Consider the following 115,343-nt stretch of genomic DNA (forward strand, 5'->3'; position numbering starts at 1 on the left):
TTATTCAATGTGATGAGTGCAAAGAAAAAATGGACAATTGCTGTTCAACAAACTGTCAAGAGATTATTAAACTGACATATGAAGAGCAAAAACAAATGCGAAGAGGACAAGGCAACAGTAATGATATCTTCAAAAAGGGAAGGGCAGATCATCTGCCTTTTAAAAAGGACTTGAGAAATATTTTTGACACATTAAAACCACAATAAGAAAAGACTCTTGAAAAAGAGCCTTTATCAATAAAAAATATTCCAATTAGTTTTTTGAGTTTAGATTTTGAACCTAAATAATACAACTAAATAAATAATACTATCTTTACTTTTTAATTATGAATCCTTCATCTAGGTATTAAATCTAGACTTAAGATATATTATTTTTTATGGCTTGTAACAGTTGCTCAACTGGTAAAGACGGTCAACCAAAAGGATGCAGAAACAATGGAACTTGCGGTACAGATAGCTGCAATAAACTAACTGTTTTTGATTGGTTGTCTAATATGTCATTGCCCAACGGACAAGAACCTTTTAAAGGTGTAGAAGTTCGTTTTAAAAATGGCAGAAAACAATATTTTAAAAATACTGAAAATCTCACATTAAGTATTGGAGATATTGTGGCTACTCAGGCTAAGTCAGGTCACGATGTTGGTATGGTAACTCTAACGGGTGAATTGGTTAGAGTACAAATGAAGCGTAAAAAAGTAGATATTAATGACGATGAGTCTGTTTTAAAAATCTACCGAAAGGCTACCCAAAAAGACATTGATGTTTGGTCTGCATCTAGAGACAAGGAAGAGCCAATGAAAGTTAAGGCACGTCAGTTTGCTATAGACCTTAACCTTAAAATGAAGATTTCTGATATAGAGTACCAAGGTGATGGAAGCAAAGCAACGTTTTACTATACTGCAGAAGAGCGTGTGGATTTTAGAGAATTAATAAAGGTGTTTGCACGTGAGTTTAGAACGCGTATAGAAATGCGTCAGGTCGGATTTAGACAGGAAGCTGCCAGACTTGGTGGTATAGGTTCTTGTGGGCGTGAATTGTGTTGTTCTACTTGGTTAACAGATTTTAGATCTGTGAGCACTTCAGCCGCAAGGTACCAGCAGTTGTCATTAAACCCATTGAAATTGGCAGGACAATGTGGAAAGCTAAAATGCTGTCTTAACTATGAGTTAGATGCTTATTTAGATGCTTTAAAATCATTTCCTAAAAATGACACAAAGCTTTATACTGAAAAAGGCACAGCCGTTTGCCAAAAAACAGACATTTTCAAAGGATTAATGTGGTATGCTTACGAAGGAGAGTGGATGAATTGGCATGTTATAACTACGGATCAGGCCAATGAAATAATTGAGAAAAATAAGAAAAAGATAAAAGTTGCCAGTCTTGAGGAATATGCGGCAGATCATATCCAAGACACTAAAAATGAGTTTGAAAACGTTGTTGGTCAAGATAGTTTAACGCGTTTCGATAATCCAAAATCAAAAAGGAAACGTAAAAACAATAGGAAGAATCGAAACCGTAACCGAAATAGAAACCAAAATACAAATGCAAAAAAGAATTCGTAATATCTTATTAGTTGTAGTTTGTTTTTTATGCATAGGTTGTGATTCTAATGCGGTTTATGACGTTTATAAGCCAGTTCCAAATCAATGGCACAAGGATTCCTTAGCAAGTTTCATACTGCAAGCCCCAGATACAATAAATAATTACAACCTATTTGTTAATGTAAGGAATACAAATAATTATAAATTTAGCAATCTGTATTTAATAGTTGAGTTAAATTATCCAAACGGAAAAACACTAAAAGACACCTTAGAGTATAAAATGGCAAAACCTAATGGAGAATTATTGGGTACAGGTTTTACTGATATTAAGGAAAATAAACTTTGGTATAAAGGATTTGAAGAGCAGTTCAAATTTATTGAAGAGGGAGAATATGAGGTAAATATTCAGCATGCAATGAGGGAAAATGGCAGTATAAATGGAGTGACAAATCTCGAAGGGATTTCAGATATAGGATTTAGAGTAGAAAATACTTTAAAATAGATTATGGCAAAAAAGAAAGATACAACTAACAAAGTACGAGCTGTTGACTTTTCAAAATACATTCGCTGGTTTTGGATATTATTTGTGAGTGGTATACTAGTATTTATTTTACTGTTTCTTTTAGCTTCATGGGGAGCGCTTGGTGAAATGCCAGATCATACTAGATTAGAAAACCCAGAAACAAATCTAGCAACAGAAATTATTTCCTCAGATGGTAAAACTCTCGGTAAGTTTTATTTTAATGACAACAGAACACCTGTTGCTTACGAAGATTTACCAGAGCACTTGGTTAATGCTCTAATAGCGACAGAAGATATAAGATACTATAAACATTCTGGCATTGATAGCAGAGGAACTCTTCGTGCTCTTTTAGGAGGAGGAGGAGGGGCAAGTACCATAACTCAACAATTAGCAAAGCAATTATTTACAAAGCAGGTTTCAAAGAATAAATTTGAACGGGCTTTTCAAAAAGTTAAAGAGTGGGTTATAGCAATTCGACTTGAAAGGCAATATACTAAGGAAGAAATAATTACACAGTATTTTAATATTTATGATTTTGGGAATTATGGTGATGGTATTAGGTCCGCTGCGAGAATTTATTTTAATAAAGAGCCACAAGATCTAGACATTAAAGAGTCGGCAATGTTGGTTGGGATGTTTAAGAATTCTTCATTTTATAATCCAAGAGCTCACAGAAATCCTATTGGTACCAGAAATAGGCGTAATGTAGTTTTAGCTCAAATGCACAAATATGGTTTTATTTCGAAAGAAGTAATGGATTCATTACAGAAAACAGAACTAGATTTGAGCTATACACCAGAATCGCATGATAAAGGTATCGCAACATATTTTCGAGAATATCTAAGATCTTTCATGAAGGAATGGGTCAACCAAGAAAAGAATAAGAAACCAGATGGTAGCAAATACAATATTAATAGTGATGGCCTTAAGGTATATACAACTATTGATTCTAGGATGCAGGCCTATGCTGAAAAAGCCGTAGAACAACATATGCCGAGATTACAAGCAGAATTTGATCACCAAAATACACCCAAACGAAATCCAACTGCTCCATTTTTGGAATTAGAACAACCTGAGATTGATAAATTATTAAAGGATGGGATGCGTCGTGGTGAGCGTTGGAGAATTTTAAGAGAACAAGGTAAATCTACTAAAGAGATAGAGGCTTCCTTTTATGAGCCTGTTCCCATGACAATTTTTAAATGGATTGATGGTAAACCTGATGAGGTGGATACGGTAATGAAACCCATCGATTCCATGCGTTATTATAAATCTTTTCTAAGACCAGGTATGATGTCTATGGATCCAAAAACAGGCCATGTCAAAGCATGGGTAGGTGGAATGGATTACAAGCATTTTAAATATGACATGGTTAAGCAAGGAAAACGTCAAGTAGGCTCGACATTTAAACCTTTTGTTTACGCTACTGCTATAGACCAATTACAGCTCTCTCCTTGTGATTCATTCCCAAGATCACCAATTACGATTGAGGCAGAAAAGTATGGAAACCCTGAACCGTGGACAGTAAAAAATTCTGATGGTAATTATTCCGGCATTCAAACATTAAAGGATGCTTTAGCAAGTTCTACTAACACGGTAACTGCTAGATTAATGAATGAAATTGGGCCACAGCCTGTTGTGGAGATGGCCGAAAAATTGGGGGTAGAACAAGAGATTTTACCGGTTCCTGCGATTGCTTTGGGTACACCAGATTTAAGTGTTTATGAAATGGTTGCGGCCTACTCTACTTTCGCCAATAAGGGTGTTTACAACAAACCTGTTATGGTTACAAGAATTGAAGATAAAAACGGAACAGTGCTTTACCAATTTACTCCAGAGAGTAAGGATGTTCTCAGTGAAGAGGTAGCTTATGTTACGGTAAACTTAATGCAAGGTGTTACTGAAGGAGGTTCGGGCACAAGATTAAGACATAACTGGGCAGTAAATCAAATAGAGTATAAGGAAATAATTACTGGATACCCATACGAATTCGATAACCCAATTGCAGGTAAAACAGGTACCACACAAAATCACAGTGATGGTTGGTTTATGGGCATGGTACCTAATTTGGTTACCGGAGTGTGGGTAGGAGCAGAAGATAGAGCCGCACATTTTAAAACAATTAATTATGGACAAGGTGCGTCTATGGCTCTACCAATTTGGGGATTGTATATGAAAGCCTGTTATGAGGATGAAGCTTTAGGAGTTTCAAAGGATGAGTTCGAAGAACCTTCAAACTTATCAATCAATATTGATTGTTCAGTGGTTTCCAACGATGAGGAACCAGAAGATACAAACCTAGATGATGATATAGAAGACTTCTCAGATTTTTAAACCGTTTCTCCTTTGGTTTTTAGTTTCTTTTTTCTGTGAAAATAGACTGTAGTTTTGTAATTTTCATGTGATAAAATTATGTTTCATGATTAACAAAAAAGTACCGGGTGTTATTGAAGCGTTAGAGGGTGTTTCAGACAATATGACCTTGATTTTAGGAGGATTTGGTCTTTCGGGAATACCAGAGAATTCTATTGCTCAATTAGTTAAACTCAATATAAAAGGCTTAACATGTATTTCAAACAATGCAGGTATTGATGATTTTGGCTTAGGACTTCTTCTTCAACAAAAGCAAATCGACAAGATGATATCTTCTTATGTAGGAGAAAATGATGAGTTTGAGCGTCAGATGCTTTCAGGGGAATTAGAGGTTGAACTCATACCGCAAGGAACACTTGCAGAAAGGTGTAGGGCTGCACAAGCTGGATTTCCTGCATTTTATACACCAGCAGGATATGGTACTGAAGTAGCTGAAGGGAAGGAAGTAAGAGAATTTTATGGTAAAATGCATGTATTGGAATATGCCTTTAATGCTGATTTCGGTTTTGTGAAAGCTTGGAAAGGAGATACAGCTGGCAATTTAATTTTTAAGGGAACAGCAAGAAACTTTAATCCTAATATTTGTGGCGCAGCAAAAATTACTGTAGCAGAGGTAGAAGAATTAGTTCCTGCAGGAGAGTTAGACCCAAACCAAATACACATACCTGGAATTTTTGTCCAAAGAATTTTTCAAGGAGTACTGTATGAGAAACGCATTGAACAACGTACTGTAAGACAACGCAATTGAAATGTTAGATAAGAATGGAATAGCCAAGCGAATTGCTAAAGAAGTTAAAAATGGGTACTATGTTAATTTAGGTATAGGGATACCTACATTGGTAGCCAATTTTGTTAGAGACGATATTGAAGTTGAATTTCAAAGTGAGAACGGAGTTCTTGGTATGGGACCGTTTCCATTTGAGGGAGAGGAAGACCCTGATATAATAAATGCTGGTAAGCAAACCATTACAACCTTACCAGGTGCTAGTTTCTTTGATTCAGCTATGAGTTTTTCAATGATTAGAGGAAAGCATGTTGACCTTACTATACTTGGAGCAATGGAAGTTGCTGAAAATGGTGACATTGCCAATTGGAAAATTCCTGGTAAAATGGTTAAAGGCATGGGTGGTGCTATGGATTTAGTAGCGAGTGCTGAAAATATTATTGTTGCCATGATGCACACAAATAGGGTAGGCGCTTCAAAACTATTAAAGCGATGTACATTGCCATTGACTGGAGTGGGGTGCGTAAAAAAAATTGTTACAAATTTGGCAGTAATTGAAGTAACGCCAGAAGGCTTTAAGCTTTTAGAAAGAGCGCCTGGTGTTTCAGTTGAACAGATAGAAGACGCAACAGAAGGAAAATTAATAGTTGAAGGTAAAGTACCTGAAATGGTACTATAGAATTTAGGGCTAAAACCGTAGTTTATAATCAATATATCTCATCAATAATTTGTAAGAAATATCTTCAATATTACCTTTAAATGTTAAAATATAGTGTATTTCAACGATTAATAATGTATTTAAACTGATATTATAAAAATTAGTTTCATATTAGCAGTGCCAAATAATAATAACCAAGTTTACCATAAACTTAATTTATGATTTGCCCCAAATCTATCATGAATTTAACTTATGAAAATAAATAATCTACCAGAACCTACTTTAAATGAAAACTATATGTTTTCCAATTTTAAAAGCACTATGAGGTTAGTCTCTAATGTTTTAAAATTAACAAAGAAAATTTTCATGTTATAGCCGAAAGGAATTAGCATGAAAATTTTTATTTAGACCTATTTATTTTATAATTCCCTTAGGAATAGAATTTATTAAATTTTTTGTGTAGTCTTTTTTAGGATTATTAAAAATTGCATCTGCATCACCTCTTTCTTCAATCTCCCCCTCATTCATTACAAGAAGTTGATCTGCCATATATTTTACTACAGCCAAATCATGAGAAATGAAAATATATGTAAATTGAAATTGTTCCTTTAAGATATTTAATAAATTCAACACTTGGGCTTGAACTGATATATCCAGTGCAGAAACAGACTCATCACAAACAATTAATTTTGGTTCCAAAGCAATAGTCCTTGCAATTCCAATGCGTTGGCGTTGGCCACCAGAAAATTCATGAGGGTATTTATAATAACTAGATTCATCAAGACCAACGGCACTTAAAATTTCGAACACCTTCTTTTTTCTTGCTGTATGATCTGCTCCAATGTTATGAACTACCATTGGCTCTATTATAGCATCACCAACCATAATTCTAGGATTCAGGGAAGCAAATGGGTCTTGAAAGATGATCTGTATTTCTCTTCTTAATTCCCTTAATTGTTGTTTGCTTAAATTGGTTATGTCTTTGCCATTATATTTTATAGCACCAGAGGTAGGTTTGTCTAATTGAAGAATTGTGTTACCTAAGGTAGATTTACCGCAGCCAGACTCACCGACTAAGCCTATGGTTTCTCCAGGGAAAACTTTAAAACTTACATCGTTAACAGCTTTAAATATATTCGGTTTATTAAACCATCCAGCTTTTGAATAATATTCCTTTTCCAAGTTTATTACTTCTAGGATAGGAGCCTGACTATAAAGGGCCTTATGCAGTTCCTGACGTTGAGAATTTGTAATCACTTCCTTATCAATATTATTATTTATAAAATCAGTAATAGTTGACAATTTTTTAAACCGCTTTTCGGTAGAAGGTCTTGCGCCAATTAAGGCTTTTGTATAATTATGTTGAGGTGATTTAAAGATTGTTTTTGTATCCTCTATTTCTGCAATTTCACCTTTGTACATTACAATAACCTCATTTGCAAACTCAGAGACCAATGATAAGTCATGAGATATAAATAATATACTCATTTTGGTTTCCTTTTGGATAGTTTTTAGAAGCTCAAGTATATCTTTTTGAACGGTAACATCTAATGCGGTTGTAGGTTCGTCTGCTATTAATAATTTTGGGCTACAGGATATAGCCATAGCAATCATTACGCGTTGTTTTTGACCACCTGAAATTTGATGTGGATAAGCTTTATAAATCCTTTCTGGATTAGGAAGCTTAACTTTTTGAAATAGAGATATGACTTCTTCTTTAATTTCTGACTTACTGAGTTTAGTATGTCGCTGTATAATTTCTCCGACTTGTTTACCACATCGCATAGATGGGTTCAGTGAACTCATAGGTTCTTGAAAAATCATTGCAATTTCATTACCTCTGATATTTTGAATTTCTTTATCATTCAATCCAGTTAGTTCATTACCATTAAATTTTATTGATCCAGAAGTGTTTTTGGAAATTATCTTAGGTAATAAACCCATTATTGAAAGTGAGGTGATTGACTTTCCAGACCCAGATTCACCAACTACTGCAGTAATAGAGTTTGCTTTAACCGCAAAGCTTATGTTATTAAGTATTGAAACCTCTTTTTCCTTGTTAAAAAAGGATACAGACAAGTCAGAAACTTCAATTATTGGTGTGTGTGACATATTTAAAAGTAAATATACAGAAGAGATTTGATGAAATTGAAATGAATATGATCAAAATCGAAGAATTTCATGAAATTTAGAAAGCGATAAAGTACAAAACTTTATGATATACAAGTAAGAGAAATTCTTCTTATAGTATTGGATAAAAATAACTAAATCAATATAATTAATACAGCTACATTTATGACTTTATTTATTTAGTTAAACTACCTGATGAAACAACGGATACATCTAAAAATTAAATATTCAAAATGGTTGCAATACTGTTATTAATTGATTAAGGCTTAAAATTAAATTTAAGTTTTTTATTAAATGAAAGTAAACACTCACAAACTGTTGCAGTTGTTCCGTAATTATGAATTGAATAGCCTTAATTTTAGTTTAATTATAAAGGGTTGAAAAAAAATTCTTAATTTCATAAAAAATGCTATAATAATTTTATAAACCCTAACCATTATGAAAGTAAAATTACTTTTACTCGTCCTCGTGATGAGTTCTTCCATCTTGTGGTCGCAATCTAAGGTGTTTTGGCAACAACAAAGTTTTAGTTCAAGCACGATCACAAAATCAAGCCATCAATCATTAAAAACGTATCAAACATTTACACTAAATGCTCAAGCCCTTAAGCAAGTACTTGCAAATGCGCCACAAAGGAATTTTTCACAAAATGGTTCTAACCTTGTCTTGTCTTTTCCTAATTCTGAAGGTAAATTAGAACGCTTTGCTATTATGGAAGCCTCCGTTATGCATCCCGATTTACAAGCAAGATATCCTAATATTAGGTCTTATGTGGGTCAAGGAGTTGACGACGCAACATCTAGAATACGATTTAGCCTTACACCACAAGGGTTTAACGGGATGATTTTGTCAGGAAATGGCCCGGGCACTTTTATCGAACCAATTGCGCGTAATTCAAACAACTACATTATTTTTAAAAGACAAAATAGAGTTAATTTTAATGATAATTTTGAATGTCAAGTTACAGCACAATTAAATGCTTCCATAAGTTCGGATGCTGGAATGAGAAATGCTGATGATTCTATATTAAGAACTTACCGATTGGCCGTATCTACAACAGGTGAGTATACACAATATCATGGTGGTTCAGTATCTCAAGCGCTCGCAGCAATAAATACTACTATGACGCGTGTCAATGGGCTTTTTGAAAATGATTTTAATGTAACAATGGTATTAATCCCTAATAATGATGCAATAATTTATACCAATGGTAATACTGACCCTTATTCTAACGGAAGTTATAACAATCAAGTGCAAAACGTCTTAACCAATATTATCGGTGAAGCTAACTACGATGTGGGTCATTTATTTGCAAGAGCTTCAGATAATGGAAATGCTGGCTGTATAGGATGTGTTTGTGTTAATGGACAAAAGGGAAGTGCATTTACTTCACGTTCTACGCCCGAAGGCGATCCATTTGACGTAGATTATGTAGCTCACGAATTAGGGCATCAATTTGGGGGGAACCATACATTTTCATTCAGAAATGAAGGAACTAATGCGCATTATGAACCCGGTAGTGGTTCTACAATTATGGGTTATGCGGGTATTACAGGATCAACTGATGTACAATCAGTGAGTGACCCTTATTTTCATTGGTATACAATTCAGCAGGTCACTAATTATGTTAAAACAACAAGTTGTCAAATTAATACAAATACCGGAAATTCAATTCCAACAGTAAGTGCGGGCCCTAATTTTACAATTCCGAGAGGAACACCTTTTGTCCTCGAGGGCACAGCAAGTGATAATGACATAGGAGATATTCTCACATATTGTTGGGAACAAGCGGATGAAAATGATGCTTCAACTACTTTTCCTTCTACTAATTCCACTTCAGGCGTATCCTTCAGGTCGTTTAATCCATCAACTGATAATAAACGTTATTTCCCGCGCCTTTCAACAATTAAATCCGGAGCTACAGCTTGGCAATGGGAGGCTATTCCAAATGTATCTAGGACACTCAATTTTAGACTTACCGCAAGAGATAATCGCGCAGGAGGAGCCACAAATAATAGTGACGATACTAGTATTACAGTAAATGGTTCGGCCGGACCTTTTATTCTAAATTCACCAAACACTAATGTTACTTGGGATGCTGGTACAACAAGAACTGTAACATGGGATGTTGCTGGTACAACAGGTAATGGTATAAATGCTACTAATGTTGATATATTTTTATCAACAGATGGAGGTGACACATATCCTATTACACTTGCTACAGGAGTACCAAATGATGGTTCTCATGATATTGTAGTACCTAATAATGAAGGGAATCAAAATAGGGTCATGGTTAAAGGCGCCAACAATATCTTTTTCGATATTTCTAACACCAACTTTACAATTGGTCCACCGGTTGTATGTAATGCTACCATACCTACAGGATTAGTAGCATCAAATGTTGCAACTACAACGGCTACGTTAAGTTGGAATGCTGTACCTGGCGCGAGCTATGATTTAAGATTTAGAGAAGTAGGGACATCAACTTGGACAACCGAATCAGTTACAGGAATCTCTTCTTCATTATCAAGTCTAACTGCATTGACACAATATGAAGCACAAGTAAGAAGTACGTGTTCTGGTGGTGCAACTTCAGCTTACAGTGGTTTAGTAAATTTCACTACTACAGATGTCCAATTGAATTATTGTGATTCAGCAAGTACAAATGTTAATGACGAATATATCAGCAGACTTCAACTAAATACAATTGATAATTCATCTGGTGCACAATTTTATTCAGATTTTACAAATATTTCAACTTCATTGACCAAAGGAACTCAATATTCTGTTACCATTACGCCTACTTGGACAGGTACAGTTTATAGCGAAGGATATTCCGTTTGGATTGATTATAACCGAGATGGAGATTTTTCTGATGCTGGCGAACAGGTTTTCACTCAAGCTCCGACACAGGCAACTCCTGTAAGTGGTAGCTTTACTGTACCCACAAATGCCGTTGAGAATTCTACAAGAATGCGAGTGACATTAAGCTATAACGCCAATGTTGGGCCTTGTGATTCATTTCAGTATGGAGAAGTTGAAGATTATACGATCATAATACAAGCGGCAGGTCCTGATGAAGAGGCCCCATCTTCTCCTACTGATTTAACAGCTTCAAATACTACAGAAACCAGTACCGATTTGAATTGGACAGCTGCAACTGATAATGTTGGAGTTTCTGATTATGACGTTTATCAGGACGGTGTACAGATTGCAAATGTTATTGGTACGAGTGTACAAGTAACAGGGCTTTCTGAAAGTACTACATACAGTTTTTATGTTATTGCTAATGATGCGGCAGGCAATAGTTCTGCACAAAGTAATATAGTTAATGAGACTACGCTTTCAGCACCAACATGTAGTGATGGCATTCAAAACGGTGATGAGACTGGAGTAGATTGTGGTGGCTCATCTTGTGCACCATGCGCAACATCTACTTTAAATGAAGGATTTTTTGAAACCGGATTAGATGGTTGGACAGACGGGGGTAGTGATGTGGCGAGAGTTCAAACCACAAATTCTTATGAAGGGATATGGTCTATAAGGATACGAGATAATTCAGGAACAGCGTCTTCAATGACGTCACCAACATATGATCTCTCTGATTACGAAAGTGTTGAGATTAGCTTTTTCTATTATCCTGTTAGTATGGAGAATGGCGAGGATTTTTGGTTACAATTTAATGATGGTTCTGGGTGGACAACGGTTGCTACGTATGTAAGTGGAACAGATTTTACCAATGGCAATTTCTTTAATGATTCGGTTACCGTGACTAACTCGCAATTCTCATTTGGGCCAAGTGCACAGTTTAGATTACGCTGTGATGCTTCAGGTAATAATGACCAGGTATATATAGATCAAGTGATAACCGTTGGTACGCTTTCTGGCTCAGATGTTACACCACCTGTTATCACACTGAATGGTGCATCTAACTTGGATTTAAACGTTGGAGATACTTATACAGAACAAGGTGCAACTGCCACTGACAATGTAGATGGAGACCTTACGGGTTCAATCGTTATTGGTGGTGATGTAGTAAATACGTCAGTCGCCGGTACATATTTGGTTACATATAATGTAAGTGATGCTGCAGGAAATGTTGCCAATGAGGTGGTCAGAACTGTTAATGTGATTCCAGATACTTCGGCACCAGTAATCACTTTGAATGGAGCAGCAACAGTTAACTTAAATGTTGGAGATACCTATACTGAATTGGGTGCAACGGCCACAGATAATATTGACGGAGATATTTCTGCTAATATTGTTATCGGTGGTGATGTAGTTGATGGTAATACAGCAGGTACATATTTAGTGACTTATAATGTAAGTGACGATGCTGGAAATGCTGCCACTGAGGCTGTAAGAACAGTCAATGTAATTCTTGACACCACAGCTCCAGTAATTACCTTAATAGGGGCTTCTAGTATAAGCTTAGAGTTAGGTGATTCATTCTCTGAACCAGGCGCAACAGCAACAGATAATGTCGATGGCGATATTACCGCAAATATAGTTGTTGGTGGTGATACTGTTGATTCAAATACAGCAGGAACTTATATCATAACCTATAATGTTAGTGATGCTGCGGGCAATACTGCAACTCAAGTAACTAGAACAGTAACTGTAAATCCAGATACAACGATACCAGTGATAACCTTAAATGGTTCATCTGTTATTGACTTGATTGAAGGAGATACCTATACCGAGTTAGGTGCTACAGCTACTGACAATATTGATGGAGATATCACGGCGAATATTGTTATTGGTGGTGACGTTGTAGATACTAACGCCGTTGGCACATATCTTGTTACCTATAATGTTAGTGATGCCGCTGGGAATGTCGCTAACGAAGTTACACGCACTATAAATGTTTCAGTTGCTCCAACTTGTAATGATGGTATTCAAAATGGAGATGAAACTGGTATTGATTGTGGAGGTTCTTGCGCACCTTGTAGCCCAACTGATGTTATTCTAAATGAAGGGTATTTTGAAACTGGATTGGATAGTTGGATAGATGGGGGATCAGACTGTGCTAGACGTCTTGACGAAGTGAGATCATTTGAAGGACAATATTCTATTAGAATTAGAGACAATTCTGGAGTAGCTTCATCAATGACATTAAACAATATTGATGTAAGTTCATTTAGTACAATTGAAGTTGATTTTTATTTCTACGTAAGAAGTATGGAGAATGGGGAAGATTTCTGGCTTCGATTCTTTGATGGATCTTCTTGGTTTACTGTGGAGACCTGGACAAGAGGTGTAAATATTAATAATAACACTTTCTACAATGCCACAGTCAGTATTACACCCTCCCAGTATAACTTCGCAGTGAATTCTGGATTTAGATTCCAGTGCGATGCTTCAGGGAATAATGACCAGATATTTATAGATCAAGTGACAATTACTGGTTTAACGATTAGTTCCAGAGGGCGTAAGGATAAACTAGAAATTGTTGGATATGGAGAACCAGAAGAATTATCTGAATTTGATATTTCAATTTATCCTAACCCAGTTAAGGGTAATATAATGAATATTGAAGTTTCTGGAGTAGAGACCTTTGGTTATTCAATCATTGATATAGTTGGTAAGACAGTGCTTAAAGGTAAAACCGCTGGTTCAATAAATGTTTCGAAATTAGATGGAGGTGTATATTTCATTAAAGTTAATGATGGTGATGAAATAATAACAAAGAAGTTTATTAAGAACTAATAAATAATAACCCAATAAAAAACCCAGAAGTGAATCTTTTGGGTTTTTTTTATATATGTTTTATTTCATTTTCATGAAGTAGTTCATCACCTCTAAGCCTTAATAAGATTTGAGCTACTGCAACAGTATCTTTCTCACAGTACTTTATTATTCTATCTATATTTTCTTCTTGGTAATAAACACGATAGACTTCACTACCATCAATATCATCCTTTGGAGAAGGAATGCCTAAAACCTTGGTTAAAAGCTTAAGAGAGGTATAAGTTTTATAATCTCCAAATTTCCACAGCTCAAGTGTATCTAAATGAGGTACTTCCCACGGTTTTTTTCCAAACAGGTTGAGTTTGTATGGTAATTCTATATTATGAATTATCATACGTCGTGCTATATATGGAAAATCGAATTCTTTACCATTATGAGCACATAACAGATGTTTATTTTGACTAAAATGTGAAATTACCAGATCTTTAAAATCCTTCAATATTTTTATTTCATTACCATAAAATGAAGTCACTCTGAATGTCCTTATATCACCTTCTAGTTTAAAATATCCGACAGATATACAAATGATTTTACCAAATTCAGCCCATATACCAGCCCTATTATAGAATTCCTCGGCTGTATATTCTTCTTTTCGTTGATATCGTGATTTAGTTTCCCACAACTCTTGTTTTGTTAGATCTAAATCAGAGTAGTTTTCAGTCTCAGGAACTGTTTCAATATCTAGGAATAATATGTTTTCTAGATTTAGTTTACTAATCATAAATCAAGCATTTTATAAGCTTCCTCTATGTATAGTGTAATGTCTTTAGTAAACTGGCCAATATCACTATCTGGTGACTTTTGATGACCTAATCTAACAATAATGATATTATCTTCAGGCTGTACAATAACATATTGTCCTAAATGTCCTCTCATCATTTTAAAGTTTTTACTATTTACATCTTTTAGCCACCAACCATAACCATACTCAGGACTTTCTGAAAATCTTGGCGTAATTGATTTTGCTACAAAACTGGAGTCTAAGATTTGTTGGCCATTCCATTTCCCATAGTCCTTGTAAAGCTTGCCAAAACGCGCAAAATCCTTCGCATTACCGGCTATGCAACAATAAGCTTTTACTAAATCATGATCCTCACTATCTACTTGCCATAGCACATCATTCTCACTACCTAGAGGTTTCCAAAAGCTCTCTTCTAAATAATTATAAAGTTTTTTACCAGTAGCCTCTTCAATTACCATTGCAAGCATCTGGGTGTCACCACTTGCATATTTAAAGGCTTTACTAGGTTCTTTTTCCATTTTTAAACCATTCATTACCTTGGCCAGATCATCATCGAAATAAGCGCGTGTTGTAATAGATAATGGCGAGTAATAGGCTTCGTCCCAATTAGTGCCAGAGGCCATGCTAGATAAATCACCAACGGTCATCTTTGCCGCATCACCCTCACAAAAAGCAGGAAGGAAATCACAAACAGGCTGATCCAAGCTTTTTATATAACCATCTTGAATCGCTTTACCCATTAAACCAGAGACATAACTTTTTGCCATAGAAAATGAATTGGATTTAGAATCTTCGCCAAAACCATCATAATATTCTTCATACCATATGCTATCATTTTTTATGATTACATAAGCAATTGTTCCCCAATCTTTATTAGCTTTTATAAGCCTTTTAGTTGGTTTGGCACTGTTGTAATCCTTGTGATTTGACCATGGTTGGGGATTATCGCTTGCTTCAATTTTTTGATTATCAAAATGTTTGTAATCTTCTAAATAGGCAGTTGTATGGCCTCTCATGTATATGGTACGGACTGCTTTTAAAAGATAATCCGTATCAGTGATATAGAGTAGCCCAACGACAACAACTAAAAGTATAAGTAAGAATTTAAGAGACTTTTTTAGAAATTTCATGTTTGAAAAAGCTTAGAGTTATTGTTTTCGACTTTTAAGTTTATTCTTATAAAAGTCTTTATCTGCAATGTATAGGGTTTTATTGAATGTTGCAATTATATTCGTTTCGGCATCTACTAAACTCATAGTTTTAGTGAGATCCATTTGATTTTTTTCATGTACAGTTTTTTTGATGCTATCAATCTCCTCTTTGGTAAATATAAATTCACCATAAATAGTTCCTTTGCCAGGTTTTTTATATTTAGCATCAACAGCTTTGTCCCAAACAATATATTGATCACCAAGTATTTGCAATAGTTGAATCATATAAATTGGGTCTGTTGCTGCCAACATGCTTCCACCAAACATGGTACCTGCATAATTGCGATTTTTCCAATTTAATTTGAGTCTTATTTTTATATATAACAAATCATCACTCACGTCTACAATTTTAGCCGTGGTTCGTCTATACATGGGTGACCAATTGAACCCGTATTTATATATCGTAGATACTTTAAAGTACTTTTTTAAAAGTTTTGTTCCAGACTTATACATTAAAATAAACTTTGTTGTTTGTTATTACTCTCATGGTTTATAAGCCATTGTTTTCTACAGAGACCTCCTGCATACCCTGTTAAACTTTCATCAGATCCAATGACTCTGTGGCACGGAATGATTACCCAAAGCGGATTTTCCCCATTTGCATTTGCAACAGCTCTGATAGCTTTAACATCGCCAAGCTGTTTTGATAATTCTAAGTAAGAAATAGTCTTGCCATAAGGTATGGTTTGAAGCTGTTTCCATACTGATTTTTGAAATGCTGTTCCTTCAGGATTAATATTTAAATTGAAAGATTGTAAATCTTCTTTAAAATAAGCTTTCAGCTGAATTACACAATCTAGTAATTCATATGGAATACTATCTGATTTTACTTTTTTTGAAGTTAATGTAACTGAAGAAATTCCATTTTTATCACCAATAATCTTGGCAAAACCAATTGGTGTTTCAATAATACAACTAGGCATTATTTTTTTAAATTATCATTTTCAATTAGCCCAAGGCGTTTCGCTCTTGTCTCCCAACTTTTTCTAGCCAGTAATTGAAGGTCAGATACATTGTCACTCTCATCCATAATTTCAAGACCAAGAAGTGTTTCAATGACGTCTTCCATGGTAACTAAACCACTTACAGAGCCATATTCATCTACAACAAGAGCCATATGATTTCTGCTTTCAACTAACTGTTCAAACAACGTAGGAATAGGCATACTTCGATTAACTATGATTATATTCCTCTTAATTTCTAATAGAGGTTTAGCGCCATTTCCTAATGCCATTTCTTTAAACACCTCATCTTTTAAAACCAAACCTGTAATATTATCTGCTTCTTCAGTATAAACTGGAATTCTAGAAAATCTAATATTCTGATTTATTTCAAAGAATGCTTCTATACTCGTACTTTCATTTTCGGTTTTCATGACAGTTCTAGGGGTCATTACATCCTTAGCGCGTACCTCCTTGAACGTCAATAAATTTTTAATAACTTTACTTTCACTTTCCTCAAAAACACCTTCTTCTTGTGCTATATCAGCCATAGCAACAAATCCTTCTCTGCTTAAAACACTCCCATGACCCTTACCACCAATTAATTTGGTTGTTAATTGTAGCAACCACAAAATCCCAGTCCACTTCAGTGGAAAAATTAAAACATTTAAAGCTTTGGATGTGAAATTGGCAAGTTGTTTCCAATAAGTGGCACCAATGGTTTTTGGAATAATTTCAGAAGCTACTAGTATTAAAATAGTCATCACGGTAGATACTACACCAACCATGACATCTTCTGTAAATTCTATTCCCAGAATACTTCTTCTTGTTGTACCATATAATTCCGCATAAGCTACTTTTGCTTGTACACCCACTAAAATTGCACCAACAGTATGTGCGATAGTATTTAAGGTTAGAATTGCAATTAAAGGCCGATCTACGTCTTTTTTTAATTCTTCTAGAGAATCTGCATATACTTTACCTTCTTTCTTTTTTACATTAATAAAGGTCGGTGTAATACTTAATAGTACAGCCTCTAATATGGAGCACAAGAATGAAAAGAAAATAGAAATAATGGCGTAAAATATAAGTAAGCCCATTAAGGTATAGTCATTTAGTTGGTACTAATTTACGAAATCAATTTTACTACATCTTTTGCAAAATAACTTGCTATAATATCTGCTCCTGCACGTTTAATAGATGTGACTTGCTCTAGCATAACACTATCATGATCTAACCATCCCTTTTCCGAAGCTGCTTTTAACATGGCGTACTCACCAGAAACTTGATAAACGGCAATTGGTATGTCGAACAAATTTCTAATATCTCTCACAATATCTAAATAACACAATCCTGGTTTCACCATGACTATATCAGCACCCTCGTTTATGTCCATTTCAGTCTCTCTGATGGCCTCATCTCTGTTGGCAAAATCCATTTGATAAGTTTTCTTGTCTTTTGGGATATTTTGAAGATCCACAGGTGCTGAATCCAAAGCGTCTCTATATGGGCCATAAAATGATGATGCATATTTGGCAGAATAACTCATTATGCCAACATCAATAAAGTTTGATTGGTCTAGCCCTTCACGTATTCCGAGGATACGACCATCCATCATATCACTTGGTGCCACAAAATCAGCTCCAGCTTCAGCATGTGAAATACTCATTTCCGCTAAAACTTCTACAGTGGCATCGTTTACAATTTTTCCATGTTTAATAATACCATCATGGCCATAGGAAGAAAAAGGATCGAGAGCCACATCTGTCATAACCAACATGTCTGGGCAAACTGACTTTACGGTTTTTATAGCTCGTTGCATTAAGCCATTTGGATTTAACGCTTCAGTTCCTTTGTTGTCTTTTAAAGCGTCGTCAACTTTAACAAAAAGCAATACAGATTTTAATCCCAAGCTCCATAATGTCTTTATTTCATCTTTCAACAGATCCAAACTATATCGATAGTAATTTGGCATGGATGCAATTTCTTCTTTTATTCCATGGCCTTCAACGACAAACAATGGAACTAAAAAATCATTGGGTGAGATAATGGTTTCTCTAACTAGACTTCTGATAGCCTCAGTTGTTCTTAACCTTCTATTTCTTCTAATTGGAAACATAATTATATCCAGTTTTTAGGTTCTTGCAATACCTTAATTAATTTTTCTTCTTCACTACCTTCAGCAGGGTGGTGATCATAAACCCACTGCACTTGTGGTGGTAAGCTCATAAGTATACTTTCAATACGCCCATTCGTTTTTAAACCAAACAAAGTGCCTTTATCGTGGACTAAATTAAACTCAACATAGCGACCACGTCTTATTTCTTGCCAATCACGTTGTTCTTTGGAATAATCAAGTTCCTTTCGTTTTTCTACAATTGGCACAAAGGCTTCTAGGAAACTATCACCTACATCAGTTACAAAATCATACCAATTTTGCATGGTCATTGATTCTGACTTTTTGCAATAGTCGAAGAACAAACCACCTATACCACGTGCTTCATTACGATGCGAGTTGTAAAAGTATTCATCACAACGTTTTTTGTATTTCGGGTAGAAATCTAGGCTATGTTTATCACAGGCTGATTTACATACTTGATGGAAATGTTTAGCATCCTCATCAAACAAATAATATGGCGTTAAATCTTGACCACCTCCAAACCATTGGTCTACAATATCTCCATTCTTATTGTACATTTCAAAATACCTCCAATTGCCGTGCGCTGTTGGCACCATTGGGTTTTTAGGGTGCAGTACTAAACTAAGACCGCAAGCAAAAAAATCAGCATCTTTAACACCAAAATAGGCTTGCATACTGTTTGGCAGGTTTCCGTGTACTCCAGAAATATTCACACCGCCTTTTTCGAAGACATTACCGTTTTGGATTACACGTGTTCGTCCACCACCACCTTCAGGACGTTTCCAAATATCTTCTTGAAATGTCGCTTTACAGTCAATTGCCTCAAGTTTTGAGGTAATCGTATCTTGTAATTCATGTATGTAATTGAAAAATTTATCCTTCAAAACCTAGTTTTTATATAATTCAAACAACTCCATATCTAATGGCGATTCTCCGGGAGGAGTAAACCCATTTAAAAGTGTTTTTTGCCATTTAAAACCATTATTTAAGGCTACATCTATACTAGATTGGTTGTCTTTATTTGCTATTATTTGTAATGTTTCAAGTTGAAGTACATTTAATGCATATTCGTTTAAAACCTTAATAGCTTTTGTAATTAGTCCATTGCCTTTAAAAGGATAACCTATACAATATGCATATTCTCCCTGCTTGGTTTTCCAGTTTAGTTCCTTGAGGTAAATTAATCCAGCTAACGCTCTTGTTTCTGACGCTTTGAGCATAAACAGAAACTCTTCTCTATTTTGGAACTGCTTAACTTTTTTCTCAACAAAAATCTGTGATAATGTCGGTGTTAAATTTTGCTCCAAGGTTTTTGGGAAGTAACGTTTAAGACGGTCTGTATTTGCAACAATAAAAGTACAAATTTTCCATGCGTCACCTTCATGAATTGGGTTAATTTCGAAACCATCAAATTGTGCTGTCATAAAACTTTAATTTCTGAATTATTCAGCCTTCTTTCTTCCTTGAGCAAGGTGACAGTTTTAAGTGATGCTGCTGTAACACTTAATGGTAAGACCAGTATTATACCAATAATAGGCACTAATAATAATAGGATGAATACGATTCCGTTGCCAATGGCAATTCCTCGATATTTTCTGACAAATTGAACACTTTCACCATATTTAAAATGGCGTTCAAGGGTGTAGTCCATATTACCGAAACCAGCATAATAGGCCTGCACTAAAAATAAAAGGACTGTTGAGAAAATATTAATTACAGGAATAAACTTTAACATTAAGATTGGGCTGGTAATCAACAACTCTTTTCCTAGATTTCTCAGGTTAATTCTTATACCTCTCCATAATTGTTGTCCAAAAGTTGTGTTGCGGTGTTGATGCTTTTCAATTCCTGTTAGGTGTGTTTCAATTTTTTCTGAAACGGGACTCATAAATGGTGCAGATAGCGCCATAATTATATGTTTATACAGGATCAAACCTATAGCAATTATCACTATAGCCCCAATAAATGTAGAAATAGAAGTAAATGTTTCTTTACCAAAGTCCCATGGCCAAATACTTGAAATAAATCTACCAATATTATCTGATAGACCATATGCCGTCACTCCAATTGTAAGTGCAGTTACAATACTTATAACAATTGGAATAGCAAAGTACTTCCATAATTTCAATTTAGAAATTAGTGCAAATGTGCCTGAGTAAGCTTCTAATCCTTTTAGAATGTTTTTAAACATAATATTCTTTCACTGCGTCAATAAATGCCTTGGCATTATCCAATGGAATATTAGGTAATATACCGTGACCTAAATTTACAATGTATTTGTCTTTACCAAATTCGTTAATCATTTGGTGAACCATTTTCTTTATTTCAGAAGGCGGAGAAAATAATCTTGTGGGATCAAAATTGCCTTGTAGTGTTATATTGCCACCTGTTAAATAGCGTGCATTTCTAGCAGAACAAGTCCAGTCTATTCCCAATGCTGACGCATTGGATTTTGCCATTTCTCCAAGAGCAAACCAACACCCTTTACCAAAAGCAATAACAGGAGCGTCATCCTTCAACGCCTCTATAATTTGATTAATGTACTGCCATGAGAATTCTTGATAATCAACTGGAGATAACATGCCACCCCAAGAATCGAAAATCTGTACCGCATCACATCCTGCCTTTACTTTTGCCTTTAGATATGCAATTGTTGTATCAGTAATTTTTTGTAACAGTTGATGTGCCGCTATAGGATTGGTAAAACAAAATTCTTTGGCCTTATCAAAATTTTTACTGCCCTGTCCTTGTACGCAATAGCATAAAATGGTCCAAGGTGATCCGGCAAAGCCAATTAAAGGAATCTCGTTATTCAATAATTCCTTGGTAGCCTTAATGGCTTGCATCACGTAGTCTAATTCTACATTTACATCCGGAATAATAACATTGTCTACGTCTTTATGATTACGAACAGGATTTGGTAAATATGGACCAAAATTTGGTTTCATTTCTACCTCTATGTTCATGGCTTGAGGAATAACCAAAATATCGCTAAATAAAATTGCCGCATCCATACCATATCGCCTAATAGGTTGAACAGTAATCTCACTTGCAAGCTCTGGTGTTCTACATCTTGTAAAGAAGTCATATTTAGCCTTTATCTCCATGAATTCAGGCAAATAACGCCCTGCTTGACGCATCATCCATACAGGAGGACGTTCAACAGTTTCACCTTTTAATGCTCTTAGATATAAATCGTTCTTAATCATAGTTATTAAACATAATTTTCATTCACCAGCTCAATCACACTTTCTACAGTAGGGACTTTCGCTATTCTCACATCTTCAAAAAATTGCTTTGCTACTTTGGCTGTAGTTTCACCGATACAAAATGCAATACCAGAAGCCTTGTTTTGTTTTAAATAGCTTTCAACGGTTGATGGGCTATAAAACATTACTCCGTCAAGATTGCTCTCAACCTTATCTGTATTGTATTTCGTTTGATAAGCTTCTATTTCATTAACGGTTATGTTATTTTCTACTAAGATATTTGGCAGGTCGTCTAATCTTAAATCACTACAGAAATAAGTGACTTCTGCACCTTCCATATATTCCACAAGGTGTTCGGCTAATTTTTTAGCGTTTGCTTCAATATGCTTTACATTACCTATGCGTTTTTCAATCATTCTCTTTGTGCGTCTTCCAACACAATAGATATTTTTAAATTGAAGTTCTGCAGGTGCAAAATTATGAAGTAGGGCTTCTACACCATTTTTACTTGTAATAATTACATTTTCGATCTCTTTTCTGACTACACTTTTAGGAATACGGTTAAGACTAATTTTTATGGCATCATTACTATCTGCAACAACATTATTATGAAATAACTGCAACTGCCCGTCCGTTAATTTTTTAGTAGAGTAGATATTGGTATTTCTGTCACTACGCTGTAATTGATCCATCAACGTTTTACCACCTTTACCAATTATATAGTCGGCACAAAATTCACCAATATCTGAATGCTCACCAAGCGGAACCACTTTTGAGACTTCTATTTTTTTTGAACCGTCTTTACTTAATAAGATTCCTTTAAAATTTACCTCCTCATTTTTAATATATGCTAAAGCACCTATTGGAGCTGTGCATCCGCCTTCAAGTTGTCTTAAGAACTTTCGTTCAATAGTTGTACAAATTTCTGTTTCCTCATGGTTAATTTCAGCGCATATTGTTCGGATTTCCTCATCACTTTCTAAAGCGGTTATCATTACAGCACCTTGGGCTGGTGCCGGAATCATCCAATGTAGATTAATAGCATTTTCAGGCTTAATATTTAGCCTACCTATACCAGCCGCTGCAAATATTGCAGCGTTCCAGTCATTGCTTTCGAGTTTTTCTAATCTAGAGTTAACATTACCACGAAGCCCAACAACGGTATGTGTTGGATATCGATTTAACCATTGTGCACGTCGGCGTAAACTACCTGTGGCAACAATAGCATCCTTAGCAGAAAGAAACTCTTCGTTATTTTTATAAACAAGCGTATCATTAACATTACCACGTTTTATAACTGCCGCTTGTACAATTCCTTTTGGTAATTGCGTTGGTACATCTTTTAACGAGTGTACTGCGATATCAATATCTTCATTGAGTATAGCAATATCTAAGGTTTTGGTAAATATGCCTGTAATACCCAGCTCATAAAGTGGTTTGTCTAGAACAATATCTCCAGTTGATTTTATTGGGACTAATACCGTTTTATGACCAAGTTTTTCAAGAAGTGATTGTACGGTTTTAGCTTGCCACATAGCGAGTTTACTATCTCGTGTGCCAATGCGAATTATTTTAGACATTATCGGTAGTTTCTAACTGGAATATTTTTTTGATAAGCTCAATGCTTTCGTCTGATGAACTGTTGTCTTCGCGTAAGTGATGTGCAAACTGATTTGTAATCTTTTGAATGATATTATTTGAAATCAATTCCGCTTGATCTTCATTAAAATCAGCAATTTTTTTTCGTTGAGAATTTAGTTCTGAATTTTTAAGATGTGTTAATTTATGTTTAATTGCCTGTATAGTAGGGACAAATTTTAGAGTATCTAACCAAACGTTAAATTCTCCCATGATCTCAGAAATAATAGACTCTGCCTGAGGAATATAGGCTTTACGTTTTACTAAAGTATCATCTGTAATCCTTGCTAAATCATCCATGTGAACCAATGATACATTTTGAAGATCTTTCACATCCTCGTTAACGTTTTTTGGAATAGACAAATCCAATATTAATAGCGGACGATTTGTAGAAATAAGGTTTTTGAAAACGGTAGGATCTTGTGCACCAGTAGCTACAATTACAATATCAGAATTATTAATTTCTGACTGTAACTCCACATAATCTTTAACAATAAGATTAAATTTTCCCGCAACTTCTTCGGCTTTGGTTTTAGTTCTATTAATTAAAGTTATATGAGAGTTCTTAGTATGCTTAACTAAATTCTCACATGTGTTTCTTCCAATTTTACCTGTACCAAAAAGCAAGATATTTTTGTCAGCAATATCCTGAACATTATTCATGATATATTGAACTGAGGCAAACGAAACTGACGTCGCACCTGATGACAATTCTGTCTCTGTTTTAATCCTTTTACTCGCCTGTATAACCGAATTGATTAAACGTTCTGTAAATGAATTTAACAATCCTTGTTTTTTTGATTGTCTAGCACTAACCTTTATTTGACTAATGATTTCAAAATCTCCTAGAATTTGACTGTCTAAACCAGAACCCACTCTCAATATATGGTTTATCGCCTCCTTGTTTTTATAAACATAGGCCACTTCTTGAAATTCTTCTACAGTACCCTTGGTGTTTTCACAAAGTAAATGAATCAGCTGATATGGATGCTCCGCAAAACCGTAAAGCTCGGTCCTATTGCATGTAGAAATAACAACAAGACTTTCAATGCCACTATCTTTAGCCTGTAACAACAAATTATTTTTGGCAGTATCACTTAGGCTAAAATGACCACGCACTTCTGCATCAGCTTTTAAATAGCTGAGGCCAATGGTATAAAAATGTGTGCTTTTTTGCTGTTGCATTCGCTCGTTTACCTGACTTGGAAATTAACAAAGCAAAAATAATTTTGTTACTATCAAAAAAATAACGCTAGAGGAACTTTAAATGTCGTTTGTGGGTTTTTAAGTTTCTTTTTTATAAAAATATGATAATTGTCATATTTTTGCCTTGAATAAAAGGTTTTTTGACTTTTTGTTTAGAACGAATCTAAATAACAGGAAAAATGGATTTAAATATTTCGTCTTCAAAAAGTGTCGCTAGAGGTACTTTTGAAGAAACGTTTTTAGAAGATGGTTTTTTTGTACTAATGCATAAAAATGAAAATAACGATGTTGAAATTCTTGAACGCGAGATAGATAGTAGTTATTTACAATTTCATTTTTGCACTAAGGGATTAGCTGTATTTGTTTTTAATCAAGGCAATTACAAATTAAATATCAATGAAGAAACCTCTTTATTACTTTACAATCCTCAGCGAAATTTACCAATACATGTAGAGCTTCAGCCACACTCTTGGATTGTTTCTGCTGTTATTTCTATAGAGAAATTCCACAATTTATTTTCAAAGGATGCCAACTACGTTACTTTTTTAACTGATGAAAACAAGGACAAAAAATATTACAATGATGGCAAAATAAATCCATCGATGGCCGTGGTATTAAATCAAATGATTAGTTATAACCTTAACACATCTGTAAAACCACTATATTTTAAAGGTAAAGTGTACGAGTTATTAAGCCATTATTTTAATAGAAGTGAAGATGCAGATGTAGAACAGTGTCCTTTTTTAGTTGATGAAGTCAATGTAGCAAAACTAAAAAGAGCAAAGGACATTGTTGTTTTAAGAATGGCAGAACCACCAACACTAAAAGATTTAGCGGCAGAAGTAGATTTAAGCCTTAAAAAATTGAAAGAAGGATTTAAACAAATTTATGGCGATACAGTTTATGGTTTTTTGTTTGATTATAAAATGGAAGTTGCTCGAAAATTACTTGAATCTGGTGAATTCAACGTAAATGAGGTTGGGCTAAAAGTTGGTTATAGTACAGCCAGTCATTTTATTGCAGCGTTTAAAAAGAAATTTGGGACTACACCAAAACGCTATGTAAGTAGCACAAACGGCCAAAAGAATTAATCTATAGAACAATATTAAAATACAATTAAACCCATTCAGTTTTGGGTAATTGAGTTGTATTTTTGCATTGCAAAAAAATAAGATGAAAAAAGGAATATTATTAGTAAATCTTGGTTCGCCAGATAGTCCAAATCCTAAGGATGTAAAAAGATATTTAGGCGAATTTTTAATGGACGAACGTGTGATTGATGTACCACTTTGGGCACGTACTCTTTTGGTAAAAGGAATAATTCTAAACACAAGGCCAAAAGCTTCAGCAAAGGCATACAAAAAGATCTGGTGGGATGAGGGATCGCCATTAATTGTTTTGTCAGAAAGACTTCAAGAAAAAGTTCAGAACCAATTGGATGTCCCAGTGGCTTTAGCTATGCGCTATGGCAGTATGACTATAAAAAAAGGTCTTCAAGAGTTAGTAGATAAAGGATGCACAGATATTAAAACCATTCCATTATATCCTCAGTTTGCTATGGCTACCACTGAAACCATTGACGTAAAAGTAGATGAACTTGTTTCAAAATATTTACCGCAAGTAAAAATTACACGCACACCTGCGTTTTATAATAGACAAGATTATATTGATGTACTGTCTGCGAGTATAGCTGAAAAGCTTGAGGACTTGGATTATGAACATATCCTCTTTAGTTATCATGGTGTTCCAGAGCGCCACATTAGAAAAAGTGATGTAACTAACGGCAATTGTAAAATGGATGGCAAGTGTTGTTTTAAAAAGGGTAGTCTACAGCATGAGTTTTGCTACCGTCATCAATGCGAAATTACTACGATAAATGTTGCTAAAAAATTAGGCTTAAAGAACGGAACTTATTCTACAACGTTTCAATCTAGATTAGGCTTTGATCCATGGTTAAAACCATATACGGACCGCACCATTGAGCGAATGGGTAAAGAGGGTATTAAGAAAATGGCTATTGTAACACCGGCTTTTGTTAGTGATTGTTTAGAAACCCTTGAAGAAATTGCTATGGAAGGGGAAGAAATATTTCACGAAGTTGGTGGAGAGGAATTTACTGTTATTCCTTGCCTAAACGAACGAGATGATTTTGCTCAAGTACTTTCTAATATTACAATGGAGTGGATTGCCACTGAAACTGTAATTGCCTAATGGCTAAAGTAACCTCTCAAGATTTAGGACATCAACCTATTGGTAAATTACTAATAAAGCAGGCAGTACCAGCTTCTATTGGTATTTTAGTGATGTCTTTGAATATTCTTGTAGACACCATTTTTGTTGGTAATTGGATAGGATCTGTAGCTATTGCGGCAATTAATGTTGTATTGCCAGTTTCATTTTTTATTGCGGCATTAGGAATGGCAATTGGTATTGGAGGGTCATCTATTATCTCCAGAGCACTTGGTGCTGATAATCGTAAAAAGGCGCTTACAACTTTTGGCAACCAAATAACGCTCACTTTATTATTAACTGTCGCATTAGTAATCCCAGGTTTATTATTTGTTGATAGTATAATTCCTGCATTTGGTGGTAAAGGTGCAATTTTTGAACCTGCCAAGGTATATTATGTTATTGTACTTTATGGTATTCCGTTTTTAGCGCTTTGTATGATGGGCAATACAGTTATCAGAGCAGAAGGTAAACCTAAATTTGCCATGTATGCGATGATGATTCCATCAATTGGTAATTTGGTTTTAGATTATATTCTTATCAGAATATTTGATTTCGGAATGCATGGTGCTGCTTGGGCAACAACAGGTTCCTATGTGCTTTGCCTAGCTTTTATCCTTTGGTTTTTTCTTTCAAAAAACTCAGAACTAAAGATTACAGATTGTTTTTACAAATTGAATTTTCCAATAATTAAAGAAATTGGAAGCTTAGGTTTTGTTACATTATCCAGACAGGCTGTTGTTAGTGTTACGTATTTGTTGATGAATAACATTTTGTTTGATTTTGGTGGTGAAACATCCGTAACAGCCTACGCCATTGTTGGTAGAATGTTAATGTTTGCCTTGTTTCCTGTTTATGGAATTACTCAAGGATTTTTACCAATTGCAGGATATAACTATGGGGCAGAAAATTACAGCCGAGTCCGGAAAACAATAATGACAGCCATAAAATACGCGGCTTTACTAGCGGGAATTGTTTTTGTTTTCTTAATGATTTTTCCTGAAGCTATCACAAGCTTATTTACTCAAGACCAAGCAGTATTAGTAGAAACACCTCCAGCAATGCGATGGGTATTTGCTGCGACTCCAATTATAGCGATTCAATTAATAGGCGCAGCATATTTTCAAGCTATTGGTAAGGCAACCCCAGCATTATTACTTACTTTATTAAGACAAGGCCTTTTCTTTATTCCTTTAATTTTCATTCTACCTCATTTTTATGGTGAGTTAGGCGTGTGGATTGCATTTCCTGTATCGGATATACTTGCTACAATTGTGACAGCGTATTTTTTACACAGAGAGGTGACGTTAAATTTATTGCCAAAGGAATCAGAATCATATTAAATTCTTAATTTTAGGATTCTATAATTAACCTTTTTTACAATGAAAGTTTCTTCGTTTTTTGCAGTTTTACTGTTATCATTTTTTAGTTTAAACATTCAATCACAAGACATCCAAGAATCTGATTATTCTGCATTAGAGTACAGGCTTGTTGGACCGTTTAGAGGTGGTAGAAGCGCAGCAGTTACTGGAGTTCCTAATCAACCGAATCTCTATTATTTTGGTGCGGCTGGTGGTGGAATATGGAAAACAACTGATGGAGGTCGTCAATGGGAAAATATTTCGGATGGTTACTTTGGTGGCAGTATAGGATCAATTACCGTTGCTAAGAGTGATCCTAATGTAATTTATGTTGGTGGTGGCGAAAAAACTGTACGAGGTAATGTATCCTCTGGTTATGGTGTCTGGAAAAGTGTAGATGCCGGTAAAACTTGGTCGAAATCAGGTTTAGAAAAATCAAGGCATATACCAAGAATTGCAATTCATCCTACTAACCATAATATTGTGTATGCTGGTGTAATGGGTAATATTTATAAGCCAACACAGGAGAGAGGTGTTTATAAAAGTACAGATGGTGGAAAATCTTGGCGCAAAGTATTGTTTTCGAATGCACATTCAGGTGTTGTAGATTTACAAATTGACCCAACGAATCCTAGAATTTTATACGCATCAACCTGGAGGGTACAACGTACTCCATATAGTTTAAGTTCGGGAGGTGATGGCTCAGCGCTTTGGAAGAGTACAGATAGTGGTGAAACCTGGACTGAAATTTCAACAAACAAAGGATTTCCTGAAGGTATTTTAGGAATTATAGGAGTAACGGTTTCTCCCGTAAACAGTCAACGTGTTTGGGCAATTGTAGAAAACAAAGACAAAGGAGGTCTTTATAGAAGTGATGATGGTGGAGAATCTTGGAATCAAGTAAATAGTGAACGAAAATTAAGACAACGTGCTTGGTATTACACAAGAGTTTATGCAGACACCAAAGATGTCAATACTGTTTATGTACTAAACGTAAGCTATCATAAGAGTACAGATGGAGGAAGAACCTTTGGGAACTATCGAGCGCCACATGGTGATCACCATGATTTATGGATTGCTCCGGAAGACCCAAATAGAATGATAATTGGAGATGATGGTGGGGCACAGGTTACTTACGATGGGGCTGAAACTTGGAGCACATATCACAACCAACCAACTTCTCAATTTTATCGAGTAACCACAGACAACGCATTTCCTTACAGGATTTATGTGGCACAACAAGATAATTCTACAATTAGAATACCACATAGAACAGATGGTAGATCAATTTCAGAAGATGACTGGGAAAGCACGGCTGGAGGTGAGTCTGCCCATATTGCAGTAGATCCTGAAGATAATGATATTGTTTATGGTGGTAGCTATGATGGATTTCTAACTAGGGTGAATCATAAGACAGGTACCGTAAGAGCTGTAAATGTTTGGCCAGATAATCCTATGGGTCATGGAGCTGAAGGAATGAAATACAGATTTCAGTGGAACTTCCCAATAGTATTTTCAAAACACAATCCGGATAGATTATATACTTTCTCACAACATGTTCATGTTACAGAAAATGAAGGTCAATCTTGGGATATTATTAGTCCTGATTTAACAAGAAATGATCCAGAAAAATTAAAATCTTCTGGTGGACCTATTACTCAAGATAATACTTCGGTAGAATACTACTGTACTATTTTTGCCGCTCAGGAGTCTCCGCTTAAAGAAGGGTTGTTATGGGTAGGTAGTGATGATGGCTTAATCCATGTTACTCAAGATGGAGGTAAGACTTGGGATAATGTTACGCCAAAAGGTATGCCAGAGTGGATGATGATTAATAGTATTGAACCAAGTGCGTTTGATGAGGGGACTTGCTATGTTGCTGGTACAAAGTACAAAACCGGAGATTTTGCGCCATATTTATATAAAACAACTGACTATGGTAAGTCTTGGAAGAAAATAACCAACGGAATTAATGAAGAACACTTTACGAGGGTATTGAGGGAAGATCCAAAACAAAAGGGGTTATTATATGCAGGAACTGAAACAGGAATGTATATTTCATTTAATGACGGTAAGGAATGGAAACCTTTTCAATTAAATTTACCAATTGTACCAATCACAGATTTAACAATTAAGGACAATAACCTTATTGTAGCTACTCAGGGAAGAAGCCTTTGGATGATAGATGACCTTTCCGTTATACATCAGCTTTTTAATAATGAGGTAAAAGGGAATCATTTGTTTAAACCAAAGGACACCTATAGAATGCGTGGTAGCAGTACAAAGGGGAGTAAGACTGCAGGGACAAACCATCCTAATGGTGTTATAACCTATTTTAATTTAAAGGATGTAAATGAGGATGATAAAATATCTCTTACCTATTTTGATAAGAAAGGAGATACGATTAAAACATTTTCAAATGTGAGTAAAAAAGACAAGTTAAGCGTCAAAAAAGGGGCGAATCAATTTGTTTGGAATATGACTTATGATGGCGCAGAACGGTTAAAGGGAATGATCTTATGGTGGGCGAGTTTAGAAGGACCAAGAGCGGTACCTGGAAATTATATAGTGAGTCTAAACGTTAATGGAGAGGAGCAATCTCAACCATTTACAATACTGGCAGATCCTCGTGCTGAGAGCACATTGGAAGATATGCAAACTCAATTTGATTTTATAAAGGATGTCAATAAGACAATGGATGAAGCACACAAATCCATAAAGAAGATTAGAAATATTAATACACAGCTAAGTGCGTTTCAAAAACAATATAAAGGAGATGATAATGTTGTAGAATTGCTTAAAAAAGCAAAAACCTTGGCAGAGCAATTATCAGTTATTGAAAAGGCGTTATACCAGACGCAAAACAGAAGTGGCCAAGACCCATTAAACTTTCCAATAAGACTTACAAATAAGTTAGGACACCTCAATTCTTTAGTTAGAATGGGAGATTTTGCGCCGACTGAGCAAGATATAGCCGTAAAAAATGAGCTTACTGAAAAAATAGAAAAACAGTTAAATACATTTAATGACCTTATTAAAAGTGAGGTAAAAGAATTTAATGAAGCGTTTAACGGTTTGAATTTAAACTATTTATTTATTGAGGATTAATAAATGGAGTATTACAATTATATAAAATCACTACATCTCATTTTTGTCATCACCTGGTTTGCTGGTTTGTTTTATATACCGCGTTTATTTGTATATCAGATAGAAGCATTCCATAAACCCTCTCCAGATAAAGAAATATTGGGTAAACAACTTAAACTTATGGCCAAGCGCCTTTGGTTTATTATTACTTGGCCTTCAGCAATTTTATCCACTTTATTCGCAATTTGGCTGATGATTTTAATGCCAAGTTGGTTTCAACAAGGTTGGATGCATGTTAAGCTCACCTTCGTGGGTTTACTTTTTGTTTATCATTTTAAAACGCATTTCTACTATAAACAATTGCAAAGAGATGAGGTAATGGTGAGTTCTAACTTTATGCGCATCTGGAATGAAGGTGCGACATTTATATTATTTGCAGTGGTCTTTCTTGTTATTTTAAAAAGTACAATTAATTGGATTTTCGGAATAATTGGATTAGTGGTTTTGGGAATATTAATAATGCTAGGATTTAGAATTTATAAAAATATCAGAGCAAAAAACCCAGACGCATAATTGGCTTGATTATTGCTATATTTAGTGCATTATAATCACTAATGAAGATTAAAAAACTCTCTTTAAGATCTAGAATATTCATTGCCATGATACTTCTTGTATTATTAGCATCTATTCTAATTGCTGCCGTTACAATTTACCAATATAATGAAGAGGCTAAAGATTATCACAAAGAGCGTTTAGAGCGTAAGGAAAAGGCAATTAGGCAGAGTATTAATTTTGCAATTAAGGAAACCACCTATCCAGTTACTACAGAAAACATACCTCTGATTTTTAAGGATGAAATTTTTGATATAGATGCAATTCATAACCTTCAAATAAATCTTTATGATCTCGAAGGACAATTACTTAAAAGCTCAAAGCGCACAATTCAAAGGGACACTACAGAAATTTGTATAGATGCAGAAATCCTTAATGCATTAGCCAATACTGTAGAACACAGACATGTGGTTAAAATTCAAGAAAATGGACAGACATTCCAATCGTCATATTCATATATCACGGATGAAAAGTTTAAGAATTTAGCCATCTTAAACCTACCTTATTTAGAGAATGATGACTTTCTAAATAGGGAATTGAATGAGTTTTTACTTCGCCTAAGTTATGCCTATTTGGCTATGATATTAGCTGCTATTGTTTTTGCCTATTTCATATCTAAATACATAACCAAATCACTAAAAACAATTAGTGATAAAATGAATGAATTACGTTTAGAAAAACGAAACAAAAAGATTGAGATTAAAAGTTCTAGCGAAGAAATAGAAACCCTTGTAAATTCATACAACGGTATGATTGATGAGCTGGAAGCAAGTGCTGTAAAATTGGCCACTAGTGAGCGTGAACAGGCATGGCGCGAAATGGCAAAGCAAGTAGCTCATGAAATTAAAAATCCACTTACACCAATGCGTTTAAGTGTTCAGAGTTTTCAACGTCAGTTTGACCCAAATGATGAGGGCATTAATCAAAAAGTTGATGAATACAGTAAGACATTGATTCAGCAAATTGACACAATGAGTTCAATAGCTTCAGCCTTTTCGAATTTTGCTAAAATGCCTGCCCAGAAAAGTGAAAAACTTAATGTTGTAAGCATAGTAAAATTGGCATTAGATATTTTTAATGAAGGCTATATTACTTTTGAAGCAGAATCAGATGAGATTATTGCAAAGTTTGATAGAAACCAGTTAATCCGAGTAGTTACAAATTTGGTTAAAAACAGTATTCAAGCGATACCTAGCGATATTGAGAATCCTATAATAAATGTGAGGGTGTTCTCTGAAGACGAAGAGGTGAAAATTACTGTAGAGGATAATGGTAGTGGTATTACCGAAGAAACCAAATCCAAAATTTTTGAACCAAAGTTCACTACTAAAACCAGTGGTATGGGTCTTGGTTTAGCTATGGTAAAAAATATTGTGGAAACCTTCAACGGAAGTATTAACTTTACATCTCAATTTGGAAAGGGAACTACATTTACAGTTTCATTTCCTAAAGAATAATACTATGAGCTATTCAAATATACTTTCCCAATCTTCAAATGGGATAACTACTATTACTATTAATAGATCAAATAAATTAAATGCCTTAAACAAATCAACAATTCAAGAGTTGCACGAGGCTTTTAATAAAGCAAATAATGACTCTGCCACCAAGGTTATTATTATCACTGGTAGTGGTGAAAAAGCCTTTGTTGCAGGAGCTGATATAAGTGAATTTGCCGATTTCAATGTTGAAGAAGGAGGTAAACTAGCAGCCCAAGGTCAAGCTTTACTATTTGATTTTGTAGAGCATCTTAGCACACCAGTAATTGCTGCTGTAAATGGTTTTGCCCTTGGTGGTGGGTTAGAGTTGGCTATGGCTTGTCATTTTAGAGTAGCAAGTGATAATGCTAAAATGGGATTACCTGAAGTTTCTCTAGGAGTAATACCAGGCTATGGTGGTACACAGCGCTTACCACAACTTGTGGGCAAGGGAAGAGCAATGGAAATAGTTATGACAGCAGGTATGATTGATGCAAATCAAGCATTAAATTACGGACTTGTAAATCATGTTGTTCCGCAAGAGGAGTTGTTGCCATTATGCGAAAAAATAGCAGGTAAAATAATGCGTAATTCATCAGTAGCTATTGCAGAAGCAATTAGAGCGATAAATGCAAATTATGAGGATGGCGTCAATGGTTTTGACGTGGAAATAGAGTCCTTTGGCAATTGTTTCGGTACAGAAGATTTTACTGAAGGTACTACGGCATTTTTAGAAAAACGTAAGGCAAATTTCCCAGGAGCTTAGTTATTTAACTTCCCAACCTTTTCTGTAATCACGTGTTACCCATTCATTAGCTTTTTCATAGTTGGTAACTTTCATAGCTTCACCATCCCAAAGAAGTTTTCTTCTTCCAGGATAATCAAAAGGTGCCCAATCAGTTGGTTTTTTGCCATCTTTTAAAACTTTATACTGAAATGCTTTTATGGCAAGATTACCCATTAAAACAGACTCAGTAAGTGGTCCGGCATATTCAAATGGTGATGATGTTTTAATACCTGATAGACAAGCTTCAACCCAATTGTCTATATGACCGTTTAATCCATTTTTAATTCGTGGTAAGGTTGGTTCCGGTTTTTTGAAGTAATTCATGGTACTACTTGGTAATAGTCTCGGATTACCTGAGTAACAATCCGTAACCAACATACCTTTAGTGCCGTAAAAAACACTACCGCCACTCCAGTTACCAATAAACTCACCGTCTTTTAATTCATCTGGTAAATCTGGCATTATGCCACCATCATACCAGTTTAAATTAACCTGGCCATGTTTTTCAGTATCAAATTTCAATCTAACAATAGAAGAAGGTGGACAGGCTTTGTTATAATTGGCCTCTACAAAGTCACCAGCCCAAACTGTAGTGCAACTTGCTTCAGCTTCATTTGGATAACCAAGACCCAAAGTTCTGAACGGTGTTTCCATGATATGGCAACCCATATCACCAAGACCACCAGTTCCAAAATCCCACCATCCTCTCCACTTAAAAGGTAAATAAGCAGAATGATACGGTCTATTTTGAGCTGGTCCTAACCAAAGATCCCAATCAAGATGTGACGGTACGGGCTCACCTTCATTAATATTTCTTAACCCTTGTGGCCAAACGGGTCTGTTTGTCCAGCAGTCCACTTTTTCGATAGTTCCAATAACACCTGAATCTATCCACTCTTGTGCTTCTCTAATTCCATCACTCGAACTTCCTTGATTACCCATTTGAGTCACTATGCCAGTTTCTTTGGCAATATTGGCCATAAGACGAGCTTCATGTATATTGTGGGTGAGTGGTTTTTCTACATATGCATGTTTTTTTGCCCTCATAAATGGCAATGCAATTACAGCATGTGTATGGTCAGGGGTGCCAACGGTAAATGCATCAATCTCATTTATATGATTGTCATATAACTTTCTAAAATCCTTATACTTCTTTGTCTTTGGGTGCATTTTATAACTCCCTTCAGCCAACTTATCATCTACATCGCATAGTGCCACAAACTTTACATTTTTGTTAGAGCTAAGACCTTTTACGATTCCTGCACCACGACCACCAACACCAATAGAAGCTACGTACAGAGTATCACTTGGTGGTACATGATTTTTACCTAAAACATAACTAGGAACAATGGAAAAAGCTACAGTTGCACCTGCAGTTTTTTTGATGAATTTTCTTCGCTTCATAAAAACAAATTTTGTTGGTTAGTACCACATGAAGGTACAACAAAATTCAATAAATTACGAAAGTACATTTAGAGTGAAAAAAAGATTCTGTTCTAAATCAAATTGAAGACTGTCATGGTGGTAGTCTTAATGAAAGCCGTTTTGGAATTAGAATGAGAGGTGAGGGTCAAATCGCGAAACAAATAAATGACACAGTTAAGTTGGCCAAAGCAAAATATTTTAAAGGAAGGTCTATACCCAAACTGAATGATGCTTTGCATGAAAATTATAAAACCAATCAACTCAAATTATTTTAAAAAAAGAAGTGGACTTAAGTCCACTTCTCACTAAATAATAACTAATATATAAACAACAATCTATATTCTAAATCTCTCGGTGAACACGCGGTTGTTAAACTTAACAACAGCAGTATAATCTCCTGATAAAGTTTCATCTAATCTGTATACTCCATTTAATACTTGATTACCTTTAATAGTATCAGAGTAGATTAAATTATCTTCAAAATAAAGGTTCACCTTCATTTCATTTGTATCTATTCCAAGCTTAGAAATTATAATTCTAGAATCTTCATTTCTAAAAACTGGTTTAAATATCTTTTCTTTAGCATTTGAGCTAAAAGTTACTTCCTTATTCTTCACTATAATTGAGGTCAACTCAATTTCAAAATCCTTGTTGATTTCAATAGTATATATTCCATTTGATAGTTGGGTAAAATCGTACAGCCTAGTTAGATTTCCATTGTATTTAACCGTACCTGAATAAATAGTATTACCTGATTCATCGTAAACAGAAATCTTACTTCCTTCATTTATAAAATGGTAAGTCGGTATTTTGTCTGTTTTCTCACTTGCGTAGCTTGTGTATGTTCCAAACATCACTGCTACTACTAAAATTCCCTTTAATAAATTTTTCATCTGTTTCATCTTTTTTGGGGTTAAACTGAATAATTAAATTTTCTTTTATCGTTTTTATAAGTTGTTGAAAATTGTTTATAAATCAGTTCTTAGGATTTAACGATACAAAGGTATTTGAGATGCTTAGTGCAGAAAACAAGAATATTGGCATATTTATATTCAAAATTAACCTTATAATTGTTTTTGTGTAGAAATTGGGTTAAAATAGTATATATTATTGATAATTGTGTATACATTTTGTTTTTGTGTTACACCTAATTTTGTATTAATTAAAAAATTGTGAAGACAAGAAAACCTACTTTAGAGAAGATAAGTCCAGAATTTGGGAGTTCCATGCGTGTAATTAAACATGAAACTTACCTCGGCAAAAAAAAACCATTTTGGCATTTCCATCCAGAAATTGAATTAGTTTACGTAAATAAAGGGAAAGGTAAGCGCCATATAGGTAATCATTTATCATACTTTAATAATAGCCAGTTACTATTAATTGGTTCTAATCTACCACATAATGGATTTACGGATAGATTGACTATTAGTGGAACAGAAACTATTGTACAGTTTAGAGAAGAGTTTTTAGGACAGCACTTTTTTGATGTACCAGAGATGGAAGCTATCAGTAATTTGTTTGATCGTGCGAAGAGTGGCATACTATTCGGTGTTAAAACAAAACAAAAATTCGGTAAAAGAATTGAAAAGCTTTCTGAGAAAGAGGGATTTAAAAAAATATTGCTTTTACTTGAGATTTTGCATGGATTAGCAAAGTCCGAAGACTATGTGATTCTTAATGCAGATGGGTATGCTTTTGAAACAGAACCTCAAGATAGTGCCAAAATAGATATTATTTTTAATCATATAAATGATAATTTCAAGGAGCACATTAGTTTAGATGAAATAGCTGATAAAGTTAGTATGACAGTACCTGCTTTTTGTAGATATTTTAAAAAGGTGACAGGGAAGACTTTTACCAAGTTAGTAAATGAGTATCGAGTGGTTCATGCCACAAAATTGTTGTCAGAAAGTCAAATGAGTATTACAGATATTTGTTATGAGTGCGGGTTTAATAATTTTTCTCATTTTAATAAGTTATTCAAGGAATTCACTGGTAAAAGTGCATCCAAATATAGAGGTGAACTAAAATTGATGGTGCAATAAAAGAATTTAAGTATGGACAAGAAAATAGATTTGGCAATAGAATATTACACTTCCAAGGGGCAGAAAATTCTAGACAAGGTTAATAAAAGAAACAATGTAAGTGCTGATGAGTTAATTAAATTGGGTGAAGAAATGGCTATAATTGAATATAAATTAACTGCACTTGAGATTGCAAAAACCAATTAATTTATAATTTCCCGTTCCATTCACTATAAAATCGGGTTAAAAACTCTTCCATATAATTATGTCTATCTGAGGCTATTTGCTTTCCTGTTTTTGTGTTCATTTGGTCTTTTAGCAATAACAATTTTTCATAAAAATGATTAATGGTAGGGGCAGAAGAATTTTTGTATTCTGCTTTACTCATATTGAGGTTTGGCTTAATTTCAGGATTGTAAATAGCTCTGTTTTTAAACCCACCATAGTTAAAACATCTGGCTATTCCAATGGCTCCAATAGCATCTAACCTATCTGCATCTTGCACGACTTCCATTTCTTTTGAGGTAAACTGAAATCCTTTTTCAAAAGTGTTTTTGAATGACATGTTTTTTATAATGTTTATAACATGCTCTATAACCACACTATCGACATTATTTTTAATTAGGAATGTACTAGCTTTTTTAGGGCCAATGGTCTCGTCACCTTCATGAAATTTAGAATCTGCAATATCATGCAATAATGATGCTAAGGCAACAATCTCTATATTAACATTTTCTTGTTTTGCAATATGTAAAGCATTATTAAAAACACGTTCGGTATGAAACCAATCATGGCCTCCTTCGGCATGCATTAATTCTGACTTAACGAAATTCTTTGTCTTTTCAATTAATTCAACATTCATTAAACTATAATATGTGATGTTATGGTTTTTTCAATTTCCGGTATTAACTTCAAATGATCCAATTGCTCACTCAGTTTAATGGGTTTATGAACAGTATATTTAATGTTAGCACCAATACCCATTGGAAATTTACCATATCTTAAGGTTTTCCATGAATTGTTTATGGTAATAGGAACGACCAGTGCACTTGGCATGTGATTAAACATGGTTATCAAACCTTTTGTTTTAAATGGTTTAGGATTGCCATCTCTACTTCTGGTTCCTTCAGGAAATATTACCGCAGCCCATTTATTTTTTTCAACCCGCTGTGCAAATTCTTCGATTGCTTTTATTGAACCTAAAGCATTTTTTCTATCAATGAGAACAGATCCACCATGCCTTAGATTATAAGAAACACTAGGAATCCCTTTGCCTAATTCTTTTTTGCTGATAAACTTTACATGATGTTGTCGCAGATACCAAATTAGTGGCGGGATATCATACATGCTCTGATGATTTGTAACAAGTATTAAGGGAATACCCTTATTAATTTGATGAGGATTATTAAAAGTAAATCTAGTTCCTAAAATATTAAGACATCTTAACAGGAAAAACTGAAGAAAGTCTACACTTATTTTGTGGGCTTTATATCCAAAAATATTGTTACAAAACCATTGTATTGGATGAAATACAACTAAAGTTAACCCAAAAAAAATGAAGTAAATTACTGTAATAGGATAGGCAATTATTTTTTGCATGGTACAAAATTAAAAAACCACGATAAAAATCGTGGTTTTTTTAAATACTTCTTATTTATGGAACTAACAATGATCGTTATAAGCATCCATTAGATTTTCTGCAATTAATTCTGCAGGTCTTCCTTCAATATGATGACGCTCTAACATATGCACCAATTCTCCGTCTTTAAATAATGCCATACTTGGTGAACTTGGTGGAAATGGAATCATAAATTCTCTTGCTTTATCCGTAGCCTCTTTATCTACACCTGCAAATACAGTAACTAAATGGTCAGGACGCTTTGTATTTTGTAAGCTCATGCTTGCTCCTGGTCTTGCATTAGCTGCGGCACAACCACAAACAGAATTTATAACTACTAATGTCGTTCCTTCTTTTGCTAATGCACTTTCTACAGCATCTGTTGTATGTAATTCTTCAAAACCAACGTTTGTTAAATCTTCTCGCATTGGTTTCACTAGTTCTGCTGGATACATATTATAATTTTTTAATTAACACTTTTTAGTTTTGCAAAGATACCAAATGTGTAACAAATAGTTAATCGCATACACTAACAAATAGTATATTTATGTATTCATAAAAACTATAGTAAAAATGAGTTTTGCAAAATGGATAGGAGGAGCAATTGGGTGGTCATTTGGTGGCCCAATAGGTGCTATAATTGGATTGGCAATAGGGAGTTTTGTTGATAACATGGCAGATGCTGGTAGTCCTCTCATTGGTGAAAGACAAACAGGACAAAAAAGGCGTGATCCTTACAGAAGGATGCCTAATTATGATAAGCAACGCAGACGGCCTAAAACACAGTCAGGAGATTTTGAGGTAAGTCTACTTATTTTGGCTTCAATTATCATAAAGGCTGATGGTAAACAAGATCAGCGTGAGTTAGATTTTGTGCGTCAGCAATTCAGAAATATGTATGGTAAAGAACGTGCTAACCATGCCTTTGATTTGTTTAAGCGAATTACCAAACAGAATGTATCTAAGCGTCAAGTATGTTTACAGATTAAACAGATGATGGATCATGCCTCGCGTTTGCAGTTATTACATTTTTTATTTGGTATAGCCAAAGCAGATGGTCATGTTACCGAAAGAGAAATAAAAGAAATTTACACTATATCTGGGCATTTAGGAATAAGTAATAAGGATTACGAAAGTATTAAGGCAATGTTTTATAACAGTATTGATAATGCCTATAAAATACTTGAGATAGATAAGTCAGTTTCTGATGATGCCGTTAAAAAAGCTTACAGGAAAATGGCTAAAAAGTACCACCCAGACCGCGTAGGTCACTTAGGAAAAGAACACCAAGAAGGTGCAGAGGAAAAGTTTAGACAAGTCCAAGAAGCATACGAGCATATCCAAAAGGAAAGAGGCTTTAAATAATCTTATCATATGATTTGGGTATTTGGCACCATATTCATTTTTGTTTTTGCCTTTGTAATTATAAAGCTTACAATAAACACAAAGGGAAATCCAGATTCTAAATTGGGAATTTTAGAACATCCGAGTAGTTTTAACAAACAAGATGTTGAAATGGTAGATGATAGCCTTAACGAAGTCAATTCAGAGCATTTAAATTAGATCTTATGAATGAAGACGAATTAATATCTAAAATAGAGGAGGAGATTAGTGTCACAGAGAGAAAGATTAAAGACCTACGAAATCTAACTAAGCCTATTTCTCCTAGTGATGCAATTGGTAGAGTGAGTAGAATGGATGCTATCAATAACAAAAGCGTAAATGAAAACTCATTGCGTCAGGTGGAGGTTAAACTCAGCAATTTAAAACGTGTATTAGAAAACGTTGGGACCCCAAATTTTGGGATTTGTGTAAAATGTAAAAACCAAATTCCAATAGGTAGAATTCTCATTAGACCCCAAAGCTTGCTTTGCGTTAATTGTGCCAGATAATAAATTTATAATGATAAAATTCTTAGTCCAATAAAGAATGTTCTTGGCATTCCTGGTCCATAGACATAATTACTATCTCTGTTCTTACCGGTATCAAAATCATCTTGATAAGCATTGAATATATTTTTAATTCCTCCAAAAACTTCAAGACCAGCACCTATATTATCGATATCAAAACGGTAACTTGTTCGCCAACTAAACTCATGAAATGATAGCGTTGTTTTATATTCATTAACTGTTTGTTCTGGTGCACCAGCAAAATGGGCTATAAGCATATCACCAGTATAAACGTAGTTTAAATTTGTATTAAATTTGTTGTTGGGTATATAACTTAATGTGGCAAAACCATATTTATTCGGAGTTCTCAAGAATTCTCGTCTTGGTGTTAAACCTTCAATAGTTTCAACTGCCGTACTAAACTCACTTGTCTGTAGTGTAAAACCGGCTTCTAGTTGCATTTTTCTTTTATAGTTTGCTCTTGTTTCGATAGTAATACCTTGTACTACTGCAGCATCACCATTTTGTTTCTCAAATCGTTGACCAAATTCATCTTCTCCAATAGGATTAAGATAGAAAGCGTCTTTAAGTTTGGTATAAAAACCTTCTACTGTAAAACCAGCAATGAAATTTTCTGTGGACTTATCATAATTTATGGAAGCGCTAAAACTATTTGATTGTTCTTCTACCAAATCATCATCCAATGAAATTCTAGATACACCTCCTCCAGCAAATGCGATATGTAAATCTGTATCAAATGCCTGAGGTGCTCTAAATCCAGTGCTCCATGTAGCACGTAATTGAACGTTAGATTCTGATTTATACAACAAAGAAAAACGAGGACTAACAATTAGGTTGTCCACGAGGTTGTTACTGTCTACTCTAAATCCAGAAAGTAGATTAAGTTTTTGGGTGATTTCCCAATCACTTTGAAAAAATGTCCCTAAGTTTTTTGTTGTTTGATCTATTTTGTAGTTATACGAATCAATTACATCTAACACATCATCAACCAAATATTCTGAACCTATTGTCAATACATTGGTGCCATTTAGAAAATCATTTAACCGATGATTAAGTTGCACACCTCCTTGCAAAGTTGTTGTTTTTGAGGTGCCATAAGGAGCATTTTCAATATGATTTTGAATTTCGTCTTCATCATCTGGGAAAATACCAGTATAATGATCTCGATCTGTTTGTTGACCAGCAAAATATGTGATTAATGAACTATTATCATTATTGAAGTTAATTTGGTAATCTAAACTTCCCATAACAACATCGTGTGTTCGTTCTTCGGCTTGTTGTGTTAAATATGATGGTCTATCAACCATCTCACCTCCATAGCGATATTCATTGAGCTTACTAAAACTAACTTCGAATTTTTGATTCTCGGATGGTAAAAAGAAAGCATTTGCACCAAAAGAGTTATTCTTCAGACTCGTTAATTCTGAAAAATTATCATCATTATGGTCATATAAATCACGATTCCGGTTATTGATGAATAATGAAACTCCAGCTTTTTCTGATTTAGAAATTACTGTAGCATTGCCCGTAACCATATGGTCATCTGCACCACTATTAATGTTTTGATAGGTATAGTTAACTTCAAAATTATCATTTTTAGGAATTTTAGTAATTACATTAACGACACCTCCAATTGCACTTGAACCATATAGTGATGAACCTCCACCACGTATGGTTTCTATACGCTCTATCATATTTACTGGTATTTGTTCTAAACCATATAAGCCCGTGAGTGGGCTAAAAATTGGACGACCGTTTATTAAAATTTGAGAGTAACCACCACCAAGACCATTAATACGCAGTTGCGTATAGTTACAAGTTTGGCAATCAGTTTCAACTCTTAAACCAGGTTGAAATTTTAATCCATCGGAAAGATTACAGGCCTGAAGTGAATTAAGGCTTTCACTGTTTAAAATATTAACGATTACCGCAGAATTGTTTTGTCTTTTAAAAGTGCGTGTCCCAGTAATTACAATTTCATCTAAAAGCTCTGTTTCTAAATTAAAGTTTAGGGTTGTATTGCCTTCAATAGTTACTTTTTTTCTAATGGTTTTAAAACCAGTCATTGAGACAACGATGGTATAAGTGTTTGCTGGGACATTTTTAATTTCATAATACCCATCGGCATTACTAACGGTTCCATGCGAGGTAGTCTCTAAATATATATTAGTGTATGGCATAGAATTGCCCTCTGACGAAATTTCACCAGAAACTGAAAACCCTTTTTGCCCATATACAAACTGGCCAATAATTAAAATGATAAAGACAATTCTTTTAGCCATCCTTCAATTTTTGAAGCAAAGGTAAAATAAAATTTAGACATGTCTAAATATATATTTGGATTAGTAAAATAAAACTATATTTGTAGAAATATTATAGTTATGATTACCCTATCAGAGGAGAATTATTTAAAAGCAATTTATCATTTAGAGCGACAAATGGGTGGTGCCGTAAGTACAAATGCCATTGCTGATAAAATGGAAACAAAAGCTTCTTCCGTTACTGATATGGTTAAGAAATTAGCAGATAAAGACTATATTATCTATAAAAAGTATCAAGGTGTTAGTTTAACGGCTAAGGGTAATAAAACAGCAGCTAATGTTGTCCGCAAACATCGCTTATGGGAAGTTTTTTTAGTAGAGAAACTTAATTTTTCTTGGGATGAAGTACATGATGTTGCCGAACAACTTGAGCATATTAAATCTCCTAAGTTAATTAATGAATTAGATGTATTTTTAGAATTCCCAACACATGATCCTCATGGTGATCCAATACCTGATAAGGATGGAAATATTTCTAAGTTAGATAAGATTAGTTTATCTAAAGTTGCATTAAATGATTTATGCACTTGTGTTGGTGTTATTGACTCTTCGGCAGAGTTTTTAAAATACCTAGACAAGCATAAAATAGCCTTAGGAACTCAAATAAAAGTTATAGAAAAAGAATCATTTGATGAATCAATGACGATTGTAATTCATAATTCAGAACTCAACATTTCAAAAACAGTTGCTAACAATATATATGTAAAAACGCATTGATATGATAGATAATGTAATTCAATATTTTGAGACAATAGACCCTGTTTTAGGAGCACTTTATGCTTCGTTATTTACTTGGATATTAACTGCTGTAGGTGCTGCCTTGGTATTTTTTGTAAGAGGAATGAACAGAGCACTTTTAGATGGTATGTTAGGATTTACAGGAGGTGTTATGGTAGCCGCAAGTTTTTGGAGTTTATTGGCACCAGGAATAGAGATGAGTGAAGGAGAAGGATTTGTAAAAGTAATCCCTGTAGCTGTTGGGTTTGCGTTAGGCGCCTTATTTATTTTTGGATTAGATAAAATATTACCGCACTTACATATTAATTTTAAAGAGGATGAAAAAGAAGGGGTTAAAACACCTTGGCACAGAACAACACTCTTAGTTTTGGCTATTGCCTTACACAATATACCAGAAGGTTTAGCAGTGGGTGTATTGTTTGGTGGAGTTGCCGCTGGAATACCAGAAGCAACAATTGGAGGTGCTGTTACGTTGGCTCTTGGGATTGGTATACAAAATTTCCCTGAGGGTCTTGCTGTCTCAATGCCGTTAAGACGTCATGGCGTGAGCAAATTTAAAAGTTTTTGGTATGGGCAAATGTCAGCAATTGTTGAACCAATAGCTGCTGTTGTGGGCGCATTGGCTGTGACCTTTTTTCAACCTATATTACCATATGCTTTGGCCTTTGCTGCTGGTGCAATGATATTTGTTGTTGTAGAAGAAGTAATACCAGAAACCCAACGTGATAAATATACAGACATCGCCACACTTGGTTTTATTGGAGGATTCATTCTTATGATGACATTAGATGTTGGGTTAGGATAATTATTTCAGTTCCTATTATACCATAGGCACTTTTATGTAGAACTAAGTCAGATTGTTTTAATTTAGAATTAAGGTCTAATGACAACCACAATCGTCATTACCACATGACTTATCTGTTCTCTTTTTTGGCCACCAAACAAATATTTTAAACAAATAAACTAATGCAATCGTAAGTGCTGAAAAAACAAGTATGTATTGAATTATAGCATTCATTTATTTTAATATTTGAAAGGCTATTAATGCTACAAGATAAGCAAAACCACTCATAATTATCAGTTGGGACATTGGCCATTTCCAAGAATTGGTTTCTTTTTTAACAATTGCAAGAGTACTCATACATTGCATGGCGAAAGCATAAAATAATAATAATGATATCCCAGAAGCAAAATTAAATAGCGGTCCACCAAGAATAGGATTAACCTCTCCAGCCATTCTGTTTTTAATAGTTTCTTCCTCATCACTACCTACGCTGTAAATAGTTGCAAGGGTACCAACAAATACTTCTCTCGCCGCAAAGGAACTCACTATGGCAATTCCGATTTTCCAATCATAACCAAGTGGTCTTATAATAGGTTCTATTGCTCTACCTGTTACACCTATAAATGAATGTTCTAGCTTATGTGAAGCAATTTTTTGACTGAGTTCTTCTTCATTCAAGTTGGTATTAGCGTATAGTTCTGTCACAATACTTTCTGCATTATTAAATTGCTCACCTGGTCCATAGGAAGCTAAAAACCACAAGACAATAGAAATAGCTAAAATGATTTTACCTGCACCAAATACGAATGCTTTCGTTTTCTCAATAACTGTTAGTACAACATTTTTTAATAAGGGAAGTTTGTAATTTGGCATTTCTACAACGAAGAACGTTTTACTTCTAATTTTGAGAACCTTGTTTAAAATGTAGGCAGAACCTACGGCAGCGCCAAAACCAATGAGATAAAGTAGCATTAGTGTTAGAGCTTGATAACTCAGTCCCAAAAACCTTCCTTCGGGTATAACCAATGAAATTATAATTAAATAGACTGGTAATCTAGCCGAACAGGTTGTAAATGGTGTTACTAGGATTGTTATTAATCGCTCTTTCCAACTTTCTATATTACGAGTTGCCATAATAGCTGGGATAGCACATGCTGTACCAGATATCAAGGGCACCACACTTTTACCACTTAAGCCAAATCGTCTCATAATGCGATCCATTAAGAATACAACTCGGCTCATATAGCCACTTTCCTCGAGAATGGCAATAAAGAGAAATAAAAATGCTATTTGAGGTATAAATATTACAATACCACCAAGCCCTGCTATTATACCTTCTGCCAATAAATCTGTAAAAGCGCCATCTGGCAAGGTACTTTTAGTCCATTCACTTAAAAATGCAAATGCACTATCAATAAAATCCATTGGCACGCTCGACCAATCGTAAATTGCCTGAAAAATTGTTAAGAGAATAACACCAAAAATTAAATAGCCCCAAACTTTATGTGTTAGAATTCTATCGAGTTTTATTCTGAGGTCTTTAGCAGAGGCCAAATCAATAGTTTGACCTTTTTTAAGCGTATCATTTATGAATTGATAGCGTTTAATAGTCTCTTTTTGCTGAAGGCGTTTTAAATCTGTTTTCGATTTGGTCTTAAAACTCGCAACATCATCTATGGTTTTTCTGTTTGTTTTACCAAAGTTTACATCTTGTGTAATAACTAACCAAAGTTTATATAGCAACTGATTAGGGAAGGCTTTTCTTAAATTTTCGAAATAATTTGTATCTATGGAAGACGCATTAAGACAAGGTTTTGTGGAAAGCTCTTTATAATTTGTAATAAGTTCTTTTAAATCATCAATTCCCTTGTTTTTCCTTGTACTAATAAGGGCAATTTTTGTTTGTAGTTCTCTTTCTAAATATTCTATGTCTAAAGAGATTCCTTTATAGGCCATCCGATCAGACATGTTAATTACGAGAATAGTTGGAATTTCTAAATCTTTGATTTGGGTGAATAATAACAGATTTCGTTTTAAGTTTTCAACGTCACTTACAACAACCGCGACGTCAGGAAAATCTTTGTCATTTTTGTTGAGTAAAAGCTCAATGACTACATTTTCGTCTAAAGAAGATGCGTTTAAGCTATATGTACCGGGTAAATCAATAATATGGGCTTTAACACCACGCGGAAGCTTACAGATTCCCTCTTTTTTTTCTACTGTTATCCCAGGATAATTACCTACTTTTTGGTTTAATCCTGTAAGCGCGTTAAACACTGAGGTTTTACCGGTGTTTGGATTTCCAATTAACGCTACATTAATCTGCTTGCTCATTTACAGTTTCTATTAAAATATGAATAGCAGTTTCTTTTCTTATTGCTAAATGTGAACCATTAATATTAAGATACATTGGGTCTGCAAAAGGAGCAACTTGTACTAGTTCTACTAAATTACCAGGTAAGCATCCCATTTCAAGAAGTTTTAATGGGATATGAATAGATGAAACATCTTTAATGATGCCTTGTTGTCCACGTTTTAAATCAGCTAAAGTCACCCAATTCCTTATTTAGAATAATTTTAAAGAAGCAAAAATAAGCTAAAAATTTATGTGTCGTTGTAGGATTTGAGAAGAATTTAAGATTCTTCTTTTAAAGTTTTAATATCCTCTAAGAGTCTATCAATATCTTCTGGATTTGTACCATCATAGAAACCTCTTATCTGTCGCTTTTTATCAATAAGCATAAAATTTTCTGTATGAATCATGTCGTACTCGTCACCAGATCCATCTGTTTTTACAGCAAGGTAGCTTTTTCTAGCAAGCTCATAGATTTGTTTTTTGTCTCCTGTTACTAAATTCCATTTCCTATCTATAACACCCTTATTCTTCGCATATTTTTTAAGTTGCTCAACAGTATCTATTCTTGGTGTTACTGAATGGGATAACAGCATTATATCATCATCGTTTATAATTTCACTTTGAATCTGATACATATGATCGGTCATTATAGGGCAAATAGTCTGGCAGGTTGTAAAAAAGAAATCGGCTATATATATTTTATTCTTGTAAGTCTCTTGTGTAATTATTTCACCATTCTGATTTACTAAATTAAAGTCTCCTATTTTATGATATTTGGCCTTGTGTTGTAGCGTACTATCTACTAATTCTTCACTGACCATTGCAGGTTGATAGATTGGTAATGGCTTGTTTACATTAAGGATACTATAGATAATCATGACAATAACAACACATAAAACTGTGAAGAAAATTCCGAATTTTTTATAGTCTTTAAAAAATGAAAGAAACGACATGAATTGCCTTTATTTATTGATTTGGTAAAGGTACGACTCATTGTTGTTGTCTTTGATATTTTTAACAGATTTGTAGCTCTTTTTTTAACATAAATCTAAATCCTTGTTAAAAATGAAATGATTGAATTTAGAATTATTTTCTAAATGCATTGAAAAGATTACTTTTGTCAATCGAAATTTGAAAGTGACAAAATGGAATTTATAATTAAAATATCTCAATTTTTACTCAGCTTATCTTTGCTTATTGTTTTACATGAGCTTGGGCATTTTATACCAGCAAAGCTGTTTAAAACTAAGGTGGAGAAGTTCTATTTGTTTTTTGATGTTAAGTTTTCTCTTTTTAAAAAGAAAATTGGTGACACTGTTTATGGTATAGGTTGGTTACCACTTGGTGGCTATGTGAAAATTGCCGGAATGATTGATGAAAGCATGGATAAAGAACAAATGGCTCAACCGCCACAACCATGGGAATTCCGTTCTAAACCAGCTTGGCAGAGACTTATAATAATGCTTGGTGGTGTTACTGTAAATTTCATCTTGGCTTACGTTATATATGTGGCTGTTTCATTTGCATATGGTGATTCTGTAGTTAAAGTAGATAGTCTTAAAGACGGTTATTGGATTGCGAATCCAGCTTTAGAAGAAGCAGGTTTAAAAACAGGTGATAAGGTTATTGCGATAAATGACGCTCCAATAATTAATGATTCTGATATAGGTCTTAATATCATTAAGGCAGAACAAATTACTGTAAAAAGGGGAGAGGAAACCAAAACAATTGATTTACCCGAAGATTTTTTAGGGCAACTTTCATCTACAGGAAGTAAGGATTTGTTTGAGTATAGAGTGCCATTTATGGTAGCTCAAATAGCTGACAGTTCCGCTAATGCAAACAATGACATTAAAGAAGAAGATATTATTACTTCAATAAATGGGAAAAAATTAAAGTATTTTGATCAGTTGGATAATGTTTTGGGAGGATTAAAAAATACTTCTGTAACTGCCGAGGTTTTAAGAGATGATAAAACAATAACTACAGAATTGGAATTGGATAATGATGGAAACTTTGGTTTGAGACCCTTCAGAATTCATCCAAAATTTGAGGATTTAGGCTATTATGAAGTAACCAGAAAGTCTTATTCATTTGGAGAAAGTTTTGGAGCAGGTTGGAACAAATTCACAAAGACCATCAGTAATTATGGCGATCAATTAGCGGCAATATTTAATCCTAAAACAGGTGCCTATAAGGGTCTTGGAGGCTTCAAAGCCATATACGATCAATTCTCGAGTGTATGGAGCTGGCCTTATTTTTGGGGATTAACCGCCTTTTTATCTATAATGTTAGCCATATTAAACCTATTGCCAATTCCTGCTTTAGATGGAGGCCATGTAATGTTCTTATTATATGAAATGGTATCTGGGCGTAAGCCAAGTGAGAAATTCTTAGAACGTGCACAAATAGTAGGATTCTTTATTTTAATCGCACTCGTATTATTTGCTAATGGAAATGATGTTTTTAAAGCTTTAACCAACTAAAATATTTAGTTGAGTAAGCTCAAAAAATTAATATTTCATATTGTAGAGATTAAAAAATAATTTATATTTGCGCTCGCTATCGTAAAAGATAATCTTCCTCAGTAGCTCAGTTGGTTAGAGCATCTGACTGTTAATCAGAGGGTCGTTGGTTCGAGCCCAACCTGAGGAGCTAAGCCTTACAGAGAATGTAGGGCTTTTTTTATGCTCTTAACCATCTGCAAAACACTGTAAAAAAGGCCTTTACGATTTTTGACCTCAAAAATACATTTTCAAGACAATTGAATATAAGTATTTTTTCGGTAGCTAATTCCTATATAAAAGTGACACACATTTGATACACTTTTGGCAGACACAGTCAAATCAATTAATAAAAACACAGAGTCAGTTAAAAATCGGATTTCTTTTTGGAGTTGGTTAAGTATAGTTGCTTTTGCAATTTAGCTTGCATTATTTTTCTATGATGGGTAACTTTTATGCGAATAGTATTGATAATAAACTTTTCGGGACTAATTATTTCTATGAGTAAATTTTTAGATATAAAAATGATATTTTTACACTAACTATATTCGAAAGATGAAATATTTTATCTTCTTTATTTGTGTTGCATCTTTAATAATATGTCTGTATTCTATTATTTTATATTTTACATATGCATCATATAGCAAATACTTTTCAATTGGTTTATCAGTATTCATATTTACTGCATTTTACTTGTGGAAGAACAACTTCTTTAAACGAAACAAATGACCTTAAACGAGTTCAATAAATTAGATATGAGAGACGGAATGGAAACCGTCAATCAATTTGGTACTTTCTTGGATAACTATTATGACGATGAAGAACGTTGTAATCTATTTGCAATTGATATGTTTTTTGTCGAGGTAGCCTATCATAATAATCATAACAGAATAAAACAAATAAGAGCCTTTAGGTACGGTCACAGGCTTGACAGATATTCTAATCTAAGCATATGAAAAAAGTATTTGCCATATTGTGTATTGTAGGAATAGTTTATCCTTACTATTACATCTTTAAATTTATTGAAACAAATAATTGGGAATGGTCTACTTCACTATTTTTTGAACAAATTCATCAAAATTATGCAATGAGTATTTTAATAGCTGATTTAACTATTGCAGCCACATCTTTTCTTATTTTTCTTATTTACAGATTAAGAGTAAAAGCAATCAGTAAAAATCAGTTCATAAAGTATTTGATTTCTTTAATTATGGTTGGTTTTTCATTAGCACTACCATTGTATCTATTTGACAATTATGAAAAGAATAACTAAAACATATTAGAAGTATCAGATATGCCAACATTATTGAAATACTAACAAATACTTATTAGGCATTTACTGAAGCTAAAAATAGAGCTTAAATTAATGGCAATTATTTTATAATCTACTGATATTGAAGTTAAACTTATTGTGGAGCTGAAATAAGTAATATAATTTCATTATGTAACAATAGTTACAAAATTAATTAAGCAATATCTGTAATTTTAAGATGACTCTTTTTTAAAATAGTAAGAGTTATGGTATTAAGAGAGTATTAAACATTAATGTTTGGTACTCTTTTATTTATTTGGACTTATTGTGGAGCTGAAATAGGCGTTATAATTTCAATATGTAACAATAGTTACATAATTAATTAGACTACACTCGTAACTTTATTTAATTCTACTTCTTTAATGAATTAGACTTAATAGCTCAGAGGGTGTTATATTTTTTGGATATAATGCCCTCTTTTATTTGTTTGAACTTATTGTGAAGCTGAGAAAGGTGTTATAAATTTATTGCCACCACATACTGAAATTGATTTTATTTTTTTAGAATTTTATAAGATTTCGTATTCCTTAAATCTGATAATTTTAGGAAGTAAACACCATTTTCAAAACGTCTCACATCACAACTAAATCGTATGCTCACAGATACCTTATAAAGAAATAAGAGAACTCACTTGGGGCGACTTTTCAGAAGGCTTAAAACAAATTGAGCATAGAAGCTTCAAACTTAATCTGAGGCAAAAAAAACCACTCAATTTGAGTGGTTTTTATGTTTAGATATCTTTGTATTTGTTATGAAGCTCTTTAAGCATTACTTCTGTCATTGCATCTAAATCATAACTATGTTTCCAGTTCCAATCTTCTCGAGCGTTATTGTCATTAATTGAAGATGGCCAACTATCTGCAATAGCTTGTCTGAAGTCTGGTTTATAATTTATCTTAAAACTTGGCATATGTGCTTTAATACTTTCAAAAACATCATTTGGTGTAAAGGAAAGACCTGATAAATTGTAAGATGATCTTATGGATATATTTTCTGAAGGCGCTTCCATCAAATCTATAGTTGCCTTAATGGCATCATCCATAAACATCATTGGTAAGCTCGTATTTTCAGATAGAAAACACTCGTATTTTCCTTTTATAATTGCATCATGATAAATTTCAACTGCGTAATCTGTAGTACCACCACCTGGCATTGCCTTATAGCTAATTATACCAGGATAACGTAAACTGCGTATGTCAACACCATATTTGTTATGATAGTATTCACACCAACGTTCACCAACTTGTTTGGTTATACCATAGACTGTCGTTGGTTCGCAAATGGCATGTTGAGGTGTATTTTCACGCGGTGTAGTAGGTCCAAAAACAGCGATACTACTAGGCCAATAAACCCTCTTTATGGTTCCGCCTTTTGCTAGGTTGAGAACATGAAAAAGAGAATTCATATTTAGATCCCAAGCTTCCATTGGGTATTTCTCTCCAGTTGCACTTAATAGTGCAGCCATTAAATAGATGGTGTCTATATTATAATTTTTGCAGCAATCTTTAATGGCATTAAAGTTTTTTGCATCAATAATTTCAAAAGGTCCGGAGTTTACTAATTCTAAATTTCTGGTATTAATATCACTTGCAATAACATTATTGGTACCATAAGTTTCTCGCAATTTAGTGGTCAGTTCGGTACCAATTTGCCCACAAGCACCAATAATTAGAATTTTGGAAGACATTGTATAAATTTAAGTATTGTCAAAAATAATAAGAATTACTTCATCAATAATTAATTAAATGTCAAAAAAGAGACAATAATTACGAATATGTTAATTGTTATTTTCTGTTAATACTATAAAAGGCAAATTATAGTTTAATTATATTTACAATCAATTAAAATCTATATGAAATCAGTTTTTCTATACTTAAATTTCTTCATGTTTATATTGGTAGGTTGTGGAGAATCTGCTGATACAGATTCTACTACCGATCCAATTGATGAGCAAAAGAAAGATGAGAAAATCACACAGAAAACTATTGACGGTTTTGAATACACAGATTATGTATTGAGCGAAGAGGCTGAAAAGGCTGTTGCTAATTGGGAGAAATATCAGGAGCTTGCCATTCAGGTAAATTATTTGAAGAAAGCGGATCTGTCTTTTTTTGATAGTGAAGTGCAATTACTAATTGATTTTATCGAGAAATTTAAATCGACAATCCCAGAAGACTTGCAGACTAACCCCATAGTTTCTCGTGTGGCAATAATAGAAACAGCTTTATTAAGGCTTAATGCAAATTTAACTTTAGACAATATAGATAGTGAGGAAAAAACTCAAAGTTTAAAAGCTACTTTTGTGGCAATGGCTAATTTAAATTTTCAGATCAATAAAAAATTAGAACGGGATCTTTACGATAAAATCACTTCTGATAATTTTTAGATTAAGTTAAAGTCCTAGCAGTTTGTAACATTTACAGCCAAAAGAAGTCTTATTAATAATTATAGTTAATTCGAATTAATTAAAACCACATTTATGAATACCAATCTAAGTCGCGTACTAGCGATATCAGTATTGGCTTTCTTTACTATTGTTGCATGTAAGGAAGAGGCCAACAAGGACACTGCAATGGCAGAAAAAATCCCAGGAATTGTATTAGAAAACATGGACACTTCAGTTAGTCCTAAAGAAGATTTTTACAATTACGTTAATGGAACCTGGATGAAAACTAACACAATCCCAGATGACGAATCTCGTTGGGGAGGATTTGGTGTATTACGTAAATCTACTAGAGCAGACGTACTAGAAATTATTAATACGTCAAAAGAGTTAGGAACCTACAAAGAAGGTTCAGATCAGAAAAAAGCACTATTGATATTTGAATCTGAATTAGACACTGTTGCTAGGGCAGAGGCAGGCGTAAAACCTTTAAAACCTTATTTAGAAGCAATAAATGGGGTTAATTCTGTTGAAGACTTACAAGTATTAGCAGCGACGAACCTTGGTGTTTCAATACCTTTTGCTGGCTTAGGCGCAGGACCAGATTTAAACAACAGTACAATGAATACGTGTTGGGTGGCTCCGGGAGGTCTTGGGTTACAACGCGACTATTATCTTGAGCAAGACGATAAGAATAAGGAGATAAGAGAGCAATACAAAGCGCATATCACTAGAATGCTACAGTTTATTGATTACTCTGAGGAAGATGCTAAAGCGGCATCAGAGCTTATTTTGAAATTAGAGACGCAATTGGCAGAACCGAGATTGGACAAAGTTGCTAGAAGGGACATTAGAAACATGAATAACCCAAGGAAGGTGTCAGAGCTCCAAGCTATGGCTCCAAGCATCAATTGGTCCAAGATGATTGATGATATGGGAATTGAAAAGCAAATAGACACCATAATGGTAATGCAACCTAAGTATATGGCCGCAATGAATGAGTTTTTAAATACTATTTCTATTGAGGATATTAAGACCTTAGTGATTTGGAGAACTTTAGATGACGCTGCGGCATTCTTAAGTCCTGAAATTGAAAAAGCAAATTGGGAATTCTATGGTAAAACATTGAATGGTTCTAAGGCAATGAGACCTGCAGATGAGCGTGCTTTAGGGACAATAGATGGAAGTGTTGGAGAAGCAGTTGGACAATTATATGTGCAAGCGAAGTTTCCACCAGAGGCAAAAGAGAAAGCTGAAAAAATGATTGCCAATGTTATTACTGCTTTTCAAAATAGAATTGAAAAGCTAGATTGGATGACAGAAGAAACTAAGAAGAAAGCTATTGAAAAGCTTGATAAGTTTACGGTAAAAATTGCTTATCCAGACGAGTGGAGAGATTATTCAGAAATGAAAGTGAAAGAGGGTAATTCTTATGCTGAAAATATGTTGGCTGTTATGGAATGGCAACAAAAAGAAAATCTTAGTGAAATCAATGAACCAATTGATAAAAAGCGTTGGGGAATGCCACCACAAATGGTGAATGCATATTTTAACCCTATTAATAATGAGATTGTATTCCCTGCAGCAATATTGCAACCTCCGTTTTATAACTATACTGCTGATGAGGCTGTAAATTATGGCGGAATAGGTGCTGTAATTGGCCACGAAATCTCTCATGCGTTTGATGATTCTGGTGCACGTTTTGACGCTGACGGAAACGTAAACAACTGGTGGACACCAGAAGATTTGACGGAATTTGAAAAGCGTGGTAACGCATTAGCAGATCAGTATTCAGCGATTGAAGTGTTAGATAGTGTTTTTGTAAATGGGCCATTTACATTAGGTGAGAATATTGGAGACCTTGGTGGCGTATTAGGTGCGTATGACGGATTACAATTATTCTTTGAAGAAAATGGAAGACCAGGTGATATTGATGGTTTTACTGCTGAGCAACGTTTCTTTATGTCTTGGGCTACAGTTTGGAGAACATTGACAAGAGATGATGCTTTGAGAAATCAGATTATGACAGATCCACATTCACCTGGACAGGTGAGAGCAATACAGCCTCTCAAAAACATAGATGCTTTCTATCAAGCATTTGATATTAAAGAAGGAGATAATATGTATCTCCCTCCTGAAGAACGAGTAAGAATTTGGTAATACCAAACAAAAAAATGCGACCAACCAGTCGCATTTTTTTATGCTATAAATTTATAGCAATTAGTTTTTATTTGCCTCAGTAGCAAGTTGTGCTTTTTGAGATTCTAACGCTTGTCTACTCACCTTGGCAAGGTTAAAATTAGGATCGATAGCTAAGGCATCGTTCATTAATTTTAAAGCAGTATCTATATTTGCAGTTTTATTTTCAGTGAAAGATAATAGTCCCTTTAGGCATAAAAAAGCAGCCTTTAAAGAAGTCTCATAAGGTTGTTGTGTTTCGTAAAATGCTCTTTTCTGATCTTCTTTAGAATTTGTCAAACCGTATTCAATGTTTGTTCTTGCACCGGCTAGATCATTGATTTGAATTTTCATATCAGCCATATCATAGGCTAAATAAGGGTTTGGGTCTCTTTTATAGAGCTCTTCATAATGCTCTAAAGCCATTTTTGGCTGATTAAGATTTTTTAGTGCTAGAGCTTTTACCTCGACATTCATGTCTGAATCCGTCGCATTTTTTTCAACACCGATTGTATTTAAGGCTTGGACATATTTACCTTCAGAAAGATAAAGATAAGCCAGTGTATCTTGCCTAGCAACATTAGGTTCTAATACATTTAAGTGGGTTAAGGCACTAATAATACCTTGAACATCACCTTGCTTTTTCATTTGTTTGTAGTAAGTCTCGTAGTGAGCTTTTAATCCGTCATTACTTTGTGCAAAAATGCTAACTGAAAATAATAACATCAATGCAATTGTAGTCTGTTTCATTATTAATTAATTTTAGGCGCTAAAACTATAAAAATTAATGGTAATTGACCTTAAAATTCTATTAATTTCTATAGCGCATGTTTAAACTTATAGTCCAAAAGCTGTACCAGTTTTTCGCTCTCTATAATTTTTCCTTTGCTTGTTGTTGTATTTTCAAACTCTGGTGGTGGTAAATTGTTGTCTTTTGAATATGAGGTGTAATAGGATTTTCTTGTGGGATGAGCAGGATAGACAGCATTGATTGTTGTACCAAAAAGTTCCTTTTCAATTATTTGGGCAATGATATCAATACAATCTTCTTTATGGATTAGGTTAATTGGTGCTTTGGGGTTTTTAACACCAGATCTGCCTGACAAGAAATTTCCTGGATGACGATTTTCATCAATTAGTCCTCCAAATCTTATTATGGTAGTTTTAAAATAACTATTGCTCATTAAGAGATTTTCGATTTCTATGAGTTGTTTAGCAGTTTCATAATTATTGGGCTTGAATTTAGAACTAATAATAGGTATGTTACTTTCATCTTTAAATACTGAAGTAGAGCTTACGTAAATGACTTTCTGAATTTGATTTTCAACTATTGATTCCACCAAATGAGAAATTTCAGCGATATGATTTTTATTTGGATGCTTTCTTAATCCTGGTGGAACATTTATGATTAGTAAATCACTATGCTCAAGAAAGCTATTAATATCGCCTTGTATTTTATCTTCAGCAAGTTTGATTGTAAAAGGGTCAATGTGGTTTTCCCTTAACAATTCTAATTTCTCATTAGAAGTTGTAGAACCTTTTACTGCAATTCCTTTGTTAACCAAAGCAATTCCTAGAGGGAACCCCAACCAACCACAACCAATTATACTTACTTGTTTTATCAATGTTTCCTGAAGATTAATTTAACAAAAATAGGGTTTAAAATGTTGGTTATCCGAGCAATTTTGCTGAATGATTAATTTTCTGTAACTTTAAAAGTAACTCTAAAATTTTGAGGTAATGGGTATTAGAAGTTTTCAAGGATCGCGTAAGCAACAAAATGTTGCTGCACCAGTTGCGTTAAAAGTAAGAGATTACATGACGACTAGTTTAATTACATTTAGACCAGATCAATCAGTACAAGAAGTTGTAGAATCTCTAATTAAGTATAAAATATCAGGTGGACCTGTTGTAAATAATAAACAGGAACTGGTTGGTATTATTTCTGAAGGTGACTGTTTAAAACAATTAAGCGAAAGCCGTTATTACAATATGCCTTTAGAGCATGACAATGTTGAAAAGCGAATGGCAAGAAATATTGAAACAATTGATGGTAATATGGATATTTTTGATGCCGCTAATAAGTTTTTAAATTCTAAAAGAAGGCGTTTTCCTATTGTAGAGAATGGGAAACTAGTCGGTCAGATTAGCCAAAAAGATATTTTAATAGCCGCGTTGCACCTTAAAGGACAAAACTGGAATAGCTCAGTAAAAAGTTATTCTTAGTCGTTTCGCTTCACCAAAGCGTAATAATCATTTTCTAAAGGTAAATACCCTTGGTCATATACAAAATAGTAGATGGTTCCGGCTTTTGTTTTATATAAGCTTGTTATATAGTTAAAGTCAAATCCCTTTTCTATAAGTTTTGCTCTTGAGGTTTTAGTTTTTTTGTCTGGGTTGAGTTGTTCTAAAATTCTATAATTTTTTCTTAGTCTATTATTGGTGTTCCGTATAAGGTTCTTAGAATCTTTGTTTATTCTGTTGTTATAGGCATTTCTGCAACCATCACTACAAAATTTCTTGTCAATTCTTCCAATTATTTTATCTCCACACTCTGGACAGTTTTTTTGCATATAAGCTTTGTTTTTTGCAAATATAGGCAATTCTTAGCCGATTACAAATGACTACAAACATTTACAAACGATTTTAAACAAGTAAATACCGAATAATATTTGGAAGCCGTCTCATCTTTGCATTGTCGAAACATAAGAACTCGATAGTATTAACTGTTTAACATTAAAAATTAGAATTATGAACACATTAAGAAACAAAGTACAGTTGATTGGTAATTTAGGTAACGATCCAGAAATCATCAATTTAGAATCAGGTAAGACATTAGCAAAATTTGCAATAGCTACAAATGAAAGTTACAAAAATGCACAAGGTGAAAAAGTTGCGGACACGCAATGGCATAATATTGTTGCTTGGGGTAAAACCGCTCAGATAGTGGAGAAGTATGTGACAAAGGGAAAGGAAGTTGCCATAGAAGGCAAGTTAACCACCAGATCTTGGGAAGACAAGGACGGTATGAGGCGTTATACAACTGAAGTTGTATGTAGCGAATTACTGATGCTAGGAAAATAGCATGTATAAACTCAAATAAAAAGAGCAACCCATTGGGCTGCTCTTTTTTTATAATTTAAAACTAAAATTTAATTTTTTATTACTTTTTTAGTAATATTATTTCCAGTTGTTGAATTAGTTATTTTCACAAAATAAAGTGAATCATCTAAATCGCTTAAGTTTGAAAGTGTAAGTCTACCATTTGAAGCATCACTTTTCTGAGACATAATTAATCTACCATTAATGTCTATCAGATTTAATTCAAAGGAGTCACTATACGCCTTATTTAAAGTCACAGTAATTTCATCTACAAATGGATTTGGACTAACTGCAACATTAGAAACTGCAAAATCCTCTACAGATAATGCACCTGGGCAAATTCCCCAGCCCATATCTTGGAAGAATCCTAAAGTTATAAAACCAGGATTATGATTTGCTACACCAGCACTAACGGAAGACCGCATCAGTGAGTTAATATCACCAATTGGAAAAGTAGCGTTATCCCAATGGCTGATACTAGAGCCACCGCTCCACGCAGTAGGAGCATATAATTTAGGTAATGTACCACCTTGGTTTAATTGCTGAATGGCTGTAGGGGAATTGCAGTATAAGTCATTACCTGTTAATTCTGCACCTAGTGCAGCAGATGGGTCTGCTAAACTCAATATATCTGTACCTGAACCGTTTTCAATAAAATGAGCGTATATGGCAGGTATATTATTGTTTGGTTCACGTATAGAACCTATATCATCTGGAAAACTTGGGGTTACAGTAGCCCAACCATCCGTAAAACCTAAGCCATGACCTAATTCGTGTAAAACTACAGTAACAAAATCTATTTGTCCTGCAGGAGGATTAGCGTCAGTCCCATAATACCAGTTGGTAGTATTATTGAAATTAGCATTAATATCATTAGTCCCACCAAATGGACTTCTATCTTCACCTTCTAATTTTTCCCACAATGCAGCTGGATAAAATGTGTTTGGAATTGTACCGGCCACGGAAGACGTTAATAAAGTAGCTGGTCCAGCACTTCCCAATACGCCTTGACCAAGTGATGTAAATGTCGCACTTACGTTAATTGGTACAGATGATTCGATTGAAAATGCCCATATATCTACAGCATATTGAAAGGCTGCTTGAGCTTCTGGTGTAAAACCATTATAATTGACCACAAAGTTTGCACATGGATCGTTATTAGAATCCATCCTTGCAGCAGTCTCAGGTGCTCGAGGTATAGAAATCTGACCTACATATTCACCTAAAGGAAGTTCACAGGTAGGCCTTGCAGGAATAACTTCTCGTATTTCATAAGTGCCATCTTGGGCACCTATTAGTAGCGAAGAAAACATTACTAGGGATGCTAATAAATTCTTAAAATATAAGGTAATTTTTGTCATAGTGTAATATTTTTTTGTCTTTAAAAATAGTGCAAAATTCGAAAATAGATGGAATTCTTTCAAAATAATTAACAATGTAAGGATTCAAAGACTTGACAATAGGATATAGAAGTTTTAAGCTACTTTTTTAAGAAGATCATAGCATGGACACTTTTTACATCGCTTGTACTCTGCTTTTTTATATTTTTTGCAACATTTGGATTTTATGCTGCCGAGACAATCAAAGCCTGAAGTTTGAAGAACTTTTATACGGTCCTTTTTAAGCTTTTTATCTTTCTTTTTCTTGCCCATTAAATCGTAAAAGATTAACGGTACAAAAATACTTATTTTTATTTATTCTAAATAAATTTTAACACTTTAAGCTTCCCCACTTAAATCTTGGGCGGCCGAGTTTACTGTGAGTTGCTGTATATCTCTATCAAACAGGTAAAGCCCTCCCTTATCGTCACCAATCATGTTTACTTTATCTAAAATAGTTCTCGCTACAGCTTCTTCTTCTATCTGTTCCGCGACATACCATTGTAAGAAATTATGCGTGGCATAATCTTTTTCCTGCAATGAAATATGGACTAATTCATTAATACTTTCTGACACAAAAATTTCATGCTTTAATAGCAATTCAAACATTTCTTGAAAACTGCTATAAGTAACCTCTGGCGCATTTAGTTCAGAAATGTGTGCGTGACCACCTCTTTCATTAACAAATTTTATCAATTTTAGCATATGCTCTCTTTCTTCATCTGACTGATCATACATAAAATTTGAGATACCTTCTAATCCCTTCACTTCAGCCCAAACAGCCATTGCTAAATATACTTGAGAAGATTCTGCTTCAATTCTTATTTGCTTGTTTAATGCAGTTTCTATTGATTTTGATAACATGCTGAGTACTTTTTTGTAAAGATACTCACTTAATTGCGGATTTTAAAGTAGAATAGCATTTCTGAAATGATTTATTATAATTCAGATTTAATCTAATTTATATTACAGTTAAAAAAAGATTTCTTGTGCCAATCTAAAGGTATTGGCATGTGCATCTACTATGGTTTTAATATCTGGTGAATATCCACCACCCATACTGCACATTACGGGAATGTCATTTGATTTACACTGTTCCAAAACATACCGATCCCGTTCCTTACATCCTTCAATAGTGAGACCTAATTTACCCAGTTTGTCAGATGCAATGATATCTACTCCAGATAAATAGTATATGAAGTCTGGCTTTTCCTGATTGATTAATTTGAGTAGAGTTGATTTTAGTATCTGCAAATAGGTGTTATCATTGGTGTTATTTTCTAATGCAATGTCAAGGTCACTAGTTTCTTTTTTAAATGGGTAATTACTTTTGCCGTGCATTGAAAAGGTAAACACCGAAGCATCGTTTTGAAATATTTGTGCTGTGCCATTGCCTTGATGCACATCTAAATCTACAATTAGAACTTTTTTCACCAATCCTTTAGTTTGTAAATACCTAGTGCCAATAGCTTGATCATTTAATAAACAAAAGGCCTCACCTCTGTTTGTATATGCATGATGCGTACCACCTGCAATATTCATAGCAATTCCATTTTCTAATGCATATAGGCTCGCTTTAATGGTGCCATCTGCTATTATAACTTCACGTTCAACTAAGATTTCACTTAGAGGAAAACCAATTTTTCTTGCTGCACGTTGGTCTAATGTTATATTGACCAAATTGTAGTAATATTCTGGTTCATGTACAGCAAGAATATGCTTATCATTGGGCTTTGAAGGCTCAAAAAAATTATCCTTTATACATGTACCCTCATGGAGTAATTGCTGAGGTAGTAAATCGTATTTTTCCATAGGAAAACGATGTCCTTCTGGCAATGGATGTCTATATATTGGGTGATATGCTATTTTAAGCATTGTCTATAATAAAGCCTACTTAACTAGTTTATTGAGATTGATTTTTTGTCAAAAATAAAAGTTCCATCCTCGACCATGCCCTCAATAAACAATGTCACTGGAACAGTTGGTTCTTCCATTTTAATGCTTAATGTACCATTGTCATTAATTTTAAGATCTGGCTTCCAATCTATGGTACCATATCCTGTATAAAAATCGCCGTAGTAAGAATTATATTGAGGGACATAGAACTTTTTCTTGGCACTAAATTTTAGTGGTAAATCAAATTCCTCTGCAGTCTTATTTCCCCTTGAATCAAAAAAGCTATTTTGAGAGGAGTAAATTCTAATTACACCATTGAGCCCTCTAAACCCCTCTCCAAGTCCACCAAGATTGATTTCAATATAATCTACATCTGCCATTGTGTAAGTAGAAATGATATCTAAACTTACTAAGGGAGTGTCATCTAAAAAGACTGTCATAGGACCTTGAGTTTGACGCGAACTATAGTAAGCTGTTTCACTTGTAACTGGATCTATACCTTTATATACCCTATTGAAAGAAAGATACTGTTCTAATGAATTATAGGTCAATCGATCCATCTGTGTAATTACCTTTATTGACCCAAAGCCATGATTATTTAGTTTTTGTGTTTTTAAGAATTTTTTATCTCGGGTCGAGGTTACAACAATTTCTTCTAGTTCTTGAACCCCATCTAATTTTTGGTTTAAGGGAGCCGTTACTTTTAATCGTTGACTGATATCGTAATTGAACTTTGGCTGTAGTGGATTAAAGTTTGTTCTTAATTCTGGGATAGAATTCGGTACTGGTTGTAAATAAAGTTGTGCTGGTACTAAATCCTCTTCATTCTTTATTCTTGAAATAAAAATCCGGTTGGTTTCGTTAGGAAATAAATTTTCGAAAATAAGGCTATTATCGCCATCAGAAACCTGTTTGTATCTTGGTTGACTGTCTTTAAAATGGTGCAAGATGAAGGTATCCTCTGTATGGTCTTTATTGTTTACGTTGGCTATAATGGATATGCCTTGCTCAAAAGGATATGGCAATTTCTCTGGGATGAATAAATTATTCCAGTCGTAACTGCTCCAGCCTTGTGTTAAGAGTAAATTATCAAGTTCATATCGTTTTTTTTCATCAATATTTTCAAAATAAAATTTTCCGTATTCAATAGGTCCTTTTACATATGGCTGTAAAAACACCTGAGATAATATATTATTATGTCTATTGTATGATCTTGTGTCTTGAGGTAACACAGAAACACTAACATTGTTATACAACTCAGAACTAACACCTCTAAAATTTAGATTTATTGTTATTGAATCAGCATTTTTAGTTGCAGAGACCTTATTTGAGTCAACTATTTTAATTCCTTCATAATTAAAGAAAAGTCGCTCAGCAATTGGTTTTTCGTTTTCATCAAACAGTGTTAGAATATTAGTTCCTGAAGGAATATTGGCAAACTCAATGACTTTGTTAATTACTGTTTTATCATTAAAATATATATCCATTATTTCATAATCCTTACCATTATGAAGCATTAAAGTATATCGATTGTTTTTTAATTGATTTAGTGTTTCTTTATTGGTTAGTATTGAAGCGAATAGTTTTGATTTAAGGCGTTTAACAGATAAAACCACACCATTTTTTTCAACAATATGACCTAATGGGAAACTGAAATTTTCATTACCATAGTTAATTTTAACCCAGTAGGTACTGCTTATATTGGCTAGTAAAGGAAATTTACCAATACCTACACTGTTTGTTTTAAAAGTTGTAAGAACCTTATTATTATTATCTAATACCTCACCACTAACATAGGCAAGACCAAAACCTTGACTGTCCTTGATTACCACACCAATATTATTTACAATACCATGTAATAGATGACCGCTTTCAGGAAGGAACTGTGCATCAATAGAATTTTTAACTACGGGCTTTTCAATATATGGCTCAACATCTGGATCAATAACTTTAACTGCTTCAGTAAAGAAATTAGTTTCGTTAAAATTCCGCATATAGTTAGTGTAAGCTCTTACGTTATACATACCTGAAGTAAAAAGTGAATCTATCTTAATTACGTTTGAAGCAATACCATTCGCAACTCTTACAAGTTGTTGCTTAATCACATTATTGTTTTTATCCGATACATTTATATAGAGATTTGTTGTTATTAATGATGGTGTTTTTTCCTTTTTGTCCAAAATATAGGCTGTAAAGCCAATGTTCTCTCCCTTGATGTATGTTGATTTATTTAAGTGAAGGTATACCACTTCTCGAGGTGTATCCACATACTCTTCATAGGTTTCAAAAATATCATTGGTATTTTGAGAAAAACTAAAAAAAGTAACTAGAAATAGTATTAGAACGGATGAAAGTGAGGTTAGAGTAGATTTAATCATAGCAATGGCTTTTTCTTGTCAAAGATATCAAAAACCACACCAGTAAATACTTACTTTAACTTCATTTTAAGCAAAAACAAATTGAATATAAGCCTTTAATTATAAAGCTATTAACTGATTTTTAGGCCGTTGGTAATTTCACCCAAATCAGGGTTAACAAAAACTAGATTTCCGGTTTTATCTTCGGTCATCAATATCATTCCTTGACTTTCGACGCCTCTTAATTTTCTTGGTGCTAAATTCACTAAAACAGTGACGCGCTTTCCTATTACTTCTTCTGGTTTAAAACTTTCAGCAATGCCAGAAACTATAGTTCGGGTATCAATTCCTGTATCAATCTTAAGTACTAAGAGTTTTTTGGTTTTAGGCATTTTTTCTGCTTCTAGAATTGTACCAACTCTTAGATCTAATTTTGTGAAATCATCAAAGGTTATTTCTTCTTTTTGTGGCTCAATAGATTGATTAGCATTTTTATTCGCCTTTCTATTGGTCTCTAGTTTATCCAATTGATTTTGAATTTCACTATCCTCAATTTTAGAAAACAGAAGTTCAGGCTTACCTGTTTGAATTAAATGTCCTGACGGCATTAGGATATCTTCTTTAGAAATAGAGCTCCAATTATTAGTATGAGAATTTAAAATTCTTTTTAATTTGTTAGATGTAAATGGTAAGAATGGTTCGCATAAAACGGCTAAGGCTGTTGCAATTTGTAAGGCAACATACATAACTGTTGTGGTTCGTGCTTCATCCGTTTTTATTGTTTTCCATGGTTCTTCATCAGCCAAATACTTGTTTCCTAAACGAGCAAGGTTCATTAATTCTTGACTTCCTTCTCTAAACCTAAAGCGCTCTATTGAACTAGATATAACTGACGGGTACGCTTTTAAGGTTGTTAAAGTCTCTTTGTCAATATCCTTAAATTCTGATGGTTCTGGTATTATACCGTTATAATATTTATTGGTTAATACAACAACACGGTTTATAAAATTACCAAAGATGGCAACAAGCTCATTATTGTTCCTCGCTTGAAAATCTTTCCAAGTAAAATCATTATCCTTTGTTTCAGGTGCATTAGCAGTTAATGCATATCGCAGCACGTCCTGTTGATTTGGAAATTCCTTTAAATAATCTGGTAGCCAAACGGCCCAGTTTTTTGAAGTAGAAAGCTTGTTACCTTCTAAATTTAAAAACTCATTAGCAGGCACATTTTTTGGCAATATATAAGAACCTTCTGCTTTTAACATCGATGGAAAAATAATACAGTGAAAAACAATATTGTCTTTACCTATGAAATGATATAATTCTGTATTCTCATCTTTCCAATAATCTTCCCAATTTTTCCCAACGCGTTGAGCCCATTCTTTTGTTGAGGATATATAACCAATTGGAGCATCAAACCAGACATAAAGTACTTTGCCTTCGCCACCCTCAACTGGGACAGGAATCCCCCAATCTAAATCTCTTGTTACAGCTCTTGGCCTTAGACCATCATCAATCCATGATTTCACCTGGCCATAAACATTGGGCTTCCAATCTTTTTTATGACCTTTTAAAATCCATTCTTTCAGAAATTCTTCATGTTTATTTAAAGGAAGAAACCAGTGCTTTGTTTCCTTTAAACTTGGTATGTTACCCGTTATTGCTGATTTTGGATTTATTAAGTCTGTTGCATTTAGACTTGTTCCGCAGTTTTCACATTGGTCACCATATGCTTCTTCATTACCACACTTTGGGCAAGTACCAGTCACAAAACGGTCTGCCAAAAACTGATTTGCTTCAGCATCGTATAATTGCTCTGAAACCTCTTCGACAAACTCATTTTTATTGTATAAGGTTTTAAAGAATTCTGAAGCAGTTTCATGATGAATTTTTGCAGATGTGCGTGAATAGTTATCGAATGATATTCCAAAATCTTCAAATGACTGCTTAATTATTGCATGGTATTTATCTACTATATCCTGAGGAGAAACACCTTCTTTCTTAGCTTTTATTGTAATTGGGACACCATGCTCATCACTACCACATATAAAGGCAACATCATTACCAGTTAATCTTAAGTATCTTGAGTATATATCTGCAGGAACATAAACACCTGCTAAATGGCCAATATGAATAGGACCATTTGTATATGGTAAGGCTGCTGTTATGGTATATCTTTTAGGCATTATTTTAGCTTTAGCAAGCCACAAAAGTACGTAATATATAAGGGATTTAGAAAAAAAATGTAAATTTACAAAAAGCCAGATTTATGAGTTTGAGACACCTTTTTGCTTGCTTAATAATGGGTGTAATTATTTTTCATTCAAATCACGTATATGCACAAGATAATACCGAAAATTTTACTAGAATGACATCACAATTAATACAACCTCCATATCTTAAAGTTGGTGATACGGTTGCAATTGTTGCTCCTTCTGGAATTTTAAAAAGTCGTGAAGGGGAAATACAACAAGCTATAGCACTATTAAATAAATGGGGACTTAATGCCAAATTAGGTGATAATGTATTTAATAAGGCAAATCATTTTGCTGGAACGGACCAAGAACGTTGTGAGGATTTTCAAAATGCTTTAGATGACTCGAGCATTAGTGCCATTTGGTGCGCACGAGGAGGTTATGGTACTGTAAGAATATTAGATAAGTTGGATTATTCAAAATTTAGAAAAGAACCAAAATGGATTATCGGTTATAGTGACATTACAGCCTTACATAATCAATTACACAACGAGGGTGTGGAGTCTATACACGCATTAATGTGTGTAAGCTTAACAAAGGATTTAAGCGAAATACTGGATTCTGTTGAAACTTTTAAATCGGCAATTTTTGGAAATCTAACTCATTACACCCTTGAAGGGACGGAGTATAATAGAGAAGGTGAAGCTACAGGACAGTTAATTGGTGGCAATCTAACAATGTTGCACACTATGCTGGGATCTGATACAAGTATTGACACATCAAATAAAATCCTGTTTATTGAGGAAATAGGTGAGTATAAATACCATATTGATAGAATGTTACAAAGCCTCAAAAGAGCTGGATATTTTGATAACTGTAAGGGCATTATAGTTGGTGATATGTCAAAACTGAGAAAAAACACCACACTTTGGGGAACGTCTATTGAAAAATTAATCCTTGATGCCTTATCAGAATACAGTTTCCCAATCGCCTTCAATATGCCTGCTGGCCACGAAAAAGATAACAGAGCCCTGATATTAGGTAGAACTATTAATTTAAAGGTTGATAAAAGTGGCACAAGAATTACCTTTAATTAATTTACATTGAAATAACTTGTGGCACAACACATTGAACTTGGTAAGAAGGGTGAACAATTAGCGGTAGATTTTTTAATTAAAAATGGCTATAACATCTTAGATCGAAATTATCGGTTTGATAGAGCGGAAGTAGACATTATTGCAAGAAAAGAAGAAATTCTATCAATTATTGAAGTTAAAACTAGAACCAATATTGATTTTGGAAATCCACAAGATTTTGTTAAGCCAAAACAGATTAAAAATTTGGTAAAAGCAGTTAATGAATATATAACTGAGAATGATGTAGACCTAGAAGTGCGATTTGATATAATTTCAATTATAAAAAAAGATAATAAATTTCAAATAGAACACCTTAAAGATGCGTTCTATTATTTCTGATTTGTTAAAATATAAGGTAATTAATCGAAAAAAATTGCAAATAGACGATTTATATGTTAATATTAATGAAAATTAACCCTAAATCTTAAATTAACATGAAACCTAAAGCATCTTTATTACTTATCTGTCTAGTATCGTTATTTTATTATTCTTGCGAAAAAAGTGAATTGGCCAATTCCAAAAATGACCAAAACTATTTTATAATAAAAGAATCCAAGAAAAAGAATGTCATTGCCAAAAGGGCATCACTGGATGAACCTTGTATAGCGGTAGATTTAGTTGCTGGACAAAATGATGTAGTTGGTTCAGTAACAATTGATAGAAATGAAACACATTTAATTTTAACTTATAGTACAAATGACGTTTGGGATATAGATTTAACCCATATGAGCATAGGTGATTGTAACGAACAATGGGTTCCACAAACAGGCTCTGGTAACCCTAAAATCGGTCGATTTGAGCATACTGAACCACATACAGAGAGCATTAAAGAAGTGGTCTATTTTGTAAATTTAGAAGTACTTCCTGATTATACTGACATGTATTGTTTTGCTGCTCACGCTGAAGTAAGTGGTCCAAATGGCGGTGAAACAGCATGGGCTGGTCAGATTGGTGGTGCGAATGTCGATTCAAATTCTCAATCTGATGAATTTACTGTTCAAGACTTTGATGGTAATAGCTGGGCCATGTATATTGAAGCATCTCAGACTTCATGTGATGTTGTTAATGTTGATACACCAAATGATAATAATACTGGTGGTGTAAGATAAACGTATAAAAATAATATATACTAATAAAGGATAACTTTGGTTATCCTTTTTTTAATCTCATTTCAAAGTTTTACAATACTATAATTGAGAATTGTGGATTACTCTGCTGAAATATTTAGAGATAGATATTTGTCACAGCAAATAAAAGACTGTAGAACAGAAAATTTACAACCTTATCTTTTAATTCTAATGTCTTAAACCTTTTATATTCTGATCCTAAGATATCAAATGATAAAACGGAAACTGTAAATATTACACTTAAACCAATAAACCAATACAATGATTTAGGGTAGGGTAGAGTTAGGTTAGTTATTAAAAATATAATAATTAAGACACTTGAAATAACTAACCTTTTCTCACTTTTAGCGTTTAAGTTGTTTCTTATAGAAATGCTTCTTGTTTTATTGAGAATAAAGGCAGAAAGTATAGATAAAATGGTTATGGATAATAGCATATAGTTTTTCAGATTTTACTAGATAAAAATAATTAAATACACGAAACAAATTGAAACTAAATTGAATTTTAATAAAGTTTTATTTATAAAAATTCATTTCATCTATATAATGCCACACTTTATCGGGCAACATTGGTCTGACATTTTTCCCTGCTTTAATATTCTTCCTAATAAACGTTGAAGATAGTTCCATTATTGGAGCAGAAATGTTAAATATTTTAGGGTGATCTTCAAACTTGTTTTCAGTTTTATCATCGGAAAGTCTTGGGTAAACTAAAATCTCATGATTTTCAAGAATCTGTTCGTAATTTTTCCATTTATGGAAACTTTTTAAATTGTCTTCACCCATGATTAAGGAAAATTCATGCTTAGGAAATTTTTCAAACAAATATGTCAAGGTGTCGATAGTGTAATTAGGCTGTTTAAGCCCAAATTCTATATCACTCGGCCGAAGTTTGTCATAGTCCTTAGTTGCTAAATAAACCATTTCTAATCGTTGATGGTCATCTAACAAACTACTTTTCTTTTTAAATGGACTTTGAGGTGTAACTACAAACCAAACTTGGTCTAAATCACTGTGTTCAACTAAATAATTCGCTATGGTTAAATGCCCAATGTGTATTGGGTTAAACGTACCAAAGTATAATCCCACCTTCATTACTATTTTGCTAAAAATTCAGAAACTTTTGTATATGCGTTTTCTAATGCTTCATCTAAATTAGAATTGATAACGATTGTGTCAAACAGCGGAGCAGTAGCAAGTTCTGCCGGAGCTTTAGCTACACGCATACTTATTTTTTCTACACTTTCTTCACCACGATCTTTTAATCGTCTTACCAGTTCATTTAAATCTGGAGGTTTTACAAATACTGCCAAAGTTTGTTCTGGGAACTTGCGTTTAATTCTTAGGCCACCAGAGACATCAATATCAAAAATAACATGTTTTCCTTTGGCCCAAATTCGTTCAACTTCTTCCTTAAGGGTTCCATAAAAATTATCTCTGTATACTTCTTCCCATTCTAGAAACTCGTCGTTCTTAATTTTGTTTTTAAACTCTTTCAAGGATAGGTAATAGTAATCTTTACCATGTACTTCGTTACCTCTTTTTTCTCTAGAAGTTGCTGATATAGAAAATTCTAGATTTAGCTCTGGTTGTTTCAACAAATACCTAACAATTGTTGTTTTGCCAGATCCTGAGGGTGCTGAGAATACGATTAATTTACCTTGTCGTGCTTTGTCTGCCACAATTATGTCTTTTGGTTAAAGTACATTCAATAATTGTTCCTTTATTTTTTCTAGTTCATCTTTCATCTGTACCACTAGTTTTTGCATAGGTGCATAATTTGATTTTGAACCGATTGTATTTATCTCTCTTCCTATCTCTTGAGTTATAAAACCAAGCTTTTTACCATTTGAATCATTTGAATTTAAAGCTTTAATGAAATAGTCTAAATGATTGTCTAATCTTACTTTTTCTTCAGTTATATCAAATTTTTCAATATAGTAAACTAGCTCTTGCTCAAAACGATTCTCGTCTACCTTTTCTTTTATGTCAGCAATTCCTTTTTCTAACCTTGCTCTTACTCCATCAATACGATCAGGATCCATTTGTATAACCTGATTAAGAAGATCTCGAAGCGTTGAAATTCTGTTGGTAAAATCTGCTTTTAATATAGCCCCTTCATCCTTTCTATAATTTACTATTTTGGTTATGGCTTCGTTAATACCGTTTTCAATAGATGACCACTCTTCTTCATCAATGTCATCACGTTCCGTAGTAACAGCATCTGGTAATCTAATAGCCATTTTCAACAATTCAGTTGAGTCACCATCAACAACTTCTTTAAGTTGTTTAATATATTCTTGTACAACAGTTTTATTTATTTTAGAACTCGTATCCTCACCAGTTATTTCTACATAAAGTGAAAAATCTACTTTCCCTCGAACAAGATGCTTTGCAATAAGTTTTCTGATACCCAATTCCTTTGCTCTGTAAGCAGACGGCATACGAGCATTCACATCTAAGTTTTTACTATTTAAAGATTTTAATTCTATAGATATTTTTTTGGTCGGAAGCTGTAAGACAGTTTTCCCATAACCAGTCATGGATTCTATCATTAATAGGATAATATTAAAGTTGCGCTAAGGTACAAAATAGAATGGTTACAAAACTTTTTAAATTGACATTAAATCAACTAGTTGTACTGGTATACTTTTATAACTTTGCAATCTTAAAATTATAGTTATTAATGTATAAAAAAGAGTTTGAAATTAGGTGGAGCGATGTTGATGCAAATGGTCATTTGGCCAATTCTGCATATACAAATTTTATGAGTCATGCCCGAATGGCATTTTTTAATGAACAAGGGTTTTCAATGCCAGAAATCAGAAAATTTAATGTTGGTCCAGTGGTATTTTATGAACACATGTATTACTTTAAGGAATCCTTCCTTGGAGCTCCTATTACGGTGACCATTGAGGTTTCAGGTTTAAGCGAAGACGGTATGTTGTTTAAATTTGAGCATAATTTTTATAATGAAAAGGGTGAAAATTTAGCCTATTGTGAAATGCAAGGTGCATGGATAGATTTAAAGGTTCGAAAACTAACTCAATTGCCAGAAGAATTACTTTCACTAGCACAAAAGTTTCCAAAGACACAAAGTTTCAAAATATTAACTAAGGAAGATACTCGTAAATACGGTATAAAGCCAAGAAATATTGATTTGAACTGAATTATTTAAACGGTTGGTGTTGTTTAAACGACTTTATCTGAACGTTTTTTATAAAGGGTTTTAAAATTTGATTTGGTAAGTACCATTTGTGCCTACAATAACAAGTTAAGCTTTTTGGAATCGCTCCTAATGTGCTTTTTATTTCTGAAGCTGTTCTTCCAAGGTTAATCTGATCTGATTTTGTTGAAATCCCTAGTCTTACATAATCATTTAATATACGAGGATAAATGGCAAATTCTTTGTTTTTTGAATAGTCGATTCCAATAAAATGAGCATCTAAATGGGTTTGGTTTTGCATTGCAGAAAGAAAACCAACCAACTTACTTTTAAGAAAATATCCTCTTACAATAAATTTGTTGTTAAAGGTTGATTTCAGGTGAATATAAGTATCAAGATTTAAAATCTGAGCATTAAAATCTGCATTGTCAATAGTATTTTGATATAGCGCTTGGAGCTGGAATTTGTATTTGTTTATATCCTCTACGGTAAATATTTTTACTTCTAACGCTTCACTTTTCTTATCAGCTCGGTTAGCTTTAACTCTATACTTAGATTTTAGAGCATTTTTATATGTTTCAAAAGAATCCCATTCTGGTTTTAAGTGTATTATCATATTAGATTCGACTTGCATAGAGGCATAATCGAATGATTTTAAATGATCCGTTATAAAAAGTGATTCATTTTCAAAATCTTTAATAAATATTGTATGAAGACGCTTAGAACTTTTATAAAACTTTTTTACGCCTTTGGCAATGGCCTTAAAAGTCTCAATCTTGTCTTCTCCTTTTTTTAAGAATGTACCATACTCGCCACTGAGAAAAACATTTCCGCAAAAAAGAACACACAAATGACTGTTGCAAAATAGATTATTGATAATTCGCCTCAGAGTCGAGGACATTCTTATATTTTTTGTAATGGTTTCAATGCCTATAGTTACTATTTGTGTATTGGCAAAAGCAACAGCTTCATTATCCTTTAGAATAAAGATGTAGTTAAATTCAATATCAGAATTAGATAATTCAAAAGCACTTAAAAACTCAGGTGAATAATAAATATTGGTACAACAGTCCAAACTGTCCCAATAGGAATAGGGTATTTCGTTTATAGACTTAAATATTTTTGACTCTAGCACCAATTTAAGTTGCTTTTTTGGGTTTTTTCGTAACTAAGTAAACCCCTGTAAATATTAATACCATAGCCGATATTTTCAGTAAATCAATAAAGTCTGCACCAATGTATAGTGCAAAAAGACCGGCAATAGCAGGTTGAAGATAAATAAATATACCAACTGTAGATGCTTTTAATTTATTCAGTGCCAAAGGATTTAGGAGATAAGTTCCAAAAGTTGCTCCAATTATTACAAAAAGAACAGAATATGTAATATTTGGAGTAAAAGTTTCCCATTGCACTTCTGTTAATTCATTATATCCAAAAGGAATAAGTATAATCAATCCAAACAAAAACAACCATTTAATAAAGGAGAATGGATGGTATTTAACCGTTAATTTTTTAATTAAAATAACATAGACACTATAGGAAATAGCATTTAAAAATATTAATACGTTACCTAAAGGGACATTATCACCTGCTCTAGCAGATTTTCCGTAAATAGTTAATATTAAAGCGCCGATTAACCCTATTACTACTCCTGCAATTTTAAGAGATGTTATTTTTTCACCTAATACATAAGCCGATAAAACAAGTATGATTATTGGTGTAATTGTCATTATTGCAGAAGCATGTATAGGAGATGTGAATTCTAAACCTTTAAAAAAGAAAAGCATATTTATTACTACACCGAATAAAGCAGCAATAAAAAGTTTGAAGAAATCTTTTCTTTCTATTTTTTCTTGAGGAACAACAAGGCTTACTAACCAAAACAAGAATGTAGCACCTGCAACTCTTAGTAAAACAAAACCAAAAGGTTTTATAAAATTACCATTCATTACCAATTTGGCAATTGTGTAATTAAGGCCGTATAATAATTGCACCATAAACAGTGCAAAAATTGCAAAGCCTCTGCTACTCATGTACTGCTTTTTTAGTAGCTTCTACTACTTTTTTTGAATTACCGATGAAGATTTGGTCATTAATTATCGTAACAGGACGTTTAAGAAATGTATAATGTTCTAAAATGAATTTTTTGAAATTATCTTCAGTAAGATTTTTTTCTTTTAGCCCTAACTCTTTATATAATCTTGCACGCTTACTAAAAAGACTCTCATAACTATCAGTTAAACATCTCATTTCTTCTAATTGTGTATTAGTAATACTTTCTGATTTAATATCTTGAAGAATAAATTCGTCATTAATTTTTAATTCATCAATAATTCTCAGACAAGTATTACAGGAACTGAGGTAGTATATTTTTTTCATTATGAATAATTCAAAGTTTTTAGCAATGCAAAGTAACCGTATTTCATATTTAAAAAATAATTACATTTAAGAAAAATATAATTCTATGGATTGGGCTTTTGACATTACCATAAAAACTAGAATATTTTTAAACAGTTTTATTGAAAATTTGCCATTATCAGAATTAAACAAGGTGCCAGATGGTTTTAATAATAATATCATTTGGAATATCGCTCATGTAATAGTTACACAGCAATTATTGGTGTATAATTTATCTGGTTTACCCACAATTGTTTCTAAAGAAATGATTGATTCCTATAGAAAAGGGACTAGGCCTTTGCGTGATTTGAATCAGGCCGAAGTAGATGCGATAAGTAACCTTTTGTTTTCAACCATTGAAAAAACTAAAGATGATTATGACTCTAAATTATTTCAAACCTATAATCAATACACGGTAACAACAAAAAATACAATTAGTAATGTTGAGGAAGCAATTGAGTTTAATAATTTTCATGAAGGTATTCATTTAGGTTATATTTTAGCACTTAGAAAATCAATCTAATACTATGGAATATTACTCAATAGCAACAATCTTAATTGTTATATCTGCTATTTTCGGTTATATAAATGTGAGGTTTATAAAATTACCAATTACAATTGGATTAATGCTTATAACAATTGTGTTTACAGTTGTTCTAGTAATAATAGGTCAATTTGACGATACTTTATTATTAAGAGAAAAAGCATTTATTAATAGTATTGATTTTGAGACTGTACTGCTTGACATTATGTTAAGTTTCTTGCTTTTTGCAGGTGCGCTTCACACAAATTTTGATCAATTGAAGGTACAACGAGGACCAATTTTAGCTTTTGCCACGCTAGGTGTAATGGTTTCAACTGTATTAGTAGGTACAATTATGTTTTATGTTTTAGGTTGGATTGGTATAGATGTGTCATTTATCTATTGCCTATTATTTGGTGCATTAATATCTCCTACCGATCCAATTGCGGTTCTGGGTATATTGAAAAAAGCAGGAGCACCAAAGAAACTTGAAACCAAGATTGTGGGAGAGTCCTTATTTAATGATGGGGTTGGTGTAGTAGTCTTTCTTACAATTTTTGCCATTGCCGCTAAACCAAATGCAAAAATTGAATTTTCTGATATAGCTACACTTTTTGGGCAAGAAGTTATTGGTGGTATTGGGCTTGGTTTGTTTTTAGGATGGATTACCTATAAATTAATGAAGTCTATTGATAATTATGAAGTTGAGGTAATTCTAACTATTTCGGCCGTGATGGGAGGAACTATGTTAGCTCATAAGTTTCACTTATCGGCACCATTAGCTATGGTAACTGCAGGATTAATTGTTGGAAATGATACAATAAGAAGTAGTGCAATGTCAGAAACCACAGAAGCCTATGTAGATAAATTCTGGGAATTGATAGATGTGCTTTTAAATACAATTTTATTTGTAATGATTGGTATGGAAATGCTTGTACTAACGTTAGAAGGCAATTATATCTATGCAGGTTTATTGGCAATACCAATTATTTTGTTGTGTCGCTATTTGTCACTTTGGTTACCCGTTAAATTTTTTGCTAAGCGTTTAGATTTTGTACCCAAAACAAATCTAATTATGACTTGGGGAGGATTAAGGGGCGGTATATCAATTGCATTAGCACTAAGTTTAACCACTGAAATGCACAGGGAATTATTCCTAGTCATAACATATATAGTTGTTGTTGTTTCAATTGTTGGTCAAGGACTTACAGTAGAACCAATAATTAAGAGATTGACAAGAAATAATGAAGCTAGTTAAAGTTAATTATTGAATTAACATCTTCAAACGGAATTACAAACTCGGTGTAACCTTGAGCATAACTCGCTATTTCATAAGTGTTATATAGCATAATTAAACCTTCTTCACTATATCCTATGTTTTCAGGAAGTTGAAAGGATTTACCATAGAAGTAATCTTCTATATTTAAATTTTCTTCTTGAGATTTTAAATCTTCAATAAAGTATGTTTTCGCTATTTTTTTCAATGTGATTGTATCATTAATCAAATTGGCATTGTCGATTATGCCACCCGTTTTAGCATTTAGGTTTAAAAATTTGATTTTATCATTTCCATGCGCTCCACCCTTAAACTCATAGGTGCTAATTGCAATAGATATAATTTCATCAGATTGATAAGTCTTTTCTGTCTCGACGTAAAGTTCCCATTTAGGGTCAGATTCATCAGGAAATTGAGACTTATATTCTAAATACTCTTCATTAAATTCATTTAAAATAGAGTTTAAATTTTCAAATTTCGTTTCAGGATTCAACGATTTAATAATTGAGCTTTCAATATTTGAATTAATAATCTTAGCCAATTCACTACTGCCGTTAGCCTTCTCATAGTTTAGAGAAATATCTGCATCATAATCATTTTCAGCGCTGATGATTTTAAACGTAGCTGGTTTAATTTCAGATTCACAGCCGATAGCTAATGTGAACAAAAAAATGAAAGCTGTAATTGATTTCAAGATTACACGAATTTGTTAAACACTTAATAAAGGTATTGTATTGATTTAAAACAAGCAATTGGATAATTCTAGTGTTATTAAAAATAAAAAAGTCCAAGTAATTTTTTACTTGGACTTTTTTATAAATCTTTTTTAGTCTATATAATATATGTAGCCAAAGTTGAACCACAAATTCCAATCATTTGCTTTATTAGAATCTAATTTATGGTCTAGGCCATCAATAAAATCATCAAAATAATATTGCCATCTTAATTCCAATAACAAATCAGAAGATAAACTTAATCTGTACCTTGTACCAATACTTGTTACTACAGACCATGTTGAACCACTTTTATCACTGATAAATGAATCTCCTTCTGCAACTGCATTCCAGCCGGAATAAAAGTTATCTAAATTATTTATTCCGCCGTCTAACCCGTAAGTCGTTTCTACGCTAGGATTAAAGGATACAAAATGCGCTCCAATAGCACCAAAAGGCGCAAAGTTGAAACCACCTGCGACATATTCTCTAATACTAAGTGGAAAAAATTCTAACTGGGTACCAATATCCCAGTTTTGTGCTTCACCAGAATGAGCTCTTAATTGGTCTGCTTCGATAGTAGTTCTATCACTACCAACCCACTTACCAAAATGTTCTAATTTGGTTTTGTTCCATGAAATCTCAGTTCTTAGTTTAAAGTGGTCATTAAAATAAGTATCAGTAGTATAACAATTACAATCAGACCTAAATGCAAAATTAATGTAATGAACTATGCCAACAGCAATACCAGTGTTACCAGAATTAGTTTCAAAATCTCTTCTAACTCCAAAATCAGATTGGAAAGCGACTGGACCGATAAAAGCGCCTATTTCATGAGAAATACCTAGTTGAGCATAAATCGATTGAATTGATAGCATCATTACAATCAATATTATAAGTTTTCTTAAGTCTTTAGCCATAATGGTTTTAAAAGTTGAGGCGCATGCTGAACAAATATATAAAAACTCGATAATCCACAAAATAAAACGGATAAAATGCAATATTATTCTGTTTTTGCAGAATTCATTGACATAGTAAGTATTTCAATTATAATTGAGAATATCAAAAAAAAATATCCTATTTTTTAAAGATAATGTATATTTGTAGCTTGTAATTCACAATTTATTAACAATATTTTACATGAAAAATAAAATAGATGCTTTCATGGACCTTGTTAAGGAACGCAATGGCCATGAACCAGAGTTTTTACAAGCTGTGCAGGAGGTAGCAGAAACTGTAATTCCATACATCGTGAAGCACGATATTTATCACGGAAAAAACATTCTCTTAAGAATGGTTGAACCAGAAAGGTTGATATCTTTTAGAGTGAGTTGGGTCGATGATTCTGGTGAAATTCAAGTAAATAGAGGTTATAGAATCCAGATGAATTCTGCTATTGGGCCTTACAAAGGTGGATTAAGATTTCATCCTACCGTAAATGCTAGTATTTTAAAATTTTTGGCTTTTGAGCAGGTATTTAAAAATAGTTTAACAACACTACCAATGGGCGGTGGTAAAGGTGGTTCGGATTTTGATCCAAAGGGAAAATCGGACAATGAGATAATGCGTTTTTGTCATGCATTCATGACTGAGTTATATAGACATATCGGTCATAATACTGACGTACCAGCAGGTGATATTGGTGTTGGTGCTAGAGAAATTGGTTTTATGTTTGGTATGTACAAAAAATTGAACAATACATTCACTGGTGTATTAACTGGTAAAGGACAATCTTGGGGAGGATCTCTTATCAGACCTGAAGCAACAGGATACGGGACAGTTTATTTTGCAGAAAGTATGCTTAGTACACAGAACGATTCGTTTAAAGGAAAAAATGTAGTGATTTCTGGCTCGGGAAATGTGGCTCAGTATGCTGCAGAAAAAGCCATTGAACTTGGTGCTAAAGTTTTAACTTTTTCTGACTCTGGTGGTTATATTCATGATGAAGATGGGATTGACATAGATAAACTTAAGTATGTAATGCATCTTAAAAATGAAAAACGAGGAAGAATTAGTGAATATGTGGATAAATATCCAAATGCAGAGTATTTTGCAGGTAAAAGACCTTGGTCTGTCAAATGTGATATTGCTTTACCATGTGCTACACAAAACGAATTAAACGGAGAAGAAGCTAATCAATTGGTTGATAATGGCTGTATATGTGTTTCTGAAGGTGCAAACATGCCTTCTACTCCTGAAGCAATACATGAATTTCAAAATGCAAAAATATTATTCGCTCCAGGTAAAGCATCTAATGCTGGTGGCGTTGCTACGTCTGGGTTGGAGATGAGCCAAAACTCACTTCGTTTGAGTTGGACAAGAAAAGAAGTAGATGAAAGATTAAAAGATATTATGAAGGATATCCATGACTCTTGTGTTAAGTACGGAAAAAGCGAAGATGGTTCTGTTGACTATATTAAGGGTGCAAATATTGCTGGTTTTGTTAAAGTTGCAGATGCCATGTTAGCGCAGGGTGTGATATAGTAAAAGAAAAATAATTTGATTAAAAGTCTCTAACAAATTTTAGGGGCTTTTTTCGTTTCTATTGATATTATATACTTAAATATTCCGTTTGTAATAAATATATTTGAACAAATGAAAGAATTGATGAATAGATTTGCGATAAATTTATTTGCTGTATTTGTTTTCTTTTGTAACGATGGCGTTGCACAAGATTTTTCGAATTTATGGCAATCTCACTATTCATATAACAACATTGTTGATGTTGTATCTGGTAATAATAATATTTATGCTGCTGCTGAAAATGCTGTTTTCAGCTATGAACCCTTAACAAACGAGCTCTCAACTATTACAACAGTTGAAGGATTATCAGGAAGAGAAATAACCACAATTTACTTCAGTAAAGATTTTAATTATTTATTGATTGGCTATGAAACAGGTTTGATTGAATTATATTCAACATTGGATCAGTCAGTTTTGTCCATAGTGGATATTTTAGATAAAGAAAATATTACTCCTGACAAAAAGCAAATAAATCACTTCTATGAGCATAACGGCTTTATTTATATTTCGACCAATTTTGGTGTGTCAGTTTATGATTTAGAAAGATTAGAATTTGGTGACACTTATTTTATTGGCAATGGAGGTTCACAGATAAGAGTTAATCAAGTTACAGTATTGGATAATTTTGTTTATGTGGCATGTTTAGACGGGACTGGATTAAAGCGAGCAGACTTAGGCAATCCAAACCTAATTGATTTTCAGCAATGGGAAACAGTTTTAGGGGGAAACTTCAGAAATGTTAATACATTAAACGAAAAAGTTTATGCAACTCGCATGAATAGGTCCTTATTTGAGATTGATATCAATGGATTTAACCAATTATTTCAATTTGATACATTACCAAAAGACAGCAAGGTTTCTGGAAATAGTATTGTATTTACTACGAATGACGAAGTGCTCCTATATGACGTAAACATACAACTAGTAAATATTTTTCAAGCATCTACGGAATACATATCAGTTTTTTCATCGGCGACATATTTAGATAATAGAATCTATATTGGCACTAAAGATCTCGGAGTTATAAGTAGTGAAATTTCAGATGGAATTGACTATTTGCAATTATTGCCCAATGGACCAATTGAGAATAACATTTTCAGACTGGACGCAACCTCTGAATCTGTTTGGGCCACATATGGAGAATACACAGAAGCATTGAATCCCTTTCCTTTAACATCTAAAGGAATTAGTTATTTATATGAAGATGAATGGTATAATATCCCCTTTGACAGTGTCCTTGGGACGAGAGAATTAAATGAAATCACACCGAATATTTTTAATCCAAGCCAAGTTTTCATCAGTTCTTATGTAGACGGTATATTAGAACTAAATGATTTTTCTTCAACTGAATTACTAGATGAAACTAATAGTGGTTTAGAAACAATTGTAGTGCCTAATAATCCAAATGCAAGTGATATAAGGGTATCTGCGACTGAATTTGATACAAATGGTTTACTTTGGTCATTAACTAGTAGAGTAGATCGTGCTTTAAAATCTTTTGACCCAATTTCAGGAAATTGGCAAGGCTACAGCTTTTCTGATTTAATTGATAATCCATTATCTGATGAAGTAGGATTTTTTGACATGGAAATTGATAACAATGGAACCAAGTGGATAGGGTCATATAATAATGGATTGTTAGCATATAACGAAAGCATTGGTAACAATCCATTGAGAAATTTAAATTCTGAATCTCAAAATGTGTTACCATTTACAAGGTTTACCGCATTAGCTTTGGATAATAGAAATCAGTTATGGTTAGGAACAACCAAAGGATTAAGAGTATTATTTAACACATTTGGGTTTTATGATGATCCCAATCCTACATTACGTTCCATAATTATTCTTGAGGAGGGTATACCTAAAGAACTATTAGCTAATCAAGGTATAACAGATATAAAAGTTGATGGTTCCAATAATAAATGGATTGGTACAGCAGATTCAGGTGTTTTCTATTTTTCACCAGACGGTCAGAATACAATTTATCATTTTACTATTAATAATTCTCCTTTGCCTTCCAATACAATTAATGATATATCAATTGATCCAAATAATGGGATTGTATATTTTGCTACTAATAGAGGTTTAGTAGCTTTTACTTCTGGAGGTTCTTCCACCAAGGAAGATTTGGAGGAGGCGTATGTTTATCCAAATCCGATAAGACCAGAATACGACATACTTGGGTCTAGTGACCTTAATGATATTAATAAAGGCATCAAAATTACGGGCCTTACCGAGCGTGTAAATATTAAAATTACCGACGTAGAAGGTAATTTAGTTGCCGAGGCTCAATCAAATGTAAATTTAAGATCATCACAGGCGAATTATAATTTTGCAATTGATGGAGGAACTGCTATATGGAATGGTAAAAATCTTGCGAATTCTATTGTTAGAACAGGTGTTTATTTAATTATGATTTCAGATTTAGACTCCTTCGAGACTAAAGTTCTTAAGGTTCTTATTGTTAGGTAAAATGCTTAAATCAAATAATTGTATAGTACTTTCAAAATTAAAATATCGTGATTATGATCTCATTGTTAAGTGTTATACTGAGGAGCATGGCATAACAAGTTACATGCTTAAAGGAATTCTTAAGTCTAAAAAAAGTCAATCTAAAACAATTTATTTTCAACCATTATCATTACTTCAAATTGAGGAAAATTATAGACCTAATCAATCCTTTCAATTTATTAAGGAAGTTAAATTTAGCCATGTTTATAAATCCTTACACACCAACATCTACAAAAGCTCAGTTGTATTATTTCTTGCGGAGATTTTATCAACGGTTTTAAGAGAGGAAGAGCCAAACAAAGATCTATATAATTATATCTCAATTGCATTTCAGTATTTGGATGCAGAAGATAATTTTTCAAATTTTCATTTGTTGTTTTTACTTAATCTAACAAAATATTTAGGTTTTTATCCTGAAAAAACTCACCAAAAACATCCGTTTTTCAACTTAGAATCTGGTGTTTTTGAATCCGATAATAAAGGAAAACACTCAATTTTTGGCGAAAATTTATTGCTCCTCAAACATATGTTGGGCATAAATTTTGATGCACTTTATTTGGTGAAAATAAATGCAAAGCAAAGACGTGAGTTTTTAAATATGTTATTGCATTATTTTGAATTACATTTGGAAGGTTTTAAAAAACCTAAGTCATTACAGGTGCTTAACGACGTATTTCATTAAGCTAATTTTTGAAAAGATTTAATGCAGATGCCTCTAAAATTGAAATACAATTTTATTTACACTCTTATACTGGTTTTATTTCTTAAACCAATATGTGCTCAAACAATTACGGTTTTAGAAAAATCCTCTAATGAGCCTATACCCGGAATAGCTCTTTATAACCTTAAGAAAACCAAATCACTTGTTACAGATTTAAACGGTAAAGTGTCCATTGATATATTTGAAAATAATGAATTAATTTTTTTTCAAAATTTTCTGTACGAGAAATTACAAATTATAAAAGCAGAAATATTAAACAACAACAATTTTGTCTATTTAATACCAAGGGTTGAAGATTTAAGTCAAATTGTTATTTCGGCTACAAAATTTGAGCAAGAAAAAAGAGACATTCCACAAACTATTGTAAGTATTGGTACTGAAGAAGTATCATTAGTAAATCCACAAACAAGTGCGGACTTATTAGAAAACACCGGTAATATTTTTGTACAGAAAAGCCAAATGGGTGGTGGGAGTCCTATGATTAGAGGGTTTTCAACTAATAGATTACTAATTACTGTTGATGGTGTTAGGATGAATAATGCTATTTTTAGAGGAGGAAACTTACAAAATGTAATATCAATAGATCCATTGTCTATTAAGAATACTGAAGTTACCTTGGGAGCCGGATCTGTTGTTTATGGTAGTGATGCAATTGGTGGCGTGATGAGTTTTTATACTAAAAAACCACAATTATCATATAAGGACGAATTATACCTTAATGGTAGTGCTCTTATAAGGTATGCAAGTGCAAATGAGGAAAAAACCGGTCATTTTGATTTTAATTTAGGGTATAAAAGATGGGCATTTTTAACAAATGTTAGTTACACGAACTTTGATGACCTAAGAATGGGAAGTCATGGACCAAATGAGTACTTACGAAATCAATATGTTGTTAGAGAAAATGGTGAAGATGTTTTAATGAACAATCCAGATTCTCAAGTACAAATACCTACAGGATACAATCAGATAAATTTAATGCAGAAAGTTCGTTATGAACCGTCTGATAATTTAAATTTTGATTTTGGCCTTTATTTTACAACAACTTCAGACTATCCAAGGTATGATCGATTATTGAGGCCAGATGAAGATGGGTTAAAATCAGCGCAGTGGGATTATGGTCCTCAGCAATGGTTTATGACCAATTTTCAAGTTACTAAAACAAGCAGCAGATCTAACTTGTATGACAAAATACAATCGACATTGGCTTATCAAAATTTCAAGGAGAGCCGAAAAGTTAGAGATTTTCAATCTCCTTTCAGAGAAATAAGAAAAGAGAACGTTAATGCATTTTCATTTAACCTTGATTTAGAAAAATCACTTAGCCCAAAGACCTCTTTCTTTTATGGACTTGAATACCTATTTAATAAGGTTGGGTCAACTGGTAAAGAAGAGAATATTGAAACTGATACGAGTGTTAGAAATGTCACACGTTATCCAGACGGTTCAACTTGGCAATCCATTGCAAGCTATGCGAGTTTAAAATATAAGCCTAATAAAAAATTTGTGTTCCAAACAGGTTTGAGATTTAATCAGGTTATCGCAAAAGCAGATTTTACTGAGAATAACGATTTTTTAAATTTACCATTTGATAATACAGAAATAAATACTGGAGCACTTACTGGGACGGCTGGAATTACTTGGTCTCCAAATAACGTGATTCAGTGGAAATTAAATGCCTCAACTGCTTTTAGAGCACCAAATATTGATGATATAGGTAAGGTTTTCGATTCTGAACCTGGTTCTGTAGTGGTGCCAAATAGTGACTTAAAAGCAGAATATGCATACGGTGGTGAATTAGGGTTAAAACTGAATTTTGATGATGCTTTAATTTTAGATCTAGGAACCTACTACACATTTCTAGACAACGCGTTAATAAGAAGAGATTCTGATATCAATGGGGAAACTGAAATCATTTATGATGGTGAATTGAGCAATGTTCAATCTATACAAAATGCATCTAAGGCTTGGATTTACGGTTTTGAGGCTGGTTTAGAGATTAATTTTTCAGAAAGTTTAAAACTAAGGTCACAATATAATGTAATAGGAGGCACTGAAGATAATGAAGGTATCGAAGTACCTGTTAGGCATGTTGCTCCTAATTTTGGCAGAACCCACTTAATTTGGAATAGGAAGAATTTACTGCTTGATGGATTCCTTGTTTACAATGGTTCTTTAACTAATAATCAATTAGCACCATCAGAATACTCTAAGGCATACTTATATGCAATTGATGAAAATGGTAATCCTTATTCGCCATCTTGGCATACAATTAATCTTAGAGTGCAATATAAATGGAATAACAATTTAAGTCTAACAGCAAGTCTTGAAAATGTAACTGATCAACGTTACCGACCATATTCTTCAGGAATTTCTGCACCTGGTAGAAACCTTATTCTGGCCTTGAAATATACATTATGAAAAATTACTACCGCTACTTAGTAATTTAATTGAATTATGAAAAAACTTATTTGTACGTTTTGAATTTAAATAAAGTATACACAGTAGACGAAGCGCAAAAAAAAATGGAGAATTTTTGCGCATATCAAGAGCGTTGCCATAAAGAGGTTAGAGCTAAACTAATGTCAATGAACATGATACCGCAAGTAATTGATACAATTATAGTTCATTTAATAGAGCAGAATTATTTAAATGAAGAACGGTTTGCAATGACCTTTGTTAGAGGGAAATTCAGGATTAAAAAATGGGGTAAAAATAGACTAAAGCGGGAATTGAAATTTAGAAATATTTCAAACTATAGCATTACTAAAGCAATTAATCAAATAGGTGAAACAGAATATCTAAAAACTTTAGATGAAATTGTAATTAAGAGAGTTAACCAAGTAAAGGAAAGCAATAAGTATAAGAAACGAAAAAAAGTAGTGGATTACCTTTTATATCGCGGTTGGGAATCACATCTTATTTATGAAAAACTAAATGAATACGTGTAAAAAGCTTTTTTACGGGAAAGGGTTTCTAAATTTTACAGTTAATTACTAAATAAAACGATTTGTATTTTCAATTGCTTTTTTGTTTTTCCAATCAATCCATTTTTGACCTTTAATCCGACGCATTACGTTATCATAGTTTCGCATTAAAAAAACGTTAAAAAGTGCTTTTCCAAGATTTTTTGGATTTCTGGCGATTGCTCTTAAACTCATGGAAAAACCTGGAGTTATATATCGCATATAATGCCAATAACCTTCTGGCATGTAAAGAACCTCACCATGTTTAAGATCACAAATATAGCCCTCAACATGTTTTAAAGCAGGCCACTTGTCAAAATCAGGATTTGTCCAGTCTATATCTTCTCGAGTAATTAACGAGTGAGGGATTTTATAAAGAAATTTATTTTGTTTTTGATCAAATAAAATACACTGCTTTCTCCCTTCAAAATGAAAATGAAAAATATTGGCTAAATCTATATCATAATGCATAAAGGTGTATGAGTCCGTACCTCCGAAGAAGAGCATGGGTAAACCCTTCATAAGACGTAACCCAAAATTTGGATATTTAAAGTCTTTTTGAAGTTGTGGAACCTCCTTTAATATATTCCAGAGAAAAATCCGAAACTTAGTTGGTTCACGCTTGAGCAAATCTACATAATCACTCAGCTTCATTGTTGCATGAGCTTCGTTAAAACCGTCCGTGTAATCGACTGGTCTGTCATCGTATAGTGGCACTGTTTTATCACCTGCAACTTCCTTCATATAATCTAAACTCCATTTAGAATATGCTGGCCAGTCTTCAATAAAACGCTCAATAACCAAAGGTTTTTGTGGTTTAAAGTAGTACCTTAGAAAGTCGGTCTTGGTTATGTTTTTAACTCGTGGAATTTGTTGTAGGTTCAATGCCAAAGTATTCCGTTTTAAATCAAAGTTAATAAAACGTTTCTAAAACTATAATATTACATTTTTAAATTTTGTTGCTTAAAGCCACTTGGACTCTCTTTCTGTTGCATCGAGAATATCAGTATTTAAGAAGCTTGCTATTTGTTTGGCTTTTTCAAAAGCATCACATTTTTTATAGGTAGAATAGGCTTCAATTTTTTTATTTGTGTCATAGAATAAATTCAGTTTTATGATTTCTTTAGACACATTGGCTTCTGCAGTTCTAGATCGTAGGGTGGTGTTTTCGTTCGTTTTAAACACGGACACATATTCAATTTTGGGAATTGGTTTCCATGAACCTAAAGAAACACCTAATATCGATTTAGTTTTTCTGTAAAATCCATTTTTGAAATCAAATTCTGACCCTTCAGTTAGTAGGAGAAATACACCCATTCCAATTAACAAGAATCCTTTAAAACTAGAAAATAATGAAATTACTCCTAGAACCAGAGCAAGACTCCCTAGGATAAGTTTCCAGATTGCGAGCTTTCGGTTAATTACAATTTTTTCCATGAGTTGAATATAACTAAATAACCCAATTGAATATTGAGGATTTTTATGTAAGGTTATCTAAAGCTATACCTAAAACCAAATAGAACATTGCTAGGAGGCATTGGTACAAAACCTGTTTCAATATAATCAGCATTAAAAATATTACTTGCCGTAACGGTTAACTCCATTTGTTTTAAACGCATTACTAAAGATGCATCCCAAACATTATAGGTTTGCCCGGTAGTTCTTTCGGCATACTTATAAACAATGTTTTGTCTTATATTTTTAAATAACTGTGTACTTAATCTTGTAATATATTGGTGCTTAAGTGTATTAAGCGAGTAGCGAGATAGTTCTGGGTTTTGGTCTAAAATATCATTCTCTAAAAATGAATAACCAAAAGTAAGTGTCTGATTAAATTCTTTAATCTTAAAATTATAAGAAGCATCAAACTCAACTCCCTTAGTATTTACCTCTCTTATATTCGTTGCTGTAAAAACACCGTCAGTTGTGTTTGGTCTTATGTAATCAATTAAGTTATCGGCATCTCTATTAAATACGGCTACAGAAGTAGAAAACTTAGGTGAGAAATACTTTATCCCTAATTCTTGAGCAAAAGCTTCTTCGGGTACTAAATCAGTATTCCCAGATGTTACTGGATCACTGTAGTATAAGTCTGTATAAGTTGGTATTCTATAGGTGTAACCAACATTTCCATATAACCTTAAGTCATCAGAAATTGAATATCCAATATCAATACCTGGAAAGGCATTAAAATCAAAATCAGAGAAATAGGTCATAGCTACACCAGGTGTAATATCTAATTTGTTATCTGCTAGATTGAATTTATGCTCCAAGAAAACTGTTGCCATAAACCTGTTTCTATTACCTAGATTGTTACTACGTAGGTAAATTTTAGATACGTCTACACCAAATCCTGTTATACCTAATTTTGAATTGTATGATGCATTAGCTTCTGCCCCAATTTTATCAGAAATATGAAAATTTCTATAGAATTCAGGTTCAAATCGTCTCAACAAAAACACATCTTGATTACGTTTCCAATATACTCTAGGGTGGATTTTAAAATTATTCTTTCTAAATGTTGTCGTAAAGGCAATTAAACTATTTTGAGTTTCCTCATATTCATTAAAAGTTGAATTGGTAGTGTAAAAGTTCTCAGCACCAAACTTACGTTCCATAAACGTTGCAATCATTTCTATAGGTTGCTTATTTTTATTGAAAGTACTTTTAAGGAAATAATTAGAATTGTCATAGTCTGAATTATTTCTGTATCCTGCAGAAGTTACTCTGCCAAAGTGCACAATATGCGTTGCATTGTCTTGTTCTAGGCCAACGGTTACATTTCCATTAAGCTGACCAAATGATCCAGCTTCAACATTGGTTGAAACCGTATTATTCAATTTCTTTTTTGTAACAATATTAATTGCTCCAGTAAACGCATTTTGGCCAAACACTCTAGCGGCTGGTCCTTTTATAATTTCAATACGCTCAATTACTTCTATTGGTAAAGCTGCATTCATTGTATGATGCCCTGTCTGTGCATCATCCATTTTAATACCATCAATTAAAATTAAAGTTTGGTCAAAACCACCACCTCTAATAAATAAATCGGCCTGACTTCCTCCCGTACCACGTCTTCTTATATCTACACCAGCAACTTGTTGTAAAAGGTCCGCAACATTTGCAGCTGCACTATTTTTAATATCTGCCGCAGTTATGATATTAACTGTTCTAGAGTTTTCTTTAAATGGAATATCAATACGCGTTGAGGTTAAAGTTATTGAGTCTAAATTTTGTTGCGGTATTGTTTGCGCATCAATACTGTTAATTACTGATAGTAAGGCAACCATCAAAAATAAATTCTTATTAAGGATCATTTTATTAGTTAGTTTGTTGCCTCAAAGGTAAAATTATTTTAATCTAGAAAAAGTATTGAATTAAGAATTTAATTTACGGGAAAATGTGTGCTACAATCGATACATTTATATTCATACCTAGTACTGAATGGCAATGTGCCTGAAATAAAACCAATTAGAAAATGAAAAAACGATTTAAGATTATTAATCGTTGAATAAAGTTCTATTTTTTCTTTTTTACAATTAGGACAGCGTATTAAGTTGCCATCATCATCTACAGAAAATTTTGTAATAGATTCTAAAATATCTCTCGCCTTGTTTTCATCTTTTGCAAGCACTTTCAGTTTTACACCACCAATAGCATGGCTTACTAGTGGGTCTGTATCTATTGTAATGTTGTCGCGTAAAAAGACTTGAATATCTTCTGCTTCTAATCTTCCTTTGATGATTTGGGCTTCAGAAGAGTAGGTGTAACGTGCTATGGTAACAAAGGTGTCTTTCATTCTTTAACTTTAAAAAAGAGTATCTTTTTGTACAGGTTGGATAATATAAGGTTTGTTAGTATCTACATTTCTTTTATATAAATCACTGCTTACAGGATGTGCAGAAAATGGTTTATTGGTCATACCAACTGCCATTAGCTCATTAACTTCTGGGATGCTCAAACCTTCATCTAACCAATCTTCAAAATAATGAGGATCTAAAACCAAGGGCATGCGTTTACCCTTGTTGTGTACGTCCATAAAAAAATCATTAGCATCTGTTGTGAGTATAGTTGTGCTTAATGTATTGTCATCAATGTCGTTATAAAGACCTGCAAATAGAAACACATCACCGTCAGGATTCTCATCTGAAGGTTGGAAACAGAAATAAGGTATTGCTTTACCATTTTCGTGATGAGGTTCATAAAAACCATCTGCCAAGATGAGACACCTTTTATCTTCTGCGCTATTTCTAAAGGACGCTTTATCAAAAATAGATTCTGAACGTGCATTTAAGGTGTTACTTTTTTTTCTGAATACTTCAGGATCATGTACTGCCCAATCTGGTATTATTCCCCAGCTAGCATCGTAGATTGTATTGGGTTCATCCATTTTTATGATTTGAAGATTCCCATGGGTAAATCCGTTGAGGTGGAAATATGGCTTGTAGGTTGAGCTGTTATCAAACGTCACCTTTATTTGATTGCAAAGCTCTTTTTCAATTTTTTCTCGTTTTTTCCTTAATGCTGAAGAATAACACATGATTCTAAGATAGTAATTTTCATAATTATTGATGCCTATTTGCCAATAGAGGTGGTGGCTCACCATTAAAGGGATTCCAACGGCTAATGGTTTTTGCTTCCATTCCTGCTGCACTGATAACAGCTCTATCACCATAACGTTCTCGCATTTTATCTATGGCTTGTGCTAGGTTGAGTTGTATCTTGTTGTCTTCAAATAAGTTGATTTGATGGCCACCTTCGACCAAATGACTAAAACGCACACCTATTAAACGGACCAACAACCTGCGATTATATAGTTTATTAAACAGATCTAAAACAACAGGAATAATGTTATGGTCCATAGCGCTATATGGTATACGCTTTTGCTGTGTATAGGTCTGAAAATCGGAATATCGAATCTTAAATGTCACACAAGCGGTTAACTTATTGCCACGCCTTAGTTGATATGCTAAATTTTCTGCCATAGCAATAACCAATCCTTTTAGTTTATGAACATTGGTGGTGTCTTGCCCAAAAGTGCGCTCAGTAGAAATAGATTTACGCTCATAATATTGTATTACAGGACTATTGTCTATGCCATTGGCTTTTTTCCAAATGGATAGACCATTTTTGCCTAGTACTTTATGCATGAGTTCCATAGGCATATCTTGTACGGTTTTGATGCGCTTTACACCCAAATCACAAAGTGCTTTATAGGTAGCACTACCAACCATAGGAATTTTTTTCACCGATAGTGGTGCTAAAAATGGTTTTTCAGTACCTGAAAGAATTCTAATTTCGTTATTAGGCTTAGCTTCGCCTGTAGCAATTTTTGAAACGGTTTTATTCATTGATAAACCAAAAGAAATAGGTAATCCTGTTTCTTTAATAATTCGCTGGCGCAATTCTGAAGCTAATTTGTGGCAACCAAAAAACTTGTCCATTCCGGTGAGGTCTATATAAAACTCATCAACAGATGTTTTTTCATAAAGTGGCACACTTTCTTTTATAACATCAGTAACATTCTGTGAAAACTTAGTGTAAATCCCAGAGTTGCCTCTAAGTATAATCGCTTCTGGGCATAGTTGTCTTGCCATACGCATTGGCATAGCAGAGTGTACGCCAAATTTTCGTGCTTCGTAACTACAAGATGCCACAACACCTCTATCGCTGGTACCACCAATGAGTACAGGTTTTCCGTTTAGTCTACTATCTAATAAGCGTTCGCAAGACACAAAAAAAGTGTCTAAATCCATATGTACTATAGAGCGATTAGCGTTCATATTGTGCTTTAAAGTCTTTAAAACTTTTCTTTCTTTGAAATGTTGGATTTGTAGACTTTATTGAATATCGTGGGTCTTCAATAACAGCTAAACGTTCAAGCTTTGAAACTTCAATAGATACACAGTCAAACTCTATCATCACCTTGCCTGTAATTTCATAAACACCTTTTCCTCTAAACGGATATTTGCTCGCAATAGGCGGAAAATGAACCGTATCTATAAAATCACCATCTCTATCTAAAAATGTACCGAAATACATGCGTTTACCCTTTGATGTGCTTGTATTTTTAGTGGTGACTAGATACCCTTCAATGGTTACGTATTTACCTTCAAGCTGTTCTAGATGTTGAGCACGTAACTTGCTTGTTGATGGTACTTCTAACAAGTGAAATGGATTACATAACGGAAAGCCCAGCAGTTCAATTTCATCAAACGCATTTTCTAATGCTGTACTTGGTAGTTCTGGTGTGTTGTAGTTGATTCGTCTTGTCTTAAACAAGGTAATTACATGTTCTTGTATTACTGTTTTGCTAATCTTTAGATGTGCTTCCCAGAGTAGTTCGCGCTTGTTGATGTTTGTAAATCGAAACGCGTTGATCTTTATCAAGATACTGATTTGTTCTATAGAGATAGGAACCCGTTCTATAAAGTCGTCTAACGATTTAAAGGTGCCGTTTTGTTCACGCTCTCTAAGGATACGTGCTGTAGTTCTAGACTCAAAAGATTGTAAAAACATAAACCCTAGATAAATAGTAGTACCTCTGATAATAGCTTGATTGTAAGAGTTGTTAATACATGGCGATTCAATACTGCCATTATGCATTCTGGCTTCATGAACATAGAGTTCTGTACTGTAAAAACCACCAAAATTATTAATGGTAGCTGTCATGTACTCTAGCGGATAATAGGCTTTTAAGAATAGACTTTGATAACTTTCTACAGCGTAAGATGCTGAGTGTCCTTTGGCAAAAGCATAACCGGCGAAACTTTCAATCTGTCGCCATATTTCTGCAGTAAGTTCTAGAGATTTACCATCGTTTTTACAATTATCAAAAAACTGTTGTTTTACTTTTAAAAATTCGGCTCTAGACCTAAACTTACCAGACATACCACGACGTAACATATCAGCTTCGCCAAGTGTGAGTCCGCCAAAATAGTGCGCGACTTTAATCACGTCTTCTTGATACACCATAACACCATAGGTTTCTGGCATAATATCTAAGAGTACAGGAGGTGCGTCTTTTCTTTTTTCTGGGTGACGACAGCGTAAAATGTACTGGCGCATCATACCAGATTTTGAAACACCAGGCCTAATAACAGAACTTGCGGCCACTAAACCAAGGTAGTCGTCTACTCTAAGTTTTTTTAAAAGCATGCGCATCGCAGGTGATTCTACATAAAAGCAACCAATAGCCTTAGCATTTTTGAGTAAGTATTTTATGCGTTCATCTTCTTTAAAACGTTTAATATCATGAATGTCTACAGGTGGTTGGTTACTGTAGTTTTTGTCAATAATTTCTACGGTGTCTTTTATTTTGCCTAGACCGCGTTGACTTAAAATATCGAACTTATACAAGCCAATATCTTCTGCCACAACCATATCAAATTGTGTTGTAGCAAACCCTTTTGGTGGCATAAACGTAGCACCATAGTAATGGATTGGTTTTTCTGAAATTAAAATACCACCTGCGTGTATACCAAGATAGTTAGGAAACCCTTCAATAAATTGACTGTATTTAAGTACAAGTAATGATAGTCTATCCAGTTTTTTAATATTAAACCTTCCTCTTGTTAACATATCCATTTCAGACTTTGGCAATCCAAATACTTTCCCGAGTTCTCTAACAGACGCTCTAAATTTAAAAGTGTTATATACCGTAATAAGTACCGTATGCTTAAAACTGTTGAAGATAAATTTGGTAATATCATCTCTGTCTTTCCACGAGAAATCAATATCAAAATCGGGTGGATTTTGTCTAAAGAGATTAATGAAGCGTTCAAAGTACAGGTCGAGCTCAATAGGGTCTACATCTGTAATACGAAGCAGATAAGCAATAATACTATTAGCACCACTACCACGACCAACGTAGTAGTAATCCTTGCTACGTGCGTACTCTAAAATCTTCCAATTGATTAAAAAGTAAGACACAAAGCCTTTTTGTTTTATAATGTCTAGCTCTTTTTTTATACGGCTGTATATTTTAGAATCTGCATTATTCCCATATCGGTAGGGAATACCTTCATAGGTTAGTTTTTCTAAAAGTTGATAATCAGAATCAGCATTTTCTGTGAGGAATCGTTGGTTTTTTGGTATCGGATTTTCAAAATCAAATGAAATAGAGCAATTATTCAGTAGGTGCTCTGTATTGCTAATAAGACTTGGGAATTCCGAATACATTCCACATAATTCGTCATATGGTAGCATTTTATCATCCTCATAGCCTTCTTCAGATTTAGGAAGCTTACTTAATAAGGTATTATTATCAATAGCACGTAGTAAGCGATGCGTGTTAAATCCTTTTTTGTTTTGAAAAGACACTGTTTTTAGAACTACCAATTTCTCTCGGTGTGTATTCCATCTTGAAAATTTCAATTGGTTAAGGTCTTTGGGTGTAATGCCTAAAAATTCATTTGGTTTCAAGTTGAAATCTTTCCCTTTTTGGTATGGGTAAATCACAAAACAATCGTCTAAGACATGTTTTGGTCGTTCAGGAATTTTTAAATTGTGATTATGAAGAAACTGAGAGAGGTAATCATTTATATTTTGAAAACCATCGTTGTTTTTTGCAATTAAGATAAACTCTTGATGGGCTTTGTTTCTAAAATCTACACCAAGAATAGTTTTCACCTTGTATTTTTTGGATAGACGAACGATATCTAAACAAGCTGAGGTCGTATTAATATCTGTAAGCGCTAAAGTCTGCACACCATTTTCTGAAGCAATGGCAAGCAGTTGCTCAGGTTTTATGGTGCCGTAACGAAGGCTATAATATGTATGACAGTTTAAATACATGGGGCCAACAAAATTAGCTATTATATGTAGTTTTTATTGCTTATATTTGTAGTAAATACTGTTAAAATTAATTTAGATGAAACCTATACAAGCTAACATAAAGCACCTCAGGTCTTTAAAGAAGTTATCTCAAGAGCGCTTTGCAGATGATTTGGGATGGACGCGTTCTGTAGTTGGGTCTTATGAAGAGGGAAGAAGCGAACCACCTATAGAACGTTTGATAGACCTGTCTAATTATTTCAATATTCCTATAGATATTTTGGTGCGTAAAGATTTACGTAAAGCAAAGGACACTTCGTTTATAGAAGTAGGGAATAAGCGTGTGTTATTTCCTGTAACGGTTAATGAAGACAATGAGGATTTGATTGAGATTATACCTGCAAAAGCTTCGGCAGGCTATTTGTCTGGTTATGATGATCCCGAATATATAGAACAACTTCAAAAGATAAAGCTACCCTTTCTACCTACAGGAACACACAGAGCATTTCCGATTAAGGGTGATTCTATGTTGCCAGTTAAGGATGGTGCATTTGTAGTCGCGAAGTTTGTTGAAGATATTGAGGATATTAGAAATGGAAAAACGTATATCGTTTTAACTAAGAACGATGGTTTAGTTTATAAACGCATATATCTTACAGACGATGATAGTAATGACTTATTATTAAGTTCTGATAATAAGGCTTACAAACCTTACCTAGTTTCTAAAGAAAGTATATTAGAGCTTTGGGAATTTACCTGTTGTATCAATACACAAGAATACGATGAAAAAGAATTAAAACTTAGTAGTATAATGACGATGTTTCAAGAACTTAAAGTAGAACTAGAAGCTGTAAAACAACTGTAGAATGAGGCAAACCATAAGATGGGGAATTATTGGCTGTGGTGATGTTACCGAAATAAAAAGCGGACCAGCATACAAAATGACTGATGGTTTTGAGTTGGTAGCTGTAATGCGAAGAAACCTAGAACGGGCTAAAGATTATGCAAAACGACATGATGTACCGCTTTATTATAATGACGCTGACAAATTGATTAAAAATCCCCAAGTTGATGCCGTTTATATTGCTACACCACCAGATACTCATCATTATTATGCATTGAAAGTAGCAGAAGCAAGCAAAATATGCTGTATTGAAAAACCTATGGCACCGAGTTATACAGAGTGTCAAGAGATACAAAATACTTTTGAAAAACAAAGCTTACCATTATTTGTGGCCTATTATCGTAGGTCGTTACCACGATTTAATAAGGTAAAATCCCTTTTGGAAGAGCATGTAATTGGAGATGTTAGACATGTGAGTTGGTATTTAAGTCGAACAGCAAGTAATCTGGATAAATCGGACATCTATAATTGGCGAACTGATGCTAAAATTGCGCCAGCGGGCTATTTTGACGATTTAGCAAGTCATGGTTTAGACCTTTTTGCTTATTTATTTGGTGATTTTAAAAGTGCCAACGGTGTATCAGGAAACCAACAGAACTTATATAGTGCAGAGGATATCATTTCAGGATCATGGGAGCATGAGTCTGGTGTCGTTGGAGCTGGTATGTGGAGTTTTGGAACTTATAAAAGAGAGGACAAAGTTAGAATTATTGGAAGCCAAGGCGAACTTTCTTTTTCAATTTTTGGAGAAGTTCCTATAGGAATTACTGTGCAAAATCATCATGAGAATTTAGTTATTGAGAACCCTAAGCATATTCAACAGTATCATGTTGAGAATATGGTAAAACATTTAAATTCAGATTTTCAACATCCTTCAACTGGGAAAACTGCAACTCATACAGCTTGGGTAATGGATAAGATCTTAGGTAAAATCTGAATAGTATAAGCATCAAATTATTAGTCAAAAAGTACTTAACTTCGTATTTCATGTATTACAAATGAAGTACAACCAGATTCTTATTTTACTATTGAGTTTATTCTATAGTTGTGGTAAAGATAATGTGCCATATAAAGATGGAGCCACTACATTATTTACAAATATCCCATCGAGTCATTCCAACATAGATTTCATAAATAGTATTGAAGAAACAGTAGATTTCAATTTCTTAAATTACAGTTATATCTATAATGGAGGAGGTGTTGCAGTTGGAGATATAAATAATGATGGATTAGAGGATATTTACTTCACTTCAAATCAGAAATCCAATAGATTATACCTTAATAAAGGCAACTTTATTTTTGAGGATATCACTGAAGACGCTGATGTTATGGATGACCAAGGTTGGTCCACAGGGGTAACTATGATTGACATTAATAACGATGGTTGGTTAGATATTTATGTTTGTAAATCAGCCTCTATAAAAAATAGAAAGGCAAGGCAAAATAAGCTTTATATCAACCAAAAGGACAATACTTTCAAAGAGGAAGCTGTAAAATATGGCCTTAAGGATTATAGCTTTTCAACCCAAGCTTACTTTTTAGATTATGATAAGGATGGCGATTTAGATTTGTATCTTGTTAATCATAGTCTCGATACTAACAAAGATTTATATCTACAACCTCAGGATCTACCAAGTATAACAAAAGATGACATAGATCGCTTATATCAAAATAACGACGGCACATTTAAGGATGTGACAAAATCAGCAGGAATTTCGTTTGAGAAGGCTTGGGGTTTAAGTGCATCAATAGGCGATTTTAATAATGATACATGGCCGGATATTTATGTGGCTAACGATTTTTTTGAACCAGACTTTTTATACATCAATAACCAAGATGGTACATTTACCAATTCTGTTCTAGACGCTTTTAAGCACATTTCTAATAATAGTATGGGCTCTGATTTTGCGGATATTAATAATGACTTAATGCCTGATCTTATAGTATTAGACATGTTAGCCTCAGACAGAAAACGAGGTAAGGAAAATATGGCATCGATGGATATAACTAAGTTTAATCACATGGTTAAACAAGGCTACCACCATCAATACATGTCTAATATGTTGCAATTGAATAATGGAAATGGCACCTATAGTGAAATTGGTCAATTCTCAGGTATTGCAAAGACAGATTGGAGTTGGGCACCCTTAATTGCTGATTTTGATAATGATGGTTATAATGATGTGTTTATTACAAATGGGATTGAAAAGGATATTGCGAATCAAGATTTTAGAAGAACAATGCTTAATAAAGATTTAAGCACTAACAAAGAAGAAAGATTTACAGAAGCTCAGGAATTAATCCCATCGGCTAAGTTGGCCAATTTTATGTTTGTAAATAATAAAGATTACACATTCAACGATTCATATTCAAAATATGGTTTTGGTGAAAAATTGAATTCTAATGGCGCATCTTACGCTGACTTAGATAATGATGGTGATTTAGATTTGGTATTGAATAACCAATCTGACATGGCTTCAATATATCGTAATAATTCTAAATCTAACTTTTTAAGTATAGACTTAAAAGGACCTAAATATAACATCAATGGAATTGGTACAAGAGTTGAACTTTATGCAAAAGATACCAAGCAGCTTAGAGAAGTATATGCAAGTAGAGGCTACCAGTCTTCGGTGAGCAATCAAATTAATTTTGGTCTTGGGTCATTTCAAAAGATTGATAGTATTAAAGTCACTTGGCCCGAAAATAAATCTCAAACTCTAACCAATATTAATACTAACCAAAAATTGACTATTGATTATTCAAATGCTGAGAAAGATTTAAAATCAGAGAATGAGAGTGTAAAATTGTTTGAGTCTGTTTTAGCTGATGAAATAGGGATTGATTTTAAACATAAGTCAGTTGATTTTAACGATTATGAAATACAATTATTATTACCGCAAAAGCAATCTAAAATAGATAATGCGCTTGTAGTTGTAGATGTTAATAATGATGGATTGGAAGACTTTTTTGTTGGGAATACTATGGGATTTACATCTGAATTATACATTCAAAAAAGTGATGCAACTTTTAGAAAAAGTAACCAGAAATTATTCGAAAAGGAAAAAGCTTTTAATGATAATAACGCACATTTCTTCGATGCTGATAATGACAATGACTTAGACCTATATATAGCTTCTGGGAATTATAGTTTAAATGAGGCAAATCCTTTACTTCAGGATAGATTATATATAAATGACGGGAAAGGAATTTTTTCAAAAGGAAAACTGCCTGTAATGCTAACGGTTACCAAGGCTATTGCATCGGGCGATTTTGATAACGATGGTGATTTGGATTTATTTATAGGTGGGCGTGTGGTTCCAGGGAAATATCCTATATCACCAAAATCTTATCTATTAGAAAATATAAACGGTAATTTTATTAATGTAACATCAGTCAAAGGAGATGAGTTGAACAATCTTGGTTTGGTAAATGATGCTATTTTTTCAGATTACGATAATGATGGTGATGAGGATTTAATTGTTGTTGGTGAATGGATGCCGGTTAGTTTTTTTAATAATAATGAAGGCATTTTTATTAAGGTTAATCAGGAATCAGATATTAAAACAGGTTGGTATCAAACTATACGTGCTATCGATTATGATAAAGATGGTGATGAAGACTTTTTTGTTGGGAATTATGGCGAGAATAATAAATTCCATCCAACTCAGGACGAACCATTACACATATATGCTAATTATTTTGATGATAATAAAAGCTATGATATCGCATTGAGTAAGGAAGATAATGGTGACTTATATCCTGTGAGAGGAAAAGAATGTTCATCGCAACAAACACCATTTCTAAATAATAAAATTGGAACTTACAGTGAATTTGCTAACTCAAATATTATTGATGTTTATGGTAAGGATAATATTGATTCAGCCTTGCATCTAGAAGCCACAACATTCAGTTCTTATTTTATAGAAAACAACGGGGAAGGGAATTTTGAATTTGTACGATTGCCAAGTGAATCGCAATTTGGACCAACATTAGATTTTGAATTTTTAGATTTGAATCAAGATGACAAACTAGAAGTAATTGGAATAGGTAGTATATATGGCGCAGAGGTAGAAACCATAAGATATGATGCCTCAAATGGCTACATTTTAACCCATAATAATGGAAACAGTTCAATATTTAAGGAATTAAGTAACATTACCGATAAGGAGGCCAAGGCAATGGAACAAATTAATATAAAAGGCATACCTCATATATTGATATTGAATACAAGCAATGTGTTAAGTTTATATCGGATAAAATAAAAACGCCAAACTTTAAGTTTGGCGTTTTTAATAAGTAATTATTATTTCTCTAATCAGCTAATACAATTAGCTTATTATCTTTCAATTCAATTGTACCTGAATTAATAGCTAACCAAACACCTCTATCAGACTTAGTAAATTTATCTTCTACTTCCTCTTCTAACTGAATGTTACTGCCAGCTACTTTTACATGACCTTCTTTTAGAATAGATACAATAGAAGCGTGATTTTTTAACATTTCAAACTCACCATTAACACCTGGAACAGCGACAGAGTCTACTTCTCCGCTAAATAAGGTCGCTTCAGGCGATACAATTTCTAAATACATAGTTCTGAAATTTTAAATTAAGCTTCAGCAAGCATTTTCTCACCAGCTTCAATAGCTTCTTCAATAGACCCTTTAAGGTTAAACGCAGCCTCTGGTAAGTGATCTAATTCACCATCCATTATCATGTTGAAACCTTTGATAGTTTCTTTAATATCTACTAAAACACCTGGTATACCAGTAAATTGCTCAGCAACATGGAATGGTTGAGATAAGAAACGTTGTACACGTCGTGCACGTCCTACAGCTAACTTATCTTCTTCAGATAATTCTTCCATACCAAGGATAGCAATAATATCTTGTAATTCTTTATAACGTTGTAACAACTCTTTTACTCTTTGAGCACAATCATAATGATCATCACCTAAGATGTCAGCTGTTAAAATTCTAGATGTAGAGTCTAATGGATCTACTGCTGGATAAATTCCAAGCTCTGCAATTTTACGCGACAATACAGTTGTTGCATCTAAGTGAGCAAACGTTGTCGCAGGTGCAGGATCTGTTAAATCATCCGCAGGTACATATACTGCTTGTACAGATGTAATAGAACCTTTCTTAGTTGACGTAATACGCTCTTGCATCGCACCCATTTCAGTTGCTAATGTAGGTTGGTAACCTACCGCAGAAGGCATACGACCAAGTAATGCAGATACCTCAGAACCAGCTTGTGTAAAACGGAAAATGTTATCTACGAAAAAAAGTACATCTTTTCCTTGTCCATCACCAGCTCCATCACGGAAATATTCAGCAATTGTTAAACCAGATAAAGCAACACGAGCACGTGCTCCAGGAGGTTCATTCATTTGGCCGAATACAAATGTAGCTTTTGAATCCTTCATAGCTTTTTTATCTACTTTTTGAAGATCCCAACCGCCTTCTTCCATAGAATGCATGAAATCGTCACCGTATTTGATGATACCAGACTCTAACATCTCACGCAGTAAATCGTTCCCTTCGCGAGTCCTTTCACCAACACCAGCAAATACAGAAAGACCACCATGACCTTTCGCAATATTGTTAATCAATTCTTGAATCAATACTGTTTTACCTACACCAGCACCACCAAATAAACCAATTTTACCACCTTTTGCATATGGCTCAATTAAATCTATTACTTTAATTCCTGTAAATAAAACCTCAGTAGAAGTTGATAAATCTTCAAATTTTGGAGCTTGTCTATGGATAGGAAGCCCATCTTTATCAGTTTTTGGTAAATCACCTAACCCATCAATTGCATCACCGATTACATTAAAAAGACGTCCATAAACATCTTCACCTATTGGCATCTGGATTGGTACGCCAGTCGCAACAACTTCTGTCCCTCTGCTTAAACCATCTGAAGAATCCATTGCTATAGTTCTTACTGTATCTTCACCAATGTGAGATTGTACCTCTAATACTAAAGTAGAACCATCAGGTCTTGCTATTTCTAATGAATCATAAATTTTTGGAAGTTCTGCGCCAGAAGCGAATTCAACATCGATAACCGGACCTACAATTTGTGCAACTTTACCTGTAACTTTTGACATTACTTAATTGTTTTTGTTTTGCTTTAATTTAATTCTGAAAAACAATGTGTTTTTCGCGCTGCAAAGATATAGTTTTATTTAAAAAAACTGCTTGTTTTTGAGATAAAAAAAACACGCTTTATTGAAGCGTGTTTTTAATTTAATTATTTATATAAATTTATTGCAATAAAGGAGAATAATTAGTCACAAAATCGTCTGCTCGAGCTATGTTACCCGAAGCTTCAAAATTAGAACCATAAGTTGTGTCTATAGCTTGCAAGAAAGCATTTGCCATATAGGCATAACCTCTAGAAGTAAGATGGATACCGTCGAGACTTACAAGGCCTCCAAAAACTAAATCTGCGGTATGAATAAAATCGTCAAAAACAATACCGGTACTAGCGGCTTCTTCTAAAATAGCATTTACATCAACAAATGCCAAACCTCTAGAGCTTGCAACTGAAGAAATGGTAGAGTTATATGAGTCAACAGCCGTAATAATTTCTATTTGTTCTTCTGGTGTTAATATCCACTGGTCTGCTAAGGGTACCGACACTCCATTAATTAATGTAGGGTTTCCTCCTACTGTTGTACCAATGACACTGGCCGCTGGTAAAACCACTAAGTCGTTTGCCGTAGCTTGTCTATAACTTGGTATGCCAAATGCAGATAGATCAGTTAAATTTTCATCTTCAATCACGACAGCATTATTACTTGATGCTGTAAAATTTATGGTCCTTTGAGCTACTTCTTCTGCATCTAATAACCCATTACTCTGTGCAAATAATAAGCCACCATTATAGGCAGCAAATCCACCGTTTACTAAATTTGCAGTGGCTTGGTCTAATGGTACAACATCATGACCAACTGCTGTAAAATAAGGTAAACTTGAAACATATGGGATATTTGTAACTACACCCTTAGCTCCGTTTGCTGTAAGGCCATCAATTATTGTATTAAAGGCAAATTCAAAAGTTAGAGGATCAGTAATTTGATTAATTGTTTCATCACCACCTGCAGTTGCATATCCCAAAACGTCATTACCACCAATCAAATCAGCAGTAAAAAAACTTGGGTTTTGTGCAACAGCTAACTCTAAAATAGTGGCGTTTGGTGTATTTCCAGTAACCCGTACCGCATATGGATTAGCATTAGGTAAATTAGCAATATTTCCGTAACCAGGTGCTATAAAATGAAAACTTTTTGCTCCTGGCATTCCTAAATTATTAAAAGGTCCTGTAGGATTATTTAGAACAATATCTGTCCCTACGGTTACTGGCCCAACTACAGATTCTAATGGTACCGGTCCTGCACCGCCAAAAACTAATCTTGGACCAGAAATTCTTACTCCTCCTGCTGCAAGTCCACCATAATTATCACTTACCAAGGGTTGTGTAAAGTTTCCTCCACCAGCATTAGCAAACATATCTGCAATTATTTTTGGAAATGAATTCTCTTGTGCGGCAAGAAACACTGAGCCATCGCTAAAACCAGCCGTAAATGAAGGTCCAAATGCCACGTAATTTGAAAAGTCGGCTGTTCCAGAAGTAAGCTCTGGTAATGGCTCGGTATCAGTATTACCTCTGTTTCTAAGATCATCTAAAGTTTCATTTTCACATGCTAAAAATCCAATAGCTAGAAAAGATAGAATTATATATTTAAATTTTTTCATTGTCAATTTTATTATAAGTTATTTATAGTTATAGATGCGTAATACATTGACCCGATGAAACCAGTTCCAAAAGCTGTAAAATACTCATCTTGTAATAAGTTGGTTGCACCAACTTTTAATGTAGTTTTTAAACTTGGTATTCTATAATTAATTTGTGCATCTAAAACACTATATGCTGGTACTTCACCGTCACCAAAAGAGGCTTCCCAGAAGAAATTGTCACTCCATCTCCAAGAGGTATTAAAACCAAAGTTCTTAAACAACTCAGTTTTACCAAACGACACTTTTACTTTATGCTCTGGTGTATTAAAGTTTGTCCTAAAATCTGGATTAGCTTCCGTGTCAAAGTCTAACTTAGCATATGTGTAGTTAGCACTTAAATCAAAACCGTCTAATACTTTGGTAGATACTTGAATCGCCGCGCCGTAAGAATTTACATCTTCATCAGCATTAGTGTAAGTTTGGTAAGCTTGGAAATCACCATTTGCAATTGCAGCTACCGCTAACGGAGTGCCATTAGGAAGTGTTTGACTTAAACCAACATCTCCATAAAAAGGTGATATAACAGTTTCATTAGCTAAGAAATCTTGGTATTGATTATAATAAGCCGATGCATCAACAATTACACCACTAAATTTGCCTCGATATCCTAATTCATAAGAAGTAACTTGCTCAGGTTGCGCTAAGTTTGAATTTGCTACTTCTAGCGCCGCAGGGTTTCCTGTTGCAGCAAACGCACCAACAGAGTTTGCGAAGAACGAGTTGTTATAAGCTCCAGTACCATTAACTTCTAAACTAGTCTGTCCTGTTATTGCAGTACCGGTAGGGCTTAAATCATAGTTTCTAATATCTCTTGCTGGATTGTCTGGCGCACCTCCAACTAAGATTGCACGCCCAACATCTAGACCAATATATAAATCTTGAGTTGTTGGATTTCTAAATCCAGTTTGGAAAGAAGCTCTAATGTTGTGATCTTCATTAATTGTAAAACCAGCAGATAATCTTGGAGAAAAGAAACCGTCAAAAAGTTCGTTTTTATCATAACGTAAAGACCCTGTTAATTTCAACTCTACACTTTCTGAAAGCTCTAATGATTTTTGCAATTGTGTATACAATCCAAATTCATCATAATTAATTGGCCCATCAATATCAGTGTATATTGTTCCAGAAGAATTAAGGCTATATCTTCTAACCGATCCTCCAACCTGAATTTCTGCGAAATCTACCAGATCACCAAAATTATAATTGAAGTCACCATGATATATCTTAGAGTTATCTTGGAATTTTGACCCTGTACTTAAATCAGGATCATTTACACTACGATTAAAAGCGGCTTGATATTCTGGAGTTCCTGGTAAAAATCTACCTGTATCTGCGGCCTGTCTGGCAGCAATATGGGCCGCTTCGTTAGTTGCACCACCTAAGGTAGCACCTGCATAAGCAGCAACATATTCTCCGAACCATGTATTATCATCTTTCCATGCTCGGTTAATATTTATACCCGTGAATACCATATCATAAGAATCACCGGCTTTATCTTCTGTGACATAACCTCTAACAAAAAAGTTGTCATTTCTAATTTCTAATTTATGTTGTTGTAAAAAGAAATTCTTAATATTATAACGGTTTGCACCTTGGTAAATGGTATTACCTGACCCTATTTTACCAACATATTGGATTTCGAAATCATTTTCCCATGGGCGATAATATAATCCCCAATCGGCCTTAATACTTTCGGCATTATAATTTGTAAGGTCTCTTTCGTTATAACCAGTTCTACTTACGTTTACAGAAGGAACAAGTCCTGAAATACCTGCTGGTGCTAAGCCTAAATCTTCTAAAGCCTGAGCAACACCATTAATATCAGTACTTACTTCATCACCATAAACGTTGATGCCGTCATAATCAATATCAGCCCTAGTCAAGCCACGATTTAATTTATCTTCTTCACTAGTTGCAGCCCAGTCAGTACCTTTTAAGTAGCCAAAGTTAACTTTAGCAGCAAATTTATCACTAAACTTATAGGCCATTCTTATACCTAAATCAGTATAATCATTATCACCCGCAGCTTCTTGAGAAGTAATACCTCTTTTAATATAACCGCTGATGCCTTGGAAATCAAATGGGTTTTTACTTCGCATAAAAAGAATACCGTTAAATGCATTTGCTCCATAAAGTGCAGATGATGCACCGGGTAATAGCTCGACACTTAGGATGTCAGTTTCAGTCATACCAAGTAAGTTTCCTAATGGGAAGTTTAGTGCAGGAGCAGAATTATCCATTCCATCTACTAATTGCATAAAACGTGTATTTGCAAACGTTGCAAAACCTCTAGTATTAATAGATTTAAACGTTAAACTATTAGTATTAATATCAACACCTTTTAAGTTTTCTAAACCATCATAGAAATCTACCGAAGCAGTATTCTTAATTTCTTTTAGACCAAATCTTTCTACTGTAACGGGTGATTCGAAAATCCGTTCAGGTGTACGAGATGCTGAAATTACCACTTCATCTAATTCGTTACCTTCTACTAATGAAACATCAATTGTTTGATTGTTTGATGTTACTTCGATTATTTGTTCCTTAAATCCCGTGTATGTTACACGGATTGAAAATGGAGGTTCTTGGTCAGCCGTCAGTGTATAATTTCCATCAAAATCTGATGACGCACCTGATGATGTACCTACTACTACAACATTTGCTCCGGGTAAGGGTAAGCCGGAATTGTCTGTAATTTTACCTTTTACTGTGGTTTGTGCAAAGGAAACCACACAAAAAAGCATCGCTAAAAGCTTTAAAGTTGTCTTCATTTTAGAGAATTAGTTGTTTATTTAAAGGGCAATTTAACTAAATATATGAAAACACAATGAGAATTTCGTAAAAATGTATGCGCGCATAACATGTTTTGGAAAAATTAAGGCCCTTAATTTGCTACATTCTCAAATAAAGGGCCTTGATTCTATATTTAATCTAAATTATTCTACAGTTACAGATTTAGCCAAGTTTCTTGGTTGGTCAACATTTTTATCTAACATGACTGCAATATGATATGACAATAATTGAAGTGGAATTGTGGTTAATAAAGGACTGAAACATTCTAGTGTCTCAGGAACTTCAATAACATGGTCTGCTAATTCTTTAACACTTTTATCACCTTTAGTAACGATACCTATTATTTTACCTTTTCTAGATTTAATTTCCTGTATGTTACTAACCACCTTTTCATAGTGTCCTTTTTTAGTCGCTATGACAACAACTGGCATTTGTTCATCTATTAATGCAATTGGGCCATGTTTCATTTCTGCTGCAGGATAACCCTCTGCATGTATATAAGAAATCTCCTTCAACTTTAAGGCACCCTCAAGTGCAACTGGGAAATTAAACCCTCTACCTAAATAAAGAAAATTAGTCGCATGTTTATAAATATCAGCAATGGTTTGTACATAGCCATCCGATTTCAAAGCTTCTTCTACTTTTGCAGGAATTGTTTCTAATTCTATTAAATGATGCCTGAATTCTGAACTTGTAATTGTTCCTTTAGCTCTTGCAAGTCTCAGTGCCATGAGACTTAGCACAGTTATTTGAGTTGTGAATGCCTTTGTAGATGCAACTCCAATTTCTGGACCAGCATGCGTATACGCACCAGCATTCGTCTCTCTAGCAATAGAAGAACCAACGACATTACATACTCCAAAAACAAAAGCACCTTTTGATTTTGCTAATTTTATAGCGGCCAAAGTGTCAGCAGTTTCACCAGATTGCGAAATAGCAATGACAATATCGTTTCCCGTAATCACAGGGTTACGATATCTGAATTCAGAGGCATATTCCACCTCAACAGGAATTCTTGCAAGATCTTCAAATATATATTCAGCAACCAAACCAGCATGCCAAGAAGTACCGCACGCAACTATTATTATCCTATCTGCTGCCAAAAACTTTTTCATATTGTCCTCGACACCTGCCATTTTAATAATGGCTTGATTAGTTAATAATCTTCCTCGAAAAGTATCTCTTATAGCTTCTGGTTGTTCATAAATCTCTTTAAGCATGAAATGATCAAATCCTCCTTTTTCAATTTGTTCAAGATTTAATTGTAACTCTTGCATATATGGATCAACTAAAGCATCATCCTTAATTTTTCTGACCTTAACTCCTTTATTTCTTCGGATAATTGCCATTTCTTCATCTTCTAAATAAATAGCGTTTTTCGTATATTCAATAAATGGTGAAGCATCACTAGCAATAAAAAATTCATCTTCTCCAATACCAATAGCCAATGGGCTTCCTAATCTAGCAACGACTATTTCGTTGGGTTTGTTTTTGTCAAAAACTGCAATTGCATATGCACCTACAACTTGATTTAAGGCAATTTGAACTGCCTTTCCAAGTTTGGTGTCCTCATTCTTTTTTACATCCTCGATAAGGTTGATAAGAACTTCAGTATCTGTATCAGATTTGAATGTATAACCACGTTTGCTCAACTCTTTTTTTAAGGCATCATAATTTTCGATAATACCATTGTGAATTATAACTAAATCACCAGAGTTGGAATAGTGAGGATGAGAATTAACATCATTTGGAACTCCGTGAGTTGCCCAACGAGTATGTCCAATGCCTAGACTACCAGAAGTAGAAATCTCATCTTCCAATTTATTTTTTAAATCAGAGACTTTTCCTTTGGTTTTAGATAATTTGATGTTTGTTCCGTCATATAGTGCAATACCCGCACTATCATAGCCTCGATATTCTAAACGTTGAAGTCCTTTAATTACTATTGGGTAGGCCTCTCTATAGCCAATATACCCTACAATTCCACACATAGGTTAAAGATTTAGTTATTTGGTTCAGTGTAGTATATTTCTAAATACACTCTTTTTGTTTCATCTTCAGTATTATTACCATGTAATATAGTACCGCGTGGAGTAATGACCGAACTCAATGGTGAGGTTAAATCTTCATCAGATGAGATTACTGGTCGTTGAGCAAAATTTTCTTCTAAATTTACGTTGAGTGTTGTTGATAAACCCAATTCTACGTTAGTAGAGTCTCTCAAAAGTAAATTATTAATATGCTCAGTAATTTCTAATTTGTATTTAATGCCTTCTCCGTCAGGTTCATCGTCAAAACGAACAAGTGGACCTAAATGGTTAATAACTGAAAGCGAAGGTATTGCATTTACAATTCCATCTAAAAAATAATCTATCAACGGTGTTTTATTCTCTATATCATACACATACAGTCGATTTGGTTCGTTGCCTTCAACTTGGTCTTGATCTACATAAAAGACCAAATTAGCTTCATTTACCAATCGTTTTGATTTAATAAATTTACCATCTTCATCTGTCTCAACGAAATCATTTTTCCATGTTTCAAAAGCATTGAATGTGTCGTCATCCTCGTCTAAATCAGCACCTTCAAAAAACTTCAATTTGGCAATAGACCCATCACCCCCTTTAATATAAAGTCTGCTGTCACCATTGACTTCATCCCCATCTGCTAAAGTTAAGTTGAAATCGTTTTCAATAAAGCTTACTCTATTAGGTCCAAAGGTCAATTGGAAAGTTGATTGCTCAGTAGTTTCTTCACTATCTTCATCGGCATTTTCATTATCTCTGGTGTAATACAAGGTGATATTTGAAGATACAGTACCAACATTTAGAATTATAAAACTTCCTTCATCATTAACTGGTTCAGCTTTGAAATATATTCCCCTAAAATATTCAGCTAAGTTGTTTTGACTACTTAAAACCGCCTCACCTTCTTGATCTAAGATTTTCTCTTGCCAAAAATCTGGTTTTAAAACAAGTCTAATACCGGGTAATAAGGTTTGAATTACTTGAGGATCTTCATCTTCATCATCTTCTGTGTCTGGCTCAGTCAGTGTATAAACCTCATTTGAAATGGTAACAATATTTTCAGTATTAACAGTTCCATCCTCATTTAGGTATTCGATTGGTGTGCCTTCAAGAAGTGTTTCCGCTATAGGTGAAGAATCAGCAATGGTCTTATTTGAAAAATAAGATTCAGACTCATTAAAATCCCCATCTGGCACAAAATCTCTTAAGAAGTAATCGCTTTCAAAAAGACTCAGTTTAATGGGCTTATCACCTATCACAGAATCCAATTTGTAAATCAGTTCACCTTCATCATCAAATTCGGTTGCACTCGAAAAAAACGGGATATACATTACGACAGAATCTAAAACTACATTTTCTCCAAATATTGGAGAAAAAGAAGAAGGGGTAACCTGAGAAACAAAACTAGCTGTTGATCTGCCATAAACATCATCATAAATTCCTAAAGAATTTATTCCTAAACCATCAGATTGTACTGGCCCAAGGCGCTTTGAATAAGCTATAATATTGAAACTATCTTTCTTAATAGTGAAATCTGTTGCAATGTCTGAATTTACAACATCAGAATCTAGATTAGCAAAATCTTTATCACAAGCAATGAAAGATATAAATACCAAACTAAATGTAAATAATTGGAGGGCAATTCTATATTTTTTCATAAGTATATTAACCGTTGAGAACAGTGTTTGAATAGAACTCTGTGTATGGGTCTGCAAATTCTTCAAGTGAGTGGTATTCTAAAACTGGTTTTTCTAAACTATTTAAGTAATCATCTAATTCAGAGGGTAATATTTCAGAACCTCTTATTACAGCATCAGAATTATCAATTGCCACTTTCATTAGGCTAACATAATCAGGATTACTTAAAGGTTTTGTAGCCTCAGCATCTAATCCATCAAAATCGACCTTTTTTATCATGTCTTTGTTTAACGTACCATCAAAGTTTTGATTGTATACAGAGGTAACTATTTTACTTTCTGTAAATAATGGTTCGGTTTTATAAAATTCTCTTAAATAAAGAGGCAATAAGGATGCTAACCAACCATTAACATGAATAATGTCTGGAGCCCAGTTAAGTTTTTTAACTGTTTCTATGACACCTTTTGCAAAAAATATTGCCCTTTCATCATTGTCTGGGAAAAGGTTGCCATCTTCATCAGTCAATGTTGCTTTACGTTTAAAATACTCCTCGTTATCAATAAAATAAACTTGTATTCTTTCTTTTGGAATTGAGGCTACTTTAATAATGAGAGGCATATCTAAATCATTAATCACTAGATTTATACCAGATAACCTGATTACTTCATGCAACTGATGTCTTCTTTCATTAATATTACCAAAACGAGGCATAAATATTCGTATTTGGCCTCCTTGCTTATTTACCATTCTGGGTGCTTCAAACGACATTGAAGAAATTTCTGTTTCTGGTAAATACGGAACTACTTCAGAGGACACATACAAAATTCGTTTATCTTTCATAAATCAGCTGCTTTTAAAAATTCAAAATAAAAAACATGCAAAATTACAAAATTTTGTGCAGATTGCCAGTAAAATATTAAGTTTGCACGCGTTAAATTTTACTAAGAGAATTGAAAATTTATCATAAAAAAAATAATTTGTCAACTCATATCGACGAGTTAAAAGAAAAGGATAAGGGCATTGGTTTGGTTCCTACAATGGGTGCACTTCACGAAGGACATCTTTCATTGGTCGAAAAGGCTTTAAGTCAAAATGACATCGTCATTGTCTCAATTTTTGTAAACCCGACACAATTTGACAATAAAGAAGATCTTTTAAAATATCCGAGAACACTTCAAAAAGATGTTGCTCTTTTAAGCACAGTTAGCGAAAAAAAAATAATTGTTTACGCACCAAATGCTGAAGATATTTATGGGCAAAAAGTAATCTCAGATGCTTTTACTTTTGATGGTCTAGAATATGAAATGGAAGGCGCTTTCAGAGATGGTCATTTTGATGGCGTAGGTACTATAGTGAAGCGCTTGTTTGAAATTGTTAAACCTCATAAAGCTTACTTCGGTGAAAAAGATTACCAGCAATTGCAAATAATCAAAAAATTGGTGGAATTACTTGATATACCAGTTCGTGTTATAGGTTGTTCAATTCACAGAGCAGTTGATGGTTTGGCAATGAGCTCAAGGAATACAAGATTAACAAATCATCATAGAGAAGTAGCACCGTTTATATACAGAACTTTAAAAACTGCCAAAATACAGTTTGGCACAAAAAGTGCTAAAAAAGTTACGGAATGGGTTGAAAAGCAATTTAAAATGCAACCATTGTTACAATTAGAATATTTCACAATTGCAGATACTTCAACCTTAAAACTAGTAAAAAGAAAGTCAAAAGAAAAAACGTATAGAGCGTTTATTGCAGTTTATGCAGGCGATATAAGATTAATAGACAATATCGCTTTAAATTAATTATTTTTGCCTCATGCAAATTCAAGTTGTCAAATCTAAAATTCATCGTGTAAAATGTACAGGTGCAGATCTTAATTATATTGGTAGTATAACTATTGATGAAGATTTAATGGATGCAGCAAACATTATACAGGGAGAAAAGGTTCAAATTGTAAATAATAACAATGGTGAACGCTTAGAAACCTACTGTATACCAGGACCACGTAATACTGGGGAAATAACTTTAAATGGTGCTGCGGCAAGAAAAGTCGCGGTTGGTGATATCTTAATATTAATCACTTATGCATTTATGGATATTGAAAAAGCCAAATTTTTTAAACCATCTTTGGTATTTCCAGATGAAGAAACCAATCTTCTAAAGTAATCTTTTGAGTAATACTAAGCCAATTCTAAAAATCTTATTGCCACTCTTGTTGGGTATATTATTAGTTTGGTATTCGTTATCTCAAATATCAATTTCTACATTAGTTCAATATTTTAAGAATGCTAACTACCTTTGGATTTTTCTAGGGGTGTTTTTAGGTATATTTAGTCACACATCTCGTGCTTACAGATGGCTGTTTATGGCAGAACCCTTAGGATATAAGCCAAAACTTGCCAATAGCTTTATGGCAGTCTATTCTGCATACCTCATCAATTTTACTATACCTAGAGCAGGAGAAATTACTAGGGCTACCATATTAACCAATTATGAAAATATCCCATTTGAAAAGGGAATTGGGACAATAGTTGCAGAACGTTTGGCAGACACAATAATGCTACTTATTATAATTACTGTTGCGCTTTTTTTAGAATTTGAATTTATATTCAATTTTTTTGTTGAAAAATTTCGTCCTCAAACACTCATCACGGGTCTTCTTATTTTGCTATTGATGATTGTCTTGATATTAGGTTTTATAAAAAGGAGCAAATCTAGTTTTGCCATAAAAATAAAATCCTTTATAAATGGATTGATTGAGGGAGCTCTGAGCATTTTTAAAATGAAGCGCAAGTGGTCTTTCATTTTTCATACTATATTCATTTGGGTGATGTACCTGTTGATGTTTTATGTTACTACTTTATCCTTGCCAGATTTAGAAGGAATATCTTTAGCGCCTGTATTAATCGGATTTATTCTAGCCAGTTTCAGTATCGCTGCGACAAATGGTGGAATCGGCTCATTTCCCGAAGCTATTGTAATTGCATTTTTAATTTTTAGTTTGCCAGAAGATCAAAGCAGAGCATTTGGTTGGATTATGTGGTCTTCACAAACCATTGTGATAATTATTTTAGGAGGAATTTCATTACTATATCTGCCTATCTATAATAGAAGGAAACGTGCTGTTTAGAAATATTTTTTACCTTGCTTTAACTTTATAAGTCAATCTGCCAATGAAGAATTTATATACTTTACTCTTATTTGTTTTTTCAGTATGTATCACTAATTCACAAGCACTTTATGAAACTATTGAATCTAAAAAGTTAGATGGATCTAGAGAACTGAAAATACAGTTGCCAAGAAATTATGATTCCGACAGTAAAAGATCCTATCCTTTAGTTATTGTACTTGACGGTGATTATCTATTTGAGCCAGTTGCTGGGAATATAGACTATCAAGCCTATTGGGAAGACATACCAGATTGTATTGTTGTAGGTGTGAAACAAGGAAATACTCGAGAGGATGATTTTTATTATGACGATGATAACTTTTTACCCATTGCAGAAGGGGCAAATTTCTATGAATTTTTAGCATCAGAATTAATACCCTACATAGAAAATAATTATTCAGCATCTAATTATAGAATTATAGCTGGTCATGATCTTGGAGCTAATTTCATGAATTATTATTTATTTAAGGATAGACCAATTTTTCGAGCCTTCATAGCGCTAAGTCCGGATTTAGCTCCGAAAATGGCGGATAGATTAAAAGAGAGATTGGCCCTAATAGAACAAGAATCCTTCTATTATATGGCAACTGCAGATGCAGATATTAGATTTCTCCGCAATTCAATTATTGAATGCGATGCAAAACTAAAATTAGTAGAAAATGAAAAGCTTCAATATAAGTTCGATGATTTTAAAGATGCCAATCATTATTCCTTAGTAGGAAGGGGCATACCTAAGGCCTTAAACGAAATATTTACGTTATACAAACCTATAAACGGTAAAGAGTATAATGAAAAAATAATTCCATTTGAAGGTTCTCCTTTTGAATATCTGACCAAAAAATATGAGGATATTGAATATTTCTATGGGTTTAAGAAAAAGTTGATAGAAAATGATATTAGAGCAATAGCTTCTGCATCTAACAAAAAAAATGACTTAGAGTCGCTTGAGAATTTAGCAAAGTTAGTAAAGAAGGAATACCCAAATTCAATGCTAAGTGCATATTATATGGGTATGTTTCACGAAAAAGAAGGAAACTATAAAAGAGCATTGTTGCGCTACAAGGCAGGTTTGTTACTAGAGCCATCTCAGTATATTGATAAAGAAATAATGCTAGATAAAATGTATGATGCTCAAGATGCTTTAAAAAATTAATGCATTTCATCGAAAAAAATTTACAGATTACCGATTAATTAGTATGTTTGGTAGACCAAAATTAAACCTACTTATTAATGAAGAAGACTATTCTTATAGTTTTATTGAATGCCTTTTTGTGTCAGCTATTTGCTCAAATTACTTATGGCGAGATTGCATCTTCAAAACTAAATGCAGTAAGGCAATTAAAAATCAAACTACCGAATGATTATAATCCTGATTCTGAGATAATACATCCATTAGTTATAGTATTTGATGGAGATTATTTATTTGAACCAGTAGTTGGTCAACTTCAATTTCAGACCTATTTTGATGATATGCCAAGCTCTATTGTTGTTGGTATTGTGCAAGCAAACGAACGTTTTTACGATGGATATTGTGATGAGGTGACAGGATTTCCAAAGGAATCCGGCCTTCGTTTTCATGAGTTTGTTGCAGATGAGTTAATTCCTTATTTAGACAATAAATATAAGACTAGTAAATTTAAAGTTGCGGTAGGTCATGACCTTATGGGAAATTTTATTAATTCCTATTTATTCAAGGAAGATCCATTATTTAATGCATATGTATGTTTAAGTCCTGATTTATCCGGAACGGTTAAGGATTATTTAGGTGAAAGATTAGAATTTTTCAAAGACGACATTTTTTATTACATGGCAACTTCAGACAAGGATTTACCAGGTATAAGAGACGCTGTGATCGACGCAGATGGTCAAATATCACAGGCTAATAATCAATACTTAACCTATTACTTTGACGATTTTAAAAATGACAATCACTACACCTTGGTAACAAGTGCCATTGCAAGATCTTTTGATAAAATATTTGAGTTATATAAACCTCTAAGAGAAAAAGAACTTGAAGAAAAGGTATTGCCATACGAAGGTACATTAGACAAGTACTTGATAGACAGGTACAAGAGGATTGAAGATTTATTTGGGATTAAAAAACCAATTACTGAAGAAGAATTTGATAAGGTTGTTAAAATAGCGGAGCGACGTGAAGATTTAGAATCACTTGAGAATATTGGGAAATTGGCAAAGAAGTTAGACCCAGAATCTCTTTTAGGAACATATTATCTAGCACAATATGCTGAGAAAGTTGGCAAAACTAAAAAGGCCAAAAAGCTATATGAATCAGCACTAACATTAGAGGATGTTAGTCATATAAACAGAGAATTCATTTTTTCGAAAAT

General features: G+C 33.6%; 101 protein-coding genes and 1 tRNA gene (2 of these 102 running past the window's edge). 48 read left to right on the forward strand and 54 right to left on the reverse strand.

Going from position 1 to position 115,343, the window contains the following annotated elements; all coding sequences use genetic code 11:
• From DUZ96_RS10840 to DUZ96_RS10865, 6 genes are all read left to right on the forward strand, one after another.
• Positions 1–206, forward strand: the 3' portion of a protein-coding gene (locus tag DUZ96_RS10840; protein WP_114301960.1) for a rhodanese-related sulfurtransferase. It extends 862 nt beyond the left edge of the window; the window shows 206 of its 1,068 coding nt (coding positions 863–1,068); its start codon lies off the left edge, out of view; its stop codon occupies positions 204–206.
• A gap of 170 nt (positions 207–376) precedes the next feature.
• Positions 377–1,561, forward strand: coding sequence for a regulatory iron-sulfur-containing complex subunit RicT (locus DUZ96_RS10845; RefSeq protein ID WP_114301961.1), 1,185 nt, complete (start codon positions 377–379; stop codon positions 1,559–1,561).
• Complete coding sequence (locus tag DUZ96_RS10850) at positions 1,542–2,042, forward strand: gliding motility lipoprotein GldH (RefSeq protein WP_114301962.1); 501 nt, start codon at positions 1,542–1,544, stop codon at positions 2,040–2,042. The genes DUZ96_RS10845 and DUZ96_RS10850 overlap by 20 nt, the downstream gene beginning before the upstream one ends.
• Before the next feature lie 3 nt (positions 2,043–2,045).
• Positions 2,046–4,397 carry a penicillin-binding protein 1A gene (locus DUZ96_RS10855; protein WP_114301963.1) on the forward strand — a complete coding sequence of 784 codons (2,352 nt, stop codon included), beginning with the start codon at positions 2,046–2,048 and terminating at the stop codon, positions 4,395–4,397.
• Positions 4,398–4,482: 85 nt separating this feature from the next.
• The gene (locus DUZ96_RS10860) at positions 4,483–5,184 is read left to right on the forward strand and encodes a CoA transferase subunit A (protein ID WP_114301964.1); all 702 of its coding nucleotides are present in this window, start codon (positions 4,483–4,485) and stop codon (positions 5,182–5,184) included.
• A gap of 1 nt (position 5,185) precedes the next feature.
• Positions 5,186–5,839, forward strand: coding sequence for a 3-oxoacid CoA-transferase subunit B (locus tag DUZ96_RS10865; protein ID WP_114301965.1), 654 nt, complete (start codon positions 5,186–5,188; stop codon positions 5,837–5,839).
• 393 nt (positions 5,840–6,232) lie between these two features.
• On the opposite strand, the gene DUZ96_RS10870 is transcribed toward DUZ96_RS10865, so the two are convergent.
• Positions 6,233–7,930, reverse strand: a complete 1,698-nt coding sequence (locus DUZ96_RS10870; protein ID WP_114301966.1) for an ABC transporter ATP-binding protein — start codon at positions 7,928–7,930, stop codon at positions 6,233–6,235.
• Between the two features lie 456 nt (positions 7,931–8,386).
• Here DUZ96_RS10870 and DUZ96_RS10875 point away from each other — a divergent pair, with 456 nt between their 5' ends.
• A complete protein-coding gene (locus tag DUZ96_RS10875) occupies positions 8,387–13,657 on the forward strand; it encodes an immunoglobulin-like domain-containing protein (protein ID WP_114301967.1) in 5,271 nt (1,756 codons plus the stop codon).
• Positions 13,658–13,706: 49 nt separating this feature from the next.
• Here the strand turns inward: DUZ96_RS10875 and DUZ96_RS10880 are convergent, their stop codons facing one another.
• From DUZ96_RS10880 to hemA, 12 genes are all read right to left on the reverse strand, one after another.
• Complete coding sequence (locus DUZ96_RS10880; RefSeq protein ID WP_114301968.1) at positions 13,707–14,420, reverse strand: 3'-5' exonuclease; 714 nt, start codon at positions 14,418–14,420, stop codon at positions 13,707–13,709.
• Positions 14,417–15,571, reverse strand: coding sequence for a serine hydrolase (locus DUZ96_RS10885; protein ID WP_114301969.1), 1,155 nt, complete (start codon positions 15,569–15,571; stop codon positions 14,417–14,419). The genes DUZ96_RS10880 and DUZ96_RS10885 overlap by 4 nt, the downstream gene beginning before the upstream one ends.
• A gap of 18 nt (positions 15,572–15,589) precedes the next feature.
• The gene (locus DUZ96_RS10890) at positions 15,590–16,024 is read right to left on the reverse strand and encodes a PaaI family thioesterase (RefSeq protein WP_258774379.1); all 435 of its coding nucleotides are present in this window, start codon (positions 16,022–16,024) and stop codon (positions 15,590–15,592) included.
• 80 nt (positions 16,025–16,104) lie between these two features.
• Positions 16,105–16,575: a methylated-DNA--[protein]-cysteine S-methyltransferase gene (locus tag DUZ96_RS10895; RefSeq protein WP_114301971.1), complete on the reverse strand. Its 471-nt coding sequence runs from the start codon at positions 16,573–16,575 to the stop codon at positions 16,105–16,107.
• Positions 16,575–17,693 (reverse strand): CNNM domain-containing protein, encoded by a 1,119-nt coding sequence (locus tag DUZ96_RS10900; protein ID WP_114301972.1) that lies wholly within the window; start codon positions 17,691–17,693, stop codon positions 16,575–16,577. Before DUZ96_RS10900 ends, DUZ96_RS10895 begins: the two co-directional genes overlap by 1 nt.
• A gap of 29 nt (positions 17,694–17,722) precedes the next feature.
• Positions 17,723–18,712 (reverse strand): porphobilinogen synthase, encoded by a 990-nt coding sequence (hemB, locus tag DUZ96_RS10905; protein ID WP_114301973.1) that lies wholly within the window; start codon positions 18,710–18,712, stop codon positions 17,723–17,725.
• A gap of 2 nt (positions 18,713–18,714) precedes the next feature.
• On the reverse strand, positions 18,715–19,617 hold the full coding sequence (gene hemF / locus DUZ96_RS10910; protein ID WP_114301974.1) for an oxygen-dependent coproporphyrinogen oxidase: 903 nt from the start codon (positions 19,615–19,617) through the stop codon (positions 18,715–18,717).
• A 3-nt stretch (positions 19,618–19,620) separates the two neighbouring features.
• On the reverse strand, positions 19,621–20,157 hold the full coding sequence (locus tag DUZ96_RS10915) for a GNAT family N-acetyltransferase (protein ID WP_114301975.1): 537 nt from the start codon (positions 20,155–20,157) through the stop codon (positions 19,621–19,623).
• Positions 20,154–20,924, reverse strand: a complete 771-nt coding sequence (locus tag DUZ96_RS10920) for an EI24 domain-containing protein (protein WP_114301976.1) — start codon at positions 20,922–20,924, stop codon at positions 20,154–20,156. Before DUZ96_RS10920 ends, DUZ96_RS10915 begins: the two co-directional genes overlap by 4 nt.
• Positions 20,917–21,942, reverse strand: coding sequence for a uroporphyrinogen decarboxylase (gene hemE / locus DUZ96_RS10925; protein ID WP_114301977.1), 1,026 nt, complete (start codon positions 21,940–21,942; stop codon positions 20,917–20,919). The genes DUZ96_RS10920 and hemE overlap by 8 nt, the downstream gene beginning before the upstream one ends.
• 5 nt (positions 21,943–21,947) lie before the next feature.
• On the reverse strand, positions 21,948–23,522 hold the full coding sequence (gene hemC / locus DUZ96_RS10930) for a hydroxymethylbilane synthase (protein ID WP_114301978.1): 1,575 nt from the start codon (positions 23,520–23,522) through the stop codon (positions 21,948–21,950).
• Positions 23,515–24,765, reverse strand: coding sequence for a glutamyl-tRNA reductase (gene hemA / locus DUZ96_RS10935; protein ID WP_114301979.1), 1,251 nt, complete (start codon positions 24,763–24,765; stop codon positions 23,515–23,517). Before hemA ends, hemC begins: the two co-directional genes overlap by 8 nt.
• 200 nt (positions 24,766–24,965) lie before the next feature.
• On the opposite strand from hemA, the gene DUZ96_RS10940 reads away from it, so the two are divergent.
• The 7 genes from DUZ96_RS10940 (at position 24,966) to DUZ96_RS10970 (ending at position 34,319) form a co-directional block, all read left to right on the forward strand.
• Positions 24,966–25,877 carry a helix-turn-helix transcriptional regulator gene (locus DUZ96_RS10940; RefSeq protein ID WP_114301980.1) on the forward strand — a complete coding sequence of 304 codons (912 nt, stop codon included), beginning with the start codon at positions 24,966–24,968 and terminating at the stop codon, positions 25,875–25,877.
• Between the two features lie 82 nt (positions 25,878–25,959).
• Entirely contained in the window at positions 25,960–26,997 is a 1,038-nt protein-coding gene (gene hemH, locus DUZ96_RS10945; protein WP_114301981.1) for a ferrochelatase, read from the forward strand.
• Positions 26,997–28,358 carry an MATE family efflux transporter gene (locus tag DUZ96_RS10950; RefSeq protein ID WP_114301982.1) on the forward strand — a complete coding sequence of 454 codons (1,362 nt, stop codon included), beginning with the start codon at positions 26,997–26,999 and terminating at the stop codon, positions 28,356–28,358. Before hemH ends, DUZ96_RS10950 begins: the two co-directional genes overlap by 1 nt.
• Before the next feature lie 39 nt (positions 28,359–28,397).
• Positions 28,398–31,484, forward strand: a complete 3,087-nt coding sequence (locus tag DUZ96_RS10955; protein WP_114301983.1) for a VPS10 domain-containing protein — start codon at positions 28,398–28,400, stop codon at positions 31,482–31,484.
• Between the two features lie 3 nt (positions 31,485–31,487).
• Positions 31,488–32,036, forward strand: coding sequence for a CopD family protein (locus tag DUZ96_RS10960; RefSeq protein WP_114301984.1), 549 nt, complete (start codon positions 31,488–31,490; stop codon positions 32,034–32,036).
• Between the two features lie 41 nt (positions 32,037–32,077).
• Positions 32,078–33,532 carry a HAMP domain-containing sensor histidine kinase gene (locus tag DUZ96_RS10965; protein ID WP_181855272.1) on the forward strand — a complete coding sequence of 485 codons (1,455 nt, stop codon included), beginning with the start codon at positions 32,078–32,080 and terminating at the stop codon, positions 33,530–33,532.
• Between the two features lie 4 nt (positions 33,533–33,536).
• On the forward strand, positions 33,537–34,319 hold the full coding sequence (locus tag DUZ96_RS10970; protein WP_114301985.1) for an enoyl-CoA hydratase/isomerase family protein: 783 nt from the start codon (positions 33,537–33,539) through the stop codon (positions 34,317–34,319).
• Here DUZ96_RS10970 and DUZ96_RS10975 read toward each other — a convergent pair whose 3' ends face one another.
• Both DUZ96_RS10975 and DUZ96_RS10985 read right to left on the reverse strand, forming a co-directional pair.
• On the reverse strand, positions 34,320–35,744 hold the full coding sequence (locus DUZ96_RS10975) for a Gfo/Idh/MocA family protein (RefSeq protein ID WP_114301986.1): 1,425 nt from the start codon (positions 35,742–35,744) through the stop codon (positions 34,320–34,322).
• Between the two features lie 356 nt (positions 35,745–36,100).
• Positions 36,101–36,658, reverse strand: coding sequence for a hypothetical protein (locus DUZ96_RS10985; protein WP_114301987.1), 558 nt, complete (start codon positions 36,656–36,658; stop codon positions 36,101–36,103).
• A gap of 279 nt (positions 36,659–36,937) precedes the next feature.
• On the opposite strand from DUZ96_RS10985, the gene DUZ96_RS10990 reads away from it, so the two are divergent.
• Positions 36,938–37,810, forward strand: a complete 873-nt coding sequence (locus DUZ96_RS10990) for an AraC family transcriptional regulator (protein ID WP_114301988.1) — start codon at positions 36,938–36,940, stop codon at positions 37,808–37,810.
• Positions 37,811–37,822: 12 nt separating this feature from the next.
• Positions 37,823–37,996: a hypothetical protein gene (locus DUZ96_RS12950; RefSeq protein ID WP_181855273.1), complete on the forward strand. Its 174-nt coding sequence runs from the start codon at positions 37,823–37,825 to the stop codon at positions 37,994–37,996.
• Between the two features lies 1 nt (position 37,997).
• Here the strand turns inward: DUZ96_RS12950 and DUZ96_RS10995 are convergent, their stop codons facing one another.
• The 3 genes from DUZ96_RS10995 to DUZ96_RS11005 all read right to left on the reverse strand — a co-directional run bounded on the left by DUZ96_RS10995 (position 37,998) and on the right by DUZ96_RS11005 (position 39,862).
• Positions 37,998–38,651, reverse strand: a complete 654-nt coding sequence (locus DUZ96_RS10995) for an HD domain-containing protein (RefSeq protein WP_114301989.1) — start codon at positions 38,649–38,651, stop codon at positions 37,998–38,000.
• Positions 38,651–39,388, reverse strand: coding sequence for a 1-acyl-sn-glycerol-3-phosphate acyltransferase (locus DUZ96_RS11000; protein WP_114301990.1), 738 nt, complete (start codon positions 39,386–39,388; stop codon positions 38,651–38,653). Before DUZ96_RS11000 ends, DUZ96_RS10995 begins: the two co-directional genes overlap by 1 nt.
• Before the next feature lie 63 nt (positions 39,389–39,451).
• Entirely contained in the window at positions 39,452–39,862 is a 411-nt protein-coding gene (locus DUZ96_RS11005) for a BrxA/BrxB family bacilliredoxin (RefSeq protein ID WP_114301991.1), read from the reverse strand.
• A gap of 118 nt (positions 39,863–39,980) precedes the next feature.
• Between DUZ96_RS11005 and DUZ96_RS11010 the strand changes: the two genes are divergently transcribed.
• Genes DUZ96_RS11010 through DUZ96_RS11020 form a run of 3 tightly spaced genes read left to right on the forward strand, consistent with a single transcriptional unit; the run spans position 39,981 to position 41,299 of the window.
• Positions 39,981–40,772 (forward strand): TerB family tellurite resistance protein, encoded by a 792-nt coding sequence (locus tag DUZ96_RS11010; protein ID WP_114301992.1) that lies wholly within the window; start codon positions 39,981–39,983, stop codon positions 40,770–40,772.
• 9 nt (positions 40,773–40,781) lie between these two features.
• Positions 40,782–40,970: a hypothetical protein gene (locus tag DUZ96_RS11015; RefSeq protein ID WP_114301993.1), complete on the forward strand. Its 189-nt coding sequence runs from the start codon at positions 40,782–40,784 to the stop codon at positions 40,968–40,970.
• A 5-nt stretch (positions 40,971–40,975) separates the two neighbouring features.
• Positions 40,976–41,299: a TraR/DksA C4-type zinc finger protein gene (locus DUZ96_RS11020; RefSeq protein ID WP_114301994.1), complete on the forward strand. Its 324-nt coding sequence runs from the start codon at positions 40,976–40,978 to the stop codon at positions 41,297–41,299.
• A 5-nt stretch (positions 41,300–41,304) separates the two neighbouring features.
• Here DUZ96_RS11020 and DUZ96_RS11025 read toward each other — a convergent pair whose 3' ends face one another.
• On the reverse strand, positions 41,305–43,599 hold the full coding sequence (locus DUZ96_RS11025; protein WP_114301995.1) for a TonB-dependent receptor: 2,295 nt from the start codon (positions 43,597–43,599) through the stop codon (positions 41,305–41,307).
• Between the two features lie 99 nt (positions 43,600–43,698).
• Between DUZ96_RS11025 and DUZ96_RS11030 the strand changes: the two genes are divergently transcribed.
• Together DUZ96_RS11030 and DUZ96_RS11035 are read left to right on the forward strand one after the other, a co-directional pair.
• Complete coding sequence (locus tag DUZ96_RS11030) at positions 43,699–44,355, forward strand: metal-dependent transcriptional regulator (RefSeq protein ID WP_114301996.1); 657 nt, start codon at positions 43,699–43,701, stop codon at positions 44,353–44,355.
• Position 44,356: 1 nt separating this feature from the next.
• A complete protein-coding gene (locus DUZ96_RS11035; RefSeq protein WP_114301997.1) occupies positions 44,357–45,181 on the forward strand; it encodes a ZIP family metal transporter in 825 nt (274 codons plus the stop codon).
• Between the two features lie 75 nt (positions 45,182–45,256).
• Here DUZ96_RS11035 and DUZ96_RS11040 read toward each other — a convergent pair whose 3' ends face one another.
• The 4 genes from DUZ96_RS11040 to DUZ96_RS11055 all read right to left on the reverse strand — a co-directional run bounded on the left by DUZ96_RS11040 (position 45,257) and on the right by DUZ96_RS11055 (position 48,469).
• On the reverse strand, positions 45,257–45,394 hold the full coding sequence (locus tag DUZ96_RS11040) for a FeoB-associated Cys-rich membrane protein (RefSeq protein WP_114301998.1): 138 nt from the start codon (positions 45,392–45,394) through the stop codon (positions 45,257–45,259).
• A complete protein-coding gene (feoB, locus tag DUZ96_RS11045; protein ID WP_114301999.1) occupies positions 45,395–47,494 on the reverse strand; it encodes a ferrous iron transport protein B in 2,100 nt (699 codons plus the stop codon).
• A complete protein-coding gene (locus DUZ96_RS11050) occupies positions 47,478–47,714 on the reverse strand; it encodes a FeoA family protein (protein ID WP_114302000.1) in 237 nt (78 codons plus the stop codon). The genes feoB and DUZ96_RS11050 overlap by 17 nt, the downstream gene beginning before the upstream one ends.
• A gap of 80 nt (positions 47,715–47,794) precedes the next feature.
• Complete coding sequence (locus DUZ96_RS11055; RefSeq protein WP_114302001.1) at positions 47,795–48,469, reverse strand: SCO family protein; 675 nt, start codon at positions 48,467–48,469, stop codon at positions 47,795–47,797.
• Positions 48,470–48,661: 192 nt separating this feature from the next.
• Here DUZ96_RS11055 and rseP point away from each other — a divergent pair, with 192 nt between their 5' ends.
• From rseP to DUZ96_RS11075, 4 genes are all read left to right on the forward strand, one after another.
• Positions 48,662–50,002 carry an RIP metalloprotease RseP gene (rseP, locus tag DUZ96_RS11060; RefSeq protein WP_114302002.1) on the forward strand — a complete coding sequence of 447 codons (1,341 nt, stop codon included), beginning with the start codon at positions 48,662–48,664 and terminating at the stop codon, positions 50,000–50,002.
• A 95-nt stretch (positions 50,003–50,097) separates the two neighbouring features.
• Positions 50,098–50,171 (forward strand) — tRNA-Asn (locus DUZ96_RS11065).
• Positions 50,172–50,745: 574 nt separating this feature from the next.
• Positions 50,746–50,976, forward strand: coding sequence for a hypothetical protein (locus DUZ96_RS11070; protein ID WP_114302003.1), 231 nt, complete (start codon positions 50,746–50,748; stop codon positions 50,974–50,976).
• Positions 50,973–51,293 carry a DUF2834 domain-containing protein gene (locus DUZ96_RS11075; RefSeq protein WP_114302004.1) on the forward strand — a complete coding sequence of 107 codons (321 nt, stop codon included), beginning with the start codon at positions 50,973–50,975 and terminating at the stop codon, positions 51,291–51,293. The genes DUZ96_RS11070 and DUZ96_RS11075 overlap by 4 nt, the downstream gene beginning before the upstream one ends.
• A gap of 769 nt (positions 51,294–52,062) precedes the next feature.
• Here DUZ96_RS11075 and DUZ96_RS11080 read toward each other — a convergent pair.
• Complete coding sequence (locus DUZ96_RS11080; protein ID WP_114302005.1) at positions 52,063–53,019, reverse strand: NAD-dependent epimerase/dehydratase family protein; 957 nt, start codon at positions 53,017–53,019, stop codon at positions 52,063–52,065.
• A 165-nt stretch (positions 53,020–53,184) separates the two neighbouring features.
• On the opposite strand from DUZ96_RS11080, the gene DUZ96_RS11085 reads away from it, so the two are divergent.
• Together DUZ96_RS11085 and DUZ96_RS11090 are read left to right on the forward strand one after the other, a co-directional pair.
• Positions 53,185–53,718 carry a hypothetical protein gene (locus DUZ96_RS11085; RefSeq protein ID WP_114302006.1) on the forward strand — a complete coding sequence of 178 codons (534 nt, stop codon included), beginning with the start codon at positions 53,185–53,187 and terminating at the stop codon, positions 53,716–53,718.
• Positions 53,719–53,811: 93 nt separating this feature from the next.
• The gene (locus DUZ96_RS11090) at positions 53,812–55,875 is read left to right on the forward strand and encodes a M13 family metallopeptidase (RefSeq protein ID WP_114302007.1); all 2,064 of its coding nucleotides are present in this window, start codon (positions 53,812–53,814) and stop codon (positions 55,873–55,875) included.
• A gap of 60 nt (positions 55,876–55,935) precedes the next feature.
• On the opposite strand, the gene DUZ96_RS11095 is transcribed toward DUZ96_RS11090, so the two are convergent.
• The gene (locus tag DUZ96_RS11095; RefSeq protein ID WP_114302008.1) at positions 55,936–56,643 is read right to left on the reverse strand and encodes a hypothetical protein; all 708 of its coding nucleotides are present in this window, start codon (positions 56,641–56,643) and stop codon (positions 55,936–55,938) included.
• 68 nt (positions 56,644–56,711) lie between these two features.
• Entirely contained in the window at positions 56,712–57,518 is an 807-nt protein-coding gene (locus DUZ96_RS11100; protein WP_114302009.1) for a hypothetical protein, read from the reverse strand.
• Positions 57,519–57,633: 115 nt separating this feature from the next.
• Between DUZ96_RS11100 and DUZ96_RS11105 the strand changes: the two genes are divergently transcribed.
• Complete coding sequence (locus tag DUZ96_RS11105; protein ID WP_114302010.1) at positions 57,634–58,119, forward strand: CBS domain-containing protein; 486 nt, start codon at positions 57,634–57,636, stop codon at positions 58,117–58,119.
• Here DUZ96_RS11105 and DUZ96_RS11110 read toward each other — a convergent pair.
• Complete coding sequence (locus DUZ96_RS11110; protein WP_114302011.1) at positions 58,116–58,466, reverse strand: hypothetical protein; 351 nt, start codon at positions 58,464–58,466, stop codon at positions 58,116–58,118. The genes DUZ96_RS11105 and DUZ96_RS11110 overlap by 4 nt on opposite strands.
• Before the next feature lie 178 nt (positions 58,467–58,644).
• Here DUZ96_RS11110 and DUZ96_RS11115 point away from each other — a divergent pair, with 178 nt between their 5' ends.
• On the forward strand, positions 58,645–58,977 hold the full coding sequence (locus DUZ96_RS11115) for a single-stranded DNA-binding protein (protein WP_114302012.1): 333 nt from the start codon (positions 58,645–58,647) through the stop codon (positions 58,975–58,977).
• Between the two features lie 68 nt (positions 58,978–59,045).
• Here DUZ96_RS11115 and DUZ96_RS11120 read toward each other — a convergent pair whose 3' ends face one another.
• The 5 genes from DUZ96_RS11120 to metG all read right to left on the reverse strand — a co-directional run bounded on the left by DUZ96_RS11120 (position 59,046) and on the right by metG (position 66,813).
• Positions 59,046–60,356: a T9SS type A sorting domain-containing protein gene (locus tag DUZ96_RS11120; RefSeq protein ID WP_114302013.1), complete on the reverse strand. Its 1,311-nt coding sequence runs from the start codon at positions 60,354–60,356 to the stop codon at positions 59,046–59,048.
• 357 nt (positions 60,357–60,713) lie between these two features.
• On the reverse strand, positions 60,714–61,238 hold the full coding sequence (locus DUZ96_RS11125; RefSeq protein ID WP_114302014.1) for a ferritin: 525 nt from the start codon (positions 61,236–61,238) through the stop codon (positions 60,714–60,716).
• 108 nt (positions 61,239–61,346) lie between these two features.
• On the reverse strand, positions 61,347–62,249 hold the full coding sequence (locus DUZ96_RS11130) for a histone deacetylase (RefSeq protein WP_114302015.1): 903 nt from the start codon (positions 62,247–62,249) through the stop codon (positions 61,347–61,349).
• Between the two features lie 23 nt (positions 62,250–62,272).
• Entirely contained in the window at positions 62,273–64,648 is a 2,376-nt protein-coding gene (locus DUZ96_RS11135; RefSeq protein ID WP_114302016.1) for a hypothetical protein, read from the reverse strand.
• 110 nt (positions 64,649–64,758) lie between these two features.
• The gene (metG, locus tag DUZ96_RS11140; RefSeq protein ID WP_114302017.1) at positions 64,759–66,813 is read right to left on the reverse strand and encodes a methionine--tRNA ligase; all 2,055 of its coding nucleotides are present in this window, start codon (positions 66,811–66,813) and stop codon (positions 64,759–64,761) included.
• Positions 66,814–66,896: 83 nt separating this feature from the next.
• Between metG and DUZ96_RS11145 the strand changes: the two genes are divergently transcribed.
• The 3 genes from DUZ96_RS11145 to DUZ96_RS11155 all read left to right on the forward strand — a co-directional run bounded on the left by DUZ96_RS11145 (position 66,897) and on the right by DUZ96_RS11155 (position 69,067).
• On the forward strand, positions 66,897–67,919 hold the full coding sequence (locus tag DUZ96_RS11145; protein ID WP_409010770.1) for an LD-carboxypeptidase: 1,023 nt from the start codon (positions 66,897–66,899) through the stop codon (positions 67,917–67,919).
• An 18-nt stretch (positions 67,920–67,937) separates the two neighbouring features.
• Positions 67,938–68,297: a YraN family protein gene (locus tag DUZ96_RS11150; protein WP_114302018.1), complete on the forward strand. Its 360-nt coding sequence runs from the start codon at positions 67,938–67,940 to the stop codon at positions 68,295–68,297.
• Between the two features lie 95 nt (positions 68,298–68,392).
• Positions 68,393–69,067, forward strand: coding sequence for a hypothetical protein (locus DUZ96_RS11155; RefSeq protein ID WP_114302019.1), 675 nt, complete (start codon positions 68,393–68,395; stop codon positions 69,065–69,067).
• A gap of 533 nt (positions 69,068–69,600) precedes the next feature.
• On the opposite strand, the gene nadD is transcribed toward DUZ96_RS11155, so the two are convergent.
• The 3 genes from nadD to DUZ96_RS11175 are packed head-to-tail and all read right to left on the reverse strand — an operon-like array spanning position 69,601 to position 71,639.
• Positions 69,601–70,179 (reverse strand): nicotinate (nicotinamide) nucleotide adenylyltransferase, encoded by a 579-nt coding sequence (nadD, locus tag DUZ96_RS11165; RefSeq protein ID WP_114302021.1) that lies wholly within the window; start codon positions 70,177–70,179, stop codon positions 69,601–69,603.
• A 2-nt stretch (positions 70,180–70,181) separates the two neighbouring features.
• Positions 70,182–70,766 carry a guanylate kinase gene (gene gmk, locus DUZ96_RS11170; RefSeq protein WP_114302022.1) on the reverse strand — a complete coding sequence of 195 codons (585 nt, stop codon included), beginning with the start codon at positions 70,764–70,766 and terminating at the stop codon, positions 70,182–70,184.
• A gap of 15 nt (positions 70,767–70,781) precedes the next feature.
• Complete coding sequence (locus tag DUZ96_RS11175) at positions 70,782–71,639, reverse strand: YicC/YloC family endoribonuclease (protein ID WP_181855274.1); 858 nt, start codon at positions 71,637–71,639, stop codon at positions 70,782–70,784.
• A 131-nt stretch (positions 71,640–71,770) separates the two neighbouring features.
• Here DUZ96_RS11175 and DUZ96_RS11180 point away from each other — a divergent pair, with 131 nt between their 5' ends.
• Complete coding sequence (locus DUZ96_RS11180; protein WP_114302023.1) at positions 71,771–72,253, forward strand: thioesterase family protein; 483 nt, start codon at positions 71,771–71,773, stop codon at positions 72,251–72,253.
• A 1-nt stretch (position 72,254) separates the two neighbouring features.
• Here the strand turns inward: DUZ96_RS11180 and DUZ96_RS11185 are convergent, their stop codons facing one another.
• The 3 genes from DUZ96_RS11185 to DUZ96_RS11195 are packed head-to-tail and all read right to left on the reverse strand — an operon-like array spanning position 72,255 to position 74,629.
• Positions 72,255–73,385, reverse strand: a complete 1,131-nt coding sequence (locus DUZ96_RS11185; RefSeq protein ID WP_258774380.1) for a hypothetical protein — start codon at positions 73,383–73,385, stop codon at positions 72,255–72,257.
• A gap of 4 nt (positions 73,386–73,389) precedes the next feature.
• Positions 73,390–74,283, reverse strand: coding sequence for a DMT family transporter (locus tag DUZ96_RS11190; protein ID WP_114302025.1), 894 nt, complete (start codon positions 74,281–74,283; stop codon positions 73,390–73,392).
• The gene (locus DUZ96_RS11195) at positions 74,276–74,629 is read right to left on the reverse strand and encodes an arsenate reductase family protein (protein WP_114302026.1); all 354 of its coding nucleotides are present in this window, start codon (positions 74,627–74,629) and stop codon (positions 74,276–74,278) included. The genes DUZ96_RS11190 and DUZ96_RS11195 overlap by 8 nt, the downstream gene beginning before the upstream one ends.
• An 85-nt stretch (positions 74,630–74,714) precedes the next feature.
• On the opposite strand from DUZ96_RS11195, the gene DUZ96_RS11200 reads away from it, so the two are divergent.
• Together DUZ96_RS11200 and DUZ96_RS11205 are read left to right on the forward strand one after the other, a co-directional pair.
• Positions 74,715–75,170 (forward strand): DinB family protein, encoded by a 456-nt coding sequence (locus DUZ96_RS11200; RefSeq protein ID WP_114302027.1) that lies wholly within the window; start codon positions 74,715–74,717, stop codon positions 75,168–75,170.
• Positions 75,171–75,174: 4 nt separating this feature from the next.
• Positions 75,175–76,428 (forward strand): sodium:proton antiporter, encoded by a 1,254-nt coding sequence (locus tag DUZ96_RS11205; protein ID WP_114302028.1) that lies wholly within the window; start codon positions 75,175–75,177, stop codon positions 76,426–76,428.
• Here the strand turns inward: DUZ96_RS11205 and DUZ96_RS11210 are convergent.
• Together DUZ96_RS11210 and DUZ96_RS11215 are read right to left on the reverse strand one after the other, a co-directional pair.
• Positions 76,421–77,140 carry a DUF3298 and DUF4163 domain-containing protein gene (locus DUZ96_RS11210; protein ID WP_114302029.1) on the reverse strand — a complete coding sequence of 240 codons (720 nt, stop codon included), beginning with the start codon at positions 77,138–77,140 and terminating at the stop codon, positions 76,421–76,423. The genes DUZ96_RS11205 and DUZ96_RS11210 overlap by 8 nt on opposite strands.
• A 132-nt stretch (positions 77,141–77,272) precedes the next feature.
• Entirely contained in the window at positions 77,273–78,079 is an 807-nt protein-coding gene (locus tag DUZ96_RS11215; RefSeq protein ID WP_114302030.1) for a THC0290_0291 family protein, read from the reverse strand.
• Positions 78,080–78,299: 220 nt separating this feature from the next.
• On the opposite strand from DUZ96_RS11215, the gene gdhA reads away from it, so the two are divergent.
• The 5 genes from gdhA (at position 78,300) to DUZ96_RS11240 (ending at position 85,862) form a co-directional block, all read left to right on the forward strand.
• On the forward strand, positions 78,300–79,643 hold the full coding sequence (gene gdhA / locus DUZ96_RS11220) for an NADP-specific glutamate dehydrogenase (RefSeq protein ID WP_114302031.1): 1,344 nt from the start codon (positions 78,300–78,302) through the stop codon (positions 79,641–79,643).
• A gap of 123 nt (positions 79,644–79,766) precedes the next feature.
• The gene (locus tag DUZ96_RS11225; protein ID WP_114302346.1) at positions 79,767–82,154 is read left to right on the forward strand and encodes an ABC transporter substrate-binding protein; all 2,388 of its coding nucleotides are present in this window, start codon (positions 79,767–79,769) and stop codon (positions 82,152–82,154) included.
• A gap of 1 nt (position 82,155) precedes the next feature.
• Positions 82,156–82,875, forward strand: a complete 720-nt coding sequence (gene recO, locus DUZ96_RS11230) for a DNA repair protein RecO (RefSeq protein WP_114302347.1) — start codon at positions 82,156–82,158, stop codon at positions 82,873–82,875.
• 27 nt (positions 82,876–82,902) lie between these two features.
• The gene (locus tag DUZ96_RS11235; RefSeq protein WP_409010772.1) at positions 82,903–85,332 is read left to right on the forward strand and encodes a TonB-dependent receptor plug domain-containing protein; all 2,430 of its coding nucleotides are present in this window, start codon (positions 82,903–82,905) and stop codon (positions 85,330–85,332) included.
• Between the two features lie 104 nt (positions 85,333–85,436).
• Positions 85,437–85,862 carry a regulatory protein RecX gene (locus tag DUZ96_RS11240; protein WP_114302348.1) on the forward strand — a complete coding sequence of 142 codons (426 nt, stop codon included), beginning with the start codon at positions 85,437–85,439 and terminating at the stop codon, positions 85,860–85,862.
• 45 nt (positions 85,863–85,907) lie between these two features.
• Here DUZ96_RS11240 and DUZ96_RS11245 read toward each other — a convergent pair whose 3' ends face one another.
• The 7 genes from DUZ96_RS11245 to DUZ96_RS11275 all read right to left on the reverse strand — a co-directional run bounded on the left by DUZ96_RS11245 (position 85,908) and on the right by DUZ96_RS11275 (position 94,673).
• Positions 85,908–86,768 carry a cupin-like domain-containing protein gene (locus DUZ96_RS11245; protein WP_114302033.1) on the reverse strand — a complete coding sequence of 287 codons (861 nt, stop codon included), beginning with the start codon at positions 86,766–86,768 and terminating at the stop codon, positions 85,908–85,910.
• 72 nt (positions 86,769–86,840) lie between these two features.
• Positions 86,841–87,314 (reverse strand): hypothetical protein, encoded by a 474-nt coding sequence (locus DUZ96_RS11250; RefSeq protein ID WP_114302034.1) that lies wholly within the window; start codon positions 87,312–87,314, stop codon positions 86,841–86,843.
• Between the two features lie 53 nt (positions 87,315–87,367).
• Positions 87,368–89,194 (reverse strand): TonB-dependent siderophore receptor, encoded by a 1,827-nt coding sequence (locus DUZ96_RS11255; protein WP_114302035.1) that lies wholly within the window; start codon positions 89,192–89,194, stop codon positions 87,368–87,370.
• 68 nt (positions 89,195–89,262) lie between these two features.
• Positions 89,263–89,676, reverse strand: a complete 414-nt coding sequence (locus DUZ96_RS11260) for a DUF2007 domain-containing protein (protein ID WP_114302036.1) — start codon at positions 89,674–89,676, stop codon at positions 89,263–89,265.
• Positions 89,677–89,685: 9 nt separating this feature from the next.
• Positions 89,686–90,552 (reverse strand): SOS response-associated peptidase, encoded by an 867-nt coding sequence (locus DUZ96_RS11265; RefSeq protein ID WP_114302037.1) that lies wholly within the window; start codon positions 90,550–90,552, stop codon positions 89,686–89,688.
• Positions 90,443–91,660 carry a DNA polymerase IV gene (dinB, locus tag DUZ96_RS11270; RefSeq protein WP_114302038.1) on the reverse strand — a complete coding sequence of 406 codons (1,218 nt, stop codon included), beginning with the start codon at positions 91,658–91,660 and terminating at the stop codon, positions 90,443–90,445. The genes DUZ96_RS11265 and dinB overlap by 110 nt, the downstream gene beginning before the upstream one ends.
• Complete coding sequence (locus DUZ96_RS11275; RefSeq protein WP_114302039.1) at positions 91,650–94,673, reverse strand: DNA polymerase III subunit alpha; 3,024 nt, start codon at positions 94,671–94,673, stop codon at positions 91,650–91,652. Before DUZ96_RS11275 ends, dinB begins: the two co-directional genes overlap by 11 nt.
• 76 nt (positions 94,674–94,749) lie before the next feature.
• Between DUZ96_RS11275 and DUZ96_RS11280 the strand changes: the two genes are divergently transcribed.
• The 3 genes from DUZ96_RS11280 (at position 94,750) to DUZ96_RS11290 (ending at position 99,821) form a co-directional block, all read left to right on the forward strand.
• Complete coding sequence (locus tag DUZ96_RS11280) at positions 94,750–95,517, forward strand: LexA family transcriptional regulator (protein ID WP_114302040.1); 768 nt, start codon at positions 94,750–94,752, stop codon at positions 95,515–95,517.
• A gap of 1 nt (position 95,518) precedes the next feature.
• Entirely contained in the window at positions 95,519–96,493 is a 975-nt protein-coding gene (locus DUZ96_RS11285) for a Gfo/Idh/MocA family protein (RefSeq protein WP_114302041.1), read from the forward strand.
• Between the two features lie 61 nt (positions 96,494–96,554).
• A complete protein-coding gene (locus DUZ96_RS11290) occupies positions 96,555–99,821 on the forward strand; it encodes a VCBS repeat-containing protein (RefSeq protein WP_114302042.1) in 3,267 nt (1,088 codons plus the stop codon).
• Between the two features lie 49 nt (positions 99,822–99,870).
• Here DUZ96_RS11290 and DUZ96_RS11295 read toward each other — a convergent pair whose 3' ends face one another.
• The 7 genes from DUZ96_RS11295 to DUZ96_RS11325 form a co-directional block, all read right to left on the reverse strand.
• On the reverse strand, positions 99,871–100,149 hold the full coding sequence (locus tag DUZ96_RS11295) for a hypothetical protein (protein WP_114302043.1): 279 nt from the start codon (positions 100,147–100,149) through the stop codon (positions 99,871–99,873).
• 17 nt (positions 100,150–100,166) lie between these two features.
• Positions 100,167–101,675 (reverse strand): F0F1 ATP synthase subunit beta, encoded by a 1,509-nt coding sequence (atpD, locus tag DUZ96_RS11300; protein ID WP_114302044.1) that lies wholly within the window; start codon positions 101,673–101,675, stop codon positions 100,167–100,169.
• A 157-nt stretch (positions 101,676–101,832) separates the two neighbouring features.
• On the reverse strand, positions 101,833–103,326 hold the full coding sequence (locus DUZ96_RS11305) for a G-D-S-L family lipolytic protein (RefSeq protein ID WP_114302045.1): 1,494 nt from the start codon (positions 103,324–103,326) through the stop codon (positions 101,833–101,835).
• 11 nt (positions 103,327–103,337) lie between these two features.
• Positions 103,338–106,139, reverse strand: a complete 2,802-nt coding sequence (locus DUZ96_RS11310; RefSeq protein ID WP_114302046.1) for a TonB-dependent receptor domain-containing protein — start codon at positions 106,137–106,139, stop codon at positions 103,338–103,340.
• Between the two features lie 165 nt (positions 106,140–106,304).
• Positions 106,305–108,152 (reverse strand): glutamine--fructose-6-phosphate transaminase (isomerizing), encoded by a 1,848-nt coding sequence (gene glmS / locus DUZ96_RS11315; protein ID WP_114302047.1) that lies wholly within the window; start codon positions 108,150–108,152, stop codon positions 106,305–106,307.
• A gap of 11 nt (positions 108,153–108,163) precedes the next feature.
• Positions 108,164–109,846, reverse strand: coding sequence for a DUF4270 domain-containing protein (locus DUZ96_RS11320; protein ID WP_114302048.1), 1,683 nt, complete (start codon positions 109,844–109,846; stop codon positions 108,164–108,166).
• Positions 109,847–109,853: 7 nt separating this feature from the next.
• Positions 109,854–110,666: a glycogen/starch synthase gene (locus DUZ96_RS11325; protein ID WP_114302049.1), complete on the reverse strand. Its 813-nt coding sequence runs from the start codon at positions 110,664–110,666 to the stop codon at positions 109,854–109,856.
• A 110-nt stretch (positions 110,667–110,776) separates the two neighbouring features.
• On the opposite strand from DUZ96_RS11325, the gene panC reads away from it, so the two are divergent.
• From panC to DUZ96_RS11350, 5 genes are all read left to right on the forward strand, one after another.
• A complete protein-coding gene (gene panC, locus DUZ96_RS11330; RefSeq protein WP_114302050.1) occupies positions 110,777–111,628 on the forward strand; it encodes a pantoate--beta-alanine ligase in 852 nt (283 codons plus the stop codon).
• Positions 111,629–111,641: 13 nt separating this feature from the next.
• Positions 111,642–111,992 carry an aspartate 1-decarboxylase gene (gene panD / locus DUZ96_RS11335; RefSeq protein ID WP_114302051.1) on the forward strand — a complete coding sequence of 117 codons (351 nt, stop codon included), beginning with the start codon at positions 111,642–111,644 and terminating at the stop codon, positions 111,990–111,992.
• A gap of 4 nt (positions 111,993–111,996) precedes the next feature.
• Positions 111,997–112,956, forward strand: a complete 960-nt coding sequence (locus DUZ96_RS11340) for a lysylphosphatidylglycerol synthase transmembrane domain-containing protein (protein WP_114302052.1) — start codon at positions 111,997–111,999, stop codon at positions 112,954–112,956.
• A 43-nt stretch (positions 112,957–112,999) separates the two neighbouring features.
• Positions 113,000–114,148: an alpha/beta hydrolase gene (locus tag DUZ96_RS11345; RefSeq protein WP_114302053.1), complete on the forward strand. Its 1,149-nt coding sequence runs from the start codon at positions 113,000–113,002 to the stop codon at positions 114,146–114,148.
• A gap of 77 nt (positions 114,149–114,225) precedes the next feature.
• Positions 114,226–115,343 carry the 5' portion of an alpha/beta hydrolase gene (locus DUZ96_RS11350; protein ID WP_114302054.1) on the forward strand. 67 nt of this gene lie beyond the right edge of the window, so 1,118 of the gene's 1,185 nt are visible here — the first part of the coding sequence; the start codon lies at positions 114,226–114,228; its stop codon lies beyond the right edge, outside the window.

Source organism: Winogradskyella sp. KYW1333 (genome assembly GCF_003335675.1).
Lineage (GTDB): Bacteria > Bacteroidota > Bacteroidia > Flavobacteriales > Flavobacteriaceae > Winogradskyella.

Bases quoted from the DNA above. Each gene is read 5' to 3' on its own strand.
- metG (WP_114302017.1), bottom strand. From the start codon at position 66,813: ATGCCTAAAAGATATACCATAACAGCAGCCTTACCATATACAAATGGT.
- DUZ96_RS11115 (WP_114302012.1), top strand. From the start codon at position 58,645: ATGAACACATTAAGAAACAAAGTACAGTTGATTGGTAATTTAGGTAAC.
- gdhA (WP_114302031.1), top strand. From the start codon at position 78,300: ATGAAAAATAAAATAGATGCTTTCATGGACCTTGTTAAGGAACGCAAT.
- DUZ96_RS11280 (WP_114302040.1), top strand. From the start codon at position 94,750: ATGAAACCTATACAAGCTAACATAAAGCACCTCAGGTCTTTAAAGAAG.
- DUZ96_RS10875 (WP_114301967.1), top strand. From the start codon at position 8,387: ATGAAAGTAAAATTACTTTTACTCGTCCTCGTGATGAGTTCTTCCATC.
- DUZ96_RS11120 (WP_114302013.1), bottom strand. From the start codon at position 60,356: ATGACAAAAATTACCTTATATTTTAAGAATTTATTAGCATCCCTAGTA.
- glmS (WP_114302047.1), bottom strand. From the start codon at position 108,152: ATGTGTGGAATTGTAGGGTATATTGGCTATAGAGAGGCCTACCCAATA.
- DUZ96_RS11285 (WP_114302041.1), top strand. From the start codon at position 95,519: ATGAGGCAAACCATAAGATGGGGAATTATTGGCTGTGGTGATGTTACC.
- DUZ96_RS12950 (WP_181855273.1), top strand. From the start codon at position 37,823: ATGGACAAGAAAATAGATTTGGCAATAGAATATTACACTTCCAAGGGG.
- DUZ96_RS10970 (WP_114301985.1), top strand. From the start codon at position 33,537: ATGAGCTATTCAAATATACTTTCCCAATCTTCAAATGGGATAACTACT.
- DUZ96_RS11040 (WP_114301998.1), bottom strand. From the start codon at position 45,394: ATGAATGCTATAATTCAATACATACTTGTTTTTTCAGCACTTACGATT.
- panD (WP_114302051.1), top strand. From the start codon at position 111,642: ATGCAAATTCAAGTTGTCAAATCTAAAATTCATCGTGTAAAATGTACA.
- DUZ96_RS11320 (WP_114302048.1), bottom strand. From the start codon at position 109,846: ATGAAAAAATATAGAATTGCCCTCCAATTATTTACATTTAGTTTGGTA.
- hemH (WP_114301981.1), top strand. From the start codon at position 25,960: ATGAAAAAAGGAATATTATTAGTAAATCTTGGTTCGCCAGATAGTCCA.
- DUZ96_RS10885 (WP_114301969.1), bottom strand. From the start codon at position 15,571: ATGAAATTTCTAAAAAAGTCTCTTAAATTCTTACTTATACTTTTAGTT.
- DUZ96_RS11195 (WP_114302026.1), bottom strand. From the start codon at position 74,629: ATGAAAAAAATATACTACCTCAGTTCCTGTAATACTTGTCTGAGAATT.
- DUZ96_RS11345 (WP_114302053.1), top strand. From the start codon at position 113,000: ATGAAGAATTTATATACTTTACTCTTATTTGTTTTTTCAGTATGTATC.
- DUZ96_RS10845 (WP_114301961.1), top strand. From the start codon at position 377: ATGGCTTGTAACAGTTGCTCAACTGGTAAAGACGGTCAACCAAAAGGA.
- DUZ96_RS11095 (WP_114302008.1), bottom strand. From the start codon at position 56,643: ATGAAACAGACTACAATTGCATTGATGTTATTATTTTCAGTTAGCATT.
- feoB (WP_114301999.1), bottom strand. From the start codon at position 47,494: ATGAGCAAGCAGATTAATGTAGCGTTAATTGGAAATCCAAACACCGGT.
- DUZ96_RS11125 (WP_114302014.1), bottom strand. From the start codon at position 61,238: ATGTTATCAAAATCAATAGAAACTGCATTAAACAAGCAAATAAGAATT.
- DUZ96_RS11155 (WP_114302019.1), top strand. From the start codon at position 68,393: ATGAAACCTAAAGCATCTTTATTACTTATCTGTCTAGTATCGTTATTT.
- DUZ96_RS10955 (WP_114301983.1), top strand. From the start codon at position 28,398: ATGAAAGTTTCTTCGTTTTTTGCAGTTTTACTGTTATCATTTTTTAGT.
- DUZ96_RS11015 (WP_114301993.1), top strand. From the start codon at position 40,782: ATGATTTGGGTATTTGGCACCATATTCATTTTTGTTTTTGCCTTTGTA.
- DUZ96_RS10940 (WP_114301980.1), top strand. From the start codon at position 24,966: ATGGATTTAAATATTTCGTCTTCAAAAAGTGTCGCTAGAGGTACTTTT.
- DUZ96_RS10975 (WP_114301986.1), bottom strand. From the start codon at position 35,744: ATGAAGCGAAGAAAATTCATCAAAAAAACTGCAGGTGCAACTGTAGCT.
- DUZ96_RS11250 (WP_114302034.1), bottom strand. From the start codon at position 87,314: ATGGAAAAAATTGTAATTAACCGAAAGCTCGCAATCTGGAAACTTATC.
- DUZ96_RS11135 (WP_114302016.1), bottom strand. From the start codon at position 64,648: ATGATTAAATCTACTCTAACCTCACTTTCATCCGTTCTAATACTATTT.
- DUZ96_RS11235 (WP_409010772.1), top strand. From the start codon at position 82,903: ATGCCTCTAAAATTGAAATACAATTTTATTTACACTCTTATACTGGTT.
- DUZ96_RS11020 (WP_114301994.1), top strand. From the start codon at position 40,976: ATGAATGAAGACGAATTAATATCTAAAATAGAGGAGGAGATTAGTGTC.
- DUZ96_RS10960 (WP_114301984.1), top strand. From the start codon at position 31,488: ATGGAGTATTACAATTATATAAAATCACTACATCTCATTTTTGTCATC.
- DUZ96_RS11110 (WP_114302011.1), bottom strand. From the start codon at position 58,466: ATGCAAAAAAACTGTCCAGAGTGTGGAGATAAAATAATTGGAAGAATT.
- DUZ96_RS11090 (WP_114302007.1), top strand. From the start codon at position 53,812: ATGAATACCAATCTAAGTCGCGTACTAGCGATATCAGTATTGGCTTTC.
- DUZ96_RS10855 (WP_114301963.1), top strand. From the start codon at position 2,046: ATGGCAAAAAAGAAAGATACAACTAACAAAGTACGAGCTGTTGACTTT.
- DUZ96_RS10920 (WP_114301976.1), bottom strand. From the start codon at position 20,924: ATGTTTAAAAACATTCTAAAAGGATTAGAAGCTTACTCAGGCACATTT.
- DUZ96_RS11010 (WP_114301992.1), top strand. From the start codon at position 39,981: ATGAGTTTTGCAAAATGGATAGGAGGAGCAATTGGGTGGTCATTTGGT.
- DUZ96_RS10995 (WP_114301989.1), bottom strand. From the start codon at position 38,651: ATGAATGTTGAATTAATTGAAAAGACAAAGAATTTCGTTAAGTCAGAA.
- DUZ96_RS10850 (WP_114301962.1), top strand. From the start codon at position 1,542: ATGCAAAAAAGAATTCGTAATATCTTATTAGTTGTAGTTTGTTTTTTA.
- DUZ96_RS11310 (WP_114302046.1), bottom strand. From the start codon at position 106,139: ATGAAGACAACTTTAAAGCTTTTAGCGATGCTTTTTTGTGTGGTTTCC.
- DUZ96_RS11225 (WP_114302346.1), top strand. From the start codon at position 79,767: ATGAATAGATTTGCGATAAATTTATTTGCTGTATTTGTTTTCTTTTGT.
- DUZ96_RS10895 (WP_114301971.1), bottom strand. From the start codon at position 16,575: ATGCCTAGTTGTATTATTGAAACACCAATTGGTTTTGCCAAGATTATT.
- DUZ96_RS11130 (WP_114302015.1), bottom strand. From the start codon at position 62,249: ATGCTTAAAATAGCATATCACCCAATATATAGACATCCATTGCCAGAA.
- DUZ96_RS10915 (WP_114301975.1), bottom strand. From the start codon at position 20,157: ATGACAGCACAATTTGATGGTTTCGAAATTAACCCAATTCATGAAGGT.
- DUZ96_RS11175 (WP_181855274.1), bottom strand. From the start codon at position 71,639: ATGATAGAATCCATGACTGGTTATGGGAAAACTGTCTTACAGCTTCCG.
- DUZ96_RS10985 (WP_114301987.1), bottom strand. From the start codon at position 36,658: ATGAAAAATTTATTAAAGGGAATTTTAGTAGTAGCAGTGATGTTTGGA.
- hemE (WP_114301977.1), bottom strand. From the start codon at position 21,942: ATGATTAAGAACGATTTATATCTAAGAGCATTAAAAGGTGAAACTGTT.
- DUZ96_RS10870 (WP_114301966.1), bottom strand. From the start codon at position 7,930: ATGTCACACACACCAATAATTGAAGTTTCTGACTTGTCTGTATCCTTT.
- DUZ96_RS11070 (WP_114302003.1), top strand. From the start codon at position 50,746: ATGACCTTAAACGAGTTCAATAAATTAGATATGAGAGACGGAATGGAA.
- DUZ96_RS10965 (WP_181855272.1), top strand. From the start codon at position 32,078: ATGAAGATTAAAAAACTCTCTTTAAGATCTAGAATATTCATTGCCATG.
- DUZ96_RS10890 (WP_258774379.1), bottom strand. From the start codon at position 16,024: ATGTATAGACGAACCACGGCTAAAATTGTAGACGTGAGTGATGATTTG.
- DUZ96_RS10880 (WP_114301968.1), bottom strand. From the start codon at position 14,420: ATGATTAGTAAACTAAATCTAGAAAACATATTATTCCTAGATATTGAA.
- DUZ96_RS11105 (WP_114302010.1), top strand. From the start codon at position 57,634: ATGGGTATTAGAAGTTTTCAAGGATCGCGTAAGCAACAAAATGTTGCT.
- DUZ96_RS11025 (WP_114301995.1), bottom strand. From the start codon at position 43,599: ATGGCTAAAAGAATTGTCTTTATCATTTTAATTATTGGCCAGTTTGTA.
- hemA (WP_114301979.1), bottom strand. From the start codon at position 24,765: ATGCAACAGCAAAAAAGCACACATTTTTATACCATTGGCCTCAGCTAT.
- DUZ96_RS11240 (WP_114302348.1), top strand. From the start codon at position 85,437: ATGGAGAATTTTTGCGCATATCAAGAGCGTTGCCATAAAGAGGTTAGA.
- DUZ96_RS10865 (WP_114301965.1), top strand. From the start codon at position 5,186: ATGTTAGATAAGAATGGAATAGCCAAGCGAATTGCTAAAGAAGTTAAA.
- recO (WP_114302347.1), top strand. From the start codon at position 82,156: ATGCTTAAATCAAATAATTGTATAGTACTTTCAAAATTAAAATATCGT.
- DUZ96_RS11290 (WP_114302042.1), top strand. From the start codon at position 96,555: ATGAAGTACAACCAGATTCTTATTTTACTATTGAGTTTATTCTATAGT.
- atpD (WP_114302044.1), bottom strand. From the start codon at position 101,675: ATGTCAAAAGTTACAGGTAAAGTTGCACAAATTGTAGGTCCGGTTATC.
- DUZ96_RS11005 (WP_114301991.1), bottom strand. From the start codon at position 39,862: ATGTATCCAGCAGAACTAGTGAAACCAATGCGAGAAGATTTAACAAAC.
- DUZ96_RS11265 (WP_114302037.1), bottom strand. From the start codon at position 90,552: ATGGTGATAGAGCTGTTATCAGTGCAGCAGGAATGGAAGCAAAAACCA.
- DUZ96_RS10950 (WP_114301982.1), top strand. From the start codon at position 26,997: ATGGCTAAAGTAACCTCTCAAGATTTAGGACATCAACCTATTGGTAAA.
- DUZ96_RS11305 (WP_114302045.1), bottom strand. From the start codon at position 103,326: ATGAAAAAATTTAAATATATAATTCTATCTTTTCTAGCTATTGGATTT.
- hemC (WP_114301978.1), bottom strand. From the start codon at position 23,522: ATGTCTAAAATAATTCGCATTGGCACACGAGATAGTAAACTCGCTATG.
- DUZ96_RS11295 (WP_114302043.1), bottom strand. From the start codon at position 100,149: ATGTATTTAGAAATTGTATCGCCTGAAGCGACCTTATTTAGCGGAGAA.
- dinB (WP_114302038.1), bottom strand. From the start codon at position 91,660: ATGAACGCTAATCGCTCTATAGTACATATGGATTTAGACACTTTTTTT.
- DUZ96_RS11215 (WP_114302030.1), bottom strand. From the start codon at position 78,079: ATGGCTAAAGACTTAAGAAAACTTATAATATTGATTGTAATGATGCTA.
- DUZ96_RS11275 (WP_114302039.1), bottom strand. From the start codon at position 94,673: ATGTATTTAAACTGTCATACATATTATAGCCTTCGTTACGGCACCATA.
- DUZ96_RS11325 (WP_114302049.1), bottom strand. From the start codon at position 110,666: ATGAAAGATAAACGAATTTTGTATGTGTCCTCTGAAGTAGTTCCGTAT.
- DUZ96_RS11030 (WP_114301996.1), top strand. From the start codon at position 43,699: ATGATTACCCTATCAGAGGAGAATTATTTAAAAGCAATTTATCATTTA.
- nadD (WP_114302021.1), bottom strand. From the start codon at position 70,179: ATGAAGGTGGGATTATACTTTGGTACGTTTAACCCAATACACATTGGG.
- DUZ96_RS11075 (WP_114302004.1), top strand. From the start codon at position 50,973: ATGAAAAAAGTATTTGCCATATTGTGTATTGTAGGAATAGTTTATCCT.
- DUZ96_RS11085 (WP_114302006.1), top strand. From the start codon at position 53,185: ATGAAATCAGTTTTTCTATACTTAAATTTCTTCATGTTTATATTGGTA.
- DUZ96_RS11205 (WP_114302028.1), top strand. From the start codon at position 75,175: ATGGAATATTACTCAATAGCAACAATCTTAATTGTTATATCTGCTATT.
- DUZ96_RS11035 (WP_114301997.1), top strand. From the start codon at position 44,357: ATGATAGATAATGTAATTCAATATTTTGAGACAATAGACCCTGTTTTA.
- DUZ96_RS11200 (WP_114302027.1), top strand. From the start codon at position 74,715: ATGGATTGGGCTTTTGACATTACCATAAAAACTAGAATATTTTTAAAC.
- DUZ96_RS11055 (WP_114302001.1), bottom strand. From the start codon at position 48,469: ATGTCGTTTCTTTCATTTTTTAAAGACTATAAAAAATTCGGAATTTTC.
- DUZ96_RS10900 (WP_114301972.1), bottom strand. From the start codon at position 17,693: ATGGGCTTACTTATATTTTACGCCATTATTTCTATTTTCTTTTCATTC.
- DUZ96_RS11190 (WP_114302025.1), bottom strand. From the start codon at position 74,283: ATGAGTAGCAGAGGCTTTGCAATTTTTGCACTGTTTATGGTGCAATTA.
- DUZ96_RS11000 (WP_114301990.1), bottom strand. From the start codon at position 39,388: ATGCAAAAAATAATTGCCTATCCTATTACAGTAATTTACTTCATTTTT.
- DUZ96_RS11180 (WP_114302023.1), top strand. From the start codon at position 71,771: ATGTATAAAAAAGAGTTTGAAATTAGGTGGAGCGATGTTGATGCAAAT.
- DUZ96_RS11255 (WP_114302035.1), bottom strand. From the start codon at position 89,194: ATGATCCTTAATAAGAATTTATTTTTGATGGTTGCCTTACTATCAGTA.
- hemB (WP_114301973.1), bottom strand. From the start codon at position 18,712: ATGTTTCCAATTAGAAGAAATAGAAGGTTAAGAACAACTGAGGCTATC.
- DUZ96_RS11260 (WP_114302036.1), bottom strand. From the start codon at position 89,676: ATGAAAGACACCTTTGTTACCATAGCACGTTACACCTACTCTTCTGAA.
- DUZ96_RS10860 (WP_114301964.1), top strand. From the start codon at position 4,483: ATGATTAACAAAAAAGTACCGGGTGTTATTGAAGCGTTAGAGGGTGTT.
- DUZ96_RS11145 (WP_409010770.1), top strand. From the start codon at position 66,897: ATGAGTTTGAGACACCTTTTTGCTTGCTTAATAATGGGTGTAATTATT.
- rseP (WP_114302002.1), top strand. From the start codon at position 48,662: ATGGAATTTATAATTAAAATATCTCAATTTTTACTCAGCTTATCTTTG.
- DUZ96_RS11080 (WP_114302005.1), bottom strand. From the start codon at position 53,019: ATGTCTTCCAAAATTCTAATTATTGGTGCTTGTGGGCAAATTGGTACC.